Annotated in this window: 105 protein-coding genes (2 of these 105 running past the window's edge); 56 read left to right on the plus strand and 49 right to left on the minus strand. The window is 59.8% G+C overall.

Annotation, left to right across the window (positions count from 1 at the left end):
* From LDZ28_RS29240 to LDZ28_RS29280, 9 genes are all read left to right on the plus strand, one after another.
* Positions 1-809: the final stretch of an FUSC family protein gene (locus LDZ28_RS29240; RefSeq protein ID WP_244831246.1), read on the plus strand. The gene continues 1,369 nt to the left of window position 1, outside the view; only the last 809 of its 2,178 coding nucleotides appear in the window; its start codon lies off the left edge, out of view; its stop codon occupies positions 807-809.
* Positions 806-2,287 carry an efflux transporter outer membrane subunit gene (locus tag LDZ28_RS29245; protein ID WP_244831247.1) on the plus strand — a complete coding sequence of 494 codons (1,482 nt, stop codon included), beginning with the start codon at positions 806-808 and terminating at the stop codon, positions 2,285-2,287. The genes LDZ28_RS29240 and LDZ28_RS29245 overlap by 4 nt, the downstream gene beginning before the upstream one ends.
* Positions 2,271-2,471 carry a DUF1656 domain-containing protein gene (locus LDZ28_RS29250; RefSeq protein ID WP_244831248.1) on the plus strand — a complete coding sequence of 67 codons (201 nt, stop codon included), beginning with the start codon at positions 2,271-2,273 and terminating at the stop codon, positions 2,469-2,471. Before LDZ28_RS29245 ends, LDZ28_RS29250 begins: the two co-directional genes overlap by 17 nt.
* A gap of 20 nt (positions 2,472-2,491) precedes the next feature.
* Positions 2,492-3,454: an HlyD family secretion protein gene (locus LDZ28_RS29255; RefSeq protein ID WP_244831249.1), complete on the plus strand. Its 963-nt coding sequence runs from the start codon at positions 2,492-2,494 to the stop codon at positions 3,452-3,454.
* 194 nt (positions 3,455-3,648) lie between these two features.
* Complete coding sequence (locus LDZ28_RS29260) at positions 3,649-4,335, plus strand: response regulator transcription factor (RefSeq protein ID WP_244831250.1); 687 nt, start codon at positions 3,649-3,651, stop codon at positions 4,333-4,335.
* Positions 4,336-4,645: 310 nt separating this feature from the next.
* A complete protein-coding gene (locus LDZ28_RS29265) occupies positions 4,646-5,602 on the plus strand; it encodes a helix-turn-helix domain-containing protein (protein ID WP_244831251.1) in 957 nt (318 codons plus the stop codon).
* A gap of 61 nt (positions 5,603-5,663) precedes the next feature.
* Complete coding sequence (locus tag LDZ28_RS29270; protein ID WP_244831252.1) at positions 5,664-6,083, plus strand: hypothetical protein; 420 nt, start codon at positions 5,664-5,666, stop codon at positions 6,081-6,083.
* A gap of 54 nt (positions 6,084-6,137) precedes the next feature.
* The gene (locus tag LDZ28_RS29275; RefSeq protein WP_244831253.1) at positions 6,138-7,601 is read left to right on the plus strand and encodes a winged helix-turn-helix domain-containing protein; all 1,464 of its coding nucleotides are present in this window, start codon (positions 6,138-6,140) and stop codon (positions 7,599-7,601) included.
* A 37-nt stretch (positions 7,602-7,638) separates the two neighbouring features.
* Positions 7,639-8,022 (plus strand): response regulator transcription factor, encoded by a 384-nt coding sequence (locus tag LDZ28_RS29280; protein WP_244831254.1) that lies wholly within the window; start codon positions 7,639-7,641, stop codon positions 8,020-8,022.
* Between the two features lie 220 nt (positions 8,023-8,242).
* Here LDZ28_RS29280 and LDZ28_RS29285 read toward each other — a convergent pair whose 3' ends face one another.
* The 3 genes from LDZ28_RS29285 to LDZ28_RS29295 all read right to left on the minus strand — a co-directional run bounded on the left by LDZ28_RS29285 (position 8,243) and on the right by LDZ28_RS29295 (position 10,509).
* A complete protein-coding gene (locus LDZ28_RS29285) occupies positions 8,243-9,166 on the minus strand; it encodes a DNA-3-methyladenine glycosylase (RefSeq protein ID WP_244831255.1) in 924 nt (307 codons plus the stop codon).
* A 108-nt stretch (positions 9,167-9,274) separates the two neighbouring features.
* On the minus strand, positions 9,275-9,643 hold the full coding sequence (locus tag LDZ28_RS29290; protein WP_244831256.1) for a hypothetical protein: 369 nt from the start codon (positions 9,641-9,643) through the stop codon (positions 9,275-9,277).
* Positions 9,644-9,762: 119 nt separating this feature from the next.
* Positions 9,763-10,509 (minus strand): GntR family transcriptional regulator, encoded by a 747-nt coding sequence (locus LDZ28_RS29295; protein WP_244831257.1) that lies wholly within the window; start codon positions 10,507-10,509, stop codon positions 9,763-9,765.
* 163 nt (positions 10,510-10,672) lie between these two features.
* Here LDZ28_RS29295 and LDZ28_RS29300 point away from each other — a divergent pair, with 163 nt between their 5' ends.
* The 5 genes from LDZ28_RS29300 (at position 10,673) to LDZ28_RS29320 (ending at position 18,664) form a co-directional block, all read left to right on the plus strand.
* Positions 10,673-11,893 carry an alanine--glyoxylate aminotransferase family protein gene (locus LDZ28_RS29300; RefSeq protein ID WP_244831258.1) on the plus strand — a complete coding sequence of 407 codons (1,221 nt, stop codon included), beginning with the start codon at positions 10,673-10,675 and terminating at the stop codon, positions 11,891-11,893.
* Positions 11,890-12,654 carry a 2-keto-4-pentenoate hydratase gene (locus LDZ28_RS29305; protein WP_244831259.1) on the plus strand — a complete coding sequence of 255 codons (765 nt, stop codon included), beginning with the start codon at positions 11,890-11,892 and terminating at the stop codon, positions 12,652-12,654. Before LDZ28_RS29300 ends, LDZ28_RS29305 begins: the two co-directional genes overlap by 4 nt.
* Positions 12,655-12,730: 76 nt before the next feature.
* Entirely contained in the window at positions 12,731-15,769 is a 3,039-nt protein-coding gene (locus LDZ28_RS29310; RefSeq protein ID WP_244831260.1) for an FAD-binding and (Fe-S)-binding domain-containing protein, read from the plus strand.
* 283 nt (positions 15,770-16,052) lie between these two features.
* The gene (locus LDZ28_RS29315) at positions 16,053-17,342 is read left to right on the plus strand and encodes an MFS transporter (protein WP_244831261.1); all 1,290 of its coding nucleotides are present in this window, start codon (positions 16,053-16,055) and stop codon (positions 17,340-17,342) included.
* 176 nt (positions 17,343-17,518) lie between these two features.
* On the plus strand, positions 17,519-18,664 hold the full coding sequence (locus tag LDZ28_RS29320; RefSeq protein ID WP_244831262.1) for a DSD1 family PLP-dependent enzyme: 1,146 nt from the start codon (positions 17,519-17,521) through the stop codon (positions 18,662-18,664).
* On the opposite strand, the gene LDZ28_RS29325 is transcribed toward LDZ28_RS29320, so the two are convergent.
* The 3 genes from LDZ28_RS29325 to LDZ28_RS29335 all read right to left on the minus strand — a co-directional run bounded on the left by LDZ28_RS29325 (position 18,661) and on the right by LDZ28_RS29335 (position 22,406).
* On the minus strand, positions 18,661-19,710 hold the full coding sequence (locus LDZ28_RS29325) for an FUSC family protein (RefSeq protein ID WP_244831263.1): 1,050 nt from the start codon (positions 19,708-19,710) through the stop codon (positions 18,661-18,663). The two genes, LDZ28_RS29320 and LDZ28_RS29325, sit on opposite strands and share 4 nt — an antisense overlap.
* A gap of 85 nt (positions 19,711-19,795) precedes the next feature.
* The gene (locus LDZ28_RS29330) at positions 19,796-21,373 is read right to left on the minus strand and encodes a sensor domain-containing diguanylate cyclase (protein ID WP_244831264.1); all 1,578 of its coding nucleotides are present in this window, start codon (positions 21,371-21,373) and stop codon (positions 19,796-19,798) included.
* 157 nt (positions 21,374-21,530) lie between these two features.
* Positions 21,531-22,406 carry a FadR/GntR family transcriptional regulator gene (locus LDZ28_RS29335; protein WP_244831937.1) on the minus strand — a complete coding sequence of 292 codons (876 nt, stop codon included), beginning with the start codon at positions 22,404-22,406 and terminating at the stop codon, positions 21,531-21,533.
* 179 nt (positions 22,407-22,585) lie between these two features.
* On the opposite strand from LDZ28_RS29335, the gene LDZ28_RS29340 reads away from it, so the two are divergent.
* The 7 genes from LDZ28_RS29340 to LDZ28_RS29370 all read left to right on the plus strand — a co-directional run bounded on the left by LDZ28_RS29340 (position 22,586) and on the right by LDZ28_RS29370 (position 30,011).
* Positions 22,586-23,794, plus strand: coding sequence for an ABC transporter substrate-binding protein (locus tag LDZ28_RS29340; RefSeq protein ID WP_244831265.1), 1,209 nt, complete (start codon positions 22,586-22,588; stop codon positions 23,792-23,794).
* Positions 23,795-23,867: 73 nt separating this feature from the next.
* On the plus strand, positions 23,868-24,728 hold the full coding sequence (locus tag LDZ28_RS29345; RefSeq protein ID WP_244831266.1) for a branched-chain amino acid ABC transporter permease: 861 nt from the start codon (positions 23,868-23,870) through the stop codon (positions 24,726-24,728).
* Positions 24,729-24,751: 23 nt separating this feature from the next.
* Positions 24,752-25,750, plus strand: a complete 999-nt coding sequence (locus tag LDZ28_RS29350) for a branched-chain amino acid ABC transporter permease (RefSeq protein WP_244831938.1) — start codon at positions 24,752-24,754, stop codon at positions 25,748-25,750.
* Positions 25,747-26,514 (plus strand): ABC transporter ATP-binding protein, encoded by a 768-nt coding sequence (locus LDZ28_RS29355; protein WP_244831267.1) that lies wholly within the window; start codon positions 25,747-25,749, stop codon positions 26,512-26,514. The genes LDZ28_RS29350 and LDZ28_RS29355 overlap by 4 nt, the downstream gene beginning before the upstream one ends.
* Positions 26,514-27,212: an ABC transporter ATP-binding protein gene (locus LDZ28_RS29360; protein WP_370652276.1), complete on the plus strand. Its 699-nt coding sequence runs from the start codon at positions 26,514-26,516 to the stop codon at positions 27,210-27,212. The genes LDZ28_RS29355 and LDZ28_RS29360 overlap by 1 nt, the downstream gene beginning before the upstream one ends.
* A 49-nt stretch (positions 27,213-27,261) precedes the next feature.
* Complete coding sequence (locus tag LDZ28_RS29365) at positions 27,262-28,521, plus strand: Zn-dependent hydrolase (RefSeq protein ID WP_244831268.1); 1,260 nt, start codon at positions 27,262-27,264, stop codon at positions 28,519-28,521.
* A 2-nt stretch (positions 28,522-28,523) separates the two neighbouring features.
* On the plus strand, positions 28,524-30,011 hold the full coding sequence (locus tag LDZ28_RS29370) for a M81 family metallopeptidase (protein WP_244831269.1): 1,488 nt from the start codon (positions 28,524-28,526) through the stop codon (positions 30,009-30,011).
* 3 nt (positions 30,012-30,014) lie between these two features.
* Here LDZ28_RS29370 and LDZ28_RS29375 read toward each other — a convergent pair whose 3' ends face one another.
* The 3 genes from LDZ28_RS29375 to LDZ28_RS29385 all read right to left on the minus strand — a co-directional run bounded on the left by LDZ28_RS29375 (position 30,015) and on the right by LDZ28_RS29385 (position 33,494).
* Entirely contained in the window at positions 30,015-30,818 is an 804-nt protein-coding gene (locus LDZ28_RS29375; protein WP_244831270.1) for a hypothetical protein, read from the minus strand.
* A gap of 115 nt (positions 30,819-30,933) precedes the next feature.
* Entirely contained in the window at positions 30,934-32,253 is a 1,320-nt protein-coding gene (locus LDZ28_RS29380; RefSeq protein ID WP_244831271.1) for an MFS transporter, read from the minus strand.
* A gap of 155 nt (positions 32,254-32,408) precedes the next feature.
* Positions 32,409-33,494 carry a tartrate dehydrogenase gene (locus LDZ28_RS29385; RefSeq protein WP_244831272.1) on the minus strand — a complete coding sequence of 362 codons (1,086 nt, stop codon included), beginning with the start codon at positions 33,492-33,494 and terminating at the stop codon, positions 32,409-32,411.
* A 108-nt stretch (positions 33,495-33,602) separates the two neighbouring features.
* Between LDZ28_RS29385 and LDZ28_RS29390 the strand changes: the two genes are divergently transcribed.
* The 5 genes from LDZ28_RS29390 to LDZ28_RS29410 all read left to right on the plus strand — a co-directional run bounded on the left by LDZ28_RS29390 (position 33,603) and on the right by LDZ28_RS29410 (position 38,957).
* Positions 33,603-34,523, plus strand: a complete 921-nt coding sequence (locus LDZ28_RS29390) for a LysR family transcriptional regulator (RefSeq protein WP_244831273.1) — start codon at positions 33,603-33,605, stop codon at positions 34,521-34,523.
* A gap of 197 nt (positions 34,524-34,720) precedes the next feature.
* Positions 34,721-35,929, plus strand: a complete 1,209-nt coding sequence (locus tag LDZ28_RS29395; RefSeq protein WP_244831274.1) for an efflux RND transporter periplasmic adaptor subunit — start codon at positions 34,721-34,723, stop codon at positions 35,927-35,929.
* 1 nt (position 35,930) lies between these two features.
* On the plus strand, positions 35,931-36,623 hold the full coding sequence (locus tag LDZ28_RS29400) for an ABC transporter ATP-binding protein (RefSeq protein ID WP_244831275.1): 693 nt from the start codon (positions 35,931-35,933) through the stop codon (positions 36,621-36,623).
* Between the two features lie 3 nt (positions 36,624-36,626).
* Positions 36,627-37,781 carry an ABC transporter permease gene (locus LDZ28_RS29405; RefSeq protein WP_244831276.1) on the plus strand — a complete coding sequence of 385 codons (1,155 nt, stop codon included), beginning with the start codon at positions 36,627-36,629 and terminating at the stop codon, positions 37,779-37,781.
* 9 nt (positions 37,782-37,790) lie between these two features.
* Positions 37,791-38,957 carry an ABC transporter permease gene (locus tag LDZ28_RS29410; protein WP_244831277.1) on the plus strand — a complete coding sequence of 389 codons (1,167 nt, stop codon included), beginning with the start codon at positions 37,791-37,793 and terminating at the stop codon, positions 38,955-38,957.
* A gap of 12 nt (positions 38,958-38,969) precedes the next feature.
* On the opposite strand, the gene LDZ28_RS29415 is transcribed toward LDZ28_RS29410, so the two are convergent.
* The 5 genes from LDZ28_RS29415 to LDZ28_RS29435 all read right to left on the minus strand — a co-directional run bounded on the left by LDZ28_RS29415 (position 38,970) and on the right by LDZ28_RS29435 (position 45,140).
* Positions 38,970-41,459, minus strand: coding sequence for a glycoside hydrolase family 2 protein (locus tag LDZ28_RS29415; protein WP_370652277.1), 2,490 nt, complete (start codon positions 41,457-41,459; stop codon positions 38,970-38,972).
* A gap of 84 nt (positions 41,460-41,543) precedes the next feature.
* Positions 41,544-42,557, minus strand: a complete 1,014-nt coding sequence (locus LDZ28_RS29420; protein WP_244831279.1) for a DUF1839 family protein — start codon at positions 42,555-42,557, stop codon at positions 41,544-41,546.
* A complete protein-coding gene (locus tag LDZ28_RS29425; protein WP_370652278.1) occupies positions 42,554-43,621 on the minus strand; it encodes an amino acid--[acyl-carrier-protein] ligase in 1,068 nt (355 codons plus the stop codon). Before LDZ28_RS29425 ends, LDZ28_RS29420 begins: the two co-directional genes overlap by 4 nt.
* Positions 43,622-43,626: 5 nt before the next feature.
* Positions 43,627-44,892, minus strand: a complete 1,266-nt coding sequence (locus LDZ28_RS29430; RefSeq protein WP_244831280.1) for an acyl-CoA dehydrogenase family protein — start codon at positions 44,890-44,892, stop codon at positions 43,627-43,629.
* Positions 44,889-45,140, minus strand: a complete 252-nt coding sequence (locus LDZ28_RS29435) for an acyl carrier protein (RefSeq protein WP_244831941.1) — start codon at positions 45,138-45,140, stop codon at positions 44,889-44,891. Before LDZ28_RS29435 ends, LDZ28_RS29430 begins: the two co-directional genes overlap by 4 nt.
* A 405-nt stretch (positions 45,141-45,545) precedes the next feature.
* On the opposite strand from LDZ28_RS29435, the gene LDZ28_RS29440 reads away from it, so the two are divergent.
* On the plus strand, positions 45,546-46,262 hold the full coding sequence (locus tag LDZ28_RS29440) for a YdcF family protein (protein WP_244831281.1): 717 nt from the start codon (positions 45,546-45,548) through the stop codon (positions 46,260-46,262).
* A gap of 4 nt (positions 46,263-46,266) precedes the next feature.
* Here LDZ28_RS29440 and LDZ28_RS29445 read toward each other — a convergent pair whose 3' ends face one another.
* Positions 46,267-48,957: an excinuclease ABC subunit UvrA gene (locus LDZ28_RS29445; RefSeq protein ID WP_244831282.1), complete on the minus strand. Its 2,691-nt coding sequence runs from the start codon at positions 48,955-48,957 to the stop codon at positions 46,267-46,269.
* A gap of 138 nt (positions 48,958-49,095) precedes the next feature.
* Here LDZ28_RS29445 and LDZ28_RS29450 point away from each other — a divergent pair, with 138 nt between their 5' ends.
* Complete coding sequence (locus LDZ28_RS29450; RefSeq protein WP_244831283.1) at positions 49,096-49,341, plus strand: hypothetical protein; 246 nt, start codon at positions 49,096-49,098, stop codon at positions 49,339-49,341.
* A 49-nt stretch (positions 49,342-49,390) separates the two neighbouring features.
* Here the strand turns inward: LDZ28_RS29450 and LDZ28_RS29455 are convergent, their stop codons facing one another.
* Positions 49,391-49,795, minus strand: a complete 405-nt coding sequence (locus LDZ28_RS29455) for a hypothetical protein (RefSeq protein WP_244831284.1) — start codon at positions 49,793-49,795, stop codon at positions 49,391-49,393.
* A gap of 486 nt (positions 49,796-50,281) precedes the next feature.
* On the opposite strand from LDZ28_RS29455, the gene LDZ28_RS29460 reads away from it, so the two are divergent.
* Positions 50,282-51,034, plus strand: coding sequence for a FadR/GntR family transcriptional regulator (locus LDZ28_RS29460; protein WP_244831285.1), 753 nt, complete (start codon positions 50,282-50,284; stop codon positions 51,032-51,034).
* A 216-nt stretch (positions 51,035-51,250) separates the two neighbouring features.
* Here LDZ28_RS29460 and LDZ28_RS29465 read toward each other — a convergent pair whose 3' ends face one another.
* Together LDZ28_RS29465 and LDZ28_RS29470 are read right to left on the minus strand one after the other, a co-directional pair.
* A complete protein-coding gene (locus LDZ28_RS29465) occupies positions 51,251-52,057 on the minus strand; it encodes an alpha/beta fold hydrolase (protein WP_244831286.1) in 807 nt (268 codons plus the stop codon).
* Between the two features lie 52 nt (positions 52,058-52,109).
* Positions 52,110-53,018, minus strand: a complete 909-nt coding sequence (locus LDZ28_RS29470) for an AraC family transcriptional regulator (protein WP_244831287.1) — start codon at positions 53,016-53,018, stop codon at positions 52,110-52,112.
* Positions 53,019-53,244: 226 nt separating this feature from the next.
* Here LDZ28_RS29470 and LDZ28_RS29475 point away from each other — a divergent pair, with 226 nt between their 5' ends.
* From LDZ28_RS29475 to LDZ28_RS29485, 3 genes are all read left to right on the plus strand, one after another.
* A complete protein-coding gene (locus LDZ28_RS29475; RefSeq protein ID WP_244831942.1) occupies positions 53,245-54,087 on the plus strand; it encodes an oxidoreductase in 843 nt (280 codons plus the stop codon).
* A gap of 162 nt (positions 54,088-54,249) precedes the next feature.
* Positions 54,250-54,891 carry a carbonic anhydrase gene (locus tag LDZ28_RS29480; protein ID WP_244831288.1) on the plus strand — a complete coding sequence of 214 codons (642 nt, stop codon included), beginning with the start codon at positions 54,250-54,252 and terminating at the stop codon, positions 54,889-54,891.
* A 70-nt stretch (positions 54,892-54,961) separates the two neighbouring features.
* A complete protein-coding gene (locus LDZ28_RS29485; RefSeq protein WP_244831289.1) occupies positions 54,962-56,530 on the plus strand; it encodes a SulP family inorganic anion transporter in 1,569 nt (522 codons plus the stop codon).
* Positions 56,531-56,547: 17 nt separating this feature from the next.
* Here LDZ28_RS29485 and LDZ28_RS29490 read toward each other — a convergent pair whose 3' ends face one another.
* Positions 56,548-57,216 carry an O-methyltransferase gene (locus LDZ28_RS29490; RefSeq protein WP_244831290.1) on the minus strand — a complete coding sequence of 223 codons (669 nt, stop codon included), beginning with the start codon at positions 57,214-57,216 and terminating at the stop codon, positions 56,548-56,550.
* Positions 57,217-57,300: 84 nt separating this feature from the next.
* On the minus strand, positions 57,301-58,578 hold the full coding sequence (locus LDZ28_RS29495) for a LysR family transcriptional regulator (protein WP_244831291.1): 1,278 nt from the start codon (positions 58,576-58,578) through the stop codon (positions 57,301-57,303).
* 151 nt (positions 58,579-58,729) lie between these two features.
* Here LDZ28_RS29495 and LDZ28_RS29500 point away from each other — a divergent pair, with 151 nt between their 5' ends.
* A complete protein-coding gene (locus LDZ28_RS29500; protein ID WP_244831292.1) occupies positions 58,730-59,233 on the plus strand; it encodes a universal stress protein in 504 nt (167 codons plus the stop codon).
* Positions 59,234-59,239: 6 nt separating this feature from the next.
* On the opposite strand, the gene LDZ28_RS29505 is transcribed toward LDZ28_RS29500, so the two are convergent.
* Together LDZ28_RS29505 and LDZ28_RS29510 are read right to left on the minus strand one after the other, a co-directional pair.
* Entirely contained in the window at positions 59,240-59,935 is a 696-nt protein-coding gene (locus tag LDZ28_RS29505) for a GntR family transcriptional regulator (RefSeq protein WP_244831293.1), read from the minus strand.
* A gap of 220 nt (positions 59,936-60,155) precedes the next feature.
* Entirely contained in the window at positions 60,156-60,929 is a 774-nt protein-coding gene (locus LDZ28_RS29510) for a glutaredoxin domain-containing protein (RefSeq protein ID WP_244831294.1), read from the minus strand.
* A gap of 177 nt (positions 60,930-61,106) precedes the next feature.
* Between LDZ28_RS29510 and LDZ28_RS29515 the strand changes: the two genes are divergently transcribed.
* The 9 genes from LDZ28_RS29515 (at position 61,107) to LDZ28_RS29555 (ending at position 69,338) form a co-directional block, all read left to right on the plus strand.
* Positions 61,107-61,994, plus strand: coding sequence for a LysR family transcriptional regulator (locus LDZ28_RS29515; RefSeq protein ID WP_244831295.1), 888 nt, complete (start codon positions 61,107-61,109; stop codon positions 61,992-61,994).
* Positions 61,995-62,035: 41 nt separating this feature from the next.
* On the plus strand, positions 62,036-62,764 hold the full coding sequence (locus tag LDZ28_RS29520; protein WP_244831296.1) for a GntR family transcriptional regulator: 729 nt from the start codon (positions 62,036-62,038) through the stop codon (positions 62,762-62,764).
* Positions 62,765-63,047: 283 nt separating this feature from the next.
* A complete protein-coding gene (locus LDZ28_RS29525) occupies positions 63,048-63,998 on the plus strand; it encodes an ABC transporter substrate-binding protein (RefSeq protein WP_244831297.1) in 951 nt (316 codons plus the stop codon).
* A gap of 92 nt (positions 63,999-64,090) precedes the next feature.
* The gene (locus LDZ28_RS29530) at positions 64,091-64,867 is read left to right on the plus strand and encodes an ABC transporter ATP-binding protein (protein ID WP_244831298.1); all 777 of its coding nucleotides are present in this window, start codon (positions 64,091-64,093) and stop codon (positions 64,865-64,867) included.
* Entirely contained in the window at positions 64,864-65,622 is a 759-nt protein-coding gene (locus LDZ28_RS29535; RefSeq protein WP_244831299.1) for an ABC transporter permease, read from the plus strand. The genes LDZ28_RS29530 and LDZ28_RS29535 overlap by 4 nt, the downstream gene beginning before the upstream one ends.
* Positions 65,619-66,395, plus strand: coding sequence for an ABC transporter permease (locus LDZ28_RS29540; RefSeq protein ID WP_244831300.1), 777 nt, complete (start codon positions 65,619-65,621; stop codon positions 66,393-66,395). The genes LDZ28_RS29535 and LDZ28_RS29540 overlap by 4 nt, the downstream gene beginning before the upstream one ends.
* A gap of 2 nt (positions 66,396-66,397) precedes the next feature.
* Positions 66,398-67,816, plus strand: a complete 1,419-nt coding sequence (gene leuC, locus LDZ28_RS29545; protein ID WP_244831301.1) for a 3-isopropylmalate dehydratase large subunit — start codon at positions 66,398-66,400, stop codon at positions 67,814-67,816.
* A complete protein-coding gene (leuD, locus tag LDZ28_RS29550) occupies positions 67,813-68,430 on the plus strand; it encodes a 3-isopropylmalate dehydratase small subunit (protein ID WP_244831302.1) in 618 nt (205 codons plus the stop codon). Before leuC ends, leuD begins: the two co-directional genes overlap by 4 nt.
* Positions 68,431-68,465: 35 nt before the next feature.
* On the plus strand, positions 68,466-69,338 hold the full coding sequence (locus LDZ28_RS29555) for an oxaloacetate decarboxylase (protein WP_244831303.1): 873 nt from the start codon (positions 68,466-68,468) through the stop codon (positions 69,336-69,338).
* Between the two features lie 15 nt (positions 69,339-69,353).
* On the opposite strand, the gene LDZ28_RS29560 is transcribed toward LDZ28_RS29555, so the two are convergent.
* Positions 69,354-70,730, minus strand: a complete 1,377-nt coding sequence (locus LDZ28_RS29560) for a gluconate:H+ symporter (protein ID WP_244831304.1) — start codon at positions 70,728-70,730, stop codon at positions 69,354-69,356.
* Positions 70,731-71,026: 296 nt separating this feature from the next.
* Between LDZ28_RS29560 and LDZ28_RS29565 the strand changes: the two genes are divergently transcribed.
* Complete coding sequence (locus LDZ28_RS29565; RefSeq protein ID WP_244831305.1) at positions 71,027-71,749, plus strand: haloacid dehalogenase type II; 723 nt, start codon at positions 71,027-71,029, stop codon at positions 71,747-71,749.
* A gap of 59 nt (positions 71,750-71,808) precedes the next feature.
* Here the strand turns inward: LDZ28_RS29565 and LDZ28_RS29570 are convergent, their stop codons facing one another.
* The 3 genes from LDZ28_RS29570 to LDZ28_RS29580 form a co-directional block, all read right to left on the minus strand.
* Positions 71,809-72,102, minus strand: a complete 294-nt coding sequence (locus LDZ28_RS29570; RefSeq protein ID WP_244831306.1) for a DUF1330 domain-containing protein — start codon at positions 72,100-72,102, stop codon at positions 71,809-71,811.
* Positions 72,103-72,222: 120 nt separating this feature from the next.
* On the minus strand, positions 72,223-73,104 hold the full coding sequence (locus LDZ28_RS29575; protein ID WP_244831307.1) for an oxaloacetate decarboxylase: 882 nt from the start codon (positions 73,102-73,104) through the stop codon (positions 72,223-72,225).
* Between the two features lie 88 nt (positions 73,105-73,192).
* Positions 73,193-74,107, minus strand: coding sequence for a LysR family transcriptional regulator (locus tag LDZ28_RS29580; RefSeq protein ID WP_244831308.1), 915 nt, complete (start codon positions 74,105-74,107; stop codon positions 73,193-73,195).
* Positions 74,108-74,219: 112 nt separating this feature from the next.
* Here LDZ28_RS29580 and LDZ28_RS29585 point away from each other — a divergent pair, with 112 nt between their 5' ends.
* The 4 genes from LDZ28_RS29585 (at position 74,220) to LDZ28_RS29600 (ending at position 78,401) form a co-directional block, all read left to right on the plus strand.
* Positions 74,220-74,963 (plus strand): SDR family NAD(P)-dependent oxidoreductase, encoded by a 744-nt coding sequence (locus tag LDZ28_RS29585; RefSeq protein ID WP_244831943.1) that lies wholly within the window; start codon positions 74,220-74,222, stop codon positions 74,961-74,963.
* The gene (locus LDZ28_RS29590; RefSeq protein WP_244831309.1) at positions 74,906-75,766 is read left to right on the plus strand and encodes a sugar phosphate isomerase/epimerase; all 861 of its coding nucleotides are present in this window, start codon (positions 74,906-74,908) and stop codon (positions 75,764-75,766) included. The genes LDZ28_RS29585 and LDZ28_RS29590 overlap by 58 nt, the downstream gene beginning before the upstream one ends.
* Before the next feature lie 35 nt (positions 75,767-75,801).
* On the plus strand, positions 75,802-77,157 hold the full coding sequence (locus LDZ28_RS29595) for an MFS transporter (protein WP_244831310.1): 1,356 nt from the start codon (positions 75,802-75,804) through the stop codon (positions 77,155-77,157).
* A 116-nt stretch (positions 77,158-77,273) separates the two neighbouring features.
* Positions 77,274-78,401, plus strand: a complete 1,128-nt coding sequence (locus LDZ28_RS29600; protein WP_244831944.1) for an alpha/beta fold hydrolase — start codon at positions 77,274-77,276, stop codon at positions 78,399-78,401.
* A 39-nt stretch (positions 78,402-78,440) separates the two neighbouring features.
* On the opposite strand, the gene LDZ28_RS29605 is transcribed toward LDZ28_RS29600, so the two are convergent.
* Positions 78,441-79,247 (minus strand): phytanoyl-CoA dioxygenase family protein, encoded by an 807-nt coding sequence (locus tag LDZ28_RS29605; RefSeq protein ID WP_244831311.1) that lies wholly within the window; start codon positions 79,245-79,247, stop codon positions 78,441-78,443.
* Positions 79,248-80,062: 815 nt separating this feature from the next.
* Between LDZ28_RS29605 and LDZ28_RS29610 the strand changes: the two genes are divergently transcribed.
* Positions 80,063-81,250: an acyltransferase gene (locus LDZ28_RS29610; RefSeq protein ID WP_244831312.1), complete on the plus strand. Its 1,188-nt coding sequence runs from the start codon at positions 80,063-80,065 to the stop codon at positions 81,248-81,250.
* 17 nt (positions 81,251-81,267) lie between these two features.
* Here the strand turns inward: LDZ28_RS29610 and LDZ28_RS29615 are convergent, their stop codons facing one another.
* Positions 81,268-82,653, minus strand: a complete 1,386-nt coding sequence (locus LDZ28_RS29615; protein WP_244831313.1) for a sigma-54 dependent transcriptional regulator — start codon at positions 82,651-82,653, stop codon at positions 81,268-81,270.
* A 409-nt stretch (positions 82,654-83,062) separates the two neighbouring features.
* Here LDZ28_RS29615 and LDZ28_RS29620 point away from each other — a divergent pair, with 409 nt between their 5' ends.
* Positions 83,063-83,983 (plus strand): two-component system response regulator, encoded by a 921-nt coding sequence (locus tag LDZ28_RS29620; protein WP_244831314.1) that lies wholly within the window; start codon positions 83,063-83,065, stop codon positions 83,981-83,983.
* A gap of 10 nt (positions 83,984-83,993) precedes the next feature.
* Here the strand turns inward: LDZ28_RS29620 and LDZ28_RS29625 are convergent, their stop codons facing one another.
* The 9 genes from LDZ28_RS29625 to LDZ28_RS29665 form a co-directional block, all read right to left on the minus strand.
* Positions 83,994-84,935, minus strand: coding sequence for a diguanylate cyclase domain-containing protein (locus LDZ28_RS29625; protein WP_244831315.1), 942 nt, complete (start codon positions 84,933-84,935; stop codon positions 83,994-83,996).
* 1 nt (position 84,936) lies between these two features.
* Entirely contained in the window at positions 84,937-88,887 is a 3,951-nt protein-coding gene (locus tag LDZ28_RS29630) for a hybrid sensor histidine kinase/response regulator (RefSeq protein WP_244831316.1), read from the minus strand.
* A gap of 279 nt (positions 88,888-89,166) precedes the next feature.
* On the minus strand, positions 89,167-89,814 hold the full coding sequence (locus LDZ28_RS29635) for a VC0807 family protein (RefSeq protein WP_244831317.1): 648 nt from the start codon (positions 89,812-89,814) through the stop codon (positions 89,167-89,169).
* Between the two features lie 71 nt (positions 89,815-89,885).
* Positions 89,886-90,554 (minus strand): RraA family protein, encoded by a 669-nt coding sequence (locus LDZ28_RS29640; RefSeq protein ID WP_244831318.1) that lies wholly within the window; start codon positions 90,552-90,554, stop codon positions 89,886-89,888.
* Positions 90,551-91,591, minus strand: coding sequence for an amidohydrolase family protein (locus tag LDZ28_RS29645; protein WP_244831319.1), 1,041 nt, complete (start codon positions 91,589-91,591; stop codon positions 90,551-90,553). The genes LDZ28_RS29640 and LDZ28_RS29645 overlap by 4 nt, the downstream gene beginning before the upstream one ends.
* A gap of 19 nt (positions 91,592-91,610) precedes the next feature.
* A complete protein-coding gene (locus tag LDZ28_RS29650) occupies positions 91,611-92,963 on the minus strand; it encodes an MFS transporter (protein WP_244831320.1) in 1,353 nt (450 codons plus the stop codon).
* A 137-nt stretch (positions 92,964-93,100) separates the two neighbouring features.
* On the minus strand, positions 93,101-94,003 hold the full coding sequence (locus LDZ28_RS29655; protein WP_244831321.1) for a LysR family transcriptional regulator: 903 nt from the start codon (positions 94,001-94,003) through the stop codon (positions 93,101-93,103).
* 92 nt (positions 94,004-94,095) lie between these two features.
* Positions 94,096-94,398: a hypothetical protein gene (locus tag LDZ28_RS29660; RefSeq protein ID WP_244831322.1), complete on the minus strand. Its 303-nt coding sequence runs from the start codon at positions 94,396-94,398 to the stop codon at positions 94,096-94,098.
* A gap of 82 nt (positions 94,399-94,480) precedes the next feature.
* Entirely contained in the window at positions 94,481-95,362 is an 882-nt protein-coding gene (locus LDZ28_RS29665) for a LysR substrate-binding domain-containing protein (RefSeq protein WP_244831323.1), read from the minus strand.
* Positions 95,363-95,450: 88 nt separating this feature from the next.
* Here LDZ28_RS29665 and LDZ28_RS29670 point away from each other — a divergent pair, with 88 nt between their 5' ends.
* Positions 95,451-96,221, plus strand: coding sequence for a sulfite exporter TauE/SafE family protein (locus LDZ28_RS29670; RefSeq protein ID WP_244831324.1), 771 nt, complete (start codon positions 95,451-95,453; stop codon positions 96,219-96,221).
* Between the two features lie 151 nt (positions 96,222-96,372).
* Here LDZ28_RS29670 and LDZ28_RS29675 read toward each other — a convergent pair whose 3' ends face one another.
* Both LDZ28_RS29675 and LDZ28_RS29680 read right to left on the minus strand, forming a co-directional pair.
* Complete coding sequence (locus LDZ28_RS29675; protein ID WP_244831325.1) at positions 96,373-96,876, minus strand: hypothetical protein; 504 nt, start codon at positions 96,874-96,876, stop codon at positions 96,373-96,375.
* A gap of 180 nt (positions 96,877-97,056) precedes the next feature.
* A complete protein-coding gene (locus LDZ28_RS29680; RefSeq protein WP_008347993.1) occupies positions 97,057-97,260 on the minus strand; it encodes a cold-shock protein in 204 nt (67 codons plus the stop codon).
* A 242-nt stretch (positions 97,261-97,502) separates the two neighbouring features.
* Between LDZ28_RS29680 and LDZ28_RS29685 the strand changes: the two genes are divergently transcribed.
* On the plus strand, positions 97,503-98,288 hold the full coding sequence (locus LDZ28_RS29685; protein WP_244831326.1) for an aldolase: 786 nt from the start codon (positions 97,503-97,505) through the stop codon (positions 98,286-98,288).
* Between the two features lie 9 nt (positions 98,289-98,297).
* Here LDZ28_RS29685 and LDZ28_RS29690 read toward each other — a convergent pair whose 3' ends face one another.
* The 5 genes from LDZ28_RS29690 to LDZ28_RS29710 form a co-directional block, all read right to left on the minus strand.
* Positions 98,298-99,563, minus strand: a complete 1,266-nt coding sequence (locus LDZ28_RS29690) for an ABC transporter permease (protein ID WP_244831327.1) — start codon at positions 99,561-99,563, stop codon at positions 98,298-98,300.
* Positions 99,564-99,632: 69 nt separating this feature from the next.
* On the minus strand, positions 99,633-101,150 hold the full coding sequence (locus tag LDZ28_RS29695) for a sugar ABC transporter ATP-binding protein (RefSeq protein ID WP_244831328.1): 1,518 nt from the start codon (positions 101,148-101,150) through the stop codon (positions 99,633-99,635).
* Positions 101,151-101,159: 9 nt separating this feature from the next.
* Positions 101,160-102,134, minus strand: coding sequence for a substrate-binding domain-containing protein (locus LDZ28_RS29700; protein WP_244831329.1), 975 nt, complete (start codon positions 102,132-102,134; stop codon positions 101,160-101,162).
* A gap of 53 nt (positions 102,135-102,187) precedes the next feature.
* Complete coding sequence (locus tag LDZ28_RS29705) at positions 102,188-103,258, minus strand: LacI family DNA-binding transcriptional regulator (RefSeq protein WP_244831330.1); 1,071 nt, start codon at positions 103,256-103,258, stop codon at positions 102,188-102,190.
* A 95-nt stretch (positions 103,259-103,353) separates the two neighbouring features.
* The gene (locus LDZ28_RS29710) at positions 103,354-103,938 is read right to left on the minus strand and encodes a DUF1349 domain-containing protein (RefSeq protein WP_244831331.1); all 585 of its coding nucleotides are present in this window, start codon (positions 103,936-103,938) and stop codon (positions 103,354-103,356) included.
* Positions 103,939-104,109: 171 nt separating this feature from the next.
* On the opposite strand from LDZ28_RS29710, the gene LDZ28_RS29715 reads away from it, so the two are divergent.
* Positions 104,110-105,507: an HdeD family acid-resistance protein gene (locus LDZ28_RS29715; protein ID WP_244831332.1), complete on the plus strand. Its 1,398-nt coding sequence runs from the start codon at positions 104,110-104,112 to the stop codon at positions 105,505-105,507.
* 3 nt (positions 105,508-105,510) lie between these two features.
* On the opposite strand, the gene LDZ28_RS29720 is transcribed toward LDZ28_RS29715, so the two are convergent.
* The 3 genes from LDZ28_RS29720 to LDZ28_RS29730 all read right to left on the minus strand — a co-directional run bounded on the left by LDZ28_RS29720 (position 105,511) and on the right by LDZ28_RS29730 (position 108,605).
* Positions 105,511-105,774, minus strand: coding sequence for a hypothetical protein (locus LDZ28_RS29720; RefSeq protein ID WP_244831333.1), 264 nt, complete (start codon positions 105,772-105,774; stop codon positions 105,511-105,513).
* Positions 105,775-105,831: 57 nt separating this feature from the next.
* Positions 105,832-106,914 carry a glycosyltransferase family 2 protein gene (locus tag LDZ28_RS29725; RefSeq protein ID WP_244831334.1) on the minus strand — a complete coding sequence of 361 codons (1,083 nt, stop codon included), beginning with the start codon at positions 106,912-106,914 and terminating at the stop codon, positions 105,832-105,834.
* 638 nt (positions 106,915-107,552) lie between these two features.
* Positions 107,553-108,605, minus strand: a complete 1,053-nt coding sequence (locus LDZ28_RS29730) for a LacI family DNA-binding transcriptional regulator (protein ID WP_244831335.1) — start codon at positions 108,603-108,605, stop codon at positions 107,553-107,555.
* A gap of 145 nt (positions 108,606-108,750) precedes the next feature.
* Here LDZ28_RS29730 and LDZ28_RS29735 point away from each other — a divergent pair, with 145 nt between their 5' ends.
* Both LDZ28_RS29735 and LDZ28_RS29740 read left to right on the plus strand, forming a co-directional pair.
* Positions 108,751-109,809, plus strand: a complete 1,059-nt coding sequence (locus LDZ28_RS29735; protein WP_244831336.1) for a fatty acid desaturase family protein — start codon at positions 108,751-108,753, stop codon at positions 109,807-109,809.
* Positions 109,810-109,831: 22 nt separating this feature from the next.
* Positions 109,832-110,140, plus strand: a complete 309-nt coding sequence (locus LDZ28_RS29740) for a non-heme iron oxygenase ferredoxin subunit (RefSeq protein WP_244831337.1) — start codon at positions 109,832-109,834, stop codon at positions 110,138-110,140.
* A gap of 12 nt (positions 110,141-110,152) precedes the next feature.
* On the opposite strand, the gene LDZ28_RS29745 is transcribed toward LDZ28_RS29740, so the two are convergent.
* Complete coding sequence (locus LDZ28_RS29745; RefSeq protein ID WP_244831338.1) at positions 110,153-112,108, minus strand: methyl-accepting chemotaxis protein; 1,956 nt, start codon at positions 112,106-112,108, stop codon at positions 110,153-110,155.
* A 424-nt stretch (positions 112,109-112,532) separates the two neighbouring features.
* On the opposite strand from LDZ28_RS29745, the gene LDZ28_RS29750 reads away from it, so the two are divergent.
* Complete coding sequence (locus LDZ28_RS29750) at positions 112,533-113,816, plus strand: MFS transporter (protein WP_244831339.1); 1,284 nt, start codon at positions 112,533-112,535, stop codon at positions 113,814-113,816.
* Between the two features lie 61 nt (positions 113,817-113,877).
* Here the strand turns inward: LDZ28_RS29750 and LDZ28_RS29755 are convergent, their stop codons facing one another.
* Positions 113,878-114,879, minus strand: coding sequence for a LacI family DNA-binding transcriptional regulator (locus tag LDZ28_RS29755; protein WP_370652279.1), 1,002 nt, complete (start codon positions 114,877-114,879; stop codon positions 113,878-113,880).
* 186 nt (positions 114,880-115,065) lie between these two features.
* Between LDZ28_RS29755 and LDZ28_RS29760 the strand changes: the two genes are divergently transcribed.
* Positions 115,066-115,343 carry the start of an NAD(P)-dependent oxidoreductase gene (locus LDZ28_RS29760; RefSeq protein WP_244831341.1) on the plus strand. Its footprint extends 550 nt past the window's final position, so the window shows 278 of its 828 coding nt (coding positions 1-278); it begins with the start codon at positions 115,066-115,068; its stop codon lies off the right edge, out of view.

Consider the following 115,343-nt stretch of genomic DNA (forward strand, 5'->3'; position numbering starts at 1 on the left):
GCTGTCTTGGAGGATGGCTTGCAGGCTTCGCGTTTAATTTCTTCGTGCTGCCGCGCATCGAGACGTTCGAGTTGCTGGCGGCGTCGATGGCGATCGTGGTGATGATCGGCAGCTATCTGAACACGTTCCCGAAGACGGCGATTCTCGGGCTCGGCTTCAGCTTGTACTTCTGCTTCATCGTCGGCATTACGAACCCGACGGTCTATAACCCGAGCGCTTATCTCGACACCGGCTTCGCGCTGCTAGGCGGAATCGCGGTGGCGGCGGTCGCGTTCTCGGTGCTCGTTCCGCGCGCGGGCGACTGGATCTCCGCGCAGTACATGAAGCAGATTCGCGGGTTGATCGTGCATGACGCGCGCAATGGCGACCTCGCCGACCTGCTCTACACATTCGAACTGAGCTTGCGCGATTTCATCTTGCAGATTGCATCCGCGCCGGTCGACGCCCGCGTGAATCGTGACCGTCTGATCGGCTGGGCTTTTGCGGCGCTCGAGATCGGCCGCTCGATGATTCAGATTCGTCTCGACACCGAGCAACTCGGCGCGACCTTGCCGGAAGGCTGGGCGGCGGAACAGGACGCATGGCTTGCGGCGCTGGCGAGTGTGTTCTCGAACACGACACCCGAAGCCGCGCAGAACGCGCTCATAGCGACGCGCCGGGCGCTCGACATGCTGCCGCTCGGAGACAACATCGCGACCGATACGGCGACGCTCAAGCGGTATCGCATGCGCGCGTTGCTGCATTTCACCGAGCTGACCTTGCGCGATGACAGCCTCGCGTTATGGCAAACGAAGGAGACGCCGGCATGAACACGCGCCGCCTGTCGTGGGTCTTGTCGTCGAGCGGCTGCGCGCTGCTTCTTTCCGCCTGCATCACGAGCGGCGGCATCCACCCACACGAGTCGATGATCGACCCCGCCACGCTCGACGCCGGTGCCGCTCTGCGCGCGACCCAAGCCGATGCGAAATGGCCCGCCGACGCCTGGTGGCGTCAATGGAACGACCCGCAGCTGGATACGCTGGTGCAGGACGCGACAGCAGGCAATCCCGGGCTGCGCGCGGTGGCGGAGCGGATCGACGCGGCGCGTTTTCAGGCGCAGATCGCAGGCGCGGCCGAGTTGCCGCAAGTCAGCGCGAACGGCAGCTTCGAGCGCAGACGTTATGCCCGCTACACCACGCCCGCGCCGCCCGGCGGCACGACCGTGTGGAGCAACAATGTCGAGGCTGACCTTTCATACGATCTCGATCTGTGGGGCAAGAATCGCGCGATCCGCGAAGCCGCGCTCGACAACGTGCAAGCGGTGGCGGCCGACGCGCGCTTCGCCGAAGTCGAACTGCAGACGGCCGTGGTGCGCAGCTATGTGCAGTTGTCGCTGCAATACGCATTGCTCGATGTCTATCGCGACGTGCAGAACGAACAGCAGCGCACGCTCGATATCGCCACGCGCCGCTGGCATGCGGGCGTCGGCAGCGGTCTCGAAGTCAGTCAGGCGCAGACGCAACTTGCCATGAGCACGACACGCGTGCAGGAAGCGCAGCAACAACTCGCGCTTTCGCGCATCGGCATTGCGGGGCTGGCGGGCAAGGGGCCGGGTTATGCCGATGCCTTGCGCCGTCCCGGCCTCGCGCTGAGCGTGCCGGTCGATTTGCCGGCGACGCTGCCGGCCGAGCTCGTCGGGCATCGCGCGGACGTGGTGGCCGGGCGCTGGCGCGTGTTGCAAGCGGACAAGGGCATCGACGCGGCGCATGCGGATTTCTATCCGGACATCAACTTGCTGGCGACGGCATCGCTGGGATCGGCGGCGACTTTCGGCGGCTTCTTCAACTTCGTCGATAGCAACGGCATGGGCCACGGCGTGGGCGCGGCGATCTCGCTGCCGATCTTCGACGGCGGACGGCGGCGCGGCAACTACGGCGTCGCGGTGTCGTCGCGCGATGCCGCCGTCGACGCCTACAACCAGAGCGTGATCGGCGCAATGCAGCGCGTTGCCACGCAAGTCGTAACCTTGCGTTCGCTCGGCGAGCAGCAGGCGTCGATCGAGGACACGCTCGATTCGGCGCGCAAGTCGTTTCAGCTTGCCGACACGGGGTATCGCAGCGGCATCACCGAGTTTTTGAACGTGCTGGCCGCGCAGAATGCGCAGTTGCAGCAGGAACAAAGCCTCGCGACGATTCGGGCGAAACGTCTCGATGCCTGGGCGTTATTGATGAAGGAACTGGGCGGCGGCTTTGCATCGTCCATGCCGCGGGAAGCAACCCAAGGAGTCGCCGATGCCACGCGAGATTGACGTCTTCTCGCTTCTCATGCCCGGCTTGCTGCCGATACTTGCTGGCTGCGTGCTGCTGTTCGTCGTTCTCGATCTCGTGCTGGCGCGGCTCGGGTTTTATCGCTTTACGTGGCACGCGAGCCTCTTTCGCGTCGCGCTCTTCGCTGCGATGTTCAGCGGCGCTTCGCTGCTCTCATGGCGATGAAACCACCCAATGACATCAAGATGAAAACGCAATCCATCCTGCGCGCGGGGTTCACGCTCACGATACTGGTCGTGGCGATCGTGCTGGTTCGCATGCTGTGGCTCGACTACATGTACTCGCCTTGGACGCGCGACGGACGCGTGCGCGCGCAGGTCGTGCAAGTCGCGACGGATGTTTCCGGCCTCGTCAGCGACGTACGCGTGAAGGACAACCAGCTCGTGCGCAAGGGCGACATTCTGTTCGTGCTCGATCCGGCTCGCTTCCATTACGCCGTGGCTCAGGCCGGTGCCGATCTCGCGCGTGCGCAGGCGCAAATGGCGCAGGCGAAGGCGCGCATGGCCGCGAGCGAATCCGGTTTTGCGATGAAACGCGCTCAGGCGGCGCGCCGCGCCAATCTTGCGGGCGACGTGATATCGGACGAAAGCCGGCTGGATTCGGCATCGCTCGCGAGGCAATCGGCGTCGGATCATGCCGCCGATGTCGCCGCCTACAACGCGGCCGAGGCGGCCGTAAAGGCAGCGGTAGTGGCGCAGGAGACGGCCGCGCTGAACCTGACGCGCAGCGAGGTGCGCGCGCCGTCCGATGGTTTCATCACGAACCTGAACCTTTATCCGGGTGATTTCGCCACGGCCGGGACCGCGCGCATGGCGCTGATCGACTCCCACTCGTTCTGGGTCTACGGCTACTTCGAGGAAACGAAGCTGCCGCACGTGCAAGTGGGCGATCGGGCGACGATCAGACTGCTATCGGGCGGTGAAGACATTCAAGGTCACGTGGATAGTCTCGCAAGCGGGATCGCCGACCGTGACAATCCGACGAGCGGCGATTTGCTCGCCGACGTCAACCCGATTTTTACGTGGGTGCGGCTCGCGCAGCGAGTGCCGGTGCGGATTCATATCGATCGTGTTCCCGAGAGAATGAGGCTCGCGATGGGGATGACTTGCACGGTGACGTTGCAGCCGCATGGGAGCGGTCGTGGGTGAGCGTCGCGGCGCCGCCTTTTGAACGATTAAGGAAAAATAAGTACCGTCGCGTGGATGGCCTCGCGCATCATCGCTTGGGAAGCACGCTTTTCCTGGAGCGCGTCACTTCGACCGCTCCTTCCAGCGCGCTTTCGGCGATGTAAAAGGCCGCGCGCCTTTGCATCTTCTTCTGTCCGCTCACGAAGGGAGATGTGATGAGCAGTCATCCGCGCAGCGATGCGAGCGCTGACGCCAGCAACAACACCGCGAGCGCCATGGTGTACGTGGTGGACGACGACGAATCGATGCGCCAAGCCGTCAGCAATCTCCTGCGTTCGGTGGGCCTCAAGGTCGAAACCTTCGGCTCCGCGCAGGAGTTTCTGGCGTTCGACATGCCGGATGTGCCGAGTTGCCTGATCCTCGACGTGCGTCTCAAGGGACAAAGCGGACTTGCGGTGCAGGAGCAGATTGCATCGAGCGAACTGAGTCTGCCGATCATCTTCATGACGGGGCATGGCGATATCGCGATGACGGTCAAGGCGATGAAGGCCGGCGCGCAGGACTTCCTGGCCAAGCCGTTCCGCGATCAGGACATGCTCGATGCAGTGGAACAGGCGCTGGCCAACGATGCGCAGCGTCGCGCGACGAACCGTTCGGTAGCGGATTTGCGGCATTGCTACGACACGTTGACGGCACGTGAGCGTGAGGTCATGGCATTCGTCGCCTCGGGCCTCATGAACAAGCAGATCGCGGCGGAGATGGGCCTGAGCGAGATCACCGTGAAAATCTATCGCGGGCAGGCCATGCGGAAGATGGGGGCGCGCTCGCTTGCGGATTTCGTGAGGAAGGCGGAGGCGTTGGGAGTCGCATTGCCGGTGAGGCGCGCGCGGGGTGGGGTTTGAGATGGTTGGCCTTGGGCGAGGGCGATTGGCACTGCGCAGTGTGCTTATTGAATCACGCGACGACGAACCGCTCACACCCTATACGCACGTATAACTCACCTGCCGCCTCCGTCTGAACAACCGCACCGCGTTAGACCTCGCGCTAGTCAACCCGCCCGCGCCGCATCGAACCCCGACTAAACCTCCGTATGATCTGAACCAACCATCGGTCATTCAAGCCACCCCAACGTACGACTGGCTGTACGAATTGCCGTGCGATACCGTGGAGTCCATGCAAAGTCGCTCAAACAACTTCACTGGATGACCGGTCATGACCATTTCGTCGATGTCGTATCCCGAACCCGTAGTCGAGGTCGCGCAGAAGAGCCGGGCGAACGGAATCGGAATGGAACATGCATGGCGCACACCTCCCGACGACGCTGCCAGCAGCCGTCCGCGCGGCGGCATTCTCCTCTCGCGATGGACCTGCAACGACAAGTCGCCGGTGGAAGTCGCAAGTGTCGAGAGCGCGACGCATCATTGCATCGCACTGAGTCTCAAGTGCACGTCACTCACGTTTTCTCATGCAGGCAAGACGCTCGTGCGCGGACGCGTCGCCGCCGGGGCCGTGCAGATCACGGCGCCCGACGTGCGCTGCAGCGCCGTGTTCGAGTCGCCTGCCGACGTGCTGCATCTTTTCGTCGGGCAACAGGTCTTGAGCGAATGCTTCGAGGACATGTTCGGGCGGCCGCATGCAGGCGATATTCGTATCGACGATCCCAAGCTCGTGCGCGACCCCGCGCTGGAACGGCTCGGACAGGCGCTCGCGGTATCGCAATCGGAGGACGCGGCGGTGGGCAAGGTGTTCACCGATAGCGTCAGCTTCGCCATCGTGTCGCGCCTGGTTGCACGGCACTTCACGCTGGCCGACCGGCAAAAGCGCGAGGCCAGCGCCTTGCCCGCGTGGCGGCTCAATCGCGCGATCGAATTTATCGATGCCCATCTCGCCGATTCGATCGGCCTCGCGGATATCGCCGGCAGCACAGGGCTCACGCGCATGCATTTCGCCTCGCAGTTTCGCCGCGCGACGGGCATGCCGCCGCACGAGTTTCTCCTGCGCCGCCGCGTGGAATACGCGCAGCGCCTGCTGCGCGAGTCGAAGCAAAACATGCTCGATGTCGCCCTGAGTTGCGGCTTCCGCTCGCAGGCTCACTTCACGACCGTATTCAAGCGAATGGTCGGCGATACCCCGTACTGCTGGAAGACGAAGACGAACGTCGCCGGGTAATGAGTGTTGTTCGATAAAGGCCGCGTCGTTACGCGCGGAAGTCCGCCAAGGAACCACTGTCATGCGCTATCTCGACGATCCAGTCTCCTCACGACGAGCCAGTTCTGCCGATACGGTCTTGAGCGGCCGCATCGCGCTTGGGGCGTGGACGCGCCGCTTGATTCTCGCGACCGGTCTATGGGCGCTCGTCGAGTTGCCGTTCGAGTTATGGATCAGTCTCTCGGCGCGCGATGCGCTTGCATGCATCGTCGGCAAACTCTTGTGGCTGGCGCTCGTTGGGTTCGTGCTGACCGGCAGCCGCGTCGCGCGCATCGTCTATGCGTTGCTCTGCACGATCGGTCTGATGGCAATGTCATTCGGGCTGCCGGTCGAGTTCCGCGTGTCGCCGCTGCTGTTTCTGCTGTCTTCGGTGGAATGCGTGCTGAAGGCGAGCGCCTTCGTGTGTCTCGTATCCGCGGATGCTCGTCCGTACGAGGACTGATTGCGCATGCGCGCAACGTGGCGGTTCCGTTAATCAACCAGGCGTGAGTGCGGCATGATCAAGATCGGTCGAATCGTAGTGTCGCTGGAAATGCGCGAGGCGCGTCTGGATGGGCGACTGCTCGAGGTCGGCTCGCGCGCGTTCGACATCCTCGAATTGCTGATTCGCGCAAATGGCAAAACGGTCACGAAGGATGAGATTCTGCGCCACGTGTGGCCGAAATCGGTGGTCGGCGAGAACAACATCCATGTGCAGCTTTCGACGCTCAGGCGTGTCCTCGGCGCTGACGGTCAGGCTATCCATACCGTGTCCGGTCGAGGTTATCGGCTGGCGAATGCGGTCGACGTGTCCGCGCCTGCCGATTCAATTGATCCGAAAGCGACGCACCTCGACGCCCTGCCGCATCATCGCGCGGCTTTGATCGGACGCGAGAGCGCGCTTGCGGAGATCGTCGGTGCGTTGCAGGAAGCGCATCTCGTCACGTTGCTGGGCTCGGGCGGTATTGGCAAGACGCAGCTTGGCATCGCGGCGGCGCGTTCGATTGCGGCTAACGCACAGATCGATGTGTGCTTCGTTTCGCTCGCGGCCGTGAACGATGCGCGCATGGTCGCGGACACCATCGCCGAAGCACTTGGCATCGAGCGTTCCATGAGCGATGGTTCGATCAAAGCGCTCATCACGGTTCTTCAGAGCCGCAAGATACTGCTGTTGCTGGACAACTGCGAGCATGTAATCGAGGCAGCCGCGTCGCTCGCCCAACAACTCGTGGAAGCATGCGCGGAGCTGCGAATTTTGGCGACGAGCCGTGAGCCACTGCGCACGCACGACGAAAAGTGCTACCGGGTCGCGCCGCTCGACATGCCCGATGTCGAGGCCACCTCGCAAGCGATTCTCGCCAGCGCCTCGGTGCGGATGTTTCTCGCGCAGATGAGCGCGTTGAATGTGTCGGTCGAACGGGACCGCGGCAGTCTCGACATGCTCGCGACGATCTGCCGCCGGCTCGACGGCATTCCGTTGGCACTCGAACTCGCCGCAGCGCGGGCGGCTGTGTTCGGCATACGCAGGCTGGCCGCGGAACTCGATGATCGGTTCCATTCGCTGACGGGCGGGCTCAGGACTGCGCCGCCTCGGCAGCAGACCTTGGCCGCTTCGCTCGACTGGAGCTACAAACTGCTCGGCGCGGCCGAGCGCGTAGTGCTGCAACGGCTCGCCGTATTCCCCGACCGCTTTTCGCTGGATGAGGCTTGCACGGTCGCCGCGTGCGAATGGTTATCGCGAAACGAGGTCATGGAGGCGATCGTCGGCCTCGCCTCGAAGTGTCTTCTGATGACTTCGTTCGACAGCACGACTCGTGACTATTTCCTGCTGGAGACGACGCGCGACTATGCGTTGCGCAAGTCGGGCGAGTCCGACGACGCTGGTGTCGTGACGTCTACACGCACTGAGCCGCGCATGCGAACGCTAGGTGCTGCGGCGCGCGGCGGCAGGCTCGTGTTGGTATCGGCCGCTTCCCGATGAATCTGCCGCGACGCGAGCCACGGGAGCATTGGCATACATGAGCTTTGTCTGCATCGTCGATGACGACGCCTCGGTAAGACGCGGCGTCGGCAATTTGCTCAAGGCCGTTGGCTACGCGACCGCGATGTTTTCGTCGGGCGAGGAGTTTCTTGCATCGTCGGCCGTCGACGATGCCATGTGCGTTCTGCTCGATATCAAAATGCGAGGGATGCAGGGGCTCGATGTGCAACGTCGATTGAACGCCGAGCATCGGGGCATTCCGGTGGTGTTCATGTCCGCGCACGGTGACGACGATACGGTTCAGCGAGCCATGCAGCGTGGCGCGGTGGGTTTTCTGCGCAAGCCTTTCGATGAAGAGGGGTTGCTGGTTTCGATCGAGCTTGCGATTGCTGCGGGAAGACGGGGTGCGGCAGGGGCTTAGGCCTTTCGGTCGAAGGCGGGTCAGTTTCTTGAAATCTGGCTCGCACGCGACTTTTGCATGCAGTCGACCGTATGCATTTGCGTGGTATTCAATCGACCAAATGCGATTTTGTTCAAACCTGATGGCGTCTGGTGGCTTGGCGAAATTCAGGTTCCTTGGAGCTTCGTTTGGCCGGTGGCATTGCATGCGGTCGACCGCATACATTCGTCTGGTATTCAATCTACCCGCCTCGCGCTGCCCCAGTCTCCATCGCCACTCCATTCCACAGATGTACTGCGGCATAAGCGCGCCAAGGCCGCCAACGCTCGATATGCGCCCGTTGCTGCGCGGGCTTGAGCAGGGCCGGATTGCGCCGCGCGATGGCCTGCATCAACACGAGATCGGCATCGGGCCATGCGTCTGGATCGCGCAGGGCGCGCATCGCGATATAACCGACTGTCCATGGACCGATACCCGGCAGCGCCAGCAGATCGCGCTTCAACGCTTCGGCATCAGCGTCCGGTTCGTCGAGCGGCAACGCGCCTGTTGACACCGCATTCGCAAACCGCTGCACGGCTTCGACACGTTTCGTGGGCATGCCGATCTTATCCAGGTCCGCGGCGGCAAGCTCGGCGGGCGTCGGGAACCGCCAGGCAGTGGCCTCGTGCGAATGCCCATCGATCATTCGTCCCGCGCGCTGCACGATTCGTCCCATGATCGTCGAAGCGCCTTTCACGCTCACTTGCTGGCCCACGATGGTTCTGACCACCAACTCGAACCCGGACCATGCGCCCGGCACGCGTAGCCCCGGCGAGGCATCGACTAGCGGCGCCAACAACGGGTCGCGTGACAACACGCTTGCAATCCGGCGGGGATCGGCATGCAGATCGAACATACGAGCGAGCGGTTCGGCAAGTTCATCGGCATGCCGCTGCGCATCGCCGTCGACGGTCACGACAAGGCGATGTTTGCGCTCATGCGGCCTGACTTCGACGGTGCCTTCATCGCCATGCCATTCGATCGCGCGTCGATAAACGCCGCCTTCCACCGACTCGACGCCCGCCGCCGCCCGGCCGCCTATGAAGGCGAGCAGGCGAGTCCAGTCGAAGGGCCGCTTGAAGGGCAACTCGATCGTCGTCGAATTGCCGTGAGATGTGGATTGCATTCTGAATGCCGAATGATGCATGCGATTGCCGCGCAATGGATGCCGATGTTACTCCATCGCCTGGCGGCCTTTGTCGTTCGACCAACGTCGTGCTTCGAGAAGGCGATGTCAGGGTCGCTGTGCAATGCGCATCGTGCTTTCGCTGAGCATGCGCCGGAACTCGGTATCGTAGGCGAGAGTTTGACGCGCGCTCGCGACGAGTTGCGAGCGCCGGTCCCACTGATCGGCGCGTAGTACGCAGCGCGACAGAACATCGGTGTAGACGCGACGCATGTTCGCGTTATCGTGATCGACGGTCAGGCGGGCAATGCTGACCTTCTCATCATGCGTGAGTTGCTGCGTGAGGCAATCGACCGTTGCGCGGTCCGTATCGGCTTGCGCGACGCTCACGTCCTGATCGTCGTAATAGAGCGTGAAGCCGCCAACGACGAGCGCCGCCCCAAGCGCCAGGCATGTACCTCTTATTGTGTTCAACATGTCCCCCGATGTCAGGCTCTTCGGCCATTGGCGCGAATCGTAGCGAAGCTTGCGAGGATTCGGCCGATCGAACTGTGCGCGGGGGAACGCAGCGTTCGATGCGCTTGAGTATGGCGTTTTCAGCCAGCGTCGCCGGTGTGCGTCCGCTTCCTGGCAACCGGCGCCTTCACCGTGGTCAACGTGCGCTCGGCGAGAACGGCATCGCGTTTGCCGAGCAGGTGATGACGAAGAATGGTCGACATGCGCCTGCCATCGCGCGTTTCCAGCGCTTCGATCATCTCTTCGTGCTCTCGTATCGCGCTATCCCACTTGGGCGTCTGGAAGTTCGATCGAAAGCGCATGGCCTGCAAGCGCCGGTTGATCGACACGTAGGTTTGCCGTAGCGCCGTGTTGCGCGCGGCTTCATTGATCTTGTCGTGAATAGCCTGATTCCGGCTGTAATAGCCCGACAAATCATTGCGCGCGCGGCATTCCAGCATGACCGCGTGAAGCGCCTTGATGTCCGCGATCTCCTGCGGCGTGATTCGCTCGCAAGCCAGTTCGCCGGAGAACGCCTCCAGTCCGCTCATCAGTTCGAACATCTCGCGGATTTCGAGTTCGCTCATCTGCGAGACCGATGCACCCCTGTTCGGCGATATCTCGATCAACCCTTCCGCGGCCAGCACCTTCAGCGCTTCACGCAAGGGCGTGCGCGAAATGCCGAGCGTCTCGCAGAGCTTGCGCTCGTTTAGCTTCACGCCCGGCGCAAGCAGGCCTTCCACGATGAATTCACGCAAGTGATCCACCACCGTGTCGTGCAAACGCATGCGCTCGACCTTCTGTAGGAGCGGCGAAAGACTGGCGTCGGGCAAGTCGCGATTTTGCATTCAATACCTCGAATTCGTTTGCGGCAATTTTAACCCTAGCTCGCCGGAAAAAACCTCCAGCGGGTTATCCCTAGGCCATTTAGCCTATTTAAACCTTTCCGCGGCCGCATCGCTGCGCTACAGTATTTTGCATGCAAAATTCAATTTAAGAGGATGTGCATCCATGCTGAAGCTCGATTACCACCCCGCTGGCCGTCACTTCCTGCAGATTCCGGGACCCAGCCCGGTGCCCGATCGCATTTTGCGTGCGATGAGTTATCCGACCATCGACCATCGCGGGCCGGAGTTCGGTGCACTCGGCCTGAAGGTGCTCGATGGCATCAAGAAAATCTTCAAGACGAGCCAGCCGGTGGTGATTTATCCGGCTTCCGGCACCGGTGCATGGGAAGCGGCGCTCGCCAATACGCTCAGCCCCGGCGACACGGTCCTCATGTACGAAACCGGCCACTTCGCGACCCTATGGCAAAAGATGGCGGTCAATCTCGGACTGAAGCCGGAGTTCCTGGGCTTGCCCGGCATCGAGGGCTGGCGCCGCGGCGTGCAGGCCGACATGATCGAAGCGCGCCTTGCCGAAGACAAGCAGCGCACGATCAAGGCGGTATGCGTCGTTCACAACGAGACGTCCACGGGCGTGACCTCGGACATCGCGGCGGTGCGGCGCGCCATCGACGCGGCTGGCCACCCGGCGCTTCTGATGGTCGACACGATCTCCGGTCTCGCATCCGCCGACTATCGTCATGACGAATGGGGCGTGGACGTGACCGTGTCCGGCTCGCAGAAGGGCTTGATGCTGCCGCCGGGAATCAGCTTCAACGCGGTGTCGCAGAAGGCGATCGAGGCATCGAAAGAGGCGAAGCTGCCGCGTGCTTTCTGGGACTGGAAAGAGATCATCGAAATGAACAAACAGGGCTACTGGCCCTACACGCCGAACACCAACTTGCTGTACGGCCTGTCCGAAGCGCTCGACATGATTCTCGGCGAAGGGCTCGACAACGTGTTCGCCCGCCATCAGCGGCTCGCGGCCGCCTGTCGCGCGGCAGTCACCGCGTGGGGGCTCGAAATCCAGTGCGCGGATTCGTCCGTGTATTCGCCGGTGCTGACCGGTGTGATGACGCCCGAAGGTGTCGATGCGGATGCGGTACGCAAGCTCATCTACGAGCACTTCGATATGTCGCTGGGCACGGGTCTCGGCAAGGTGAAGGGCCGCATGTTCCGCATCGGGCATCTGGGCGATTGCAACGATCTCACGTTGATGGCCGCGCTCACCGGCTGCGAGATGGGACTGAAGCTCGCGGGCATCAAACTCGAAGGGAGCGGCGTGGCCGCGGCGATGGACTATCTGACGAGCCACGTCGCGAAACCCGAACTCAAGGCGGCGGCATGAGCGCGGCCTTCGACGCCGACGCGCTCGCGCGGCTCTTCGTGGAAGCGCGTGCGCATCGCGCGAAGCTCGAAGCATTGCCGGAAGACGCGCGGCCATCGAACGCGGAAGAAGCCTACGCCGCGCAAAAGGCGACTTTGCATGCACTCGGCGCGAGCGTCGGCGGGTGGAAGGTCGGCGCGAAGACGCCCGATGGTCCGATCCAGGCTGCGTTGCTCCCGGCCGATGGCGTGCATGCCTCGGGCGCGCGGCTATCGATGTCGGCTTTCGGACGAGCAGGGCTCGAACTCGAAGTGGCTTTTGTATTCAATCGCGCATTCGAGGCAGGCAGCGGACCGTATAGCGATACCGACATCATCGACGCGATCGGTTCCGTGCATGCGGCGATCGAAGTGGTGGCGAGTCGCTTCGCTGCGTGGCCCGACGTCGAGAAGCCGTGGCAACTCGCGGATCTGCAGAATCACGGCGCGCTACTCGTCGGCGCGGGCGTGCCTTACGACGAAGCGTTCCCGTTCGTCGCCCCGGCGATGAGCTTCGAATTCGACGGCAAGCCGCTGTTCGAAGGCCCACCGGCGAACCCGGCGGGCGATCCGCGTCGTCTGCTTGCGTGGACGGTCAATCACGCGGTCTCGCATGGCGTCGCGTTCGCCGCGGGCACGGTGATCACGGCGGGCTCTTACACCGGACTTGCCTTCCCGGATGGGGCGGGCCACGCCGTGGGCTCGATCGACGGCCTGCCTACCGTCGAATTGCATTTCGAATAATGCATGCGGTGTGCCGGCATAAAGCATTCAGCATGCAAAAGCCCAAGCAGGCCTCCCGCACTAACCGATAGCGACGATGCTCAATACACCCACAGACCGACTCGTCAAGCCGATCCATCTGATGCCAGCGTCGGCGCGCGCCGGTCGCGCAGCGGCGCCGACCCCTTTGCAGATGCGTCTGCAACGCGAGCTGAAGGGTGATGTGTTGTTCGATCGCGCGTCGCGCGGACGCTATGCAACCGACGCGTCGATCTATCAGATCATGCCGCAAGGTGTGGTCGTGCCGAGGGATCAGGAAGACTTGCGGCTTGCTTTGGAGATCGCGCGCGAGGCAAAGGCAAGCGTGCTCGCGCGCGGCGCCGGGACGAGTCAGTGCGGTCAGACGATAGGCGAGGCGCTCGTCATCGACACGAGCAAGTGGCTCAACAACATCGTGCACTTCGACAAGGACGCTCGAACGGTGACAGTCGAGCCGGGCGTCGTGCTCGATCACCTGAATGCATGGCTCAAGCCGCATGGCTTGTGGTTTCCTGTCGATGTCTCGACGAGCGCGCAATGCACGATCGGTGGCATGGCGGGCAATAACTCGTGCGGTTCGCGCTCCATGGCATACGGCATCATGGTGCATAACGTGCTCTCCATCGACGCGATTCTTGCTGACGGATACGAGGGCAGCTTCGGTAAGCTCTCGGCAATGAAGCTCGATGCCCGCATGCGTGAGCTCGTAGAAAGCGTGCGCGACGTTGCATTGCGCGAACGCGATGAGATGCGTGAACGCATACCCAAGGTTCTGCGCCGCGTGGCTGGTTATAACCTCGATCTGTTCGATTGCCAAAGCCCGTTGCCCTTCAGCGAAGACGGCGAGCCGAATCTGGCGAACCTGCTGGTGGGATCGGAAGGCACGCTTGCCTTTAGCCGGCAACTTACGTTGAAGCTCGCGCCTTTGCCCGAACACAAGACGCTTGGCGTGGTGAACTTTCCGAGCTTCTACGATGCAATGGAGATGACGCAACACATCGTCAAGCTCGGACCTGTTGCCGTGGAACTGGTCGATCGCACCATGATCGATCTAGCAATGTCGAATCAGGCGTTTCGCCCTGTCATCGAAAAGGCGCTGGTGGGTGAGCCGGAAGCAGTCTTGCTGGTCGAGTTCGCGGGCGCCGATCGCGCTGAACAAGTGACGAAACTTGCAAGCCTTGTCGATCTGATGAGCGATCTCGGCCTGCCCGATTCGGTCGTGCAGATGCCCGACGCCGGCCCGCAGAAAGCGCTGTGGGAAGTGCGTAAGGCCGGCCTCAACATCATGATGAGCATGAAGGGCGATGGCAAGCCCGTGTCCTTTATCGAAGACTGCGCGGTGCCGCTCGAACATCTGGCGCAATACACGAGCCGTCTTACCGATGTCTTCAGAAAGCATGGCACCGAAGGCACTTGGTATGCCCACGCGAGCGTCGGCACGTTGCATGTGCGTCCGATCCTCGATATGCGTCGCGATGGCGGATCAAAGATGCGAGCTATCGCCGAAGAAGCCGCTGCGATGGTGCGCGAATACAAAGGCGCATTCTCGGGCGAGCACGGCGATGGACTATGCCGTGGTGAATGGGTTGCGTGGCAATATGGGCCGCGCATCAACCAGGCGTTTCGCGAGATCAAGCAGCTCTTCGATCCGGACAATCGCCTGAGCCCGGACCGAATCGTGGCGCCCCCGAAAATGGACGATACGGTGAATTTCCGCTTTCCGCCGTCGTATCGTGAACGTGCATTCGAGCCGCAACTCGACTGGTCGGCTTGGAACGTGACGCGTGATCCGTTGACAGGCCTGGAGGGTGCGCCGGGCTCTGGCAATGATCTTTCGAACGGACTGGCCAAGGCAGTCGAGATGTGCAATAACAATGGCCATTGCCGCAAGTTCGATGCGGGAACCATGTGCCCGAGCTATCGCATTACGAAAGACGAGCAACATGTCACGCGTGGACGTGCCAACACTTTGCGTCTCGCGCTCTCGGGACAATTGGGTGAAGAGGGCCTTGCGAGTCAGGACGTGAAGGACGTGCTCGATCTGTGCGTGTCGTGCAAGGGCTGCAAACGCGATTGTCCGACAGGCGTCGATATGGCGCGCATCAAGATCGAAACGCGTGCTGCGCGCACCGCACGTCACGGTGTGAGCGTGCGTGAACGTCTTGTCGCTTATCTGCCGCGTTATGCGCCTTATGCGAGCCGCTGGCCGTTCATGAGCGGCGCTATCGAAGCGCGTATGCCGGTCTTGGCGCGCTGGCTAAAGACAAAACTCGGCCTGGCGCCGGAACGCGCATTTCCCCGTTTTGAAAAAGCCTTTCTGTCGGATGCGTCGACGACAATAGTTGCAAATGCAACTAAGGAGGTTTTGCTCTTCGTCGATACCTTCAACAACTACATGGAGCCGGCCAATGCGCGTGCCGCACAGCGCGTGCTCGAGGCGGCGGGCTACACGGTTCATCTCAATACGAAAGCGGGAGAACGGCCGTTGTGTTGCGGACGGACGTTTCTTTCCGCCGGGCTCGTCGACGAAGCCAAGACTGAAGCACGGCGCACGCTCGATACGCTTCTGCCATATGTCGAACGCGGCGTGGCAATTGTCGGCCTCGAGCCTTCGTGTCTTCTGTCGCTGCGCGACGAGTTCCTCGGCTACGGCTACGGCGATGCCGCGCGCAAGCTCGCGGAGGCATCCTTTCTCTTCGAGGAATTTTTGGTTCGCGAGCGCGTTGCGGGACGACTCGATATCGACCTCAAGCCGCTAGATCACAGTCGCGCGTTGCTGCATGGCCATTGCCATCAAAAGGCATTCGATGCCGTGCGTCCGGTCGAAACCGTGCTCAAGTGGATTCCCGGTCTGGAAGTGAAGACGATCGAATCGTCATGCTGCGGCATGGCGGGCAGCTTCGGTTATGAAGCGGAGCATTACGAAGCCTCGCAGGCGATGGCGGAACTGTCGCTGCTGCCGGCGGTACGCAAGGCAAGAGATGCACGCGATGCCGTGATCGTCGCTGATGGCACGAGCTGCCGTCATCAGATCGCGGATGGCGCACAGACCGAAGCGTTGCACGTCGCGAGGGTGCTTGCCAATGCGCTTGCATGAGGTCGCCTGAGCCCGCAAAACGACGTGCATATGAGTTGAACCATCGACAACATGACAGCGGGCCATCGACGACCCGCGAAAGGAGACACGCAATGACAACGCCGCGCAAGCCACGCATCCGACGGTTCCATGACCGCACGGAATAACACGCTCATGGCATATCCGTTCGCCATCGATCGAAGCAGTTCATAGACGTACCGAGATCAGATTTGCAGGCCACGTTCACGGGCATCTGGCATCGCGCCACACGCCTCGGACACGCTCGCCACTACTCAAGGAGACGATGATGTTCCGTCGAGCCACCACACGCGTGCTGTTGCTGCTTTGCGCGATGTATTTCATCACCTATATCGACCGTGTCAATGTAAGCACCGCGGCAAGCCAGTTCGGCGCCGAACTGGGCTTGTCGCACACGCAGGTAGGCTTCGTGTTTTCGGCATTCGCCTATCCGTATCTCGTGTTTCAGATCATCGGCGGATGGGTGGGCGACCGCTTCGGTCCGCGCCGCACGCTCACGCTCTGCGCGATCATCTGGGCGGGAGCGACAGTGCTCACCGGCTTGTCCGGCGGCTTTCTTTCGCTGATCGTCGCGCGCGTGCTGCTCGGCCTCGGCGAAGGCGCGACCTTTCCTACCGCAACGCGTGCCATGTCCAACTGGATGCCGGCCGATCAGCGCGGGTTTGCACAAGGTATTACGCATGCAGCATCACGCATTGGTAATGCAGTCGCGCCGCCGTTGATCGTGTGGCTCATGGTCGCGACCAGCTGGCGTGGCGCGTTCATCATCACGGGGATCATCAGCTTCATCTGGGCGCTCGTGTGGGTCTTCTACTTCCGCGATAATCCGCGCGATCATCCGCGTATTACCGAAGGGGAGTGTGCGACGCTTTCGAGCTATTCCGGAGTGAAACAGCGCTCGCCGGTGCCGTGGCGCATCCTGCTCGGCCGCATGGCACCCGTGACCGCCGTCTACTTTTGCTATGGCTGGGTGCTCTGGCTCTTCCTTGGCTGGATTCCGCAATACTTCCTGCACAGCTATCACATGCAACTCGGCAAGTCGGCGCTATTCGCGTCAGGCGTGTTCTTCGCGGGCGTGCTGGGCGACTGGCTCGGCGGCTCTCTCACGGACCGTATCCTTCGCAAGAGCGGCAACGTGCGCATGGCTCGTAACGTGATGGTCGGCGTCTGCATGCTGCTCACGCTTCTTTCGCTTGCGCCGATCATGCTTGTGTCCGACATCTCTATCACGCTTGCCGCGGTCTGCCTCTCGGCCGGCTTCTTCTTCAATGAGATGACGATCGGTCCAATGTGGTCCGTGCCGATGGACATCGCGCCGAAGCACTCGGGAACTGCATCCGGCATTATGAATTCAGGTTCGGCGCTCGCGGCGATCATCAGTCCAGTGGTCGGCGGCTGGCTGATCGACCGCACCGGCAACTGGAATCTGCCGTTCACCGTGTCGATGATTCTGATGGCGGCGGGCATCATCCTCTCGTTCACGATGCGTCCGGACCGAGCGCTCGAAGTCGACGAGGAGAAGCCGGACACAACACCGGCGCGAAAGTTCGTTTGAGCGCGCCAGGCCGACCTTGTAAGTGAGACCTGCTGCCGTGTGCATTCACGGTAGCCGGGTTTCGCGTTTGCATGTTTCGAAGCGGCAGAAGGCGGGTGTGTACTGCTTGCATGCAATATGCAAAGCACCGTCGGGCGCTATCATGCATTTTGTCTACCAATCCGACCGATCACCGCATGACGTTCGCTCCTCCTCCCGCTGCCCGTCCGGGCGATACACTCGACGCCGTTGCCACGCCGTCGTTGCTTCTCGACCTGGATGCTTTCGACGTCAATCTCGCCACCATGGCGGCGTTTGCGAAACAGAAGGGTGTCGCGCTCCGACCGCATGCGAAGGCGCATAAATCGAGCGTCATTGCCCGCAAGCAGATCGAGGCGGGTGCCGTTGGCGTATGCTGCCAGAAGCTCTCCGAGGCTTATCCCTTCGCGGCGGCGGGCGTTCGAAGCATTCATATCAGCAACGAATTCGCGGGCGCCGACAAACTGGCGATGGCAGTGGAACTCGCCGCGCATGTACGGCTTTCCGTTTGCGTCGACGCGTTGCCGCAAGTCGCAGCGCTCGGCGATGCCGCCGCACGCGCGGGCGTCGAGATCGACGTGCTGCCGGAAGTCGATGCAGGCCAGCATCGGTGCGGCGTCACCAATGAAGATGCTCTTCTCGCGCTCGTCGACGCGATTCATGCGCAAGCCGCGCTGTGCTTCACTGGCATTCAGGCATACCACGGCGGCGCTCAGCACATTGTGCAGTGGAGCGCCCGCAAGGAAGAAGCGCAGCGCGCCGCCGAGCGCACGGCAGCCTATGTTCATGCCATCGAAGCGCGCGGAATCGCATGCGGCATCGTGACCGGCGGAGGCACCGGTACAGTCGAGTTCGACGCGGCCAGCGGCGTCTATACCGAAGTGCAGCCCGGTTCCTACCTCTTCATCGACGGAGATTATGGGCGCCTCGCTTGGGACGGCGCACTTCGCTGGCGGCATGCATTATTCATTTTGTCGACCATCATGAGCGCGACGCGGCCCGGCATGGCTGTCTGCGATGTCGGCCTGAAGGGGCTGGCGGTCGATTCCGGCTTACCGCGCAGCGTGCGTTGGTTGCATGCATCGGACGATGCACCCGCTTTGGCATACATCTCGGCCAACGACGAGCACGGCATGCTGGAAGCCGGCACGACTGTGAACATGAGCGGTGCTATCGGCGCGCGTCTGCTTCTGCCGCCCGGCCATTGCGATCCCACCGTGAACCTCTACGATCAATACGTGTGCTATCGCGGTGATCGCGTCGTCGACCTGTGGCCGGTGGATGCCCGCGGTCTTTCGCGCTAAGCCGGCGCGGACGGCGCGGCGGGATAGATGGCCGAGATCAACGCATCGACATCCGACACGATCAGCTTGATGACGAACTGCGCGACATCGTGCGAGCCTTCGCTTCTCATGCACGCGTCCTTCAGCGATTCCAACGTTGCACGCACGTGGTCGAGTTCGGCGTCATCCCGATGCACGTTGCCGAGCACTTGCGCGAGCTTATCGAAGAGGGTCTGCAGCGCCGCAGCGCTTTCTTGCAGATGATCGCTTCGTGCCGCTTGCGGGTCACGCGAGACTGCCTTGGCGAGAAAGAGGGTGTCGCTGTGCAGTCGCCGCAGAAAGGGCGCGGCCTTGTCGATGGCATCCGCGCGGCGGCTTTGCAGGGGCACGATGATGTGCTCGCGCTCCGCTTCCTCGAGGGCATCGTCGAGCGATTGCTGCGCCTGAGCGCTCTTCTTTTCGAGCTGCGTCGCTCGGGCTTCATGGTCGTCTGCGTCGTCGGAAAGATGCAAGGCGACTAACTGGCCAAGACACTTCAGCGTGTCGGCTACGCAGCGATGCGCGGTCGTAAGCGAGCGGTTCGGCAAGATAGCCGCGACGATGAACGCGGACGCCGCGCCGATGAGAATCTCCAGCACGCGATGCAGCGGCCGCTGAAACAAGGGCCCACCGCCTGTCGGAATCAGCACGACAATGACAAGCGTGATGCATGCAAGCCGCAACGCGGGCCGCGCCGCAGCAAGCGCGGCGAGCGGCACGAGTTCGATCGCGAATACGGCGAGCGGCGCGGCGCCATGCTCGATGGCGATGAGCCCGATCACCCCCGCCACCGCGCCGATGCAAGCGCCGACGATCTGATCGCGCGCGGCTCCCAGCGCCTGCGTGAGGCTGGGCTGAGTGACCACGACGAGCGTGGTGATGAGCGCCCAATAACCTTCGGGAAGCGCGATCAGTTTTGCGGCGCCGTAACTAATCGCGCAGCCCAGGAGCGTACGTGCAAGCCGGCGCCCCTCGGGGACGCTGAACATGCCGCGAGGTCCGCGACGGATGAAGGTCAACGCGTTCATGCGGTCCCTGGACGACGATATTTTGTATGCATTATGCCAATGGAGCGCGACTGGTCGATTGATCTCGAGAGAGGATTCGAGCGCGTCAGCCGCCGCCCGCTGCGCTATTTTCGTGGACAGCCCGGTTCCGGCCTGCGCGTTTCGCACGGTAGAGCGCCGCATCCGCGTTGTTCAGCAACTTGAGCGCGTCATCGCTATGACGCGGATGGGCCGTCGCGCAGCCAATGCTCACGGTAAGGAAGCCTCTCGGCGAACCGCTGTTCGGAATCTCGAGCGCTTCGACCATCATCCGAAGACGTTCAGCAAAAGTCACTGCGCCTTCCTCCGCCGCTGAAGGCAGCACGATCACGAATTCCTCACCGCCGTAGCGCGCGACGATATCGCCCGGTCGCTTGACTGAATGCTGTATGCAATCGGCCACGGCGACGAGCGCATCGTCGCCCATCGCATGACCGTAGGTGTCGTTGTAGAGCTTGAAGTGGTCGACATCGACGAACAATGCGGAAAGCGGCTGATCCGCGCGCCGCGCACGTCGCCATTCCTCGTCGAGACGGCGATCCAACGCACGCCGGTTAGCGAGACCGGTGAGTGAATCGGTCCCTGCGAGCCTTTGCAACTTTTCCTGAGCGATGGCGCGCGAACGCAGCGAGATTGCAAGCAGCCACGACAGAACGATGAAGCCAGCGCCGAACATGAGAGTCAGGCCGCCGATCATCGTGCTGCGTTCGCGCCAGCCTTGAAGTACATCATCTTCCGCAGGCGCGACCGCTGCGATGAGTTGCGTGCCCGGCACATGCGCAAAGGTATAGATGCGGCGCACGCCGTCCAGGGGCGAAGTCGAAATATAAGAGCCGTTGAGTTGATCCGTCATCGACGAAAAGGTAGGCGAGCGAACCACGGTGCTGGAGGCGCCAGCGGGCAAGGGAGGCTTGCGGGCAAGCATCAGGCCGTCTGGCTGCACGATGAAAACGGAGCCCGCTCGGCCGACATTGACGCGCGAGAGTAATGCCTTGAGATAGTCGATATTGAGCGCGATCACCGCCACGCCCGCAAACGAGCCATCCGGTGCGTTAATGCGGCGGCTTAGCGCGAGCGAATATGCGCCGTTGCGCAAGCGCGATTGATACGGCTTTGAAATATAGAGCCCGACGTCGGCTCTTGCTGCGTGCGCCGTGAAATAGTCGCGGTCTTTAAAGCGCAATTCGTTAGGAACGGACGCATCGCGCTCGACTACGATACGTCCTTGCCCGTCCATCACGAATGCGCCGCCTATGTAATTCGTTGCGGTTGCGCCATCGAATAGGACGAGCTTGCGCAAGTCGTCGGACAAGGCCATCACGGCCGGATTTTCCATTCCACTTACGATGGTGCGCAACGAAAGATCGATGGATTCGATATTGCGTGAAATATCGGCAGTGAGCGTCGCGACAACATTGGCGGACGCCTCATGTGCGTTCTGCAACGCCTGCGCACGGCCTTGCCAAAGCGCGGCAAAGGAAAGCACCGCCATGGAAATAGCGATAGCCGTGCCGATTAGGCCGGCAAGCAAGGGAAAGCGCGAGAAGGCATCTGCCACGCGCATCGTGGCGGTGCTATTGCGTCGGACTAGCCGACGCCGGACCACACGGCCCGTTTTGCGCACGACGTCGAATCTCGGGGACATTCATCTCTCCGCGTGAGACACGCTTCGCTTAGGCGACGCCATTAGCATGACGCTGCAAGCGTGAAACTTTCGAAAACCCCACAAAAACAGGGTTCAAATACGCGCTTGGAGAGCGGCGCGCTCGTCAACAGGATTGTAATCGGAAGAAGAAATTCGCTTAAGCTTTACCGCCGCGCTTAATGACGCGCTGGCGAATCTCTGAATCGAGTATGAGCCTGCCGCGAATTTTGCCCTTCATGCGTTTGACGTAGCGCGGCGCTTCCGTCATGTGTATCACCATCAGTTCGCGTACTTTTTCAACGTCGCGCGCACGTGCTGCTTCGGTGATGGCCTTGTGAATCTTGACGTTTGCACGGCCGAAACGTTCGTGCTCCGCTTGCGGTGTATCGTTTCGAAATTCGATCAGTTGTCGGATCATCTCGTTGATCAGCTCGCAGCTAAACCGCAAGAACGGATTGGGATTGGCCGCAGCGAGAATGTCGTGGAAATTCACGTCTTCCTGACGTTGCCTGACAATATCCCGGCTCTCGTGCGCGCAAGCGGGTTCGTCGCAACTCGCTATATTTTCTTCGAGCGCGGCCAAATCCTCTTCCGTCAAATGCGGCACTGCCCCTGCAGCAAGTTCGGGTTCGAGCAACTGACGCACCGTATAGATGTCGTCGATGCTTACGTCCTTAAAGAACAAATAATTTTGCAAGAGCTGAAGGGTTCTATCTAGCGGCACTTCAACGATGGTGCCGCCGCCCGAAGGACCGGTCGTGACCTTGATAAGCCCTTGCACTTCCAGAGACTTGAGCGCTTCGCGAATCGTGCTCTTGCTAACGGAAAACAACTGCTGCAACTCGACTTCGCGCGGCAGCTTGTCGCCCGGCTTGAGATCTTTTTCCGTAATGAGCCGTTTGATTTCCTCAGCGACGAGGTCTGCGCGCTTGGGCTGCTTGATGGGCTTGGCAAGCGGCTGCCTTGAGACTTCCTGTTGAGTCGGGTCGACTCCGGCCGCCGCGCTGGCGCGCTTAGCACGGTCCATCACCATATCGATGCTCCTTAACACACCCCGGAATATTGCCTTATTGACACCCGAATTTATTGTACCTAGCATCGGATTCGTTCTATTTATCATGATAAATAGGATGAAGCTAAACCGACGCATGAACGTACCACGAAAAAAACGCAAGGTGGCCGCGCAGGTCTTCTTCTCAAGGAGCGTCAATTTTGAATCGCCGAAATATGTTGAAGCTGGCCGCGCTGTCGGCCGTTCCCGGATCGTTTGAGGCGCTCATGTCGCGCAGCGCGCTCGCTCAAGGTTCGCCGATTCAGTTTGCCTGCCCGGTGCCGATGTCCGGACCCTTTGCGGCAAACGGCAAATACGCCGATCTCGGCATGAAGCTCGCGATCGAACAGTATGGCAAGGTGCTCGGTCAGCCGCTCGCATATACCACGCTCGATACCGAAGGCAAGCCCGCGACCGCGGTGCGTCGCGTTCAGGAAATAGCCCAACAGAAAAATGCGCGCTATTTTGCAGGCGGCATTCTTTCGTCCGAAGCGCTTGCAATGGGTAAGGAAGTGGAGAAGGCCGGCGGCATTTTCATTACTACGGCGGGCGCCGACGAGCTCACGGGGAAAGACTGCAATAGCGCGACGTTTCGGTGGTCGGTGCCGACCTTCGGCGCGATAGAGCAGACGGTTCGACCGCTCATTCAGACGTTCCCCAAGGCCAAGCGTTGGTACACCATCACGCCGCAATACGTCTTTGGCGATGGTCTTTTATCCGCTGCTAAAGCCATCTTCAAGGAAAAGGGCATCGAGCATGTGGGCAACAGCTATCACTCGCTAAACGAAAAAGAATTCAGCGGATATCTGACCAACGCTGTCGCGGCCAAGCCGGACGTCCTGCTTATTCTGAACTTTGGCTCACAGTCGTCGGATACGTTGCGACAAGCCGTGAGCTTCGGCATGAAGAACAACTGCACGATTCTCATGGCCTGGGCGTCCGGTCTGGAGCAGTTCGAAGCGCTCGGTCCGGACATCTGCGAAGGGGTGTATTTCGGCGCGCAGTACTGGCACGCAATTGATTCCCCGCTCAATCAGGATCTCGTCAAGCGCGCCAATGCGGCCTTTAAAGCGAACCCGAACTACAGTCTTGCGGGATCGTATATCTGTACCAAGATTTTGCTGGACGGCATCGTGAAGGCAGGTACGGCAGACCCCAAGAAAGTCATCGCGACGCTGGAAGGAATGAAGTATTCAGGTCTGACGGGCCCTGAGGAAATCCGCGCAGGCGACCATCAGGTGCTCAAGAATTATTATTTGCTCAAGGGTAAGCCCAAGAGCAAGATGAAAGACAAGGACGACTACGCCGATATCGTCAGTTCAGGACAATCGTTCCTTCCGCTCGACAAGACGCAATGCAAGATGGCTTGACAATGCTTAGGCACAAGCTGGAAGCGAATGCGCTTGAAGCGCGTTCGCGCCGTTTCTCTTTTGAGCCAAGGCCATGAACGTTTATCTGTTGCAGGTCGTGAACGGCATCGGCGTGGGGATGCTGTATTTTCTGCTCGCGGTCGGCTTGTCGATCGTATTCGGGCTCCTGCGCTTCGTGAATTTCGCGCACGGCGCGTTCTACCTTCTTGGTGCGTATTTCTGTTATCAGGCGATGCAGTGGTCAATGAGCTTCTGGATGGCGCTCATCGTCGTGCCGGTTGTAGTAGGCGTGCTTGCGTGGATAGTAGAAAAGATCGTACTGCGGCACGTCTATGCGCAGCAGCACGAGTTTCATATTCTCGCGACAGTGGGCCTCGCACTCGTGCTGCAGGAGTGCGCAATCATCCTATGGGGACCGCTCGGCGACAACGTAGCGGTGCCGGATGTGCTGAATGGCGTCGTGATCTGGGGCAGCTTCGTCTATCCGAAATACCGCCTTTTCGTGATCGGATTCACGGCAGTGCTCGCGGCCATTCTCTGGTGGGTACTCGAAGGCACGCGGCTCGGTAGCGCCGTTCGCGCGGGCAGTGAATCCAGTGAGATGGTGTCCTTGCTCGGTATCAATGTGACGCGGGTCTTCAGTCTCGTGTTCGCGCTCGGCGCGGGCACGGCAGCGCTTGCAGGCGTCCTTGCCGCACCCATACGCGGCGTCGATCCATTCATGGGTATCGAAGCTTTGGGCGTGGCCTTCGTGGTTGTCGTGGTGGGCGGCATGGGTAATTTCCTTGGCGCGCTTGTTGGCGGCTTGTTGGTCGGTATTGTTCAGAGCGTGATGAGCACGTTATGGCCCGAAGGCGCGCGGCTCATGATCTATGTCGCGATGGCCGCTGTCCTATTGCTGCGTCCGAATGGATTGCTCGGGAGGGCAGTGTGATTTCCAAACAGGATTCGAACGCGCTGGACGTCGACGCGCCGCAAAGCTCGTCGCCCCGGCAAGCGCTTCATCGCTATCGCTTCTTGCTGCTTGCCTTATTGGTCGTTTGCATATTGCCCATGACGATACGTTCGGGTTCGCTTGCGACCGAAGTACTTGTCTACGCGCTTGCGGCCTTGGGGTGCAATCTGCTCCTGGGACACACAGGGTTGCTCTCTTTTGGACAAGGCATTTTCTTTGGACTAGGCAGCTATAGCGCGGGTCTCATTCTAACGAAATTCGGTCTACAGGCTCCCGTCGCCTTATTAGGGGCGGTGCTTGCCGGAGCGGTTGCCGCAGCCATCGTCGGATGGTTTTCCATCCGTCAGCGCGGTGCCTATTTCGTGATGTTGACGCTCGCATTCGGCCAGATGTTTTACTTTCTCGCCTACACGACGCCCGATCTAACCGGCGGTGACAACGGTCTTCTCGATATCCCCCGTCCCGCTTTGTCCATCTTGGGCAAGACACTCTTTTCGATAACCTCACCCTGGCAGTATTACGCGTTCGTGGCGGTGCTTTTCTTGCTCGCATTCTGGCTGATGATGCGTGTCTCGCATTCGATATTCGGTCGCACATTGCTGGCTATTCGCGACAACGAAGCCCGAGCGGCCGCGGTTGGGTACGACGTCAGGCGCTTCAAGCTCGCGGCCTTTGTCATCTCCGGTGCGGTCACGGGCTTGGCGGGCGCGCTGCACGCCATGATGACCGGTATCGCGCCGCTGTCTAACATCGACTATCACACGAGCGAGATGATTCTCATGATGACGGTGATTGGCGGTACGGGCAATCTGTTTTCATCGGTCCTCGGTGCGGCCTTCTATGTGCTGTTCGCTGATTGGTTAAGCACGCTTTGGCCGCGCTGGCTGCTCCTGCTTGGGCTCGTGTTGATCGCTGTAAGCCTTTTCATGCAGCGTGGCTTGTGGGGCCTTGGCGAACGCGTCTGGCGCGCGGTCAGGCGCAATCAGGGAGAGGCAACATGAGCACGGCCCTTCTCGAAGCAAGGAATGTCGTCAAGCGCTATGGGAAATTCGCCGCCTTGACCGAGGTGAACTTGCGTATAGCGAGCCGTACGGTCCATTCGGTCATCGGTCCGAATGGCGCGGGCAAGACAACGCTGTTCCACGTGCTCACGGGCACCGTGCCCATCACGGCAGGCAATATCACGTTCGACGGACACGATGTCACACATGAGCCCGATCATCGGCGCGTGAAGCGTGGCATCGCGCGATCGTTCCAGGTAACGAGTCTCTTCGCCAATCTGACCGTGCGCGAGAATCTTCGCCTCGCGGCGCAAGGTGTGGACGCAAAGCGCGCGCTCAATGCGTGGACGCCGCCGCGTGGTGCGCTTGAGCATCGCGAGACAGTGGATGCCGTGCTTGAACGCCTTTCTTTGCAACGTTTCGCGTCGACGTTCGCAAGCGCGCTTTCGCATGGTCAGCAGCGGCGACTTGAAGTAGGCATGGCGCTCGCGGCTCGTCCTAAGGCAATTTTCCTCGATGAGCCGACTTCCGGGATGGGAATCGACGATCTCGACGACATGAAGCAACTGATCCGCAGTTTGCGCGACGACTATACCGTCGTTCTCATAGAGCACAACATGGATATCGTGATGGATATCTCCGACACGATCACGGTCATGCAGCAGGGGCGGGTACTGGTCGAAGGCAAGCCTGGCGATATTCGCGGCGACGAGCGCGTGCGTACCGCATATCTCGGCAACATGATTACCGGAGGCCGTGCCTGATGCTCGAAGCACAGAATATCCACGGATACTATGGGAAAAGTCACGTCTTGCAAGGCGTGACGCTTAGCGTTCGGGACGGCGAGACTGTCACTTTGCTTGGCCGCAATGGCGCGGGAAAGTCGACGACGTTAAAGAGTATTGCCGGCGTCGTAACCCCGCAACAGGGCAGTGTGAAATTCAAAGGCATTGAAGTAGCGAAAATGCAGCCGCACAAGATTGCCGCGCGCGGGATATGTTTTGTTCCGGAGCATCGCGGTATCTTCAAGCTGCTTTCAGTGGAAGAGAATCTTCGTCTTGGCGCCCGTAAGCAATCGCCTTGGCAGTTGACGGACATCTATCGCATCTTTCCTCGTCTGAAGGAACGCCGCACGAATGGCGGTGGTCAACTGTCGGGTGGTGAGCAGCAGATGCTGGCAATCGGCCGTGCGCTCATGAATCATCCGCGGCTTCTGATGCTCGATGAACCCGTGGAAGGCCTTGCCCCCGTGATCGTCGAAGAGATCGTGGCGCAACTCAAGCTGATTCGGGAAGCGGGCGTGGCAATCCTGCTGGTCGAACAGAATCTCGAGGTCTGTACTCAGCTTGCGGATCGACATTACATCATCGAGCAAGGCCGTATCGTGTACGAAGCCAGCAACGACGTCTTCATTACCGACGACTCCGTTAAAGACCGGTATCTAGGAGTAGGCGTCGTTTGAGTGCATCGAAGGCTGAAAATTTTCATCTGCAACTATCGAAGGAATTCCGATGCAAGTGCTCGATCTGCCAGCGCATGCTGGCTTGCGCGTCGACGGCGCGCGACTTTGGAACAGCCTGATGGAACTCGCGCGCATCGGCGCGACGCATAAAGGTGGCGTGTGTCGTCTGGCGCTAACCGAACTCGACAAGAAAGGGCGCGATCTCTTCGTCGCTTGGGCGAAGGGAGTTGGATGTACGGTGCGCATCGATGCAATAGGAAACATCTTCGCGCGTCGTGCGGGCTTGCGTGACGACCTGCCTCCCGTTATGACCGGCAGTCATATCGACACACAACCGACAGGCGGAAAGTTCGATGGCAACTATGGCGTACTCGCCGGCCTCGAAGTCCTGCGCACCTTGAACGACAACGATGTACGCACTGTCGCGCCGCTCGAAGTCGCGGTCTGGACCAATGAGGAAGGGTCGCGCTTCGTTCCAGTCATGATGGGTTCAGGCGTCTTTGCTGGCGCGTTCACACTCGATTACGCGCTGATGCAAAAGGATCGCGAAGGCATCTCCGTGCGCGATGCGCTCGCGTCGATCGGTTATGAGGGTGAACACGTCGCGGCGCATCGCGTCGGTGCTTATTTCGAAGCGCATATCGAGCAAGGGCCAGTGCTCGAAGCGAATGACAAAGTGATCGGCGTGGTGCAGGGAGCGCTCGGTCAACGATGGTACGACGTGACCATTGAGGGGATGGAGGCGCATGCAGGACCCACGCCGATGGAACTGCGCCGTGACGCGTTGCTCGTGGCAGCCGATCTTATCCGCGAGGTCAATCGCATTGCGATCTCGCATGCTCCGCATGGACGCGGTACGGTCGGTTGGGTGGACGTACATCCGAATTCGCGCAATGTGATCCCGGGCCGTGTGAAGCTAACCGTCGACTTCCGCGCTGCCGACGACGCCACGCTCGATGAGATGGATGCCGCCCTGCGTGACATGTGCGCCAAGTCGTCGTTGCCTGTAGCGGTAGACGAAGTGGTCTACTTTGCACCGCAACCGTTCGATTCATCGCTGGTCGATTCGGTGCGTGACAGCGCCAATGCACTAGCTTATACGTCGATGGATGCGATAAGCGGCGCGGGTCACGATGCGGTGTACCTTGCGCGCGTTGCGCCCGCTGCCATGATCTTCGTGCCGTGCAAGGATGGCATTAGCCACAATGAAATAGAGGATGCGCAGGCCGATCATCTCGAAGCAGGCTGTAACGTGCTGCTTCAAGTCATGCTGCGTGCCGCAAATGCACCGGCTCAAGAAGGAGCGTAAGCATGAAAATTCTGATCGCCCGGATGAATCATGAGACCAATACTTTCTCGCCTGTGGCGACATCGCTCGAAGCATTCGGTCGCGACGGCCCTTGCTATAACGAAGCCGCATATCAGGAAAACGCGGGTATGCGCACCGCGATGTCTGCTTTCATCGACGCCGCTGAAAGCGTAAAGGCGGAGATCGTCACGCCTATCTCCGCATCGGCGAATCCTAGCGGCCCGGTCGCCGCAGCAGCCTACGACGCGATATGCGCATCTATCGTCCAAGCCGCGCAAGGATGCGACGCAGTGATGCTCGACCTGCACGGCGCCATGGTTGCGGAAAATTCGCCGGACGGCGAAGGCGATTTGCTCGAACGTGTACGCAAGGCATTGCCGCACGCGCCCATTGCAGTCTCGCTCGATCTGCACGCGAACGTCACGCAGAAGATCATCGACAATGCAAATGTGATCGTGAGTTTCAAGACCTATCCGCACGTGGATATGTATGAAAGCGGCGAGCACGCGGCCCGCCTGCTTTTCAATCTCATCGATGAAAAGGTGACCCCTGTCATCGCGTGGGCCCAACCGCCGCTCCTCACGCATACGTTGAGAAGCGCGACGGCAAGCGGTGCGATGAAGCGCGCCATCGAAGCGGCACGCGCAGCGGAGGGAGAGGAAGGAGTGCTCGCAGTCTCGGTGCTGTCGGGCTTTTCTCTCGCGGATATCGCGTCGCCTTGCATTAGCGTAGTCGTGGTTGCAAATGGCGACATCGACAAAGCGCAAAAAGTCGCGAACCAGATCGCGCAGCAGATCTGGAATGAACGCGAGGCCTTCGTTTATCGCAGCGCACCGCTTGCAGCATCTATCGCGGAAGGCGTGAAGCTGGCGCAAGAAGCCGACAAGCCCGTCTTGCTGCTCGATCACGGCGACAACTGCATGTCGGGCGGCACGTGCGACACCACCGACGCATTCGAAGAAGCCCTTGTACAAGGGCTCGATGGCATCGTCGTCGGCCCGCTATGCGACCCGCAAGCAGTGGCAACGTTATTCGATGCTGGCATCGGCGCGACGGTCACAGTCGGCATAGGCAACAAGCTCCCGAGCGTCGCATCGCGCGGCAAGCCTCCGCTCGAGGTGACAGGCGTGGTGCGTGCCCTGACAAGTGGCGAGTACATCATCAGCGGTCCGACTTATACCGGCCAGCGCGCTTATATGGGCCGCGCCGCCGTCATCGAGACACCGGCCGCGCGGATTCTTGTCACCGAACGCACGCATGAGCCTTGGGATCTCGGTGTATTCGAGAGCGTCGGTATCGATCCACGCGGCGCGCGCTTTCTTATCCTCAAGTCGCGCATGTATTGCCGGCCGGTGTTCGTGCCGATTGCCGGTGGTCTGGTGGAGTGCGACAGCCGGGGCGTCACGAGCTCGGACTATGAGCTCTTCTCGTTCAGCAATCTCAAGCGGCCGGTTTATCCATTGGATTCGAACGCGACGTTCGACGCTTGAGCGTCATTTCACGAGATTGAGCCGCTTGGTGACGATGGTTCCCGTCTTGCGATCGATGAGCCAGACGGCGTCGACGCGACCATGCAGCGTGGATGTCCTACGCGTGATGTCGGTCGGCTCTTCATCCGTGGGGTCGTTATGTTCGACGCGGTCGATGAGATATGGCGGCTCTAGCGTGCAGATCAGCAGAATCGCAAAGTCGCCGTCGCCGTGCGTCTTATCGAAATCGGCCAGGATTGCACCGCCGCGCACGTTCGTTCTTGCGCGGCCTTCAACGCCAAGCTGTATCACGTCGAAAGTCTGGACGAAGCCTTTAGCCTTGGCCTCGGGCGCCACGACCAGTTTGCGACCGCTCTGGCCCTTCACCGTCTCCTTGAGCAGGATGGCGTCCGGTTGCGTGGGCGCGGCAAGGGAGACGTTCACACTAAGCAGCTTCTTTTTCGTCTGGTATCGGACGCCGTAAGACGCTGGAATAACGAATGCAAAAGTGGGATCGGCTTGCGCATTTGCCTGTGCTTGCGCCGCTGTCTGCGTCGCGGATGCGGATGCGGATGCGGATTGCGTGGACTTGCGCAAGCGTTGCAGCGGACGGTCCAGAAAGCCGCGCAGGCGGCTAGTAATGGAAGGCGGCTGGCTGGGCGACGGCTTGCCGCTAAGCGCGTCTCTGACGTGTTGAGGATCGTCGCCGGTGAAGTCGGCAGGGAGCGCGTCCGCCGACAAAATGCCCGCGCCGCTCGCAACGCCTGCATCGGCCGAAGCACTCCACGCGCAAGGTGCATGCAAAATAATGAATACACTTAGCAGCATGCCAGCCGCGCCGATAGCCGTCTTACTCTTTCTCTTCGATAAAAGCACTTCGCTTCCTCTGGCGCACGCGCTGAGTCTGATGAAGCGGCTATCTTAAAATAAAAGCCGCGCAGCTTCACATTCGCGCGGCCGCCGCATGCTCCCGCTCGCTCTTCGCCTTGCGGCTCAACATTAGCGTGATGACCGCCGACATGGCGAGCGTCGCGCCCACGACGTACAGGCCCGCGGCATAGCTACCGGTTGAATTCTTTAGCCAGCCGATGGCGAACGGTCCCACGAAGCCACCCAGGTTGCCGATGGAGTTGATCATCGCAATGCCTGCCGCCGCGCCTGCACCGGAGAGGAACATGCTTGGCATGGCCCAGAGCGGAGCCTTGGCGGCGCTGATGCCCACGTTGACAACGATGAGCGCGAGTACGATAAAGAGCGCCGTCGTCGCCTGACCTGCAAAGAAGAAGCCGACGCAAGCCAGCGCACACGGAATGACCACGTGCCACGTGCGTTCCTGCATGCGGTCCGAATGCCGGGCCCACAAGATCATCGCAATGACGGCGATCACGCTCGGAATGCCGTTGATGAGCCCCGTCTCCAGCGCGCTGAAACCGTACTGACGGATGATGAGCGGCGCCCACAATCCGAGCGTATAAAGACCCGCCGACGTGCCGAAATAAATGAGCGCTAGCGCCAGCACACGCGGATCGCGTAATGCATTCAAAGCGCCTTCCGTATGCCCCGCATTCGCTTGCTTCGCGTCGGCTTCGCTTTTCAGCCTTGCAATGAGCCATTCGCGCTCTTCGCTCGCGAGCCAATGTGCCTGGGCGGGCGTGTCGGTCAGGTACCTGAGGACGACGAAGCCGAGCACGATGGCCGGAATCGCTTCGATGATGTAGAGCAACTGCCAGTCTGCGAGCCCGAAGATCGGCGGCATCTGCATGATCGCGCCAGACAACGGCGAGCCGATGGCGGTCGAGATCGGCGCGGCTGCCATAAACCATGCGGCGGCCACGGCGCGCTGCTTGGCCGGAAACCAGAGGCTGAGATAAAGAATCACGCCGGGGAAGAATCCGGCCTCCGCGACGCCGAGCAGGAAGCGCAGGAGGTAGAAGCTCGTCGGACCTGCCACGAATGCGGATGCAACGGAGACTATGCCCCACGTGACCATCACGCGTGCAATCCAGATGCGCGCGCCGACTTTATGCAAAATTAGATTCGACGGAACTTCGAACAGAAAGTAGCCGATGAAAAACAATCCGCCGCCCAGTCCGAAGGCGGTGGGCGAGAGGCCGATGGCCTTGTTCATCGTCATGGCGGCAAAACCGACGTTGACGCGGTCGAGAAAGCTGATGAAGTAAAGCAGCATGACGAACGGAATGATGCGTAATGCCAGCTTGCGATTGACGCGGGCTTCCACGCCGGACTCGGATGGGGTATGCATGTGTCTCCTCCTTGGGAGGCGAGCGGTGCTCTTCTAAGGAACGGTGCGGAAAGACTCAGGCGTTAGGCGCGAGCGTCCTGTTGCCGCGATGTGCGTTGCATCGCGGTCAAGCGCCCCGGCACGCGGCCGGGGTCCATCGCATACAAAATGCGGATTCAGGCGGCTGCGGCTTCCACGCGTTCGACAAACGCGCACACGGCAGCCGTCACTTGCGCTGTCGTCGCCTTGCCGCCGAGATCGCCGGTATGCAGCGATTCATCGGCTGTCACGGCTTCGACGGCATCCATCACACGCTTGGCGGCTTCCGTTTCGCCCAGGTGTTCGAGCAACATGACGAGCGACCAGAACGTGCCGATCGGGTTGGCAAGCCCCTTGCCCATGATGTCGAAAGCGGAACCGTGGATCGGCTCGAACATCGACGGATAACGGCGTTCCGGGTCGATGTTGCCGGTCGGCGCAATGCCGAGGCTGCCCGCGAGCGCGGCGGCCAGGTCGCTCAGGATGTCGGCATGCAGATTGGTCGCGACGATCGTATCGAGCGTGGCGGGACGGTTGACCATGCGCGCGGTGGCGGCATCGACCAGTTCCTTGTCCCACTTCACGTCCGGGAATTCTTTTGAAATCTGCAGCGCGATTTCGTCCCACATCACCATGGCATGGCGCTGCGCATTGCTCTTGGTGATGACCGTAAGCAGTTTGCGCGGACGCGACTGCGCGAGTTTGAATGCAAAACGCATAATGCGTTCGACACCGGCACGCGTGAGGATGGAGACGTCGGTTGCCGCCTCGATCGGATGACCCTGATGCACGCGGCCACCCACACCCGCATATTCGCCCTCGGAGTTCTCGCGCACGATCACCCAATTGAGGTCCTCGGGCTTGCAACGCTTGAGCGGCCCGTCAATGCCGGGAAGAATGCGCGTCGGGCGCACGTTGGCGTATTGATCGAAGCCCTGGCAGATCTTCAGGCGCAGGCCCCACAGCGTGATGTGATCGGGCACGCCGGGGTCGCCTGCCGAACCGAAGAGAATTGCGTCCTTGTCGCGGATGGCATCGAGGCCATCGGCGGGCATCATCGAACCGTGCTGACGGTAATAGTCCGCGCCCCAGTCGAAACTCTCGAATTCGAATGCAAAATTACGCGACGTCTTGGCAAGCGCTTCGAGCACTTGCTGGCCAGCGGGGATGACTTCCTTGCCGATGCCGTCGCCGGGGATGGTTGCGATGCGATAAGTTTTCATGTCTCCGTTCCTCGATGTGGGTGTGTGAGCTCACTCTACCCAACTTAAGGATAAGAAACCGGTGCTAAACTCAAAGCATCTTTAACTTTGATTCACAAGTGAGGGCGCATGGCCGAGACCGTTCAGCCGGCCGATCTGAGCTTTTTCTCGACGCTCGCGACATCGGGCAGCCTGAGCGCAGCGGCGCGGGAACTGGGCCTCACGGCAGCGGCAGTAAGCAAGCGCCTGACACAAATGGAGGCGCGGGCAGGCGTGCCACTCGTCAATCGCACGACGCGCCGCATGATGCTCACGCCCGAGGGCGAGCTTTATCTGGAGCGCGCGCGGCGCATTCTCGACGAAATCGACGAACTTGCGGAGCTGCTTGGCAGCGCGAAGAAGAGTCCAAAGGGCCTGCTTCGCGTGAATGCGACGCTCGGCTTCGGGCGCAGTCATGTGGCGCCCGCCATTTCTCGATTCGTTGCGCGGCACCGCCAAGTGTCGGTGCAATTGCAGTTGTCGGTCGCGCCGCCGCCGCTCACCGACGACACGTTCGATGTTTGCATTCGCTTTGGCGAGCCACCGGATACGCGTGTGGTCGCGCGGCGTCTCGCGTCGAATCGTCGGCTGCTATGCGCGGCGCCGGGCTATGTCGCCACGCACGGTTTGCCTGCGACGCCGCACGATCTCACGCGGCATAACTGCATCGGCATCCGGCAGGGCGACGAAGCGTACGGCGTTTGGCGGCTGACGAGCGGGCGGGGTGCTGCGCAGAAGACGGAGGCGGTGCGCATCAAGGGCAATCTCACGACCAACGATGGCGAAATCGCCGTCAAATGGGCGCTCGAAGGACACGGCATTCTGATGCGAGCTGAATGGGACATTGCAGACTATCTGGCGGATGGCCGGCTCGTCGCCGTATTGCCCGATTACGAGACGCCCAATGCGGACATCTACGCCGTGTACTCCGGACGGCATCAGATGTCCGCGCGCATAAGGGCTTTCGTCGATTTCATTGCGCTCGATCTCAAGCATGCGCGCGGCACTTGAACTTCCGACTATGCGTTAAAGGCATGGCATTTTGTAGTCGGCATACCGCATGCAAAATTCCATCGACCCAGTAAAGGCAATGAAAGCGGGCGGCCTGCGGGCGCTATACTGGTTGCCTGTCCATTGCATGACGACCCACGACCGGATAGCCGTCCTCAAGCGGCTCCAAGGTCACCCGCGGCGCGACTCCAGACAAATTGGCCGAACACGATTTAGACAAACTCAAGATCGACCGCAGTCCCGCTGCCGTCGTCCCGCGACGCAGGCGTCCGTGGCTTCGCCATGTGCTCGTCGCTGCGATCATTCTCGTACTCGTGGGCCTCGGCTTGCGCTTTGCCGGGCTGCAAACGGTGGAGACCGCTACGGTCACGTCGGTTTATCCATCGCAAAGCTATACGCTTCTCAACGCGACCGGCTACGTCGTGCCGCAACGCAAGGCGGCGGTCGCATCGAAGGGACAGGGCCGCGTGGAATGGCTTGGTGTACTCGAGGGTACGCCTGTAAAGGAAGGCCAGGTGATTGCGCGGCTCGAACGCGATGATGTGTCCGCTTCGCTTGCACAAGCCGAGGCGCAAGTTAAAGTCGCTCAAGCCAACCTCGAGTTGCAACGCGCCGAGTTGAGGGACGCAGAGATCAGTCTCAAGCGCTCCGATATCCTCGCTCCCCAAGGCGCGATTCCCGCGTCTCAGCACGACAGCGACCGCGCCCGCTTCGACAAGGCCAAGGCAGCCGTGAATAGCGACGCAGCCACGATCGTGTCGGCGCAAGCCAATGCGCTCGCGGCGCGCGTAGCCGTCGACCAGACCATCATTCGTGCGCCTTTCGATGGCGTCGTGCTCGAAAAGCATGCGAACGTGGGCGATAACATCACGCCGTTCTCGTCGGCATCGGACAGCAAGGGTGCGGTCGTGACGATTGCGGACATGAAGACGCTCGAAGTCGAGGCGGATGTCGCGGAGTCGAACATCGGCAAGATCATGGTCGATCAACCATGCGAAATGCAGCTCGACGCGCTGCCCGATGTTCGCTTCTCGGGACGTGTATCGCGCATCGTGCCAACGGTCGACCGTTCGAAGGCCACGGTCCTCGTGAAAGTGCGCTTCGTCGAACACGATCCACGCGTGCTGCCCGACATGAGCGCGAAGGTCGCGTTCCTTTCGAAGCCCGTACCGCCTGAACAGAAGAAGGCGCTGGTGGCCGTTCAGCCCGCAGCAGTGGTCACGCGCGATGGCAAGCAGGTCGTGTTCATCGTCGAGAACGACAAGGCGCTTCAGAGGCCCGTGACAACGGGTGAACATATCGGCGACCTGCTCGCGGTGCAAGGCGTCAAGCCAGGCGATACGCTGGTACTCGCGCCAAACGACAAGATCAAAGACGGCACCAGCGTTACGCTGGCGAAGAAGTAACGTGAGCACCGCACCTCTGGTCCAGATCAGTCACGTCGTAAAGTCATACCGGCGCGGCGTGCAGACGGTGCCCGTGCTGACCGACATCTCGTTGTCCATCGCCGAAGGGGACTTCGTCGCGTTGATGGGACCGTCCGGCTCGGGCAAGAGCACGTTGCTCAATCTGATCGCGGGCATCGACCGGCCGGACAGCGGCGAGCTTCTTGTCGGCGGGCTCGATATCACGCGTTTGCCGGAGTCCGCGCTTGCCGACTGGCGCGCGGCTCATGTCGGCTTCATCTTCCAGTTCTATAACCTGATGCCGGTGCTCACCGCATTCGAGAACGTCGAATTGCCGTTGATGCTCACGCGCCTATCGCGCGCCGAACGGCGTGAACGTGTCGCGATGGTGCTGGACATGGTCAACATGAGCGAGCGCACGACTCACTATCCGTCGGAGCTATCCGGCGGCCAGCAGCAGCGCGTGGCGATTGCACGCGCCTTGATTACCGACCCGAAGCTGATCGTCGCCGATGAACCCACGGGCGATCTCGACCGCACTTCTGCGGCCGAAGTCCTAACGATGCTGCAACGCCTGAATGAACGCGTTGGCAAGACCATCATCATGGTCACGCACGACGCGCATGCCGCCAATGCCGCGAAGGCGCTGGTGCATCTTGAGAAGGGCGAGTTGATCGACGGCGCGGTGCGCTGAATCATGTTCGTCTTTAAGCTCATTCTGCGCAATGCCACGCGTCACAAGCTCCGCACGGCGCTGACCGTGCTGGGCCTCACGATTGCGGTGCTTGCATACGGCCTGCTGCATACGGTCGTGGATGCGTGGTACGCGGGCGCGGCTGCGGCATCCAACGCGCGCCTGGTCACTCGCAATGCCATCTCGTTGGTGTTTCCTCTGCCTCTTGCATACGAGAATCGCATTCGCGGCGTGGATGGCGTGACGCTGGTTGCACGCTCGAACTGGTTCGGCGGCATCTATCGCGACCCCAAGAATTTTTTCGCGCAATTCGCGGTATCGGACAACTATCTGGATCTCTATCCCGAGTACATCGTCACGCCGCAAGCGCGCTCCGATTACCAGCGCGATCGCAAGGGCGTGCTCATCGGGCGACAGCTTGCGACGCAATACGGCTTCAAAGTGGGCGACGTCATTCCTCTCAAGGGGACGATCTATCCAGGAACGTGGGACTTCGTGGTGCGCGGCATCATGGAAGGGCGCGACGAATCGACCATCACGCGGCAACTCATCTTTCACTGGGAATATCTCAACGAGACGATTCGCAAGACCACCAAGCGTCAAGTGGATCAGGTCGGCGTGTATGTCGTGGGCATCGGAAATCCGGATCAGGCGGCCACCGTATCGCGCAATGTCGACAACGTCTTCAAGAACTCGCTTGCGGAGACGCTTACCGAAACCGAGCAAGCGTTTCAGCTGGGCTTCGTCGCGATGTCTAATCAGATCATTGCGGCCATACGTGTCGTCTCTTACGTGGTGATTCTCATCATCATGGCCGTGATGGCCAATGCAATGGCCATGAGCGCACGCGAACGCACCGTCGAATACGCCACGCTCAAGGCGCTTGGATTCGGACCCACGTTTCTTAGCGTGCTCGTCTTCGGCGAGTCGCTGGCGATTTGCACGATGGGCGGTGCAATCGGCATACTCGCGACACCGCCGGTCGCCGATTTCTTCAAGAATGCGACAGGCGGCGTGTTTCCGGTCTTTCGCGTCTCGCACGAAACGATGATGCTGCAAGCTGCCTGCGCGTTCGTCATCGCGCTGGCGGCGGCGATCGTACCGGCGGTGCAGGCGAGCCGCGTGCGGATCGTCGAAGGCTTGCGAGCGATCGGATAAGGCGAGCATATGGCCATTCCCGTTTCATACATCGCGCGCAATCTATGGGCTCGCCGTCTCACGACGATGTTGACCGCAGGCGGTCTCGCGCTCGTCGTCTTCGTGTTCTCGACCGTGCTCATGCTCGATGCGGGACTCAAGAAAACGCTCGTGTCCACGGGCGAACGCGATAACGTCGTGGTCATTCGCAAAGGCGCGGAAACGGAGATTCAAAGCTCGATCGACCGCAGTCAGGCGAACGTGATGGAGATGCATCCGTCTGTCGCGATGAATGGCGAGGGTGAGCCCTTCGCATCCAAAGAGACCGTGGTGCTCATCTCGCTCTATAAGCTCGGTTCGAATACGCCAGCGAATGTCGTGATACGCGGCGTATCGCCGACTGGCGTCGAACTGCGGCCGCAAGTGAGGCTTACGGCGGGGCGCATGTTCAGTCACGGGTCTTCGGAGATCATCGTCGGCAGCAGTATCGCCAAGGGCTTTGCGGGCACGCGCATTGGCGATCATTTGCGCTTCGCTCAGCGCGACTGGACCGTGGTGGGCCACTTCGATGCAGGCGGCAGCGGCTTCGATTCGGAGATATGGGGCGATGTCGATCAACTCATGCAGTCGTTTCGCCGCACGAGTTATTCGTCGATGGTCGTGAGGCTTGCCCGCAGCGATGCCTTCGACCGCTTTCGCGCGGATATCGACGTCGATCCTCGTCTTGCCGATGAAGCCAAGCGCGAGCAAGTGTTCTACGGCGATCAGTCGAAGGCGCTATCCACGTTCATCAATATTCTCGGCATCACGCTTTCGATAATCTTTTCGATAGCAGCGATGATCGGCGCGATGATCACCATGTATGCCTCGGTCGCGAACCGGGTCGCGGAGATTGGAACGCTTCGCGCGTTAGGTTTCAAGCGCTTCGATGTGTTGATTGCGTTTCTGCTCGAAGCGCTGCTTTTGGGACTCGCCGGTGGACTCGTCGGCCTCGGCTGCGCGGCACTCATGCAGTTCGCTTCGTTTTCGACGACCAATTTTCAGACGTTCGCGGACCTGTCGTTCCGATTCGTGCTCACGCCATCGGTCGTTATTCAAACGGTTTTATTCTCGATGATCATGGGGTTCGTCGGTGGCTTTCTGCCTGCCGTACGTGCTGCGAGGCTGAGCATCGTAGATGCGTTGCGAGCCCGATAATCGCGAGACTGCTCAACCGCGATACACCGCACCTTTCGATCCATTGACCGCGAACACATCGCCTTCGGGCGCCGCGCGAACTTGTGCGCTTCGCGCGACGAGCGGCACGCGACGCGGCACGCCGGGCGCAAGATGGAACCAGTCGATGCTCGCGTAATAGTCCGGATCGACCACGTGCACCCATCGTGCAAGCTGTGTCGTTGCAATGTCGAGGAACCAGCCTTTGTCATCCTGACCGATGGTCGCGTTCAATCCGACATCACGTCGCTCGCCAATGGAAGGATCGGGAAAATGGAAAGCTTCTGACAATACCGCGCCGGTATCCTGATCGCGCAGAAGCACATGCGTGACATCGTGCGCGCGAGGACCGAAGCGATATGCATAGGCGATGTCGAAGAACGCGCCCAGCAGCGAAGCCGATTTGATACGCTGCACGCTGCGCGGAGATAGCACGACATTGCTCGCACCGCCTGCGACCTTCACCGCGCCATCGCGCAAGCACGACAGTTCGACGCGTGCGCGTATCTTGCGAGCCGTCTCGTTGACGAGATGCACATCGAGGCCGTCGAGGCCTTCATCGGTAATCAGCGCCTGAATAGGCTGAAGCACGCGCGCAAGCCCATGCAGCGCGCTTTTGGGCTTGTGACGCGCATCGATCACACCCCAGCCCGCGCCCGGACGCAGATCCAGCAGATTCCATACGATGCCGCCCGCGCAGGTCGAACCTTCGCGACGCCATTCGGAAAACACAGCGCCGATCACATCGGCGACGACGGCGCGAGACAGTTCGAGATAGCGCTCGGGGTCTTCATAACGCAGACGCGCCACGTCGACGCGATACAGTTCGCGCAGATAGTGCTCGCGCACATCGTCGAAGTCCCATGCGGAACCGGGATCGCGCGGCACGCTTGTCTTCCAGCGTGGCTCATGCGCGCGCGCCGCATTCGGTACAGAGCGCAGCGTGACATCGTCGGGGACATTCGCGAACGCAAGGCATTCGGAAGCGAAACGTACTTGCGCACGACGCGCGTCGTCGAACGGGCGCTGATATGCGCCGACGCCGTAGTAATGCGTGATGCCGCCGCGCGTGCCGAAGGGCATCGAGACGCTGTCGCCGGGCGCGGCGCTCGGTGAGTTCACGACATACGCCACATCGGCGCGATGCTTGGCGATGACTTCCGGAAGCAGTTGCGTGAAAAGGCCTTGTTGATAGGCATCGAATGGCAGACCCAGCATGGCCGCTTGCTGATGCACTTCGCTGCCGCCGCATAGCACTGCAAGCGATGCAAAACGCCGCGTGCGCGCAAGAAACTGTTCTGCTTCGAGTTGCACGCTCCGGTTGAATGCCTCGTCCGAGGGATAGTCGAAGTTGGCAAACGCAAAGTCTTGCCAGATCAGAATGCCGAATTCGTCCGCGAGTTCGTAAAAGGTATCGGATTCATAAAGCGTGATGCCGCTCACGCGAATGATGTTGAGCCCCGCATCGCGGCACAGGGTGAAGATGGCCGCGAGCTTGTCGCGCGATGCGTCGAGCGCGACGATATCGGCGGAAGTCCAGCATGCGCCGCGCGCGAACACCGGCACGCCGTTGACGATGATCTGAAAGCCCGTCTTGTCCGCACCGCGATCCACTTCGATATTTCGAAAACCAATCTGACCAAGCGCGATACGACCAAGCGTTTCGCTCGTCAAGGTCACGGCATAGAGCGATGGCGCGCCATGCGTATGCGGCCACCAGAGCCGCGCTTGCGGCACGCGCACTTGTCCCGTGAGCGTATGCGCGTCACGCCATTGCAGCGGCGCCGTGGCCTCGCCATCGCCACATTCGACATGCATTTCCTCCGGCTCTTGCGGATGATAGAAATGTACAGTGACGTCGAGCAGACCATCGGCACGATCGATTGAAGGCGCAAGCTCGATACGCTCGATGCCATTGCGCGCTTCGCCGATCAGTTCCACTGCGCGCCACGGACCCACTGGCTGAATCGGCGGGCACCATCCGGGCATGTGTCCAAGCAAGGTCGTGCGTACGTTGCGCAGCGTCGCTGGCTGCGCGAGCTTCGGACGCCAGCGCGCACGGCCGCGTTTTGCGGCAAGTGCAGGCTGAATGGAACGAAAGCACAGATAAAGCGTCGCGTCGCCTTGCAGATTCAGATCGACATCGTGCGCGACGAACATAGAATCGGAGTCGAGCAGCTTGTCGTTATCGAGCCACACTTCGGCAATCGTCGCGAGGCCATTGAAGCGCACGCGCCGCTTGCCTTCACCCTGCAAGCGCACGCGATACCAGTGATCCGACATCGCATAGGGCTGCGCGAGCGCATCTTCACCAACGCCGTTTGCACGGTGCGCCGATGCAATCGTGCCGGGCACGGGCGCATCGATCCAATGCGCGCTTTCATCGAGCGATGCAGGCGTCGCACAAGCGCCCGCAGCCGTGCTCGTGCACGTCCACCCTTCGGAGAGGCGTTGCGGCAGGCAAGCGTTGGACATATCGGACATGGAATGCATGTTCCTTCCTTCTATGGGCGAAGATGAACATGATGAACGAAGCACGGGCCACGCGAGCAGCGTGGCCCCGGTGCTTCAAAGAAAACGCGCGGCGAGCGGTTCGATGACCTTCTCGTAAGATGCTTCGAGCGAATCGAGGCAGTCGGTACACGGGTCGAGCCGTGAACGCATGCGCGCCCGCGCAAGGCGGAACTGCATGACCATCGCTTCGTTCGCCATGGATTGCGCGCTCGTCTGGATTGCCTCAGGCACTTCGACGCCGTGCGCATTGAGCCACACCAGATACTTCGACAGCAACTCGAAGTTCGAACCGAGCTGGCGCATCACGTTGAACGTGTAGAGATGGTAGTAAGACACATCCCGTTCGAGCAATGCACGTAGATGCTCGGGAAACTCCGCGCGCCACTGCGAGACGGGGTTCGATGTCGGACGATCGAGCAAGCGCAGCTTGAGCAGATCGACCGAACGTTGCACCAGCGCCTGACCTTCGAGCGGCGCACGCGCGCGCTTGACGAACTCCACGTACGGAAAGAGCGCATGCACGTCGCTTGCAAGGTCTGGCATCAGGCGAAACACGCCGTCATAGTCCTCGCCTGATAACGCGAAATAGCCCGCGTTATGGAAGTACGTGATGCGCTTTGCCGCTGCATCGATGGAGTCGACTGCAATGGTCGTCTTCGAATGCGACTGCTTGTACGCGGTTGCACGCGTGTCGGGCAGATAGAACGCATCCACTTCGGCGACCACTACGTGTCCGCGTTTGGTCTGCTCGCGCACGTGAGCTTCGAGCGTGTCGAAAATCGCGAGCTCCTGGGCCTGCAGGCCGTAGAGCCGCGAGATGTCGTCGAGCGAGAACTTGGGGAACGTGAACTGATCGCCTTCGAACGCCTGCGTCACGGTGAAGCTCAATGCGGCGTGCGGATCGCAGCCGTAGTGGTGCAAGAGCTCGATCCACAGATCGACGTAACAGTTGGTCTCCAGCCAGACGCGCTCGCCGCGATGCAACGCATGGCGGCTCGCTTCGTCTTGAGCGGCAGACTGTTCGTTGGACGCGCCAGTCACGGCGTGCTCGGGCGAGCGTGCGTTCATGCGTCTTTGCCCAGTGTGCCGAGGCCATCGGCGACGAGCGGCGCCGCATTGCCCCACAGCAGTTCACGCACTGCGGCGGGCCACGCGTTCACATCGAGACCGTGATGACGGAAGAGCGCAAGCGTCGTACGTTCCATGCCGAAGCCCACGCATGCGGTATGCGCCACTTCGCCATTGCCCTGACGGATGTTCCACAACTCGCCGAAGTGGTCCATGTGATAGTTGAACGACAAACATGCGGTCGGACGATCGGGCGTTGCAACCGGCACGAGCAGTTCGAATTTGAGTTCTTGCGCACGCTGGCTGTCGGCCACGATCTTGCCGCCGCGTCCGAAGAACGGGTCGTTAGCCAGATCGATTTCGAACGGCAGTTGCAGCAGATTCACGAGCAGCGAGCCACGCTCGATCCACTTCTGACGGAACGCCATTACTTGCTCGGGGCTGCCCACGCGAATGTACTCGCGCATGCGGAACATCTGCATGCGGCCCGGATCGATGGACGGTTCGTGACGGAAGCAATACGAGAACGCATCGAAGATCGCGCCGTCTTCGGCGAGGTTGCCGCGCTTGGCAACGAGCGGATAGATCGGATAACAGGCCGCGGGCGTGAGCACGAGACGCGTCGGCTTTTGCTGATCCATCCAGTCATCGGAACGCTCTTCTTCTTCGCCGATATGCACGATCTTGTCGAGCGCTTCGAGCAGACGATGATGTCCGCGATCATTGCCCTGGAACGAGTGAATCGTGCCGGCAAGGTTCGGGAAGCTCTTCAGGTACTCACTGTCTTCGAAGTCGCGGCGGCGCATGGCCGGCGGAAAGCGCAACGATTCCGCGTGCTGGTCGGCGCCGAGCAACGTGATCGCGTTGTTGAGACGGTCCACCACATCCTCGAACACCGCGCTGCGGCCATAGAGGCCGTCTTCGCCCGTATCGATGAGAATGCCGGCGGCCATCAGCCGGTCGCGCAAGGTCAAATCCGATTTATCGTAGGGCACTTGACTGGTCTCGTTATGTGCTTGTTCTTCGGCCTGCATGAGCGCGGCCTGTTCGTTCGGCATGTTCATAATCGTTATAGGGTCCCGGTTGCGGAACGCTGCGCGAGCAGCAGATTCGCGGTGTTCAGTTCGATGCGGTCATTGCTGATCATGAGCGGCGCCGAGTGCAGATCGCGCAAGTGCCGCCCCACGCTGAAGGGCGTATCGTTCTTGTAACCCGCCATGCCGCAGATCATCAGCGTCTCTTGCACGACGTGCACGGCCGATTGCGAAATGGCGAGCTTCAGCATGTTCAGATCGGAGGCAATGCCGATGGACGCGGTCAACGGTGCGTCGCTGTCGTCGGTCTGCAATGCCTGCCTTGCGAGCCGTTCCGCTTGCGCAGCCTCGACCGAGGCGAGCGATTCGCGCAGACGCGCCTGCATCATGCGCACGAGCGTGACGGCTTGCGAAAGACGCGCGGCCGAAGGCGGCAATGCGCCCGGCTTGCCACGCGCCTGATTACGGAAGAACTGATGCGCGCGATTCACGGCATCCGACGCAATACCGATCCACACCGCGGACCACAAGGTATGCGAAACCGGCAGCATGCTTTCATCGGCGATCTTCGAGAAAGGCGAGGGCAGAATCTGTTCGGCCTTGCCGCTTGCAGTGAGACGATGCCCCTGACTGCACGTGCCGCGCATGCCGAGCGTGTCCCACGTACCGCGCGATTCGAGCGTGCACGTCGAACGAGGCGCGACGATCAGCACCTGATCGGACGGCGGCGCGTCGGGATGACGGCGTGCGGTTACGAGAATGCAATCGGCATACGTGCCATACGAAATCGTCGGCGCGAGCTTTTCGATGTTGAAGGCGTCATCGGCAAGATCGACCGCACATGCGCTCGTGCGCATGTTGCCGCCGATATTTTCTTCCGATGTCGCCGATGCCAACAGCAGTTGCTCGTTCACCATGCGCGTGAGAAACGCGCGCTGCCAGGGCACATTCGCGCCGTGATCGACGATGCAGACGACCTGGCTCTGATGCATGGCGTAGATCATCGCGGCAGATGCGCAGCCTTGCGCGAGCGTTTCGCACAAGCGGGCCACGCCCGTGAGCGAGAGCCCGTCGCCGCCGAAGCTTGCCGGCACCATTGCGGAGAAGAGACGCTCGGTACGCATTGCGGCCACGGCTTCAGCGGGGAAGCGTGCATCCTTGTCGACCGCTGCCGCATGCTTGCCGGCGATGGCCGAGACGCGACGCGCGGCTTCGAGCAACTCGCCTTCGCTGCGCGGCGCGATCACGCCGTCGCCTTTAACGTGTCCTGCTGCTTCGAGTTCTTGCGTGGCGGCGTTCATGCGTCCGCCTGCGAACCTTGCAGCTCCTTGACGGCGGCCGCGAGCGAATCGACGCTCGAGAACAGACGTCGCGTAAGCATTTGATCCGGAATTTCGATGCCGAACTCGTCTTCGATCGCGAGCATGACGTGCACGGTTGCAAGCGAGGAGAGGCCGGCTGCGTACAGGTCGTCGCTGTCGGAGAGAGTGTCGATCGACACGTCGAGGCGTGCGGACTCGGCAAGGATGCGGCGCAATTCAGTTTTCATTTTCTCTGGTTTCCCTTGAACCATGGCCAACGGTGCAAACGGACTGAAGCGGGTATCAAACGAATATTCGATTTTTTGGACCGTGCTCAGTCCCGTTGCTAACGGGCGGTGGTGCACTCGGTGAATCGCTGGTCAAACGACTCAAGAGCACTCGCAACACCGTCGAATCTTGTTTGATCGTATTTAACGAATTACGGGGGGTGATCGTCCGTGCGATGGCGCACGGTGAGGCCCGGAAGACAACGCGTCGCGTGTGCGATATCGACCACGCTTGATGTCACGCAAATCGTTCAGACTGATACTTGTCGCGGCGTTACGACGGTATTCCTACTGCATAACCTCGCCTTGCAAGTTTCATGCGCGTGATGCAAGGTATTTGAAACCTTAAAACGACGGGAAACGTAATTGGATCTACTCTGCCTGCTGCTTGTCTTCGTCGCCTTGTTCATCGTGTGGCGCAAACGCCGCCTCGTGATCTTCCTCGTGGCCGGAACCGTGTTCTGGCTCTTCGGTAGCTGGCTTGCAGGGCCGATGATAAGCCTCGCGCAGATCGGCTATGGGTCGAAGCAGGCGCCCCGGCTCGCGGACCGTACGGCGATCATCGTGCTGGGCGGTGGGACCGAATACGATCGCAACAAACATCTCGTTCCACTGGCCGATTCCATCTATCGCGTCGACCTTGCTGCCGCCCTGTACAAAACCTGTGTCGAAACGGACAAGCAGTGTCAGGTCATCATGAGCGGCGGAAATCCGCAGCATCACGAACAAACCGAAGCGCAACTATACGGCGGTCTGCTCGTGGATCGTGGCGTGAAGCCTGCGGATCTCATCCTCGAAGATCAGAGTCTCGACACTTACGAGAACGCGCGCAATACGTACAAAATCCTACGCTCGCGTCAATACGACACGACCATCCTCATCACGTCCTCACTGCATATGCGTCGCGCGTTGCTCGCATTCGATGCTTTCGACCTACACCCGCAGCCTGCGGTTGCATTCGTGCGCAATCCGAAGTCATGGCTCGTGCCGCATCCGGAAGGATGGATCGATTCCGACAGCGGATTGCACGAGATGCTCGGCACGTTGAAGTTTCACGTGTGGCGCTGGCTAGGCTTGTATTGATTGCTCAGGTCAATGCGTCTTGCAGATAAGGCGCCGTGCGGCTTGCGGCCAGCGTCGCCACACTCGCAGGCACGCCGGCCGCGACTATCTTGCCGCCATGTTCTCCCGCGCCCGGACCGATATCGATGACCCAGTCGCTCTGGGCCGCGACGCGCATGTCGTGTTCGACGACCACGACCGTATTGCCTGCGTCGACGAGTCCTTGAAGTTGCGCCATCAGACGATCGACATCGGCAGGATGTAGTCCGGTTGTGGGCTCGTCGAGGATATAGAGCGTGTCGCCGCGATGCGCGCGCTGCAGTTCGGTTGCCAGCTTGATGCGCTGCGCTTCGCCGCCCGAGAGTTCGGTGGCAGGCTGACCGAGCCGCAGATAACCGAGGCCGATATCGCGCAGCACGGCAAGTGCGCGCATTACATTGGGCTCATCCGCGAAGAAGAGACAGGCGTCATCGACGCTCATCGCCAGCACCTCGGCGATGTTTTTGCCATTCCACGTGACTTCGAGTGTCTCGGCGTTATAACGCGAACCGTGACACGTCGAACATGACGTGTACACGCTCGGCAAAAATAACAGTTCGACGCTCACGAAGCCTTCGCCTTCGCAAGTCGGGCAACGCCCCTGCGCGACGTTGAAGGAAAATCGGCCGGCACTGTAATGGCGTTTGCGCGCGAGCGGCGTATCGGCGTAGTGCTTGCGCACGTGATCGAAAAGTCCCGTGTAAGTCGCAAGATTCGAACGTGGGGTGCGGCCAATCGGCTTCTGATCGACGCGCACGAGGCGCCGTATGGTGTCCATGCCTTCGACGATGGAGCCTTCCGCAGGCGCTTCGACGACCGTGAAGAGCGGATCGGCTTCGTCTTCGTCGGGCTCATCGAGCGCTCTTCCCAGATGCTGCGCCACGAGTTCGGGCAATGCCTGACTGACGAGACTCGACTTGCCCGAGCCCGATATACCCGTCACCGCCGTGAAGCAACCGAGCGGAAACGCAGCGTCGATCTCATGCAGATTGTTTCGCGTGATGCCTGCGAGCTTCAGCCAGCCGCGCGGCGTGCGTGGCGCGCGGTCGGTGTTCGAATGGGACGCGAACAGATGCAGACGCGTTTGTGACGCCTCCACCGATGCGAGACCCGCGGGCGGGCCGCTATAAAGCACATGTCCACCGGCTTCGCCCGCAGCGGGACCGACATCGACGAGCCAGTCTGCGCGACGCATCGTCTCCATGTCATGCTCGATCACGAAGAGCGAATTGCCGGCAGCCTTGAGCCGTTGCAGCGCGTCAAAGAGCGCTTCGTTGTCAGCGGGATGCAAACCGGCGGAGGGTTCATCGAGCACATACACCACGCCGAAGAGTTGCGAGGCCAGTTGCGTGGCTAGCCGCAAGCGCTGCAATTCGCCTGACGACAAGGTGGGCGTCGCGCGATCCAAAGCAAGATAGCCGAGGCCGAGATCGATCAACGTGGCAAGACGTTCTTCGAGATCGGCTGCTATGCGCTCGGCGGCGGCGCGCTTCTCATTGGACAAGTTGGGCGTGCGCCGTACATCGGGCGATGCTTTATGCGCCGATCCACCCGCCGCGACACGCTTCGCAATCGCCGCCTGCCGCACGTCCCTGGCAAGCACGTCTTGCTCGCGTGCTTCTTCATGATCGGGCCATTCGCCGCGCGCAATGGGCGCGAGCATCTGCGCAAGCCGCGTAAGCGGCAGACGCGAGAACTCCGCGATATCCAGTCCCGCGAAGGTCACCGATAACGCTTCCTGCTTCAGTCGCTTGCCGTGACACGACGAACAGTCGCTGCCGACCATATAGCGCGACACGCGCTTCTTCATGAGCGCGCTTTGCGTGTGGGCGAAGGTATGAAGCACATAACGGCGCGCGCCCGTAAAGGTGCCTTGATAACTCGGCTCCGCGCGACGCTTGAGTGCGGCACGTGTCTCGGCGGGTGTGAGGCCCGCGTAGACCGGCACGGTGGGCGTCTCGTCGGTGAAGAGAATCCAGTCCCGGTCTTTCTTCGGCAGATCGCGCCAGGGCGTGTCGACGTCGTAGCCCAGCGTGACGAGTATGTCGCGCAAATTCTGACCGTGCCACGCTGGCGGCCATGCGGCGATGGCGCGTTCGCGGATGGTGAGCGAGTCGTCGGGGACCATCGACTTCTCGGTCACTTCGTAGACGCGGCCAAGACCATGGCAGACGGGGCACGCGCCCTGAACCGTGTTGGGAGAAAAGTCTTCCGCGTAGAGCATGGGCTGCTTCGGCGGATAGCTGCCCGTGCGTGAATACAGCATGCGAACGAGACTGGAAAGCGTGGTCACGCTTCCCACCGACGAACGTGCGTTGGGCGTGCCGCGCTGCTGCTGCAGGGCGACGGCGGGCGGCAATCCTTCGATGGAATCGACTTCCGGTACGCCGACCTGCTCGATCAGACGCCGCGCGTAGGGCGCGACGGATTCAAAATACCGCCGCTGCGCTTCTGCATACAAAGTTCCGAATGCAAGTGACGACTTTCCCGATCCGGACACGCCTGTGAACACGACTAGCGCATCGCGCGGGACGTCTACATCGACATTTTTGAGGTTATGCTCCCGCGCGCCGCGAACGCGCACGAAACCTGCTGAAGAGACAGTCGGCGTTTCGGCGCGAGCTTCCTTATTGCGCCGAGGCGACTTGGCTGGGCTTTTGATTTTGGGCGCATCCATCTTATGGCTTTTGGACTTTTGCAGGCGAATACGTCTGGCGAGCAGGTCTCATGCCAAGCCACTCGCCGAGTGCATTCGGCATTCAAAAGCCTGCACGGTGAATACACACTCGACTGACTCTACGCAAAAAGGAACGACATGAAGACGAATGGATCGGCAGCACTTATCGCCCTCACTGCGGGTTTGATGCTGGGCGCGTCGGGCGCGGCGATGGCGCAAGGTGGCAACGGTAATGGCGGCGCTGGCGGCGGCAACGCGCACGGCGCAGCGACGGCCGCGCCGACGGCAGGCGGTGACAATACTTCGGCTGCCACTGGTACGAGCAAGGGTTTTCACTTCAAGCACAAGAAGAAAGCGAAGCCCGTGACCACACCAGCGCAGTAATCCAGCAGACGTTTATTGCATACAAACGATTGAATGCAATCGCGGCGGGTCAGGCCGTCGCGACTTCCGCGTCGATATCATCAGTGCCCAGGCGCGAAAAGATATCGCATACGGCGCGCATTTCGGCTTCGTCGCGAATGCTGACGAATACTCGGGTAATACCGTATGCAGCGGATTCGTCGTTATCGAAGCCAGGTAGGATGTCGTCGCTGCCGGTCGATGCAATCCCATACCCGCCGTCGGTGGCGGCTAGATCGGCATAGCCTGCAAATTCGGCGATGATCCATTGCGTCGGTGAACTGGCGCTCAGTTCCATGCTGGCGGTGAAATCGGCGAACCCGGACATGTTCGCGACGCGAACTTGGTCGCTCGTGATGCCCTCCGCCTTGAGGTCTTCCAGTGCTTCGTCCAACTTGCGGGAGCCAAAAAAAGCTCCGGTCACTTCACGCATCATTGTTTGTCTCCTTGCTGCCCACGTGGTGCCGCGCTCCACGAAGGCGTTCGCACGAACGCAACTTGGAGGCTCTAAGCACACCGGTTTGCCGCGTAATCGGAGAGTGAGAGGCGCGACGCGGTAAGCCGGTGAACCGCTTCAGGGAGGCTCGCGAGTGCGCGAGGTGATGGCGAATCCAACGGATGCGGACGAGGATTCGCGAGCCTTCGATCGGAAGTCGACCTCTTGAAAGCGAGGCGCGCGCCTTGAATGCTTACATGCCTTGCAAAACATGACACACGCGCTTTGACTTCAAGCGGTACTTGAACTTTACGCTCGGTGAAATGGTTGATCAACAGTTTGTTACATTTTTAGTTGCCTGAACCATAACGGTTTTTTGTGTTTTGCATTGAGGGCTTAAGGCATTTTGTATTCGATCAGGCATCAGTCGTCGTACAAGCAGGTCTGCGCCCCTATAATGGCTCGTCTACCTTTTTCAATCGCCCTATGTCACCAGCTCTCGCAGCCGGCGGTCTTCGCCGCTCTCGCAATCTGACCGAGGAAGTTGTCGCCGAACTTTCGGAACGGATTCGCAGCGGCGCGCTTCAGCCTGGCGACAAGCTTCCGACCGAATCGGAGATCATGGCGCAACTGGGCGTTAGCCGTACGGTCGTACGAGAATCGATATCGCGCCTTCAGGCGGGGCGCCTGGTTCAAACGCGTCATGGCATTGGCACTTTTGTACTCGAAGCGACCGATCACGATCGCTTCCAGATCGAAGCTGCGGGCGATCTCACCGTGCGCGACGTCATGGCCATCCTCGAACTACGCATCAGTCTCGAAGCCGAGGCCGCAGGTCTCGCGGCAATGCGGCGAAGCGAAGAGAATCTGAAGCACATGCGTCATGCTCTGGACGAGTTCGAGCGGCACATTGCAGAAGGCACGGGCAACGCGGTTGCCGCAGACGTCGCATTTCACCTCGAGCTTGCCAAGGCTACGGGCAACCGTTATTTCCACAGCATCCTTAGCCAATTGGGCAACACGATCATTCCACGCACGCGTGTAAATTCCGCGGCGCTTGCGCATAACGATCCCGGCAGTTACCTCGATCGCGTGAACCGCGAACACGAGGATATCTACGACGCCATCGAGCGGCGTGATCCGGAAGCTGCCCGCGCAGCCATGCGCATGCATTTGTCGAACAGCCGCGAACGCTTGCGGCGGTCACAAGAAACAGCGGTTAAGCCTGCGGAGGCTTGAGCCGCATTTCGTCCTTCGGGCGAATTGTTTGTTCAAGCAGTCAGCCCCTAAGGGTTTGCTCGCTCGAGACGAACAACGTCGATTTAACCGCAATAAAAGATGCATTGGACCGACTGCGATCATCTGCCCAAAACGCGCGGCACGGTCACTTAATCGCCGTGCGGGCTTGCACGATGGCATCATGGCGCAGACGGCCTTTCGGTTGATCGCTCGGCTTCACGGCAGAGATGAGCGGGTAACGAAATCTGCAATTGCATCATTGACCGCCTGAGTGGCATCCCTATGCGGTGAATGTCCGCAAGCCGCTAGCTTGACGAGATGAGTGTGGCTCACGGACGCCTTGATCTTGTCGATCTGAAGCATCGACGCGTATTCATCGTCGTGGCCTTGTATCGCGAGCAATGGCCGTTTGATCGAGCGAATTGCATCTGTGATGTCCCAACGCAGAAATTCCGGATTGAGCCATGCGTCGTTCCAGCCATAAAAGGCGGAGTCTGCGTCCTCATGGTAGCCAGCGAGCTTTGCTCGCAACGCACCGTGCTCATAGGCGCTTCGCACTTCCTTTATGGCTTTGACTGTGATCGCTTCCACGAACACATGTGGTGCAAGCACGATCAGTCCGGCAAGCGCTTTGGGAAAAGTGCTCGCGTAAAGCAGTGCGATTGTCCCGCCATCGCTATGGCCTACGAGCCACATGCGAGAACGTTCGAACGCATTTACCTTGAGCGCATCTAGAAGCGCAGGCAATATCTTCGTCGCCTGACGATGCATGAAGGTCACAGGCCACTTTTCATGCGGAGGGCGCGGCGTCGACCGTCCATAGCCAGGACGCGAATAGACGAGACCACGGCAGTTCATTCGGTCGCATAGCCGCTGCGGCCAGTCTTTCCACAATGCAACTGAACCCAGCCCCTCATGCAGAAATACCGCGATTGGAGCATCGATGCGCGAAGGATTGATCCACTTATATTCGATGCGCAACGGATAGGGTCCGCACTTCAGTTCGACGAAGGCTTCGTTCATGCGTTTCGTAGCAGGTTTGATCTGCGTGGAAGATTAACAGACGATCCACGCATCAATGCGATGACACGTAGCCCGAACCCGGTCCGGGATCTGGCAGCGCGAAACTGTCTTTGAGACGCTGGGCTTCATCGACGGGACTGCGCCCAAACAAACGCTTGAATTCGCGGCTGAATTGCGAAGCACTTTCGTAGCCCACTTGCGCTGATGCGACGGCTGCCGTGACATCGTTCCGCACCATGAGCAGCCGCGCCTGATGCAGCCGGGTCGACTTCAAATATTGCATTGGTGACGTGTTGGTCACGGTCTTAAAATGCAAATGGAACGCGGGCACGCTCATGTTGGCTTCGCTTGCAAGCAGCGCAACATCGAGCGGCTCATCGAAACTTTGATGGATCTTGCGCAATGCTCGCGCGACTTTCCCGAACTGACCTTGCCGTGTCAAAGCCGCGCGCACCGAAGGACCTTGTTCGCCCGTCAACACTCGAAAATAAATCTCGCGCACGAGAGCCGGCCCAAGAACCGGACCTTCGAGCGGGTCACTCATGGTTTCGAGAAAGCGCAGAACCGTCGCGCCGAGTTGTTTGTCCAGCGGCGTTGAGATCATGCCGTGAGGTTCGGACGTTACGGTTGCGCCGTGTTCATCGAGTTGCATGATCAACTCTGCTGCAACGTTGAGATCGAGCCGGAAATAGATGGCAAGCAAAGGTTTTTGCGCGCTGGCATCCGTCTCCATGGAAAAGGGTACGGGCACCGACACGGCCAGGTAATGCTGCTCATCGTATAGATAAACTTGCTCGCCGAAATAGCCACGCTTGCGGCCCTGACAGACGATAACGATGCCCGGGTCATAAAGTACCGGCGTGCGACGCAGTGGTCTGTTCGAACGCAGAAAACGCACGTCTGGCAATGCTGTGAGGTTATAGCCTTCCAAAGGGGCAAGCCGCATCAGCAGCTCGATCATGCGGCGTCTGGTTTCGGTGGCTAGCGTTCGGCGGGTGATCACGGTGGCTCCGGCAAGATGTGTCGACAGCCCTTAATTTGCCAGCTTTGCAGCCGCGAATCCATACGCCAATAGCTTTAGGCAAACATGCGAGAAGAACCGGCGTATCAAGAACGATGCGCGCTCTCTAATATTGAACAGGTGTTGCGGCATGGTGCGCGCGACGAGTCGGATAGGAGAGATTCACATGGAAAACACAAACGGCAAGACGTTTATCATCACCGGCGTGAGTTCGGGTTTTGGACGCGCTTTCGCGCAAAGCGCGCTCGATGCAGGACATACGGTTATCGGCACGGTTCGCAATGGTGACGCCCTCAAGGAATTCGAGGCTATCAAGCCCCGATCGGCACATGGAGTCGTGCTCGACGTGACGGCGTTCGACCGCATAGGCCCTGTTGTCGAGGAAGTAATGCGCACATACGGCCCGATCGATGTGCTCGTCAATAACGCAGGCTATGGCCACGAAGGCACACTTGAAGAATCGCCGCTGGAGGAAATGCGCCGGCAGTTCGATGTCAACGTATTCGGTGCGGTCGCCATGATCAAAGCCGTATTGCCTTCCATGCGGGAGCGCCGTGCCGGCCACATCATCAACATCACGTCCATGGGCGGCTTCATCACGATGCCGGGCATTGCGTACTATTGCGGCAGCAAATTCGCGCTGGAAGGCATTTCAGAGACGTTGGCCAAAGAGGTCAAGGACTTCAACGTAAGAGTAACGGCCGTTGCGCCCGGATCGTTTCGTACCGATTGGGCTGGCCGCTCGATGGTCAGAACGGAGCGCAGCATCGCAGACTATGACGCGCTATTCGACCCGATCCGCGCGGCGCGTGAGGCCAAGAGCGGCAAGCAATTGGGCGATCCAGCCAAGGCCGGCCAAGCCTTGCTAAGCCTCATCGAAGCCCATGATGCACCTGCGCATCTTCTTCTTGGGAGCGATGCAATCTCTCTTGTCAAAACGAAGCTAGTGGCGCTCAACGAAGAAATCGACAAGTGGGAGCATTTGTCGCGCTCGACCGATTTTTCTTGAGCGTGTCTTAGCGTCGTCCAAGGAAAATCTCAAGAGAAATAAATAGCGAGGCGAATTATTTTCTCTTGGACGGCGCTGAACTTTCTCGGCGAAAGTGATTCGTAAGGATTCGCTGCACTGCAACGCGGGTGCAATCCATCGAATGCTCGTCATGAGAACGCCATGAATCGACCGAAACGCATGCTTCTGGAAAACATCGCCTGGGCTCGCGAAACCGCGCAGGCGGACACGCAATTTTTCCCACGCCTTGCAGAGGGGCAAAACCCCAAGGTGTTGTGGATCGGGTGTTCCGATAGTCGCGTGCCTGCCGAAACGATCACGAACGCTAACCCCGGCGATCTTTTCGTTCATCGCAACATCGCGAACTTGTTCTCGCCGTCGGACGACAACACTGTGAGCGTCCTTGAATATGCGGTGCGAGTGCTGAAGGTCGATCATGTGATCGTATGCGGACATTATGGATGCGGCGGTGTGCGAGCATCGTTGTTGCCGCTCTTGAATGAAATACCGCACGTCAATCGCCGTATTGCCCCGGTGTGCGCTTTAGGCGAGCGGCATCGACGTGAACTCGACGACTTGGAAGAGTTCGATGCGCGCGCTGATCGCCTTGCGGAACTCAATGTGCTCGAACAAGTGCGGCTTCTGCGTCAGACGCGGATCGTAATCGATCGCGACGAGCCGCCGCTCGTGCACGGCTGGATTTTCGGCCTGCACGACGGGCTTATCAAAGTGCTTGCCTCCGGCTATGACGCGCCCCGTATGGTGCCGTTGTACGCGGAAGTCGTCGAAGCCGCCGGACGCTGATTCGATCGTCGCTCATTTCATGCTGCGTGAATTCGTTAAACGTAGCAGGCACCCACATGGCTAAATCCTTATGAACCTTAGCAATCGTCTAAGCCAGTTCCCGCGCGACCTGTTCGCCGGCACAGTCGTATTTCTCGTAGCGATGCCTCTGTGTCTTGGCATTGCCAATGCATCGGGCGTGGAGCCTTTTGCGGGGCTTTTGTCCGGAATCATAGGCGGCATTGTCGTGGCATTGCTTAGCGGCTCGCAATTGAGCGTAAGCGGACCGGCAGCGGGGCTTATCGTCATCGTGGTCGATGGCATCGCGGGACTAGGCAGTTTTTCTGCATTTCTACTAGCGGTGCTTTTGTCGGGCGCAATTCAATTCGGCTTTGGCTTGCTCAAGGCGGGACGTTTTGCAGCGTATGTGCCGTCGTCGGTGATCAAGGGCATGCTTGCGGCCATTGGCCTATTGCTCGTCATCAAGCAGATACCCCTGGCCGCGGGCTTCGCCAATGCAGGCGCACCAGCCGCGAGCGGACCGGGCTTGCTCGATACGCCTTTCGGTCCGGTATCTTTCGCTGCTTGTGCCGTAGCCGTGATGTCCCTTGCCATGCTCGCTGGCTGGGAAACGCGCGCCATGCGACGTTTTGCCGTGGTGCGCGCCGTGCCCGCGCCGCTTGCCGTGGTGGCGTTCGGTATTGGCGTAACGCTTTTACTCGACATGTTCGCGCCGGGCTTGGCGCCGCCCGCGCAACATCGCGTGGCATTGCCTTCGCTTGAAACGTTCGCAGCATTCACGAATGCGCTTGAATTGCCCAACTTCTCGCAATTCGTCAACCCGGATGTCTGGCGTCTCGCATTCACGCTTGCCATCGTCGCGAGCCTTGAAACTTTGTTGAGCCTGGAGGCGGTCGAGCAACTCGATCCCAAGAGACGTAGTGCACATCCCGATCGCGAATTGAAAGCGCAAGGCATTGGCAACATGATGGCGGGCGCTATCGGCGCATTGCCAATTACATCGGTCATCGTGCGTAGCTCGGCAAACGTTCACGCGGGCGCGCAAAGTCGCTGGTCTTCATTCGTACATGGTGTCTTGCTGCTTGCAAGCGTCTTTGCGTTGACGAGCGTGATCAACCTCATTCCGCTTGCATGTCTGGCTGCGATATTGATTTTCACCGGGCTCAAGCTTGCCAAGCCGTCGCTGTTTGTCGCCATCGCCAGACAAGGCTTCGAGCGATTTGCACCCTTTGTCGTGACAATCGCTGGCGTGTTGCTGACCGATCTGCTCATGGGTATTGTGCTTGGCATCGCATGTAGTCTCGTGCTTGCCGTGCGCGCAAATCTCAAGCGGCCGATCACGATGACGCAGCACGACGATCATTACCTACTCTCGTTTCGAAAGGACGTGTCGTTTCTCGGCAAGGTCACGCTAAAGCATCTTCTGCGCTCCATTCCTGACAACGCGACTGTCATTCTCGATGCTTCGCGTGCGGACCATATCGACCCGGACGTACGCGAGATCATCGATGACTTCGTGAGCGAAGCACCCGCCAGAGGAATGCATGTCGAGTGCAGGCAAATGCCGCTTGCAGAAGCGCGGCTTGCCATGCCGCGCATGCGTTCCCGCTGGCAGCAGTGGAGAAGGCGCCCGGCTTGAGCTTCTAATCACGCTTGCTAGCTCATTACGATGGACAGCGAGAATCCGTCCCATCCCTTGCTGCCCACCGTTTGCACGGCGGTGGAGGAGAGCCGTGGATCAGTTGCGAGCATGTCGAAATAGGCGCGCAATCCGATCACATCGGGCTCGGTGCTGTCAGCATCGGCGATTCGGCCACGACGGATGATGTTGTCGCCAACGATCGCCGTGCCCGGCTTGCTAAGGCTCAACGCGAGTTGCAGATATTCGGGATAGCTTTTCTTGTCGGCATCGATGAATATGAAGTCGAAAGGGCGCATGCCTTCGCGCACGAACCCTTCAAGCGATGCGGCCGCCGCGCCGACCACGACTGTTGCAACCGAAGCAAGTCCAGCGCGTTCGAGATTCTTGCGCGCCACCTCGGCGTAGTCGGGATTGGCCTCAAGCGAAAGCAGCGTGCCGTCAGGCGGCAAGGCACGTGCGAGCCAGATGGTGCTGTAGCCGCCTAGCGTGCCTATTTCAAGGATATGGCGTGCGCTACGCAGGCGTGCGAGCAGGTTCAGCAGCTTGCCCTGATTCGGTGCGACATTGATGGGGGGCAGTCCCGACGCACTGCTCGCCGCGAGCGCTGCTTCGAGTACCTCGTCGTGTGCCTGGGTTTGCTGGCACAGGTAGGCGTCCATGGCATCCCATTGCTGCTGGTCCATCCGAAATCCTCGTCTTGAGCGAACTGCCACGATACTCCGCCCGCCGACATGCATGCAAAAAACCACGCGGTGGCATTCAAAATTTTAAACACGATGCGTCGTGCCGGTCTCTTTCCGAGCCGTTTCACGCCGCAATGTATGGCCGACCTCGTCCACTGTAAGCCGAATGGCGTCGATCAGCGCTCGGGCAGCTGGCGAGGGAGTGCTACCGGCGCGCAAGGTCAGTCCAATATCGCGTTTTGTATTTTGCATCGCTATGTCGAGCACCATGAGTTGGCCCGACTCGCATTCATAATGCAATTGCTGCGCTGAGACCGCCGCGAGCATATCGGTGTTCATCAGCAAACCGCGAATGACCGCGAGGTCGGCGGTTTCGACGGTCGGCATGGGCGGCTTCATTTTCCATCGCTTGAACTGCGCCTCGAACATGCCACGCGCGGGGGCGTGGCTGCGCGGCAAAATCCATTGTGCCGAGACGAGTTCCTTAAGAGTGAGTCCGTCGATTTCGGCAAGCGGATGACCACGCCGCCCGATCACGACCATGTCCTCCGACATGAAACGTTCGTTGGTCAAACCGCTCGATGCATCGTTCTGCCGAAGCGCGCCGAGCACGAAATCGATATCGCCCGCCCGCAAGCCGGCAACGAGCGTCTCATAGGCGCTTTCGTCGGTGATGATGCGCACGCCCGGATATTGCGCGGCCACTCTCGCTATCGCGCCCGGCAGGATCAACGTACGCCCGAGCGGCAGCGAACCTACCGTGACGAAGCCCTGAATCGTCCCGCGCAATGCGGCGATATCGTCGGGAATATGGCGCAGTTCGTTCAGCGCGCGACGCACGTGCAAGGCAAAAGTTTCGCCTTCGCTCGTGAGCAGCAAGCCGCGCGGGCTGCGATAAAAAAGCTGCATGCTCGCGCCCGTTTCCATGATGCGAATGGCGCTAGACACCGCGGGCTGACTAAGTCCGAGCGTCTGCGCCGCGCTCGGCATATGTCGATGACGCGCCAGCGCGGAAAACAACTGGAGGCGCCGCGTGTTCAGCAGAAACGCCGGCAGGCCGTCGCCGCTGCTGACGCGGCGCCGTGACTGGCGCGCTGCACACCACTGTGCAAGGGTTTCCAGCTCCGTGAAGATGCGTTCGCAACGCAGAAGAACGGCGCGGCCGGCCGGCGTAGGAAGCATGCCCGATGACCGGCGTTCGAGCAGCGTCTCGCCAACGGAGGCTTCGAGTTCCTGTAGCGAGCGCGTGACCGCTGACTGAGCGCGGAACAAAGCGACGGCGGCGCGCGTGGCGCTGCCCGTCTGCGCAACGAGCCGGAAAGCACGCAGATAGGCGAGATTGAGCAGTTCGCGATGGTCCATTCGAGCCGCAATGAGGGTAGAAGCCTATCAGTTTAATTTATCGCCCCGACGTGGTGCATGCAGAATGCAATTTCCTCACTGTTTGCTAATTCTTGACGACGATGATGACGACATGCACCAACCAACAAACGTATCGACAGGAGCTAGCGCCATGTACCAACATATTCTCGTCGCCGTGGGTCCTGGCTTCAGCGAAGCCGCGTTGTCCGTCGCGATCGCGCGTTCACGTGAAAGCAATGCCCGGCTGACCATGCTGCATGTCATCGACAGCGCTCCGTGGTGGACGGCATCGCAAGCAGATGTGATTTGCTGCGATACGGTCGATCTCGTCAACCAGCTTGCGCTCGTCGTCTATCGCAGTAGCACCAAAATGCTGGAGGAGGCAGGGGTCGAAGCTCACTGGGAGACGCGCAGAACGCCTGCCGATGGACACAACGTCGGGCGTATCATCGCAGAGGCTGCAGACGAGCTCGAAGCGGATCTCATCGTGCTCGGTGGCGGCAAGCGCAGTCTCTTTGGCATCGGCGTGCGACGCGTAAGCCATGTGGTGTGCCGTCATACCGACCGTGAAGTGCTGATTGCGTCGGAGCGCGCGAATGAGCGGGCTTGCACTGAACCTCTGCCACGCACGGTGTGGGAAGCAAGCCACGCGTAGTCGGTCTCACACGTCGAGAATCCGGTAGCGTTGCAGGGCTTCGATCTGCGTTTGAAGGCTCCGTGCGCGATGTTCACGGCAAAGCATTTCGGCATTCGTGGCATCGCCATTTCGCAACGCGGTGATGACATCGCGCAGGACGCTGGTGCTTGCGTCGTCAAGCTTGATGAGCTTTAGCGTGAGTTCGCGCACGCGGCGCACTTGATCGGCACATTCACCGACTATTTGCGCCAGCCTCGGGTTGTCGCTCATTTCGACGAGGTGCGCATAGAAAAGCTCGCATGCCGCCGCCCACGCATCGCGATCGTCTTTAGCAAAAGCGCGCTCCATATCCGCGCAGGATTTTTCGAGTGGTTTGATATCACGCGCGCTTGGTTTGCGCGAAGCGACTGCTGCCACCGCAGTTGCTTCGAGACTTGTCTGCACCTGGAAAACTTCTTCGAGATCCGCCATCGACACATTGCGCACGCGCACACCGTGACGTGGAATGATCTGTACGAGATGTTCGTTTTGCAGTCTGATGAGCGCCTCGCGAACGGGTGTGCGGCTTACGCCGAACATTTGTACCAGTTCTTGCTCGAGCAATTGCGTACCCGGGCGCAGCTCGTTGCGCAGGATCATCTCGCGAATTCTCTGATAGACCGTAGCGGTCGATTTTTCTCGCGGCTTGCTGATCGCTTCGGCGGTCCGGGCTTCAGCCATGATGGGCATTCCAGATGCGTTATCGCCCGGGCATGGACGAAAATCCGCCTAGGAAGACGGACGGAATGCCTTGCATTATAAGAGAAGAAGCGTCTTGTATCGCTCAACGTATACGTTATGCCGCAGCGAAAAGGCGGATGATTTGCTTAACATCAGACTAAAAAAAGCCGCCCTAGGCGGGCGGCTGAATGGGCCTGCTCGCTTCCGTCTTGGCCTGAAATTATCTGTCCCAGACTTCGTCCGGCAAAGGCAGGCCCCCGAGGTCGTCCGCGCTCAAGGGTCGGTCCACAGTGACTCCTCCGCTTTCAAGCATGAGCATGACCTGCCGGGTGTGTTGCGCGCTATGCCATGCGGTGCGTTCAAGCACTTCGTGCATTGAGCGGCGGCCGTAGTAAGTCGGCACGTCATAGGCAAGCGTGCGATCGGTTTCCTGTTCCCACCACTTTAGTAGTTCGACGCGCACGCTTTCTCCCCAACGCGCGATGTCTTCTGCGGTCCAATTGTCAGGCGGCACATCGTCAAAGCCCTCGAAGCGCAGTTCAATCTGATGCGCGGCTTGCACACCCATTTCGGCGACGCGAAATACGTGAAACGTCAAACCAGCCGGCGTGCGGTTGCGATTACGAAACGGCTTTCGAAAATGCTCAAGACCGAACTGCCTCGCATAACGCGCGTTCGACTCGAGTACGTGCGCGAGCTTTGCGACGAGCTGTTCGGGAGGCAACGGCGGCGCTGCCGTGGTCTTGAGATCGAGAAAACGGATGACGTCGTTGATGGATTGGCAAAACGTGTATTTCTGCCCGAGCGCGACCACCGGAACGCTACGTGCACCAAGCGCCAAGAGCGCCGCGCGGCCTTCCGGATCGTTATGCACGTCAATCGATTCGTATTCGATACCCTGACGCGTGAGAAATTCCTTGGTCCGCAGACACGACGAACATCCCGGTTGCCAGAACACGCGGATACGCGTGGCTTGAGCGACTTCGGCTTCCATTTTCATGCTCCTAAGGTCAAGGCCTTCAACGACGTCCTGGAGCTAATTCTGTTTGATGCGGTGAGTGTCGCAAAGCAACGCTTCGTCATGCCGCCATCGCGATATGCGATGACGAGTCAATTTTCAGTACACTGCGATTGCCGCTCTTAACGATCATCAACGGCCTGAACAAGCCCTATGCATTCGATCGATCCGCTTTCGCTGAGACTCTTCGTCGCGGTTGCCGAGGCGGGCACCATTGCCGCCGCGGCTGAACGTGAACACATTGCGGCAGCCGCGGTAAGTCGACGTATCAGCGAGATTGAAGCCATGTTCGGCGTGCCTTTATTGCATCGCACGAATAAGGGCGTAGTGCCGACCGAAGCGGGTGAACGCCTCGCTGCTTTGGCGCTTAGCGCGCTGCATCATTTCGACGATATTGCCCTGCAAATGCGCGACTTCACCAATGGCCTTAGCGGTATGGTGCGCATCGCGGCGAACAACTCGTCCATCGTGCAATTCCTGCCTCAGGATATTCAGTCTTTCGCGGCCAGTCATCCCAATGTTCGCTTGCAAGTGGACGAAAAGCCCAGCACGCAAGTCGTGCGCGCGATCGCCGATAACGCGGCCGACATAGGCGTCTTTACAGCCGTGCCGCATGGTCGTGCTATTCAGACGCTTCCCTATCGTACCGACAATCTCGTGCTCGTCACGCCGCCGGGTCACGCGCTTTCGCTAAGAAATTCGATAGCTTTCGCCGAAGCACTAGACTTCGAATTCGTCGTCTTGCCAGCCGATACTGCTATAAGCCAATGTCTTACGCGAGCCGCGAACGAAGATGGCCGCGCCGTCAACGTGCGCATTCAGGTGACAGGCTACGATGCCCAATGTCTGATGATCGGTGCAGGCCTTGGTCTTGGTGTCATGCCCGATGCAGTCGCACGCCAACATGCAAGGTCCTCGGGACTCTGCGTCGTCGCTTTAACGGATAAATGGGCCGTGCGTGAACTCCTGATAGGAATGCGCTCGCTCGATGCCCTGCCCGAAGCCTGCAGAAAACTCGTCGCGCATCTGGCGGCCGTATAACGTCATTGCCGGTGCTAACATCGGCTAAGGAGACGCAAATCATGAGCGCCACGCGCGTAAAGATCGTGCAGGACGAGCCTCCGGTCGCAACCGCTAACGGAACGAACCCCGTCAAGCGCAACACGACCGAGCTTGCATATGCCGAATTACGCCGCAGAATCATCGAAAGCGAATTGACGCCTGGTTCCTACATGCTCGAACAGGAACTCGGTTTGATGCTGGGCTTCAGCCGCACGCCGATTCGCGAAGCCGCAATTCGTCTGCAGGGCGAGGGACTCGTGCAGATCGTGCCTAGGCATGGCATTCGTATCGTGCCAACTTCCATCTCCGACATCAGGAACATCTACCAGGTCCTCATCAGCCTGGAATCGACGGCTGCCAGCCTTATTGCGTCGAACAAGGGCGTGGACATCACACCCCTTGTCACCGCGTGCGAGGCGATGAGCGCGGCATACGAACGCGGCGACATGTTGGCTTGGGCTGCCGCCGACGAAGTCTTTCACGAAACGCTTGTCGCGCTTAGCGGGAATGCCCGATTGCAAAGCGTGGTCATGAATTGTCGCGATCAAGTGCATCGCGTGCGACGCTTTACGCAAATGGTCAAACCGCATCCGCAACCCGTGAAATCCGTGCAAGAGCATTACGGCATCATCGACGCGATTCAATGCGGCGATGCGGCAAAGGCAAGCGCGCTATATCGTGCACATCGAGAGCGCGGCTGGCGCGACCAAACGAGCGTACTGCAACAATTCGGCATTCAACAGGCCTGAAGCAGCGCCTTCCTAAGGCACGCGACAAGAGTCAAGCCAGCTCGAACACGGGTATGTCCGCCCCCGGCATTTCTGGACTTTAAAGAATTTAATGCATACATTAACTTGCACGGTTAAGGCAGACGTGCGAGCTCGATTTCGCGCGCGGCTGAATAGTCCGCTTAGTCAGGAAGCTTAAAAACATAGTGCGGCCGCATGCGCCAAGCACGATGCGAGACCGCCCAACATGGATGGAGACGCCTACATGTCTGGAATACGGAGAATCGCCCGTAGTGTTCTTTTAATGTCTCTCGCTGCTGCGTCCGTTTGCGCGACGCATGTGCAGGCCGCGCCGCTTACCGTGACGCATTGGGGTGACGGCATGTATGGCGTGCCTTTTGCGGTCGCCATGGAAAAAGGCTTCTTCAAGGAAGCCAACGTGGACGTAACGGGCTTCATCACATCGGAAGGCGGCGGCACCACCGTGCGCAATGCGATGGCTTCCGAAATTCCTTATGGCGAGGTCGCCCTGCCGGCCGCTATTTCCGCAGTCAAGCAAGGTGTCGATCTGACAATTGTGCATGGCGGTGTGCAGAGTCTCGCCGACCTTGTCTGGGTGGAACTAAAGAACGGCACCATCACCAACATCAAACAAATGAAGGGCAAGACTATCGGCTATAGCAGCCCGAAGTCGACTACGGATACGGTCGTGACGATTGCGTTAGACCGTGCAGGTCTCGCAGGCCAAGTGCAGCGCAAGCCGGTCGGTAGTTCTAGCGGTATGCTGACTTCGCTGCAACAAGGCGCTGTCGATGTCGCTTACATGACGGAGCCTTCGTATAGCGGGAAAAAAGATCAGTTGCGCATTGCTTTTCGCTCTTCCGATATCGTGCCTAACGAGACACAGACCGTGGGCATCGTGCGCACCGACTATCTCAAGTCGCATCCCGAGGTGATACGCGGAATTATCAATGCGCGTCGCAAGGCGGTGCAGTACATTGCCGCGCACCGTGAAGAATCGGCGCAGATTCTGGCGAAGCAATACAAGATGGACCCCGCTGTCGCGACGTCGGCGGTCAATAACGTGCTCGAGTCCGATCCGAAATACTGGAGCGAAGGAAGCTTCGATCGCAAAGGCATGGAAGAAGTGCTCAAGGGCCTGATACTCGTCAAGGCCATTCCGGAAGGCCCGTTCGATTGGTCGAAGATCGTCGACGAGTCTCTGCTTCCCGCCGATCTGCAAACGAAAAAGTGAGGCACGCGATGAGCGTATTGTCACGTCGCACGCGAATTTCCGTTGTTTCCACAGACGCTGCGACACAGGCGGGGGATCGTGTGCAAGCGCGCGTGACCGATGTCACGCGCATTTATCCCGGCATTGCAGGCAAGCCTCCTTTTCATGCGCTCGGCCCCGTAAGTTTGGAATTGCGCGCGGGTGAATTCTTTTCGGTTGTCGGCCCTTCCGGTTGCGGTAAGTCCACTTTGCTGGATGTGCTCGCAGGCCTTAATCCCGCAAGCGGCGGCACTGTCGAATTCGAAGGGCATGCAGTGGGACGCGAGGTTCCGGATGGCGTGGCCGTCGTGTTTCAGGAAGACGCGAGCTTTCCATGGCTCAACGTCTTCGACAACGCAGCCTTTGCCGCGCGTCGCGCAGGCGTGGCAGAGAACGAAGTAAAGGCGCGCGTCGATCATGCATTGTCTTTCATGGGTCTCAAGTCTTTCGCGCGTGTTTATCCCGCGCAACTCTCAGGCGGAATGCGGCAACGCGTTTGCATTGCGCGCGCCATGGTCGTGCGTCCGCGTCTCATGTTGCTCGACGAACCATTCGGCGCATTAGATCAGCAGACACGTCTCCTCATGGGCGATGAAATGCTCAAGCTTTGGCGCGATACGGGCGCGACCATCATGCTCATTACGCATTCGATCGACGAAGCGGTGCTGCTGTCCGATCGCATTGGTGTGATGTCAGCGTGTCCGGGACGCTTCATATCGACCATTGAAACCTGCTGGCCGCGTCTTCGCGACAGCAAGATCGCACTCGATGCGCGCTTCGGCGAACTGACCGCGCAAGTGTGGGGTCTGTTGCGCGAAGAGGCCATGAAAGCGCTAGGGAGCCAGTCATGAGCGTTGCCGCACGCTGGCGCGTGGGAATAGTCATCGGCTTCATTTTGTTGCTGGAGATAGCGACTCGTTTTGCATGGATCAATCCTGTCTCATTCATTCCGCCTTCGCGTATGGCGGTGAGCGCCTGGGACGTTCTCGCGTCAGGGCAATACACCGTGGATATCGTGCAGACGCTTAGCAGCGCATTGCTGGCGGTTGCGCTTGCGGTGGTAGTGGGCTTTATCGGCGGCGTGTTGCTGTTCAGATTGCCGCGCGCAAGGCGTGTGCTGGACCCGTTGCTGCTTTCCTACTATGCGGTGCCCGTCTTCGTGCTGTATCCGATCTTGATCGTGATCTTCGGCTTGAACCGCTGGCCTCTGGTCGGCATCGGGTTTCTCTTTGCGGTCGTCGCCATGGCCGTAAATACTTTGAATGGTCTTGAACGTGTGCCTCGTGTGCTGTTGCGCACGGCGCGCGTATGCCGCTTGAATACGCTAGACGAGGTGCGCCTCATCACCTTGCCCGCGAGTCTTCCGTTCGTATTTACAGGCATCAAGCTCACCGTGGTCTACGCGTTCATCGCGGTGGTAGCGGGTGAATTCGTGTTGTCCGGGTCGGGCTTCGGTTATCAAATCGCATTCGCCTACAACGCGTTCGACAATTCGACGATGTACGGCCTCATGCTCCTGATGCTGATCTTCGTTGCCACGCTCAACGCCCTTTTACGCACAGCGGAAACGCGTCTCTATCGGCGCATCAGAAGGGAGGCCGCATGAGCACTGTCGTCGTCACGCATACGGCAAGGCCGCGACACACGCGGCGATGGATGGACGCGCTCGTGCTCGTCGTGGTGCTGGTCGGGCTTTGGCAAGGCGCAAGCGGGTGGCTTGGCCCCGATGTGCTGACCACGCCGCTGCATACCGTCCAACGTGCAATGCATATAGTCAGCGACCCGGATTTTCCGGAAAGCCTCTATGTCACATCGCTTGCCTTTGCTTCGGCGTTCGCCATCTCTGCCGTAGCAGGCGTTTTTCTCGGTCTGTTTCTTGGCGTGCGACGCTTGGCCGGTGAGGTGATGGAGCCGCTAATGATGGGCTTTTATTCCATTCCCAAGGTCACGCTTTATCCGGTCGTGCTGCTCGCTTGCGGTCTCGGGTTATGGGCCAAGATCGTATTCGGTGTGATACACGGGATCGTTCCGATTACGCTCTTCACCATGAACGCGGTAAAGAATATGCCGCCTATATACGCACGCGCGGCCCGCACTTACCGCATGAACCCGATGGATTTCGCGCGTCATGTGTTGCTGCCCGCATGCGTGCCTGAAGTCGTAGCGGGACTGCGCATCGGCTTTTCGCTTACCTTGCTTGGCACGCTTATCGGCGAGATGTTCGCGTCGCAAAGCGGTATCGGCCGCATGTTGATGATCGCCATGAACCGCAACGAAACGAGCACGATCATGGCGCTTGCGCTCATGCTTTTCGTGTTCGCCACACTGGTAAATCTCATGTTCCTCAAATGGCAGCGTCATCTCACGCATAGCGATTGATCATGCATACGCTCTTCGACAAGTTGTGGGACAGTCATACCATTGCTCATCTCGCAGGTGGCGCCGATCTGCTGCACGTGGATCGTCATCTGATGCACGAGCTCACCGGCGTGGAAGCGGTCCGCGTGCTTGAAAAGCGCGGCCTTGGCGTGGATAGTCCCGCGCTTACCTTCGCCACCGTCGATCATGTGATTTCGACGGCCCCAGGACGCCGCGCAGGCGATGCCGACTGGAGCACCGAGATGGTCGAATCGATGCGCACGCAGATGACGCATCACGCGATTCCCATCTTTGACATAGGCCAGGCAGGCCTTCAGGGCATCGTGCATGTGATCGGACCGGAGCTCGGCCTTTCTTTGCCAGGAACGTCCATCGTTTGCGCGGATAGTCATACATGCACGCATGGTGCAATGGGCGCGCTTGCCTTCGGTATCGGTTCGACGGAGGTCGTGCATGTGCTTGCGACGCAAACCATTCGACAGAAGCGCCCAAAGACGATGCGTGTGCGCTTCAATGGCAAGCTGCGCGAAGGCGTGACCGCGAAGGACATGATTCTGTATCTCATCGGAAAGATTGGCGCGGCTGGCGGCACGGGCTATGCCGTCGAATACGCGGGCGATGCGGTCGAAGCATTGAGCATGGAAGGCCGCCTCACACTGTGCAATCTAAGCATCGAGCTGGGGTCCAAGTTTGGCCTCGTCGCGCCCGATGAAATTACGTTCACTTATCTGCGCGACAAGCCTTATGCACCGCAAGGCGAGCAGTTCGACCAGGCTGTCGCCGACTGGAGGATGCTTGCAAGCGATTCGGAGGCACAGTTCGATCGCGAGATCGGTATCGATGCGTCGTCCATCGGCGTACAGGTCACGTGGGGCACGAGTCCCGAACACGTGATTGCGCTGGACGATGTCATACCCGACCCCGCATCGCTCGATGATGAATCGCGCCGTCATGCCGCCGAAAATGCGATCGACTACATGGGCGTGCGTGCCGGACAGCATCTGGATGAACTAAGCGTGGACCGCGTATTCATAGGCTCGTGTACGAATAGCCGCATCGAAGACTTGCGTGCGGCAGCACATGTGGTCCATGGTCAGCATGTCGCCGGCAACGTGAAGGCTTGGGTCGTGCCGGGATCGCTCACGGTGGCGCGTCAAGCCGAGCAGGAAGGGCTCGATGCGATCTTCCGTGCCGCTGGCTTCGAATGGCGCGAGCCGGGCTGTTCGATGTGCGTGGGCGCAAATGGCGACGTGGTTGGGCGTGGCGAACGTTGCGTATCGACCTCGAATCGCAATTTTATTGGCAGGCAAGGTCCCGGTGCGCGTACGCATCTGGCTAGCCCTGCAGTTGCCGCAGCTAGCGCCATTGCGGGGCATATCGCCGCGCCACGTGTGCGTCAAACGGAAGGGGCGTCGCGATGAAAGCGGTGACGATCATCTCCGGAGCAGCGGCTCCGCTCATGCGAGATAACGTCGATACGGATCTCATCATCCGCATCGAAAGAATTTCGCAACTCGTGCGCGGACAGTTGGGACCTTATCTGCTCGAGACCTTGCGTTATCGCGGCGACGGTCCGCAAAGTGGTGAACGTGAGGACTTCGTTCTCAATCAGCCCGCATTCAGAAGTGCATGCACAGTCCTCGGTGGTAGCAACTTCGGTTGTGGCAGCTCGCGCGAAATGGCGGTGTGGGCGCTAGAGGAAGCGGGCATTCGATGCGTCATCGCTTCATCGTTCGGCGACATCTTCTATAACAACTGTCTTCAGAACGGACTGCTTCCTGTGCGACTCGACGCTGCCGAGATCGAGCGCATAGCGGTTGCTGCTAGCGATGGAACGCCCATCGAGGTCGATCTCGGTGCGCTCGAAATTCGCGCACATGGGTTGGAAACGATTCACTTCGAATTCGATCCGGCACAGCAGCGAGCGCTTCTGGAAGGACTCGACGAGATCGATCAGACGCGCCTTCTTGCAGATGATATTGCGCGCTTTCTTTTGAAGGATCGAAAAGCGCGCAGTTGGGCTTACTTCGCTTGACACATCGACATTATTCAACTTGCCGGAGAATCATCTTGACCCGTTCAGCCCGTTTTCGCGAATTATTCAAAGAGGGCCCATTCGTTTGCATGGGCGCGCACGATGCGTTGACCGCGATGCTAGCGGAACAGGCAGGCGCCAAGTCGCTATACGTTAGCGGTTTCGTTGCCTCCGGCGTGATTGCAGGGCAGGCGGATATCGGCGTACTCTCGCAGACGGAAATGTTCGAGCATATCCGCCGCATTTGCCGCGTGACGACGGTGCCCATATTCGCGGATGCAGATACAGGCTACGGCGGCATCCTCGACGTGCAGCGCACGATCCGTCTATGGGAAGAAGCGGGCGCATCGGTGCTGCATCTCGAGGATCAAGCATTGCCCAAGAAATGTGGACACTATGCGGGCAAGCAGCTCGTATCGAAGGACGAGATGGTACTCAAGTTGCGCGCAATGATCGAGGCGCGCACCGATCCGGACTTCTTCATCGTGGCCCGTACGGATGCGATTGCAGTAACCGGAATCGACGATGCGATCGCGCGGCTCGAAGCCTACGCGGAAGCAGGCGCGGATGGCCTCTATGCCGATGCGCCCGAAAGCCTCGAACACATGCGCGAGCTCACGCGTCGTCTCAAGCCGCTAGGCAAGCCGATTCTTTTCAATCAGGCGCGAACGGGAAAGAGTCCGTTCGTCTCGATGAAAGAGGCCTACGAAATAGGCTTCGATTACACCCTCGCCCCAATCGAGTCGATGCTTGCCATGCATAAAGCTGTCAAGGAAGTCATGATCGATTTCATGCGCGAAGGCACGACAGATGCCATTGCAGACCGGCTCACGACCTTCGAGGAATACAACCGCTTTGTCGGGCTCGACAAAGCGATGGAAGTCGAGAAGCACTTTGCGACCTCGTAAAGATAAAAGACATCGCTAGTTGAGCAGCGCCCACAAGGCGAGGGTCAGCACGAGTCCGACGACCGACACGATGGTCTGCAAGACCGACCAAACGGCTACGGTGCGCTTGAGCGTTAAGCCGAAATATTCGCGCACCATCCAGAAGCCCGCGTCGTTGACGTGACAGAAGAACACGGAGCCGGCGCCGATGGCAAGCGCCATCAACGAGTTGTGCGTGGCAGACAAGCCGCTAACCACGGGCGCCACGATACCGGCTGTCGTCGTCGTGGCGACTGTTGCCGATCCGGTGGCTTGCCTGAGCGCCACTGCGATCAGCCACGCAAGCAAGACCAGCGGCAGATGCGCGCCCACGGCGATCTTGCCGATGGTCGTGCTGACGCCCGCGGCGACGAGTGTCTGCTTGAGTCCACCGCCTGCGCCGATGGTGAGCAGAAGCGCCGCGATTGGCGGCAGGCTCTTGCGCAAGATGCCGCCTACGCGATCGCGCGCCATGCCGCGCGACCAACCGAGCATCACGATGGCGAAGAGTACCGTAAGAGCAAGCGCAATCAACGGTTCGCCTACGAAGTCGAGCGTGTCGTAAAGCAGCGTGTCCTTGGTAAGCGCGAGCTTGGCGATCGTGCGGCCGAGCATCATCACGACGGGTAGAAGTATCGTGATAAGCGAGATTGCGAAGCCCGGTGTCGCTGCGCCATCCGCATGCTCGGTAAAGAGTTTGCCCATCTCTTCTGGCTCTTCGACGTGCATGCGCTTCGAAAGCCAGATGCCGTAGAGCGGACCCGCCAGAATCACGGCCGGCAGCGCAACGATCAAACCGAGCCCGAGCGTCAGTCCAAGATCTGCATGCAATGCGCTCACGGCAATGAGCGGCCCTGGATGCGGCGGTAATAATGCATGCAAAGTCGTCATGCCGGCGAGCGCAGGGATCGCGATGCGCAGGATCGGCTGCTTGGAGCGCCGTGCCATCACGAAGATGATCGGCACCATCATCACAAGGCCCACTTCGAAGAAGAGCGGCAGGCCCACGATGATCGCGACGAGCGCCATCATCCACGGCAGACTGCGGGGCGTGGAAAGATCGAGCAGGGTCGTCACCAACCGATCCGCTGCCCCCGACTCGGCCATCAGCGCACCGAGCATGGCGCCGAGCGCGATGATGATGCCGACATCGCCGAGCAACGCTCCCGCACCCTTGCTAAAGGCCTGCGCAATGGCTTCCAACGGTTGATGCGCAGCGAAACCGGCAACGAATGTACCCACCAGGATAGACAGGAACGGCGCGAGCTTGAGAACGCCGATTGAGAGGATGATGACCGCAAGGCCGAGCGCGCAGGCGATCAGAAGCTGAGTATCGTGGGCTGACCACGAAGCAAGAGTTGTCGTTGGGTTCACAGTGACTTTGTGCTGGCGCGCGGCGGCGGCATGCCGGAGCGCTTACGGTTTGCTTTCGTCCGCTCTTGAGCAGACGCGAGGCCTCGTCGTAATAGCATCTTTTTTCGCGATGGTCAAAATATGGCGTCGTCACGTTTTGCATTCGGTTTCTTGCATGATGCATGCAATCGACAAAATGCAGTGTCATTCAACGCGCTCTGGCCATACTGCGAACAGTCTTACGCGGGAGAACCAAGCGCAGGGAGCTGTGGCCTTGCTAGACTAGCTTTGAGAATTGAAGCCAACGGAGAAGTCTCGTGACCCAGCCCTTAGTAAAGGCTTTCGTATTCGACGTTTTCGGTACCGTGGTGGACTGGCGCGGCGGCATAGCGCGAGAAGCTGCGTCGTTTCTAAACGCTTACGGTCAAGCGAACGCATCGCCGGAAGCGTTTGCCGATGCATGGCGCAGTCGCTATGCGCCCGCAATGCAGAAAGTCCGCAGTGGCGAAAGACCGTTCGTAAGGCTGGATGTCTTGCATCGAGAAAATCTGGATGACGTGTTGCCTGAATTCGGCATCGACAAAGATGCCGTTCCAACGCATGTGCTCGATGAGTTGAATCTCGCGTGGCATCGTCTGGACCCTTGGCCCGATTCCGTAAAAGGACTTGCGCGCCTCAAGACGCGCTACATCATTGCGCCGTTATCGAACGGCAATATCAAGTTAATGGTGGACATGGCGAAACACGGTGGTCTGCCATGGGATGCGATTCTCGGCGCGGAAACAGCGCAGGCTTATAAGCCAACGCCGCAGGCTTATCTGCGTGCGGTCGATGCGCTCATGCTCAAGCCTGAAGAGGTGTGCATGGCGGCGGCCCATAATAGCGATCTCGTCGCGGCAAGAGCGTGCGGTCTGAAGACTGCATTTATCGCTCGGCCTTATGAGCACGGTGCGGGACAAACTACAGACCTCAAAGCAGAAAGCGATTGGGACTTCATCGTGAACGACTTGAACGAACTGGCCGATGCAGCCGGCGCTTGAATGGCGACTCAAGGCGATGACGAGGGGACGTCATCGCCTTTCGAACAAAGCGCAGGACGTTATTCAACGCCTTCGACAATGCGGAAATCACGCTCCACTGAATCGCCTAACGTAACGAGCGCGTCCTGATAGGTCTTGCTGTCGTAAGCGGCTTTAGCAGCATCGAGTGAGTCGAACTCGATGATTACCGTGCGTTCCTTAACGCCATCGCCCTGGATGAACGACGCCACGCCGCGCGCGAGAGGGCGTCCGCCGCCTTCCTTGATCGCAACCGTCGCCTGCTTCGCGTACTCCGCGGCCTGATCAGCGTTGATGATCTTGCGGTATGCGCTGACCCAATATCCCTTTGCCATCTCTATCTCCGTTTTGTTACCTGAGTGATTGAGCGCCGGACTTCGTCACGTGCGACTCGTCCGGTTCGAAGGCAGCATAGCAAACTCTCGCTTGAGGCATGCGAGCGCTAAGAGCAGCCTTTAATCGGCTGCGTATTTGCGGTCCAGCTCGTCATACAGCGGCTTGTTCACGAGCCGCTGACGTTCCGAAAAAGGTGCAACTACGCCTGGATCTTCATCGAGACGGCCTTGTGTCTTTAGTGCCGACAACGCCGTCTGCATGCCACGCACGGCGCCTTGCAACGCGGCGTTGGCATAAAGGACGAGGCTAAAGCCAAGGCGCTCGAGGTCCTCTCGCGCTGTTACCGGCGTCTTTCCGCCGATGACGAGATTGATGAGTTGCGGCGCTTCGACGAGTTCGGTTAGCGAGGCAATTTGCTCTGGCGTCTCGATGGCCTCGATGAAAAGAATGTCGGCCCCGGCTTCGACAAATGCGCGCGCCCGCTCTATGGCGCGGTCGAAGCCTTCCACCGCGCAGGCATCCGTGCGTGCAATGATCTGGAAATTCGCGTCCTCGCGTGCGTCGACCGCGGCGTGGATCTTGCCGACCATTTCGCTGGTCGAGACCACGTTCTTACCCGCGAAATGGCCGCATTTCTTAGGCATCACCTGATCTTCGAGTTGAATGGCGTCCGCGCCCGCGCGCTCGAGCGTGCGTACGGTGTGGCGCACATTGAGTGCATTGCCGAAGCCGGTATCCGCATCGACGATGAGCGGCACATCGACGGCATCGCGAATACGAGAGGTATGTTCCGCGACTTCCGCGAGGCTGATGAAACCAAGATCGGGCAGTCCTAGCGACATATTCGTAACACCTGCGCCGGTTATATAAATTGCTTCGAAGCCGAGGTCGACGGCCACGCGTGCGCTCATCGCGTTGAAAGCGCCCGGTAACAGCAGTGCGCGGCGCGCGTTGACCAGTTCGCGAAAGGCGGCGCGGCGGCGAGAGGATGACGTGGTCATGGCTTGATTCCGTAAGTAAGAGATTTTTGCGTCTCGTTCATGTTAAAGCGTGCAGCGGTTTGGCGCTTGGCGTCAAGCACGTCGTCGCTTAACCGGGGACACGCGCATCGGGAATGGCGCGGCCTAGGCGCTGCGCATTCTTATAAACTGCCTGCATGAATAGAACCGCGTTGCGCGATGGCGGCGCAAAGCGCGAATAAACGAAGCTTGCCGTCAAATGTATGTGTTCGCGTAGCGGGCGTATGGTGAGAGCTGTGCCTGCCGTGGCGAAATCATCGACGATGGTCACGCCGAGCCCGCCTTCGACGAGCGCCAGTGCCTGATCGGCGCGCATCACGTCGATTGTCGACTTGAGTTCGACGCCCGCTTGCTGGCACGTCTGTGCGATCACGGTTCCAAACGGAATGTCTCGCTTGAACAGCACCACGGGTTCGCTTACCAGATCGGCAAGCGACACGTCCGATGCCGCTTCAAGTCTGTGCCCCCTTGGCAAGGCGCAAACCATGCTGCCGTACATGAACGAAACGTTTTCCAGATGTTCGTGCGTGACCGGCATTGCGGCAACGGCGACCTCTGCTTCCTTGCTCAAGATTTCCATCGGCATGTCCGCCATTAGTGTGGTCTGCCAGCCTACCGTCAGTGCAGGCAGCTTGGCCTTGATATCGACGAGCGCGGGAGCCACGACGCTCATTGCGAGCGATGCACTGCAAGTGACGCGCAACAGGCTCGACGGCCCTAGCGAAAGCGCGCGCGCGAATTCATCCACGCGCACGGCAGCCTGATAAACCTGCTCGATTTCCCTGAATAACGCATGTGCCTCGGCCGTGGGAATGAGGCGGCTCTTGGAGCGCTCGAACAGGCGCAGGTCCAGTGTCGTCTCGATGTGAGACACGAGCTTGCTCACTGCAGGCTGCGATACATAGAGCAACTTGGCTGCCGCGTTGATGGAGCCTGTGAGCATGACCGCGCGAAAGACTTCCATATGGCGGAGTTTGAAGCGCATCGGTTCGCCGTACAGCTTAACTAAAAGTTATAGCTTAAAGGAAATTCAGCATACGACAAAGCCAGCGTTTGTCCTTAGTATCGGTTCGAGTGATTTCTATCGCAAAGGGACCATGAACAAACTGGATTTGCAGGACCGTGTATGTGTCATCACCGGCGGCTCTGGTGGTATCGGATATGCGATTGCTGAGCGTTTCGTTGCGTCGGGTGCCAAGGTCGTGCTTTGGGATATCGACATCGAGGCTGCCTTTTTCAAGGCCGAGCAGGCTCGCGCGGCGTTCGCTTCTCAAGTAGATGTGACGAATGCCGCCAGTGTAGCCAACGCGGCGCAGGAAGCACACAAGCGCTTCGGATCGATCGATGTGTTGATCAACGCTGCGGGTATCAATGGAGATATCGGTCCAGTAGAGACATATTCGATCGACGCATGGCGGCGCGTACTCGACATCAATCTTACGGGCGTTTTTATTTGTTGCCGCGAAGTGCTGCCTTACCTGCGTCGCGCGCGGCATGGACGTATCGTGAGTCTGTCGTCGGTCGGGGGCAAGGAGGGCAACCCGAACCAGGGTGCTTATGGCGCGTCGAAGGCAGGCGTGATCGCATTGACGAAGTCGCTTGGCAAGGAGCTCGCGGATACCGAGATTCGCGTCAACTGCGTGACGCCCGCGGCAATCGAATCCGACATGCTGCGCGGCATGACCGAGAATGCACGCAACTTCGTGCTTGCCAAGATTCCGCTAGGACGCGCAGGTCGTCCAGACGAAGTTGCGTCGATGGTGACATGGCTCGCCACGGAGGAATGCTCGTTTTCCACCGGCGCGGCGTTCGATTTGACGGGTGGAAGGGCAACGTATTGATGAAACCTCTATCGCTCGCTCATCTCACGGTACTGGACGTAGGCCCGCCAGATCTTATCGAACTGGCGGCGAGCGCTGGCTTTCGAGCGATCAGCATTCGTCTTTGCTCACCCGTGCACGGCGGTATCGAGTATCCATTGCTTGCGAGGTCGCCTGAATTGCGTTCGACCAAGCGCTTGCTGCATGAGCTCGACGTGAAGGTGACCGATATCGAAGTGATTACTCTTGCGGCCAACACTTCCGTTGGTGACTATGAAGGCACATTCGAGGCAGGCGCGGAACTTGGAGCACACCGTGCATGCGTGAATATCGACGATACCGACCGCGCACGCGTCATCGATCGCTTCAGCGCATTATGCGATCTCGCGGCGCCATTCGGTTTGTCGCTCGATGTCGAGTTCATGCTATGGCGTCCTGTCGCGCGTCTAGCCGATGCTTTGAATATCGTGCTGTCCTCTGGCAAGCCCAATGCGTTTGTTCTGATCGACGCGCTTCATCTCATCCGTTCAGGCGGAACGGTGGAAGAGGTCGCGGCGCTTGATCCGCAAATCATCGGCAGCGTTCAGCTTTGTGATGCGCCAATGGCGTCTCCCGCTGACATCGTTGCAGAGGCACGTGGAGATCGGTTGTTGCCCGGGGAAGGGGAGTTGCCCTTATGCGCGCTGCTTGCCGTGTTGCCCGATAACCTTCCGCTAGCAGTCGAAGTGCCGCTTAAGCGCGAAACCAATCCGCTTAAACGCGCGATACTCGTACAACATGCTAGTCAAAGCCTTCTTGAGACGAGCGCTCGCATAACACGATAGAAGCTTCGACTTCCATAAAAAAACACGGAGACAACATGACGACAGAAACGATTGGTCGAACCTCGGAGACGACATCATCGAGCGTGCTAGGCGGCAAGCATGCCAGAAAGGCCGCAATCGCGGCGTGGATCGGCAGCGCGCTCGAATACTACGACTTCTTTATCTACGGCACTGTCGCCGCGCTCGTCTTTCCAAAGATATTCTTCCCGCCCGGCGACATGACCGCCGCGACGCTTGCATCGATGGCGACCTTTGGCGTGGCTTATGCCGCACGTCCTTTAGGCTCGTTCCTCATGGGCCACTACGGTGACAGGCTCGGCAGAAAGGTCGTGATGGTGGGCACCTTGCTCTTGATGGGGCTCTCGACGTTCTTAGTGGGATGCTTGCCGACTTATCAGACCGCGGGACTGCTCTCACCTGCGCTACTCGTGTTGATGCGAATCTTGCAGGGCATCTCCGCAGCAGGGGAGCAAGCCGGGGCGAATTCAATGTCGTTCGAGCACGCGCCCGCGCATCGTCGGGGTTATTACACGAGTTGGACTTTAAGCGGGACGCAGGGCGGTCAGGTGCTTGCGCCCGCTGTAGTCTTGCCGCTTGCGGCTTTGTTACCCGAAGATCAATTGCTGTCGTGGGGCTGGCGCTTGCCTTTCTGGTTGAGTGTGGCGGTGGTGATCGTCGGCTTTATCGTGCGCAGCCGACTCGAAGAGACGCCCGCCTTCGAAAGCGAAGCCTCGCATGGCGAGGTGCCGAATATGCCGCTCAAGACGCTGCTTACGGGTTATCGCAAGGAATTACTACAGGTTTTCTTTGCCGCGCTCATTGCGTCTATAGGCACGACGTTCGCCGTGTTTGCGCTTTCGTTTTCGCGCGCACAGGCGCAACCCATCAGCACTTCGGTCATGCTGTGGACGGCTATCGTCGCTAACTTCATCGCGGTCTTCACCATTCCGTTATGGGCCACGCTATCCGACCGTATCGGCCGACGACCTGTATTTATCGCGGGAAACTTGCTGTGCGCAGTTAGCGTCGTGATCTTTTTGTGGTCGATCACGACGGGGAGCAATGCGCTCGTTTTTGCAGCGGGAGTAGTGCTCGGCGGCTTCGCTTATAGCATCACGAATGCAGTGTGGCCGGCGACATACGCGGAACGCTTTCCAACGCAAGTCCGCCTTTCCGGCATGGCGATCGGCACGCAGTTTGGCTTCGCCGTGGCCGGGTTTGCGCCGCTAGTGGAATCCGCGCTCATAGGTAAATACGGTACGGCGTTGTGGGTCATGCCGGCTGCATTCGCGGTGCTGGTGTGTCTGTTGTCCGCAGTGTCTATCTTTTCGATGCGGGAGACTTATGACATTCCGCTCGAGCAGCTCGGCAAACGTAATTCGATCCTCTAGCGCTGACGCCAACGCAGCCCTCGCGGCATGAAGCATAATGGCTCCGAACTCGACAGGAGCCATGCATGACCGAAACGTTGAAGGATCTGCCGTTGCCCGATGGCATCCGCTCACGCCTGATCGACAACGGCAATGGCCTCTCCATGCACGTGCTGGAAGCAGGTTTCGAAACGCCGGGCAGACCATGCATCGTGCTCTTGCATGGCTTTCCCGAGCTTGCTTTTAGCTGGCGCAAGGTGATGCCGGCGCTTGCCAATGGCGGCTATCATGTCGTCGCGCCCGATCAGCGCGGCTACGGGCGTACCACGGGCGCGGCTGCTATATTCGATACGGATCTCGACGACTTCAATTTTCCAAATCTCGTGCGGGACGTGCTTGGGCTTATAAGTGCCTTGGGCTATCACAGCGTGGCAGCGGTCATCGGCCATGATTTTGGTTCGCCCGTAGCAGCTTGGTGCGCGTTGATCAGGCCAAATGTCTTCAGGTCGGTGGTCATGCTTAGCGCGCCGTTTGCGGGGCCGCCGACATTTCCATTTGGCACCGCATCGGAACATGCGCTGCATGAGGCGGGCGATACAGCATTGACCGAGATGGCCACTGTCTTGGCGGCGCTAGACGCGCTCGACCCGCCCCGTAAGCACTATCAATGGTATTACTCGGGTGCCGATGCGAATGAGGACATGTGGCACCCACCGCAAGGCATGGCGGCATTTTTGCGCGCTTATTTTCACGTGAAGAGTGCGGACTGGCCGGAAAACCATCCTCATCCTTTAGCGGCGTTGAGCGCGGAAGAACTCGCTACGTTGCCGACTTACTATGTGATGGAGAAAGATAAGAGCATGCATGAGACGGTCGCACCGCATATGCCTTCGGAGGAGCAGATCGCATCATGCGCATGGATGCCGGAACGCGATCTCGACGTCTATGCGGGGGAATATTCGCGCACCGGTTTTCAAGGCGGGCTTAACTGGTATCGCTGCGCGACTAGCGACGCTCACACGGCCGCGCTTAAGACATGGTCAGGCAGCACGATAGACGTGCCTGCATGTTTCATTGCTGGAAGTAGCGACTGGGGCGTGTATCAGCGGCCTGGCCAATACGAAGCAATGCGCATGCGCGCATGCAGCAATTTCCGCGCGGTGCATATGATTGAAGGTGCCGGGCATTGGGTGCAGCAAGAACAGCCGGTCACGGTTGCTAACCGAATTCTGCGATTTCTCAGGCAGGACGCGTTCGGCTTTTAGACTGCCGCACGCGTCCTCTTTACCTGATGCTTCTAATACTCAACCGGCAGTGCGCTTACCCTTGATAAGACGCGCCACTCGTTCGGCGCCGAGCCGCCATTCATAAGGATTGGTGTAGTCGAACTCGCGCACCTTGCGGGACAAATATGGCCAAAAGCTGTCGCGCGTCCTGGAGTCGTTCACACGCGCCTGCCGTGAGAGACGGCGATTGTCGTTCCAGGGAAAGCTGCGGACTTCTTTCGATGCCCGTCGCGGTAAGCCAAACACCATCGAATACGCATAGCGCGGTGCATCCGAATGATTCGGACCCGCGAAATGCAGCGTACGTCCCGCATGAATGGTGCAGTCGCCGAGTTCGAGCGGACAAACGACCGCCTCGCCAGCATTGAAGCCCGTGACGCATTCAAGGCCATGCGTGCTCGGATCGCCGCCAATGGGGCCATGCGGAAGCACGGGTCCAATATGCGAGCCGGCGATGAACTGCATGCACCCGTTGGTCAGCGACACCGGCTGCAAGGGGAACCAGAAATTCACCTCTCGATGTTCGATGCGCGGGTCGGTGAATGCTTCATCCTGATGCCAGGGTGTCACGGCCTCGGTATGAGCGGGCTTATGAAAAAAGCTGTCGCTCACGAAGCGTGCCTTGGGGCCGAGCAGTTGCATGGCGACACGTTGCACGCGCCGATTCAGCTCGCTCTCCATGAGGCTTCGCTCGAAATGCGACGGACCATGCAATTGCGCGAGCTTAGGCTTGTCTGGACCCTCACCTTCCGGATAAAAGTCGAACAGCATGCCTTGCTTGAATCCCGCCTTTTCGCGCAGCAGGCGGTCGCCAATTGTACGCAAGGTCTTAATTTCCGCATGCTCCGCAACTTTCTCAAGACGAAGAAATCCGTCCTTCCAAAAGCCCTCGCATTGCGCTTGGGATAACGATGTCATCTCCCTTGTCGCCCCGCTCAAAGAAAGAAATGCATATCACTGGAATAAAGCTTCGACAGTGAAACAGCACACAAAACAGCGTTCTGTACGGTCTCGCACAAAGCGCCCCCATGGCCCTCGACGTCTGGCTGAAATTGCCGACTTTGATTTTTTGAAGTCTTTAGCACGCAGCACACGGTTGAACTTTACGCGAAAGGTGCTTTCACCTTTGTTCGCTGCCGCTTACTGAGAGAACAACAAGCGATACCAAATTGAGACTAGTCTTGAAGAAATTGCTAGCAATCGCGCCGAGGTCCATCAAATGTGCTAGCCGCCAACCTTAGTCTAAGCGGTGGAGCATACATCATGCTTTCATTCGTTGGCGTGTTACAGGCACTTTCAACGCACCCATCTGGCGGATTCGAGCGGCATTGGCGGACAAAGCCTGGCTGAGAGCGGCAATCAGCAAGCAACATTTCCCGCTTAAACGTTTTACTGTTAAGCGGTTGCAACGATTTAATCGCGATGATTTTCTCTAGTATTGTTGCGAATCGCAGACATGCCCCTAAGACGTATTAACTCGAACAATTTTCCGTCAACAACGACACCGGCCACATTTACGCAAAGGTGTTTCGGCATGTATCGAATTGCGCGCGCTGGAGAAATCAGGGAACTCGTTGAAGTCATCTATGTCCACGCACCTCGCGGCTGTGAAGGCCGCTATGCATGCAAGGAGGATATCGATGCAGCAAGGACGCGTTGCCGCACTCGACGCTGGTCGTGCGCTCGCGATTGTCGGGGTTGTCGCAGTACATCTATCGTTTCAGTTCCCCAATCTGCCGGGAGCGGTGACGCTGCTGACGCACATGGGGCAGTACGGCGTGCAGTTATTCTTCGTCATCAGCGCAATCACGATCTTCATGACCCTCGAGATGGACCATGCGCGATGTGTCGACGCGCGCCACGTCGCGCTACGCTTCTATATCAAGCGCTTTTTTCGCATCGCTCCGCTTTACTATGCGGCCATCGTCATTTACGGCCTTATCAGTTACGGGGCGACGCGCTCCGGTTACGAACACGCCTGGGTGCTCGGCGTGCATGGTCCGGTCGATATCCTCCTCAACATGCTTTTCCTGCATGCGCTCTCGCCAACGGCCATCAATAACGTGGTCCCGGGAGGATGGTCTATTGGCGTCGAAATGCTCTTCTACTTGATTGCACCGCTATTGTTTTTCCTGGCGATGAATCGCAAGCGTCTGCTCCTCGCCTCCGTAATACTGCTAGCGCTTTCCTTTGCCATTACATCGATGAGCGAATGCCACGGCGTGCTCGATTGCGATGTGACGAACAACTCGTACAGTTACTTCTGGCCGCCCGTGCAGGGACCGTGCTTCATCGTTGGCATGTGGGCGTGGTATGCCTTTCGTTCGCACTTGACGGGCGACGAAAGAGTGACGCGACTTAAGTCGTACCTCTACGCTTCGCTGGCGCTTGGCTTTGCCATCGTGACCGCGATGCTCGGCGTATGGCTCGCTAGAGCTCATGCCCTCGCACCGTTGTTCGCGGCATGTAGCGCCGTAGCTTTCCTGCTGTTCGTTTGCACGCGCAGCGCGCCCAAAGCAAGTGCGCCGCCTATCATGCGCAAGACACAAAGCCTGTCGATGATCCGCCGCTGTGCCGCCGCGTTAGGCCGTGAGAGCTACGGCATTTATCTTTGGCATTTCATTTGTGTCTACGTGACCTTCCATTTCTTTGAGGGAAGGTTCAAGGAGACAAGCAACGAGACAGCATTGGCGCTATATGGCGCCACGCTGACTGCGGTGCTGGCGGCGTCGTATGCGTTGTCGAGATTATCGGATCGAGCGATTCAGGGCCGCGCGACGCGGCTCTCGCAGCACTTACTGGCAGCGCTCGACCGACACTTTAATTAGTCTTCGCCTCGTGCGTCTTAAGCGCTCGATGCCTCAAGCGCGCGATCTGCTTTAGCGCGCAGACCATAAGCCGTCAACATACGATAAAGCGTGACTCGCGAAATGCCCAACTCATCGGCCGCTTCACCCAAGCGGCCGCGATGACGCAAGAGTGCGACTTCAATGGCTTGCCGCTCTGCGGCTTCGCGTGCTTGCGCAAGCGTCGTCGGCGCAGCTTCGGCGTATTCGCCGAGTTCGAGATCGCTAGCGAGAATCTGACGTCCTTCCGCCATGACAATGGCGCGACGCACGCGATTGATCAATTCACGCACATTGCCCGGCCAGCCGTAATTGTGAAGCGCCGCGATGGCGCACGGCGAGAAGCCACGCAAGCGTCGGCTCGCATCTTTTCTATAGCGATCGAGCATATGATTGGCGAGCAGTTCGATATCCTTGCCGCGTACGCGCAAAGGGGGCTCGTCGATCTGCAAGACGCACAAACGGTGGTACAAGTCCGCGCGAAAACGGCCTTCGATCATCGCGGTTTGCATATCGACGTGCGTGGCCGAAATGATGCGCACATCCACGTCCGTAGAGGTCTGGCCGCCAAGACGTTCAATTTTGCGTTCTTGAAGAAAGCGCAAGAGACTCGCTTGACTCTCGAGCGGCAGATCGCCGATTTCATCGAGAAAGAGCGTACCGCCATCCGCGGCCTCCACACGGCCGATCTTGCGTTGATTTGCGCCCGTAAATGCGCCGCGCTCGTAGCCGAACAATTCGGATTGAAGCAGATGAGGTGGTATGGCGCCGCAGTTGATTGCGACGAATGGTTGATCGCGACGTACCGAGCGTTCATGAATTGCAACCGCCGTTAATTCCTTGCCGGTGCCTGATTCGCCGGAAATGAACACCGGTGCGTCCGTCATGGCGACTTTACGGATTGATCGATAAAGCGCCTGCATGGCGTCACATGAACCGACCATGCTGCCTTCCTTGCCATCGTCCTTACGCGATTCGTTGCCGGTCGCGCTGCTTGCCGTATCGTGCAAGGCGACCATGCCATATGCATGACCGACTGCATCGACTATGCGATCCGCCGATGAAGGCACGGTCACGTAATCGAAGCAGAAGTCGCGGATAAGCCGACAGATCTCGGGATTCTCGACATGCTCGGCGTCGACGGTTGCAACCCAGCCAATCTGGCAGAGTGCAAGCAATTCGGCGACAACGGCCGTATCTTTTGCGAGCCCGCGTTTAGTCAGGTCGACAATGCCGGCGGCAGCGCGCTTGCCATGACGGGCGGCTTTAGGTGGCTTGGCGGGATCGATTTGCTCAATCGTCCAGCCGCGAGCATGCAAGCGCTCGGAAAGTTCTTCCGATACGGTGCGCCCGGCATAATAAAGCGTCCTGTTTTCCCCGTGCATGGCTTTTCTCATATTATTTGTATATGCCGCTAGTATGCGCTTTATTCCTAAGAGCTTAAACGCCCCGCAAACGATAACGCGTTTTTGAATGTTTGCATTGATCTGTACAAATCGATTAAAAACGAAAGAGAAAAATTTGCGGATGCGGTTTGCGATCTGTGTCTGTACGCTTGCGCACTGCTGATCGGCCCTGTCGGAGCAAGGGCAAACGTTGAAAACGCGCCGTACATTTTACTTGCTGGTTTCAGGAACCGCATCGGGTGAACGAATTTTTAGCGCTGGTTTGAGCCTTAGCGGAAATATCGGATAATTTGTATTCTCAAATGAACTCGTCTGCCAAACACCAGAATTTTTGAAGGCAAGGCGTAACGTCGTGGAGTGTGCCCGCCCGATGAATACCAGTCAGAAAATGGATCAGCTCAGCACCCTTGCATCCTCTCGCCAGCCGCGTTTGCTGTTCGTCGAGGACGATCCGGCCATGATTCGCATCGTGGGCGAAATGCTTGCGGAATTTCCTGATCAGCGCTTTGCCATGACAGGCGAAGCGGCCTTGACGCTCGCTCGCCAATCGATCCCCGACCTGATTTTGCTCGACGCCAATCTGCCAAACATGACGGGCTTCGACGTTTGCGAGGTTCTTAAGCGCGACCCTAAGCTTGCACACGTGCCCGTCATCTTCGTGACGAGTCATGACGCGCCCGCGTTAGAGGTCGATGCTTTTCGCATGGGCGCGGCCGACTACGTTATCAAGCCGCTGGTTGCTGCACGCCTGCAGGCACGTGTGCGTGCTCAACTGCGCTTGCGCCGCCGAGTCACGGAAGCACGGACGCAAACTGTGAGCGCAGACACAACGCCGCAGGTTCAACGCAAGGCAGCGAACATCTATGTCGTGGGCATTCTTGCGGACGATACAGCCGACGCGCATCGCGACGCGCTCGAAGCGATCGGCGCGCTGGATATCGTGGCCGATTGCGAATCCGCGCTGGTTCTTGCAAGCCGCCATGCGCCCGCCGCGATCGTGCTCGATTCACGTTGCTGCGAAAATGGTATCGACGAAACTTTGAGCCAATTGGAAGCCTCATATCCGCATGTGCCGATAGTCGTACTCGTCGAAGCATGCGATGTCGCAATCGAGCAGCGCACGCTGGATAGCGGTGCGGCGGATGTCATCGCCAAGCCGGCAAAGCCCGCAGTATTGCAGGCTCGCGTGCTCAACGCATTGACGGCGGCGCGCAAAGTCGAAGAGGAAATCAATGCACTTCGTGAATCGCCGGGCGGCGCGAGCGTGCATTCGTTTCCAGCGGCTTCGCGCGAAGGCCGTGATGCGTGATCGCTGCGATTTATTCTAAAGGTGCAAGAGCGAAGCGCGCACGTCCGGCGCGCTTCGCTTCGTAAAGAGCGTCGTCTGCGGCCTTGATGAGCACAGCGGAGGTCAGCAGTTCGCGCGATGGCAAAACCGCGGCCACACCCGCCGACAAAGTCACATGCTCATCGACGTCCGAAAGGCGATTCGCAATGGCCAACGCACGCACGGCGTCCAGCATCTTCTGCGCGACCAGTTTGGCACCATCGACATTCGTATTGGGCAAGAGGCACGCGAACTCTTCGCCGCCATAGCGCGCAAGCTTGTCATAGGGCCTGCGCAGACTCTTCCCCAAAGTCTTGGCAATCGTCTTTAAACAAGCATCGCCGGCCTGATGGCCGTAGTGATCGTTGAAGCGCTTGAAGTAATCCACATCCAACAGGATCAACGAAAGCGGAGAATTCTCACGTGCGCAATGCCGCCAGTCCGCAAGCAAGTCTTCATCGAACTTGCGTCGATTAGCGACACCGGTAAGACCGTCCAGCAGGGCGCTTGCGCGCAAGCGGTCGCCTTGCAGCTTGAGCGTCAGATGCGTGCGCACGCGTGCTCGCGTGATGACAGGATTGATCGGCTTAGTGATGAAATCAACGGCGCCGAGTTCGAGCGCTTTGACTTCGTCGTCTTCGTGATCCTGCGAGGTGATAAAGATAATGGGTGTGTCGCGCGTCAACGGATCGGACTTGAGGCGGCGGCATACTTCGTGTCCGTCGAGATCGTCCATCACGACATCGAGCAGAATCAAATCGGGCAGTTCGTTTTGCGCGACTTGAATAGCTTGCGCGCCGCTCGTCGCCATGAAGACGTCGCACGTGTCGCGAAAGAGTTCATACAGCACGCGAATATTGACGGGCTGATCGTCCGCGATTACAAGCTTGGGACGACGGTGCACATGCATGAGCCATTGCTCAAGCTCTTCCATATCAGTTTTGCTCCAGCATGTCGCGCGCAAGTCTTGATGCGCGCTCAAAGTCGAGAGCGCGTACACGCGCAAGCAATTGTTCGAAGGCAACGCGCTGGTCATCCGGCGCTTGCGGCCACAAACTCTCGGACATTGCAATCGCTTGAAGATTCGATGAATCGAGCAACGCAACAATGTCGTTGAGGCGCGCGCGCCAGTCTTCGTCGGCAAGAGGCTGTATTTGCGGCTTCTCTTGCGTACTTGCATGCCTTTGCGGGAATGCCTGCGTGAGGCGCTCGACGCTCGTTGCAAGCAACTGCTGCATGCGCGCGAGTTGTGCGTCGATGGAGGCGAGCGCGCGCGCCGTATCGTCCGAGGCTTTGAGATCGTTTTCGAGCCGCGCAGCGAGCTTCGCCAATGCCGATGCGCCAACAGTGCCCGCGCTACCCTTAAGCGTATGCAGTACCGAAGCCACGCCCTGAACATCGCGCGCGGCAAGCCGTGCAACAAGCCGCGTCAAATGCTTGGCGGTCTGTGGTCCAAAGCCATCAATCGCGTTACGAATCAGATCATGATTGCCGCCGAATCGCGCGAGCAGCGACGCGGATGGCTCGACGATGTCATCGTCTTCCGCATGACTCGATGCCGCGTCTTCCACGACGGCTCGTGCACTGAGCACTGCCACCAGCCGCTCGACATCGATCGGCTTGCCGACGTGATCGTTCATGCCCGCAGCGAGACAGGTGTCGCGATCCGCATTCGATGCATTCGCCGTCATCGCGATAATCGGCAACGCGCCGAAGCGGCCATCCGCACGTATCAGTCGAGTGGCTTCGAGTCCATCGAGGTCGGGCATCTGCACGTCCATCAGAACGGCGTCGAAGCGCGCGTTGCCGTGGAGCACGGCATTCACGCCTTCACGTCCGCTTTCCGCAAGCGTCACGGTGGCGCCTTCCGCGCGCAACAAACCTTCCGCGACTTGCCGGTTGAGCGCATTGTCTTCGACTACGAGCAGTTCGAGTCCGGCGAGACGCCGCGTGCGCGGCGCGCTTACCGGGACAGGCAGTGCCTCTTTGTCGTTTGCATTCGATCTTGCCACGTGAATCGCGGCGACGAGTTGCTTGGGCGTGACCGGCTTGGTCAAAAAGCCGGCGAAGGGCGGCGCGCCGCCTTCTTGCGTTTCCCTCAGCACTTCGCGTCCGAAAGCGGTGACGAGCAACACGAGCGGCGGCGCGGCGCGGCCTTTCATCGTGTGGATCAGGCGTGCGGCATTCAAACCGTCGAGCCCTGGCATGCGCCAGTCCATCAGGGCGATGTCGTAAGGCTGGTTGTCGCGTGCCGCATCGCCGATGCGTTCCACGGCTTCGATGCCGCTCTCGACCACATCGGCGTGCCATCCCAGCGAGCGCACCGTGCGCAACAGGATTTCGCCCGCGATGGGGTTGTCGTCGGCGATCAGGAGGCGCACCGGATGATCGAAGTCGATGTCATCCGTTTGTATTTTGTGTACCGCCGATTGAATGCCGAATTCAATATCGAACCAGAAGCGGCTGCCCACGCCCACTTCGCTCTCTACCTGCAGTTCGCCGCCCATCATCGCGACGAGCCGTTTGCAGATCACGAGTCCTAGCCCGGAGCCGCCGAAACGGCGTGTAGTCGATGCTTCCGCTTGCGTGAAGCCTTCGAAAATGCGTTCGAGCTGAAGCGCGCTGATGCCGATGCCGCTATCGCTAACCGCCACGCGCACGCGCACCGACGCGTCTTTGACCGCTTCGATGCCGTGCACGCTCACGACGATCTGCCCGGCCGTCGTGAACTTGAGCGCGTTGCCCGCAAGGTTGATGAGCACTTGCTGCAGGCGAAAGCCGTCGCCCAAGAGCGTGTCGGGCAATTCCGGGTCGAGGTCGAACAGTACTTCCACGTCCTTCGTGCCTTGATTACCGGAGAGTACGACGCCGAGTTCTTCCATCAGCTTTTCAGGCTCGAACGGATGACTGTCGAGTTGCAGCTTGCCTGCTTCGATCTTCGAATAATCGAGAATGTCGTTGAGCAGGTTGAGGAGCGACTTGGCCGCGGTTTCGGCTTTGCTCACGTAGTCTTGCTGACGACGATTGAGCGAAGTCAGTTGCACCAGATGCAGCATGCCGAGGACCGCATTCATCGGCGTACGGATCTCGTGGCTCATGTTGGCGAGGAAGGTGGATTTGGCCGCGCTCGCTGCATCGGCCTGTTCCTTCGCGTGACGCAGGTGGTATTCGAGTTCGTATTGATCGGTGACGTCGTAATTTACGCCGGTCATCGAGACGGCGCGGCCGCTCGCATCGCGTTGAATGCGCAGTCCGCTTTGAATGCGCCGGATCGCGCCATTCGCCAGAACGATGCGAAAAGGTGGCATGACGACAGGCGCTCCGTCGATGGCCGCCTGCAAACTTTGCAGCGTCGCGTCACGATCGTCCGGGTGGATGCGCTGCTGCCAGTGCTCGATATTCAATCCGTGGTCGAGTAGTTCGGGCGGATAGCCGTAAATCTCGAACATGCGCGGCGTCCAGTGCAGCCGCCCGGTAACTATGTCCCATGACCAGATACCGAGTTCGGCGATATCGGCCGCGAGCAACAGCTGGTCGCGCGCATCGGCGAGTTCACCGCGTTCCTTCTTTTGCCGCGAGATGTCCGTAATGACGCATACAAAATGCAAAGCGCCATCTAGTTGCATCGCGCCCGTGGAGACATGAGCGGGGAACGACGTGCCGTCCTTGCGAAGTCCGGCGAGTTCGCCATTCGCCGTGGGCACGCCGGTGCCCGTAGTGAATTGCGTTATGTATTCGTTATACGTTTCGAGCCAGGCCGGCGGCACGAGCAGGCGGATGTTCTGTCCGATCAGTTCGCTCGCGGCATAGCCGAAGACCTTCTCTCCCGCCGTGTTGAACGAGCGAATCGCGCCGCGTTCGTCGACGGTGATGATCGGGTTGATCGCCGTATCGAGTACGGTTCGGGTAGTGGCAAGACTGCGCGCGAGCTCCTGCTCGATCTTGATGCGGCTCGTAATCTGCCGCACGATCTTGAAGCCGAACAGCGCGAGCGCAAGTGCCAGCAATGCGGTGACCGCCGCATGCCAAAGCGTGTCGCGCCACCACGGTGCGATGATCTCGTCACGCGAGAGCGCCGCCGCCACGAAAAGCGGGTAATCCTCGAGCTCGCGATAACTGTTCAGACGCGTGACGCCATCCTGCGACGAACTGGTTATGAAGCTTCCTGAGCGGCTATCGGCGCGATGCATGCGAAAGAGCGTCGTGTCGACCATGCTCTTACCGACGAAACGGTCCTCGAACGGTCGGCGCACGATCATCGCGCCGTCATTCGAAACCAGCGCCGCCGCGCCGCCCTGGCCGAGGTCGAGACTGTCGTAGAAGCGCGAGAAGAAGGCCACGTCGATGGTGGCGAGCGCCACGCCGGCGAAGCTGCCGTCGGGCGCATCGATGCGCCGCGATATCGGCACGATCCACTTGCCGGACGAGCGGCTCTTCACCGGCAAGCCGATATGCGGCCCGCGCCCGGTGTGCGTGCGATGGTATTCAAAATACTCGCGGTCGGCATTGTTGAAACGTTGGCTGAGCGCCGGGCGCGAGTTGACGAGCCACGCGCCGTTTTTGTCGTAGATGAAAAGACCGTTGAGTTGAGGCAACTGTTCGACCCGCGTCACGAGCGAGCGATGCAGCCGTTCGAGCGCGGCCGGTTCGGTGCCTTCCTGCTCGACACGTTCGACCATGCCGATGAGCGTGGTATCGGCTTCCTTGAAGGTGTCGTTTGCATGCTGCGCCATGGCGCGCGCGAGGTTGGCCGTGGCCGTGGTCATTTCTTCGAGCTGCACGCGCCGCGCGGCGATGCTGCGCCACACGTCGGTGCCGATCAGCAGGACACAGACGGCCACGATGAAGGCCGTCATTCTGAAAGTGAGGGATTGGCGACTGGACACGCCGGAATCTCCGTTTAAGCGAGTGCCAATGGCGCAGGCCGGGGTTCTGTTCTGAACGCTGCCGTATCTTATCGTGCCATTTCGGAGGAGACCGTCGAGGGGCGGGCCTGGCGTGTACGGGGTCTTGCGCGGTTATCCGACATGTTTACGGCAGCCACAGGAAAAATCTTGATGGCGGTATGTCCGGGCATCGGTAAAAGGAGGAATCGTGTTTTGCATGCAACATGCATGGTGCCGGCATGCAGCATGCGGCATGCAAAATTCCAGGCGCGAGCACGTTCAGCCAAGCAAGCTATCCCGCGACGGATCGCCTCCACGCTGCCGATTGACGAGTCGTCCCCGAAACCAGAACGTCCATGCGAGCAGACTGCCATAGATTGCGTAGCTGATGAAAGGCGAGACGACGAGGTAGCGTTCGACGGGCCAGTTCCACGCTAACCAGAACCGCAACGCCGTTTCGATGGACAGTCCAACGCCCCAGACGAGCGTCATGAGTCGCAATGAGCCGCGCAGCGCTGCGCTGTCGCGCCAGTAACCCTCGAAACGCTCGGCACCGCCTTTCTGTTGGCGTGCGACGGTTGCGCGCGCGAGATAGAAGATCAGTGGACGCTCGAACAGCATCGACACGAGAAATACGACGCCCGTCGCGCCCGACGCAAGCGATTCGCGCACGAGCAGGATACGCGGACTGCCGCCGAGCGCGAGCAAAACGATAGAGAGAGCAATGCCGAACAGCACCAGCACGGAGACCGCATCGACGCGCCGTGAGCGCGTGAACTCGAATAGGCTCCATGCAAGTGGTGGCGCGGCGGACGCATAGAGCGCGCCGACGTTGCCCCAATGCGGCAGGGCAAGGCGATATGCAACCCACGGCAGCAGCAGGTTGGCGACGAGTTCCAGTGCCAGTGCGGGTTTGATCTTTTTCATGGACTCATGACGTGACGCCTTCGCGATGAGGCGGCCTTGAGCCCGAGTATAGAAGATCGCGACCGGCTGTTTCAGCCCTTCATCGACCGTTCGAGTTGCGCGGCAATCCAGCTTCGGTCGAACGTGCCTTCAGCGATGGATCGCAAAGCCTGTGCTTCTTTCTGCTCGGTCTGACGCGCGCGCTCGATCACATCGGCTGCATCGGCTTGTGCGAAGGCGAGCACGCCGTCTTCATCGCCGACGATGATATCGCCCGGATACACGACCATGCCGCCCACCGTCACCGGCACGTTGATCTCACCGGGTCCGTTCTTATAAGGCCCACGATGCGTCACGCCGCGTGCATACACTGGAAAATCGCGCGAACGCAATGAAGCGACATCGCGGATCGCGCCGTCGATGACGAGGCCCACAATGCCGATGCTCTCTGCATAGCTCGACATGATGTCGCCCATCAACGCTTGCGTGAGTTCTCCGCCGCCGTCGATCACGAGGACGTCGCCGGGGCGGCAAAAGTCGAACGCGCGATGAATCATCAGATTGTCGCCGGGCCGCGTGCGCACCGTGACAGCCGTGCCCGCCAGCGTGTTTGGCCGATGATAAGGCGTGAGCCCTATCGTGCCCGAACTGCGAGCCATGCTGTCGGAGAGAAGCGATACCGCAAGCGACTTCAATGCCGCGAGCACTTCGGGACTTGCCTGCGCGGCAGATTCATTCTGCCGCCATCCGGGGGCGTTCATTGCGAGACTCCTTGCCGTGAGCTTTGACGTGCGATTTGTGAATCGAGACGCGCATAGACAGTGCGCGCGTTGTGCTCGAAGATACGCTGCCGGTCTTCATCCGCGAGCCATGCAATGCCGTCGATATAGCGGCGCGTATCGTCGTAGTGATGACCCGTTTCTGGATCGATACCCTGCACCGCGCCGATCGTCTCCGAAGCGAAAAGGATGTTCTTCGCCGGAATGACCTTGGCAAGCAACTCGGCGCCAGGCTGGTGATAAACGCAGGTATCGAAGAACACGTTGTTGAGCAAATGCTCATCGAGACGCGGCTGCTTCATGTCTTGCGCCAGCCCGCGATAACGTCCCCAGTGATACGGCACCGCGCCGCCGCCGTGCGGAATGATGAACTTCAGCGTCGGAAAGTCCTTGAAGAGATTACCCGCCAGCAACTGCATGAACACCGAGGTATCGCCGTTGATGTAGTGCGCGCCCGTCGCATGAAAGTTGGGATTGCACGATGACGACACGTGGATCATCGCAGGCACGTCGAGTTCGACGAGCGCTTCGTAGAGCGGATACCAGTGGCGGTCGGTCATCGGCAAACCGGACCAGTGGCCGCCCGAAGGATCGGGATTGAGATTGCAGCCGATGAAGCCCATCTCTTCGACACAGCGTCGCAGCTCGGCAATGCAATTTGCAGGATCGACGCCCGGTGCCTGAGGCAACTGACATACGCCGATGAATTGCCGCGGGAACAGCGACACCACGCGATGAATGAGGTCGTTGCATTCCTTCGACCATGCTTCGTTGGCGCTTGCATCGCCGAGATGGTGGCCCATGCCGGCCGCACGCGGCGAGAAAATCGTGAGGTCTATACCGCGTCCGCCCTGCACGCGTAATTGCCCGTTTTGGATGGTTTCGCGTATCTGGTCGTCGCTGATCGATGGACGAGGCGGCACGGGCACGCCGTCCTTCAGCGCGGCGATCTGCTTCGTACGCCAGGTTTCGTGTTCTGGCGGTGACGTGGTGTAGTGACCGTGACAATCGATGATCATGGAATGAGTCTCGCGATGTTTAAAGCGTTTGTTGGGCGCGGCGAGGCGTGGTACTGGCTTCGTCTTCTGGCGGACGTACACGCATCACGAGCGCGATGATCGTCGCGACCACGAGAAACGCGGCGATGGTGACGAGCGCGAACTTGAAGCTGCCCGTTGCGTTGCGCACGAGCCCGATGCTCCACGGTCCCACGAGACCGCCAAACTGCGCGATGGTATTGATGAGCGCAATGGTCGCCGCGCCTGCCGCACCCGTGCGAAACGAGGCAGCAAGACTCCAGAACAACGGATTGCCCGCATAGATGAAGAGGCCAGTCACGCACAGAAGCGCATAAGCAATGATCGGCGAGGGCGCGTAAGCGCTTCCTGCAATAGCGACGGCGCTCATGCCATAGACGAAGGCCAGATGCTTCTTGCGGTCGCCCGTGCGGTCAGAACTGCGGCTGATGAGAAAGGTGCCGAGCACGCCGAAGAGCGGAGGTGCAGCAGAAAGAAAGCCCACTTCGATATTCGACAGATGGCCGAGGCTCTTCACGATTTGCGGCAGCCAAAGAAAGAGTCCATAGATGCCAACGAGCGCGCAGCCGAAGAGACATGCAAGGCTCCACACGCGAATATCGGCGGCTACACGCCACATCGAAACATGACCGCTGCCACCAAGCGCCGCGCGTTCCGTTTCGAGCGTGCCTTCGAGCCAGTGCTTTTCTTCAGCGGTGAGCCAGTCGGCATCGGCGGGACGTTCCTGCATCACGCGCAACGTGATGATGCCGAGAAGAATGGCGGGCACGCCTTCGCAAATGAACATCCACTGCCAGCCTTGCAGACCGAGAATGTCGTTGCCGTAGGTCATGAGCGTCGTTGAGATCGGTCCACCCAGCACCGCTGAAAACGAGCCTGCGATGATATAGCCGCCCACTGCACGCGCCCGATAACGTTCGGGGAACCACTTGGTCAAATACACGGCGACGCCCGGCAAAAAACCTGCTTCCATCACGCCGAGCAGAAAGCGTACGGTGTAGAAGGTCGTATCGTTGAAGACGAACGCAGTGGCCGCCGCGACCGCGCCCCATGTGATCAGAATACGTGCAAGCCAGCGTCGCGCGCCGACCTTATGCAGGAGCAAGTTGCTTGGCACTTCGAGCAGCATGTAGCCGACGAAGAACACGCTGCCCGCAAAGCCGAAAACCGCTGGACTGAAGTTCAGCGCGCGATTCATATCGAGCGCTGCAAAGCCGATGTTGATGCGGTCGAGATAGTTGAAGAACATCATCGCGAAGAGCAACGGCATCAGGCGGCGATACACCTTGGCCATGGTCGCTTTCGCTATAGGGGAATCGCTCGTGGCTATTGCTGCGTTCGTTGGCTGAATCATGTCGTCTCCATGCCGCGCTTGCTCGATGCAGGCGTCTTTGCAATCCGCGCTCCTGTTTGCAGAGCGCAAGGGACATGATAGGAACGTACGCTGTCCTCCGTCCAACACGGATTGCGCATGCTTCTATGCGTTTTAGCTTATAGCGCGCTGTCAGCGTGAGCTTCGTTCGGCAGGCAAGCGAGAAACGCTTGCAGATGCGGCGAGCTGTCATCTTCACGAAAGCTCGCTGTCAACGATGTGATCTGACTCGCGCCCGGTCCCGTGAGATGCTTGCAGACGACATCGGCGCGCCCATGCCGCGCCACCGATTCACCGACATACGTTACGCCAAGGCCCGCGGCCACGAGTGCAATCGCGGTCTGTATCTCGTAGGCTTCATGTCCGACAATGGGCGTGATGCCGGCGTCGCGATAGAGCGTGGCGATGAAGCGCGGAAACTGCGCAGCCGGATGCTTCGGATAGACAATGAGCGGCGATGTCGCGAGGTCATCCACGCGCACGCTGTCACGTGCGGCAAGCGCATGATCGACGGGCAGAACCGCCATCACGCGCTCATGCAGCAGGATGCGTCTCGTGCAGCCAGGACGTTCGGGTGCTTGTCTGCCAATGCCGATATGAATGCGTGCATCGCGCAGTGCATCGGCTTGCTCCTCGGTGAGCATCTCGAAGAGCTTGAGTTCGACCTTCGGATAAGCCGCATGGAAGGCCTTCAACGCGGGCGGTAAGACGCTGTACATCGCCGAACGCGTAAAGCCGACGGAGAGCCAGCCATGCGTGCCAGCATCGATCGCCCGCACGCCTTGCGTCGCTTGTTCGCAATGGTCGAGAATCTGGCGCGCTTCGGTATAAAAATAACTGCCCGCTTCGGTAAGCCGCAAGGGACGGCTTCCACGATCGACGAGCTGACTGCCAAGGCGTTCCTCTAGCGCGCGAATCTGCTGGCTTAACGCAGGCTGCGCGATATGCAAACGCTCGGCCGCGCGGCTGAAGTTCAGTTCTTCAGCTAGCACGATAAAGCATTGCAGTCCCCGTAGATTCATTGCAAAAAGGCTCCCCAGGCTCCCACTTCCGATTGATCGCATCGCTCATGATAAAGGGGAGCCGCATTGAGAGCCCGGGAAATGTGCCTCAATCATCTGGATGGCGGCGTGCCACCCGTACCCGGCAGAACATGTGGTCCGCCGGTGACAGGGGTGGGCGTATTAGCGGTATTCGCCGCGTTTGCGGCATTCGCGGAATTCGCTTGCCCGTTCGAGTATCCCGGCGACGACTTCGGCTGCTTCGGTTGAAGCGACTGATTGATAACGCCGATCTGCCCGAGCTTCTGCGCCGCGCGATTGTCGGCCTGCGCGGCTGTGGTGAGGGCAAGGCTTGCCGTGCCGACGACGAACGCCATTGCAATGCGCCACGGCATACCGTTGCGATGATTTCTCATGATGACCTCCTTCAAGCGGCTGTCTGCAAGAATCAGACAACCTACTGCAAGCATGCGCAAGGATTGCGCCTAGGTTAATGCATTACGTATGCAACATCAGTTGCTGCGCGAGAAGTGACGCGTGCGGCGTGAGCGCATCGAAGGCGCGTGCGCACAGATGCAGGCGCCGCGTTGCCCACGGTTCGGAAAGCGGCACGACGGCAAGACCCGGCCTTCGAACGAGCTCTGCGGATGCTTGCGACAGAATCGCCAAGCCAATGCCCGCTTCCACTAGCATCGCCACGTTGTCGATACTGCGCATATGAATGCGGTATTCAAGCTGGCGTCCGAGCCGCGACGCGCGTTCGGCGAGATGCATTTCGAGCGCGGCGTCGGCAAGACCGACATATGCATCGCCGACAATCTCCGCAAAGGCCACTGCGTGCTGATTCGCCATGCGATGCGCACGATTCATCATCACCACAAGCTGATCTTCCGCCACGAGATGCGTCTGCAGATTGCCGAGGTCCGTGAAGTCCGCGACGATGCCCAGATCCGCACGTCCTTCCGCTATGGCTTGCACGATGTCGGCGCTAGGCCGTTCATCGAGATCGATGGAAAGATCGGGATAAGCCGCAAGGAAGCGCGCAAGCCGCGGCGGCAGAAACGCCGCGAGCGCAGCGGTATTCGACAGCAACCTGATGCGTCCTTTGAGACCTGTTGCATAAGTGCGCAACTCGCCGCGCATCTGCTCGACTTGAGCAAGGATCATCCGTGCATGGCGCGCGAAGGCATCGCCTGCGGCAGTGGTCTGCACGCCGCGTCGATTGCGTTCGAAGAGTGACGCGCCGAGCGCGGACTCCATGCCCGCGATGCGCTCACTCGCCGATGCCAGCGCGAGATGCATGGCCTGCGCGCCCGCCGTAATGCTGCCACGCTCGATCACGGTCAGAAAAAGCCGCATGTCGGTCAGGTCGAAGCGCATGTTTGTCTCCGGTCGCTTCGGTTGAGCCGAAGTCTCTCATTGGAAAAGCCAGATTGTATGCGCGCTCACGCAACGCTAGCATCGGGCGATGGAACCTCTTCTCATCGTCATTGGCGCGGGCTTTCTGGCGGGAGCGATGAACGCGCTTGCCGGTGGCGGCTCGTTCGTCAGTCTGCCCGCCCTGATCGCCGCGGGCTTGCCACCGGTTCAGGCGAATGCGTCGTCCACGGTCGCGCTGTTTCCAGGCGGCCTGGTGAGCGCGTGGGCGTATCGTGATGGCCTCGCGCCAGTCGGCTCGGTCGCGATCCGCGAGATGCTCGTCGTGACGCTTATCGGCGGCTTGGCGGGCGCGGCGCTCTTGCTCTGTACCTCTTCCAAAACCTTTTCGTTTGTCCTGCCGTGGCTCTTGTTGTGCGCGAGCCTTGCGCTGGCATTCGGCCGCAAATTCGGTGAGGTATTGCGACGGCGGTTTCGTATCGGCGCGGGTGCGGTGTTGTCGATTCAATTCGTGCTTGGCGTCTATGGCGGCTACTTTGGCGGCGGAGTGGGGATCATGATGATGGCTGCGTGGGGCCTTTTCGACTCGCGCGACCTCAAAAGCCTCAACGCGCCACGCACTTTGCTCGTGAGCGCGGCGAATTCGGTCGCGGTGCTGACCTTCGCGGCGGCACAAGCGGTGCGTTGGCCGGAAACGATCGCGATGCTCGTCGCTGCCATTGCAGGTGGATACGGCGGCGCGCAAGTGGGACGCCGCGCGCCGCCCGCTGTGATTCGCGCCGGTACGATGCTGGTGAGCGCTGGCATCACGATCGCATTCTTTATACGAACGTACGGCCCGATGTTGGCGCATCGGTCCTGATGCGTCCGTTTACTCGATGGGAGAGCCGCCATGATCGATGCCTTGCTCGAAACCCTGGGTGCGCTTTCGGTGTTGGCCAGCGTGGCGGCAAAAATCGCGTGGGCGGGTGATGCGCGCGTGCACGCTTTGCGATCAGCGCCGTCAAAGCCGCTCAATGCCCGCCGGTTTGAAGCGGCGGCAGGCCGAGCGGTTTCTTCGCGGCTTCATAAGCACGCACGAAGCGCGGATCGTCGCCGAGTTCGCGCGCCATCCACTTCGACAAATCCGTGCCGCAGGCGGGGTTTGCCATGTCGGTGAAGCAGGCACCGTTCGCGGGCATCATGCTTGCGGCCCAATAGAAGCTGAAGAGCGTCTGTTTCTCGGCCGGTTCCATGCCGATGGCATTGGGATCGGCGCCCGACAGCCAACGGTCGAGCTTCGCTTCGAGTGTGGCTTCCGTGTCCTGCTTGTCGTAAGAAAACACATATCCGCCGCCTGCCTGCGCGGTATGGAAGTCGTTCATGACGATTGCATTGACGAAGCGCGCGGCGCGAGCGTTTGGCACATAGCCTTCGGCGTAGGCGCTTGCGGTCAAAAACCACAGCAGCGCGAGCAATGCATTTGTTGTGTACCGCGTCGATACGCGGCCGATTTGTCGATTGCTTCGCGAGTTCACGCAAGTAACGAGGATGGATTTTTGGGCAGGTGAGGCGAACTTCCAAGGCTCGCGTCGGCTGGCGCTGATTCTACTGAGTTATTAAGAAAACTGACGGCGACGCGCCTAAGATTTTGTGGCGTTTCCAATGAAAAACGGCCCCGAAGGGCCGTTCCTGCGCTAAGGCGAGATCAGCAGCTATTACAGCGGCTGGATCGTCGAAGCTTGCTTGCCCTTAGGGCCTTGCTTGACTTCGAAGCTCACCTTCTGGTTCTCCTGGAGCGACTTGAAACCCTTTGACTGGATTTCGGAGAAATGTGCAAACAGGTCTTCGCCGCCGTCATCCGGCGTGATGAAACCAAAACCCTTTGCATCGTTGAACCACTTAACAGTACCTGTTGCCATTTGTCCAAACCCTATTGAGACAAGTTACGTTGAAAATGCGCCCTTAATTTCGAGCGGCATAGATTTTTACCACGCCAAAGAGTTTTTTTCCAATACGCGTTTTTGCTAAGGTTATGGTCATACGCGCGTCATAACGGGCGATTTTTCCTGATTGCCCTTCGCATACGGACCAATTTGCCGATGTTGCTTAAGGAAATGCCGTTTTTATAGGCAGAAAACGTTCAGACAGAAGACCACATGCAATGGCTCATACGCTTGTCACCGGTACAGCCGCTTTAGCGCTTGCGCATCGGCTCGATACACCCGCTATCGCCGAGGCTCGCTGCGAACTCGCGGCGTGTTTCCGCTTAGCCGCGCTGCACGGGCTGGAGGAGGGCGTATGCAATCATTTTTCCGCGACAGTGCCAGGGCACGACGACCTTTTTCTGGTTAATCCCTACGGCTATGCCTTTAACGAAATCACGGCGTCGCATCTGCTGATCTGCGACTTCGACGGCAATGTGATCGACGGTGAAGGCCAGCCCGAGGCAACTGCATTCTTTATTCATGCAAGACTGCATCGGCTGATGCCGCGCGTGAAGGCCGCATTCCACACACACATGCCGAGCGCGACCGCGCTCTGCCTGCTCGAAGGGCCGCCGCTCCTGTGGCTTGGGCAGACGGCGCTGAAGTTCTACGGCCGCACGGCCGTGGATGAGCACTACAACGGCCTCGCACTCGATGCAACGGAGGGCGACCGTATCGCGGCGGCAATGGGCAACGCGGACATCCTCTTCCTCAAGAATCATGGCGTGATGGTGGCGGGCGCGAGCATCGCCGAGGCCTGGGACGATCTCTACTACCTCGAGCGCGCGGCCGAAGTGCAGCTCCGTGCGATGAACACGCAGCGCCCGCTCAAGCCCGTGCCGCATGAGGTAGCGCAGGCCGCCTACGAGCAAATGCGCGCGGGCGATGCGCAGAGCGCGCGGGCGCATCTGGCGAGCGGCATGCGGCAGTTGCGGGCGCGGGGTATTGCGTTCGACATCTGAGCGCAGTATTCAAGACCGGCGCACGAGGCGCTTAAGCCAGCCGCGCCGCCGCCCGACGTCGGTCTGTTGTAAAAATACCGCTATCACGATAATCAAGCCCTTCAGCACAAGCTGCGTGTTGCTGTCGATGCTATTGAGCAGAAGGATATTGCTCAAAAAGCCGAAGATCAGCACGCCCGCCACGGTGCCCGAGACGCGTCCTACGCCGCCGGAAAGACTCGTCCCGCCTATCACCACGGCGGCGATTGCATCCAGTTCCCAGCCCATTCCGGCATCGGCCTTGCCCTGTCGATACTGCGCTGCATACAAAACGCCAACGAGCGCCGAGAGCATGCCCGAGATGGCATACGCCGCCATCTTGTGGCGTCCCACGTTCAGGCCGGAGACGACGGCGCACTTCTCGTTGCCGCCGATTGCATACAAATACTTGCCGAAGATCGTGCGATTCATCACGAAGCCGACGACCAGCGCGATCGCCAAAAAAAACAGCGCGGGCACGGGAACGATGTCGAAGAGCAGCGCGCGCAGCGCTTCGATATCGGTGGTGGCATTGCTGCCGCTGTAAATCGAATACACGGCGGTGTCTTGCCCGGCGATAAGTCGCGCCGCGCCTAGCACACCGACCATCGCGGCGAGCGTGACGATGAACGGCTGCATGCGGCCACGCGTGATGATCCAGCCATTGAGCGCGCCGAGCGTGAAGCCCGCGAGCGGCACGATCCAGAGCACGGCTATAAGCGGCATGCGATGCCCGCCATGTAACGCAATATAGGCGCATGCAAAAGCCGCCACGACGAGCGCTATGCCGAGGTCCATCGTGAGCGGTGCCTGCGTGGCGGGCGCGCCGCGAGCACGCCTGAAGCCGCGGACGACGTTCATCGCGGCGAGCGCGATCGCAAAGACCGCGATTGCATTCAAAATTATGGATGCCGACACCGCGCGATTCCAGGCGTCCGTGGTGAGCAGCATGGCCGTGAGCACGCTGCCGAGACCCATGATCGCGCCCACCGAGAGATCGATTCCCGCCGTGATGATGACGAGCGTCATGCCGATGGAAATCACGCCTACGTTCGCCACCTGGCGAAACACGTCGGAGATGTTCGCGCTGGACAAAAAGATATTGCTGCCATCGGCCGCGTGAGGCGACGTGAACGCACCGACCACGAGCAACACAATCAAACCGAGGTAATACTTGAGGTAAGTCAGCAATGCGCTCAGGCGCCGCTGGCGCGCGGTGGTCACCGGCTCGGCGATTTGGTCCCGGGCGTGCAGCATGGTGTCCTTCTCCGTTTTGCATGTTGCGTTTTGCATTCGGCATCCCAGCATTTGGCATTCAAAATGCCGTCAGGGCGACGCCATCCTGACGAGTGCATCGACTGAAAATTGCTCGCGCGGCAAAATTCCGCGAGCGCGTCCTTCGCACATGACGAGAATGCGGTCGCTAAGCAGCATGAGTTCGTCGATCTCCGAACTCGCCACGATCACCGTGACGCCTTCGCGCGCGGCGGCGAGAATCTGGCGATAGATCTCGGCTTTCGCTGCTACATCGACGCCACGCGTCGGTTCATCGAGCAAAAGAAGACGCGGCTTCGTCATCAGCCATTTACCGATGATGAGCTTCTGCTGATTGCCGCCCGACAAGGTGCTCGCATCCTGCGCGAGACTGCGATGCTTGACGTTCGAAGCGTGCGCCTGCGCATCGGCCCATGCATGTAGCTTGCCGCGTCGATAAAACGGAAAGCCCGGTGCGCGCGAAAGCGAGGGCAACAGCAGGTTCGCCTCGAGCGACTGATCGAGCACGAGGCCGTCTTTCTTGCGGTCTTCGGTGACGAAGGCCAGCCCCGCCGCGGCCGCGCGATCGGGTGAATCGAATGCATGAGCATGACCGGCTGCGCGTATCTCTCCATCGCGACGATACGGCGACACACCGAAGATCGCTTCCAGTATCTCGGTCTTGCCCGCGCCGAGCAGCCCCGAGATGCCGAACACCTCGCCTTCCTGCACCGCGAACGACACGCCCGCCACGAGCGCGCGAGCCGCATTCCAGAGCGTCAGGTTGCACACATGGAGGGCGCACGCCCGCTCACGCGGCGCTTCGGCTTCGCTGCGCTCGGGTGGCGCGAAGTCCCTGCCGATCATCATCGAGACCAGCGCCGCCGACGATTCGACCTGTGGCATCTGCAAGGTCGCGATGCGCCGGCCATCGCGCAATACGGTCACTCGATCCGCCACCGCGAACACTTCGCCAAGCCGATGGCTGATCAGCACGATACCCATGCCGCGCTCGCGCAGATCGCGTGTGAGGGTGAGCAGCGCCTGCGTCTCGGTATCGGATAGCGCGGACGTGGGCTCGTCCATGATGAGCACGCGAGCATCGGCAAGCAAAGCCTTCGCAATCTCGACGAGTTGCTTCTCGCCTACGCGCAGCGTGCCCACGAGCGCACTCGGCGGCACACGAAAGCCAAGTTGCGCGAGGACCTTAGTTGCCGCCGCATGCATCGCGCGCCGATCCGGAAAGCCGAAACGTGTACGCAGTTCCTTGCCAAGAAAGATGTTGTCGACCGCCGACAAGGTGTCGACCAGATTCAATTCCTGATGAATGATGGCGACGCCCGCGAGCGCCGCATCGTTCACGCTGGCAAGACGCGTTGCTTCGCCGCGCACGCGGATGCTGCCCGCGTCCGGCGTGTAGAGGCCGCCCAGGATCTTCATCAAGCTCGACTTGCCCGCGCCATTTTCGCCGACGAGCGCGTGTATCTCGCCCGCCGCGACATCGAAGTCGACGCCCGACAGCGCGGCGCTGCCGTTAAAGGATATCGACAGGCCTTCGGCTTCGATGAGCGGCGTGGCTACGGTGGCCATCGATCGAACTCAGTGAGTGGCGATATATTGCTTCGCGTTGTCCTTGAAGATGCCTTGCGTCGGCAACGTAAGCTTCTTTTCCACCTTCTCGCCTTTCAGCACCTTGAGCGATTGGCGGATGCCTTCCGCGCCTGGCGTCGGATACATGAAGGTGCCCGCGAGCAGGCCTTGTTCGACCCATGTCGCGCCTTCTTGCGGCAAGCCGTCGATACCCACGAACTTGATGTTCTTCTCGCGTCCCGCATCCTTCGCGGCGAGATATGCGCCGTAGGCCATCGGGTCGTTATGCGCATAGACCACGTCGATCTTCGGCTGCACGCGCAACACGGTCTTCATGTAGTCGTAGGCCTTGTCCTGCTTCCAGTCGCAATCCACGCGTTCGCCCACGCGCTTGATGCCTTTCTCCGGCGCGATGGCCTTATCCGCGCCATCGTGACGATCGTGCGCGGGCTGCGCACCGAAGCCGCCCCATATCTCGACGAGATTGCCTTGCGCCTTGCCAGGCCCGCCCATCACCTTGACAATGAAGTTGCCCGCTTCCTGACCGATCTGTACGTTGTCGCCACCGATGAACTCCGTGTATTGATCGCCGTTCACTTCGCGGTCCAGCACGAACACGGGAATGCCCGCCTTGAAGGCTTTTTCGACGACGCCCGTCAGCCCCGCGGACTCCTTGGGCGAAATGAAGATCGCGTCCATCTTCTGCGCGATGAAGTTCTCCATGTCGGCGTTTTGCTTATCGGTACGGTCTCCCGCGTCGGCAATGATGAGTTCGACTTCCGGATGCTTTGCCGCTTCGGCTCGCATGTCCTTGTTGAACTGCACGCGCCACGGCTCGACGGTCGTGACCTGAGAAAAGCCGAAACGGTACTTCTTCTGCTCCGCGAATGCGGTTTGCGTGAAGAGTGCGGAGAACGTTCCCACTGCGCCGGCAAGCGGTATAGCGAGAAGACTTGCGGTAACGATGCGTCGTTTGCTGTCCATTTTGTCTCTCTCCTTCGTCTTATGGTTGCGGGCCCTGCATGGCGAATAAACCGTTATAGCGTGGCGGATTTGCGCGTTCGCTTTCGAGCAGCTTGATCGATGGCTTTCATCGGAGGCGCCGTGCTTTCACGCACGAGCAGATCGGCCTTCATGCGCAGATGCACATGCTCGCCGGTTTCACCTTGCAACTGCTTGTGGAGCAACTGCCAGATCGCACGCCCCACGGCTTCTACCGGCTGATGTATCGAACTGATACGCGGATGAAGCACCGACATCCACGGGGCGTCGTCGAAAGAGAGCAAGGAAACCTCTCCAGGCAGGCGCAATTCGGCATCGCGTATGGCACGCAGTGCGCCAAGCGTGGCCACGTTCGCACCGGTAAAAAGCGCGGTGGGGCGCTCGCTTGCAGACAAAAGCCCGAGCGTTGCCGCGTGGCTTTCCGTATCCGTCATGCCGCATACCACCACGCGCGCATGTCGCGTAAGACCGGCGCGTTTCATGGCGTCGAGATAGCCGTCCGCGCGTTCGCGACTATTCACGAGATCGAGCGCATTGACGATGAATGTAATGCGCCGATGCCCGAGCGCGATGAGATGTTCCGTGCCATCGCTCGCGGCGCGGCGGCTGTCCGTCGTCACCGTGTTCGCCGGAAAGCTGTTGTCCACGCGGTCCGCCATCACGAGCGGCACGTCGCATTCGCGCAATTCGTCGATGGCATGTGCATAGCCATGACACGGAATGATGATCATGCCCGCCACCTGACGCGACAACACGAAACGTATGCGTTCGGCCTCGCGCTCGGGGTCTTCCTGCGCATGCGCGAGCAGCAGCCGATAACCGCTTGCCAGCGCATGATCCTCCACCACGCATAGCAGTTCGATAAAGAACGAGTTCGTGAGATCCGGCACGACGAAGCCGATGGACGTCGAACGATTGCTGCGCAATTCCGCCGCAAGACTGTTGCGCCGATAACCCAGCGCTCGCGCCGCTTCCCATACTTGCTGCCGTCGCAGTTCGCTTACGCCTTCGGCGCCTGCCAGCACTTTCGACGCCGTGCCAAGCGAGACGCCCGCCGCGCTGGCGACGTCCTTCAAGGTGCTGGCAGTCTTTTTACGTGAGTCCACGAGTGCTTTTGCCGTCTTTTTTTGAAACGTTTCAGAATTCTAGAAAGCGTTCGCAAACTGGGCAAGTGAGTACTTGTACGGAGCACGCTACCGCGCTACAGAGAGGTATCGTGCAGGTCCTTCACGATAGGCGGCCCGATCTTGAAGTCGGAGAAGCGCACGGTGAGGCCGCCGCGCTCGGGCGTGCAACACATGGGTCCGACAAGCCAGTGCGGCGACGCGGTAGTCGACGCGAAGGGCGCGATACGCATGAGGGTCCAATGACGCTCGTCCGCGCTGCACTGCATCTTGAGCACGCCATCGGCGACGGTCATGCGCAGCCTGAAGCGGTTGCCGCTGGCGGGCGAACCAAGCGACCAGTCGGAGAAATCATTGGTCAGCACGGTGCTGAAGGTCAGCGCGCCGTCGTTGTACTCCGCGCCTGCCTTGACCCAGCGCTCGGCGCTCTCGCGCACCATCAGGCCCGCTTGGTCGTAGAGCGCGGAGAAATCGCCATCGACGGTGACTTCGGCGCTGAAGTCACCGTTCGCGCTCGCGGCGAAAACATGGCCGTTGTCGCGGATGAAACCGTAGTGCGTCTTGCGCCAGAAGTCCGTGCTGGCGTCCGTGGTGACGAACAGCGTACCGTCTTCAATGCGCCATTGCGCGGGCTCGTTGATCCACTGACATTGGTCGAACATGGCAGCCTCGCTACGTGGAAAGGGCGTTGGCAGTATGGCACATCGTGCATGCCGAATCGAATGGTCGTACTTAACGAAGCGGACAGAGCGATTTCATTTAAGGTCCGCACTGCACTAACATGAATGCGCGAGGCTTCTCTGCGCTCATGCAACGACACGAAAGGCAAATCCATGGTCAAGTTAATGATGATCCTGCTGGGCGTGGACTATTTGCGCGGACGCTGGCGCAGTCTGATGGTGACAGGATGGCTGCTGCTTGTCGTTGGCTTGGGCATATTCATCGATGCACTCGACGGTTCGCTCGGCTTTCCGATTCCACTCGTTGGCTGGTTGTTGTTGATCGAAGGCGCGCTGACGCTTGCGGTTGCATGGGCCGGCGTCGGCGGGCAACGCAGGTTGCGCTATTCGAAGGGTATCGTGTTCGTCCTTGCGGCCGTGCTGGTGCTTCAGGGGCCGCGTCATCACGCCAACTTCATTCTTTCGTTGTTCATTGGCGCGGCCTTTCTCTCGGATGGCCTCTTGCAAGCCGCATCCGCTGTTGTCGTGCGATATCGACGTTGGCGCGTAGCGTTTGGTTTTGCGATCTTCGAAATATTGCTGGCGGTCTTCGTCATTCAACCGTACCCGACGCATTACAAGAGCACCGTAGTGTGTTGCGTTGGTGTGCTCTTCATGTTCGCAGGTTGGAATCTCGTGATGATCGCGTCGCGCGTGCGCAAGCTGAACAGCAATCCGGCAGTCTGGGGCGATGCAAGCGCCGAGACCGCGAGCGCAGCGAGTGATACGAAAGACGGTACGCCAGTCGTCTTGCCGGCAAGCGAATGGGACGGGCCGCCCGCGGACAACGAGCCCGCATTGACCGTGCATGTGTGGACGCCCGTGGGTACATCGAAGGGCGAGGTGCAACGGCATCTGATCGTCGACCGGTACATTGCGGCGGTGGATCGCAATGGCGTGATATCGACGGGACATGCCGCGCTCGAATCGCCTGAGGGCGTATATGTAAGCCTTTATCCGGCAGTCGAGATAGACCGCTCGCCCGATGACTTTGCGCGCCTCTTGCGTGCCACGAGCGATAACGACGTGCCAGGCGTGTTTCAGCCGAGCTACCCGATCGAGTCGAAGACATGGTGTCCTTCGACCACGCGAGTGCGCATTCGCAATTACGATCCAACGCGGCTAGCGCGCTTCTGGAGCACGTATCGCGAGGACACGACGTACAACCTCACGCATCGCAATTGTTCGAGCAGCGTCTCGCGCGCACTGGAGGCGGCGCTCGAAGGGGCGGCTGGGCGGCTCTATGGCGCGCGGGCGGGCTGGGGCGCGCTGTTTCGTATGCTGGTGACGCCTGAACTATGGGTGGCCGCGCAGATCCGAAAGCGTGCAGTGACGATGGCCTGGACGCCTGGCCTCACGCTCGACTATGCGCGTGCGCTTAGCATGGTTGCCGATCCACGTCCGTATGGCTGGCTCAAGGTGGCGCGCATGGCGCTAGCGAAGATGCGGCAATCGCGGCGTCAATGGCGGCATGAAGGCTCTTCGTCGATGGACCCGCCTGCAAACGCCTGAGATTCAAGCGCCCTCGTCGAGATCGTCTGCGGCCTTGCGTTCGCGTCGCGCTTCGTTGGCGCGGCGTGCACGCAGTCGCTGCTTCGACAGCTGCGTAATGACCTCGCCCGTGCTCGCGCCGGCCGGAATCTCGTTGCGAATGACCTTGGGCACCATGGGCAGACCCAGGCGCTGGCGGCGCAGGGCACGCGCGATGAACGTGCGACAGGTCTGTCCATGGCAGTCCCACTCATCGCGAATTCGCTCGCAGTAAGGACATTTTTCCATGCAAACAGTTTACCGCGAAACGCAAAGCGCTTCGCGGGCGGGCCTGGGCGCGTGTTTCTAGCCGCTAAACTGATTCGTCGGACTATGCCGGCGCTCGCGCTGATGATGGTCGAGACTGCGGCGCAGCATCTTCTTTAGCAGGCCCTTGATGAAGTAGATCGAGCGATCGGCGCGCACGTTGAAATCGAACGGCTTGAGTGCGACGACTTCGCGACCGTTGCGTTCCGAGAGCTTGGCGCGAGTTCTGCGATGATCCACCGCCATTGCCGCCAGTGTCTCCGATGCCGCCTTGAATTGTCCCCGATCCACCCGCGCGCACACATGACATGCGCGATGAAACGCCTTGTCGAAGATCGTGAGCCAGTAATCGTCCATCTCGCCGCCGTCGCAACGCGCGAGCGCTTCGAGCCCGTTCGTGCGGAGGTCCTTCATGTCGGTGAGTGTCGCTTTCTGCGTGATGCTCCCAAAACGTCGGCGATAACCGATCAACGGGTCTGCAATGCGATAGATACTGCTTGCGCGAAGGTACATGGACGGCACGACCGCCATGTCTTCGTAGTGCCGGCCCACTGGGAACTGCGTGCCGTTGAACATGTCCGTGCGATAGATACGCGCCCAGACGAAGGTATGGAAGCCGTCCGCGAAGTGCTGAAGCGCGGCGCGGTTCATCGCGTGACCGCCGCTTGCGTGATGCATGACGAGATCGATGCCGTCGATATGGCGGCCGTCGTCGTCGATGATCTTCACGTTGTATTCGACGAGGTCCCACACGCGTTCCTTGAGTGCGGGAATCACGCTGCTCGAAAAATTCTCGAGATAGATGTCGTCGCCGTCGAGGAAGCCGACGTAGGGCGTTCGCACTGCCGCAAGCCCGGTATTGCGTGCCGCGCTCAGACCGCCATTGCGCTGCTTGATGAGCTGAATATGACGGCCGCCATCGCGCTCCACGATCGCTTCCGCGGCCGCATAGGTCTCGTCGCGAGAACCGTCGTCCACCACGATGATGCGCATGGCGTCGATATGGGGCTGCGACAGTAGGGACTCGAGTGCTTCCTCGATGTATCCCTCGATGTTGTACGCCGCGACCACGATGGTCAGTAGCGGTTCTGTGTCTCGCAAAGAGTCACTTTCAAACGGCATATCGGATGCTCCGTCGGATGAAGGGGCTCAGGGGCGTGCCAGTGCATGCCAATGCGCTGGCCTGATTACGCGGTCTCCTTCTGGCGGCCGGCGTGTCGATTTGCACGCCTGTTTGGCCGGACTGCCGAGGCTCATTGGCTTCGGCTTGCTGTGCGCGATGCGAAGAGCAATCGCAGTAGATCAGATTGATTGAAGCAGGTTCCCGCAAGCTGTGATTGTCGGCTTGGGCAGAGAGGAAGGCCCAAGTTTCGGACCGGGTTCTGCTGCATATTACCGGGTCAAAAAAACAATGTAATGACAATGACATGTCGGTTAGTCGACGCAGCGACTCCAACAGACTTGCGATGCATTCTTCAAAGAAGCTGCAGCGATTACCTGTCGGTTTTGTTCAGGCGCTTTAGCACTAGTCATCTCATTCGTTTGCAATGTCATCGATGTTTGTCCTTCATATTGCTGCGCTCCGTGCGCTTAAGCACATCAAAATATAAGTTGATGCGTCTATGAAACGCGTATGCGCCCATGCGATACCGCTTGTTTAAGTAGCCTCAAGCAGATTGAAAGATTCGGTGCTTGGCGAACGCTCTGAGAAGCTCACTAAGCATGACCTCTTCAGCAAGGCGAATGCCATGCAAGGACGGTCAGACGTTCTCGGACGTAAAAAGTTGCGCCGGAAGTGGATATTGGCTTGCTTGCGCTGTCTCTCCAGGCAAGGTATTCAACGCGCGAAGCATGGCAAGCACTGCGGTCTGAGCGATCTGTTGCAATGGCGTATGGATGACCAGATCGATGATGCCGTCCACGAGCGCGTCGTGACGGTCGGGCATGAGATCGGAGCAAACGGTGACGATGCGTCGTCCTATTGCTTCGTCACGCAGTGCGCGTATCACGCCACCCACGCCGCCGCCTGGAATGTAAAGACCAGCGAGATCGTCATGCCGCGCAAGCATGGCAAGCGTCGCTTCATAGGCCAGTTGCTTGTCTTCCAGGTTGATTTGCGTGTCGAGCACTCGCAGCCCGGGTGCATGTTCACGCAGGTAAGAGCGAAAACTGATTTCGCAGCTTTCTTGTCCCAGATAGCGGGGCGTGCCGACGAATACGCCAACCGTACCTGCCTTGCGATGCGTGAGCCTGCTCACGGCCCACGCGGCAGTGCGGCCGCTCTTGCGTGGGTCCACGCCGATATAACCTGCACGCAATGGCGCGCTCAGGTCGGACAATAGCGTGACCGTTGGCTTGCCCGCGGCATGCAAGGTTTCGATGGCCGCGGTCACATGCGGATGATCGACCGCCACGACGCCGAGCGCATCCGCTTCTTCACCAAGCAACAGCAACGTACGCGCGATGGACGCGGGATCGAGTTCGTCCATATACGCGATCACTGCCTTGCAACGTTCGGGTTCGTGACGCGTGACCGTCTCCGTCAGAATGCGTGCGAACGCCTGATAAAACGGGTCGGCGCGTTTCTGCAGACAGAAGCCGAGCGTGCGCGGGGCATCGATGGCTCCGAGTTGAGCACGCATGCGTTCGCGCATCAGTTGAGCACCGTGATAGCCGATGCGCTCTGCCGCTTCTATTACGCGCAACGCGGTGCCTTCGCGCACGGTCAGGCGTCCGTTGAACACGCGATCCACCGTGGCCGAACTGACGCCAGCGGCTTCCGCCACCGACTGAAGCGTGGGACGCTTGGTCATTTTGATGGAAATGATGGATTTGCGAGGGCACGCAATGATGCTTAAAGATAGCAAATTCATACGTTCCTTGCGCACGCACGGGCTCGCTCATATCATCGACTTCAATAAAAATAAATGATGTATTCCAATCATCGGATGAGGTGACATGATGGAATTGGAGGAGACGCAGCGGCGGCGCTATCGGCTGATAGGCGGGGCAGGCGAAGAGGCGAAAGCCGCGGGCCTTGCCAATGGCACCTGGTATAGATGCCCTTTGCCGCGCCCCGTGCTCAAGCAACTCACGCAACGCAGTGATGCGCGAGCCATTCGCGACACCGTTCTTTGGTACGCAGCCATCGTCGCTAGCGGCGTCCTTGCTTGGTTCGCATGGCAGGCGCATTCGCTATGGGCCATCCCCGCGTTTCTGCTCTACGGGACGCTTTACTGCGGCCCCGCCGATTCGCGCTGGCATGAGAGCGGACACGGCACCGCATTCAAGACCGCGTGGATGAACAAGGCGCTTTATCAAGTGGCGTCCTTTCAGGTGTTTCGGCGACCGACCGTATGGCGCTGGAGTCATGCGCGCCATCACACCGATACCTTGGTAGTGGGCCGCGATCCCGAAATCGGTGCGCAATTGCCGACGGACTGGCTTGCGCTGGTGCTGAACGTCTTCGCGCTGAAGCACGTAGCGAACGAATTGCCCAAGGTCGTGGCGTCTGCGTTCGGCAATATCGGTGAAGAAGAAAAGACCTTCGTGCCTGAGACGGAATGGCCGAAGGTCGTGCGCGAGGCGCGCATCTGGCTCGCGATCTATGCAGCAGTGATCGTGACATGCATCGCGTTTCGCAGTGTGTTGCCGCTGCTTTATATCGGCTTGCCGAGTCTTTACGGCGCATGGCTTTATCTGTACTTCGGGCTCACGCAACATGCGGGCATGCCGGAGAACGTGCTCGACCATCGCAAGAATTGCCGCACCGTGATGATGAATCCCGTGTTTCGTTTTCTTTATCTGAACATGAACTATCACGTCGAACATCACATGTTCCCGATGGTACCGTATCACGCGCTGCCGGATCTGCACGATGCCGTCAAGCACGACATGCCGCCGCCTTACACGAGTTCCATCGCGGCTTATGCCGAGATCATCCCGGCGCTCATGCGGCAGACGCGGGACCCGTCGTATCACGTCGAGAGGCCGGTGCCCACCGCCACGCAAAGCTGAGTATAAAAAGGAGACATGCCCCATGACGCAATGGATCGACGCCGCCGCGTTGGACGACATCGACGATGAAGACGTCAAACGCTTCGATCACGATGGCCGCACGTTCGCGATCTATCGAGTGAACGACGAGGTGTTTGCAAGCGACGGCCTGTGCACGCACGAACAGGTTCATCTGAGCGAGGGCTTCTTGTTCGACCATGTGATCGAATGCCCGAAGCACAACGGGCAATTCGATATTCGCGACGGCCGCGCGCTCGGTGCGCCCGTGTGCATCAACTTGCAGACATACCCCGCAAAAGTGCAGGACGGACGCATCTTCGTGGAGATTTGAAGCGCCGATGCCTCAAACGCGGAACATGCTGACCACGCGTGCAAGGCGCTCGGCCTGATCGCGCAACTCGACGGTCGAGTGTTCCGCTTCGCTGACGAGCGCCGCATTCTGCTGTGTGGCTTCGCCAATCTGCATAACGGCCATGTTCACCTGCTCGATGCCGCTCGCCTGTTCCCGCGATGCCACGCCGATCTCATCGACGATAGCGTTCACGCGCGTCACCTGTTCGACGATGCCGTTCATCGTGCTACTAGCTTCCTCGGCGATTCTGTAGCCGTGCGATACCTTGCCCGCCGATTCGCTGATCAACACTTCGATTTCCTTCACCGCGCCCGCACTGCGTTGCGCAAGCGCGCGCACTTCTGATGCCACCACGGCAAAGCCTCTGCCATGCTCACCCGCGCGCGCCGCTTCGACGGCAGCATTGAGCGCAAGGATATTCGTCTGAAACGCGATGCCTTCGATGGTCGCCGTGATATCGGCGATACGTCGTGACGATGCATCGATCTCGCCCATCGTCGAAACCACGCGGCCCACGGCTTCGCCGCCCGCACGTGCAGCTTCGGATGCCGACGCGACCAGCGTGCCCGCCTGCGCCGTATTTGCCGCGTTCTGCTGCACGGTCGAGGTGATCTGTTCCATGCTCGCGGCCGTTTCCTCGACGCTCGCAGCCTGCGTCGCGATGCGCGATGCGATATCCGTGCTGCCGGATGCGATGCGAGCGGTGCCATCGCTCATGTCGGATGATGCGCTGCGAACCTGCGCGACGATGCCCGCCAGTCCGCGCGCAACGCCGTCGATGGCGCGCATCAGGCGGCCGATATCGTCTTCGCGCGTGGTATCGATACGAACGGTCAGATCGCCAGCGGCGATACGTTCGGAGGCATGCGTGACGTCGTCGAGCGGCCGGCTGACGAGCTTCGCCACGGCATAGAGCAACACGCCGACTAGCGCTGCGATCACCACGAGGCCGATCAGCAAGAAGCGGTTGCGACTTGCGTGCACATCGGCGAGCAGTTCATCGCGATACGCAATGCCACCGATCATCCAGTTCCATTGCGGCACGGTCATAAAGACGATTTCCTTCGCGCCGCCATGCACGCGCGCATCCGCGCCCGCGATTGTGGCGCCTTCGAAATCGAGCTGGCCTTCCTGTTTCTCGAGCATCGCCTTGAACGGCGCAACGCGTTCATCGGCCATCTCGCCTTGCGCGTCCGGATGCACCAGAAGCTTGCCGCGGTTCGCACCATTCGAAGCGTCGACGACGAAGTGATAGCCGGTCGCACCGATCGTGAGCTTGCGGATGTTGTCCTGCAACGCCGCGATTTCCGCGGAAACATCGACGCCCACGAACAGCGCACCGACGACGCGACCCGATGTATCCGTCACGGGCTTGTATTCGGTGATGTACTGCTTGCCGAACAGCGCCGCCACGCCGATGTACGACTTGCCCGCGAGAATCGGTGCATAAGCCGGTCCCTTGCGATCCAGCAGCGTGCCGATGGCGCGCGTGCCGTCCTGCTTCTTGAGCGAGGTCGTCACACGCACGAAGTCGTCGCCAGTGCGCGCAAAAACGGTCGCGATTGCGCCGCTTTCCGCGAGAAACGCATCGGGAATGGCGAAGTCGCCGTTGAGTGGCTTGTCGCCCGCGTTGATCGCAGGCGTCGCAACGCCGCCGATGTCGACCGTATGCGATTCGTCGAGCGAGAAGGCAGCAGGCAGGCGATTCGAGAACATCGTCATGAAGCGCGAGACTTCGGCGCTCACGGCCGTGTTGTAGAGGCCGATCATCGATGCGATCGAGCGATTCTCACTTTCGACGCGTGCGAGCGCGTGCGCATCGACTTGCTCGCCGGCCGAGCGGGTGACGACAAGTGTGAGGGTGGCGACAACGATGGCCGCCAGAGAACACGCCAGCGCGGCGAATTTGGTGCCGACGTTCAAGCGGGCTAGACGAATACGAAGCATGGGGAGCACTGGGCGATGTGAAAGACGTAAGTGACAGTTATCGGCAGCGAAGCCACCTGCCTTTAGCGTTTCGCGGCGCGTTTGCATGCAAAAGACAAGATGCCGCATGACTGAATGCAAAACACCAGATTCAACCGGCGTGGGCGCCAAGCTTTGTTGGAAACAACGCAGAAAACGATTAACTCAATCTTTCAACTACATTTCGTTTAGCAGCGGGGCCTTATGTGGAGCGGCTCTGGCGGCATTAGGGAAAGTACAGGGATAGGCAACACGCACTGAAGCCATTATTCTTCAAAAAACGTTTTCCAAAACCTGGCCGGCAAGCGCGTTCTAGTCACGCGATAAGCCGAAGCCCACGGCGCTCGTCGCCGTCAATGCAACAAGTCACGCGGCACGACGAGCGCCGCCGCGTACGGAGACATTCATGCAAACAGCCGTCGTAGGCGTCGTGCGCGCAGCCAGCCGTTATCGCTGGACCGTGTGTGCGCTGCTCTTCTTCGCCACCGTCATCAACTACATGGACCGGCAGATTCTCGGTCTGCTCGCACCGGTTCTGCAGCATGACATCGGCTGGACGCAGGTTCAGTACGGGCGCATCGTGATCGCATTCTCGGCGTTCTATGCAATCGGACTGTTGTGCTTCGGGCGTATCGTCGACTGGCTCGGTACGCGCATCTCCTACGGCCTCGCCATGTTCGTCTGGAGCATCGCCGCCATGCTGCACGCGGCGGTCGGCTCCGTCATGGGCTTTGCCATGGTGCGCGCGCTGCTCGGTATCGGCGAAGGCGGCAACTTCCCGGCGGCCATCAAGACGACGGCCGAATGGTTCCCGCGTCGCGAACGCGCGCTCGCTACTGGTATTTTTAATTCCGGCGCGAACATCGGTGCGGTGTTCGCACCGGCGATCATCCCGGCGCTCGCCGTTGCCTTCGGCTGGCGCGCGGCGTTCGTGATGATCGGTGCGATCGGTCTCGTGTGGCTCGTGGTGTGGTTCGTGATGTATCGCCAACCGGACGCGAGCGCGCATGACGACGATATCGAACGCGACGACACCGAAATCGCCGATGCCGCCAACGCTCACGCAGGCGCTCCCGGCTTCAAGGTGCTCATCAAGAAGCGTGAAACCTGGGCGTTTCTGATCGGCAAGTTCCTGACCGATCCGGTGTGGTGGTTCTACCTGTTCTGGCTGCCGAAGTGGCTCAACGAATCGCGTGGCATGGACATGCAGCATATCGGTCTGCCGCTCGTCGTGATCTACGCGATCACCACGGTGGGCAGTATCGGCGGCGGCTGGATTTCATCGGCGCTGATGCGAGCGGGCTGGAGCGTGAACGCGGCGCGCAAGACGGCCATGTTCATCTGTGCATGTTGTGTTTTGCCGATTGCATTCGTTTCGCTGGCGCAGAATCTGTGGGTCGCGGTCGCTATCGTCGGTCTCGCTGCAGCGGCGCACCAGGGCTGGTCGGCAAACCTGTTCACCACGGCGTCGGATCTGTTCCCGAAGCGCGCGGTCGGTGCAGTGGTCGGTATCGGCGGCATGGCCGGCTCGATCGGCGGCGTGCTGTTCTCGGAAGTGATCGGCCAAGTGCTCCAACGCACCGGTCAGTATTGGGCGCTGTTCGCCATCGGCGCATCGGCTTACCTGATCGCGTTCGCCATCATGCACGTGCTCACGCCGAAAATGACGCCGGCCAAGCTGGAATCCTGATCGCATGCAAAATGCCGCCGACACTCGAAAGATGCCGGCGGCATATTGCGTTATGAATACATCATGCAGTAGCAGTCACCGCAGCCGTCGATTCACGCACGATCAGGCGCGGCTCGAACATGGAATTACCGGGGTCGGGATGACCGGCGAGGGAATCGATGAGCTTCTGCATTGCGAGTTCGCCCATCTTCTCGCTCTGGATATCGACGGTGGTGAGTCCGGGCGCGGCGTAAGCGCCGTACGGCACGTTGTCGATGCCGGTGACGGAGACGTCCTGGGGCACGCGAATGCCGAGGGTCGCGGCTTCCTTCATGAAGCCGAGCGCGATCAGGTCGTTGTAGCAGATAACCGCCTGGGGACGCCTCGGGCCGAGCATCACGCGCGAGCATGCGTGTTCGCCTGCAAGCGAAGTGGGCGCGTGGGCGTCGTGGACATCGAGTTCGAGGCCCACGTCTTCGAGACACTCGCGCACGCCGCGAATCCGCTCGTCGTTGATGCGCGCCTGGCCGAAGCCGAGGTATGCAATGCGCCGGTGCCCGAGGTTGAGCAGGTGCCGCGCGAGCATATGGGCGGCGAGGCGGTTGTCGATACCGACGCTTGGAATCGGCAGCGCTTCCGCGTTGCGCAGAAGCACGACGGGCTTGCCGAGATCGAGCATCCAGTGTGCTTCTTCGTCGGGTAGCCGCGAACTGACGATCAGACCGTCCACGCGTTGCGCGAGGGCTTCGATCAGCGGACGTTCGCGGGCCTGGGTTTCGTCGATATCGACGAGCAAGAGCGTGTAGTCGTGCCGGAGCGCAATGCGGTTCGCGCCTTTCACGACGTTGGTGAAGTGCGGATTGCTGATGTCGAGAATCGTGAGGCCGATAGTGCGCGTGCGGCCGGTGATCATCGAGCGGGCAAGCGGGTTCGAACGATAGCCTAGCGTTTCGATCGCCGCCTTGAGTTTGGCCTCGACGGGTGCCGAAAAGCGCTGCGCGCCGTTGATATATTTGGACACCGTTGCGACCGAGACGCCCGCTGCGGCGGCGACATCGCGAATGGTCGTAGAAGTTTTCTTCATTCGGAGGGTAACGTTTACTTTGGCTTTTTCCAATGTTAACGGATTTTGACGTCGGTTCGGGAAACGTCGCATCGATAAAATCGATGAGGAGCGCCTTCGCTGTGGCCGTATCGGCATCACTATAAAGCCGAAAACGTTTTCTTCCATAGAGCTTTCAATTTATCTCACGTATCTCAAGGAGTTTCGATGAACCAGCCATCCGCAACGGGCAAACCGTTCAAGCGTCTGCTTCTGACCGGCGGGGCCGGCAATCTCGGGCGCCAGTTGCGGCCCGCGCTTGCGCAGTGGGCCGATGTCGTGCGCGTTTCGGACATCGCACCGCTCGATGACGCAGCCTCCCACGAGGAAGTCAGCGCGGTCGATCTCGCGGACCGCGACGCGGTAATGCGCATGGTGGAAGGCGTCGATGCGATCGTGCATCTCGGCGGCATCTCCATCGACGCGCCCTTCGACGATCTGATCGA

The sequence above is a fragment of the Caballeronia sp. TF1N1 genome, assembly GCF_022878925.1.
Taxonomy (GTDB): Bacteria; Pseudomonadota; Gammaproteobacteria; order Burkholderiales; family Burkholderiaceae; genus Caballeronia.

Coding starts and splice junctions, on each gene's coding strand:
- LDZ28_RS29245 (WP_244831247.1), top strand. CDS start 806: ATGAACACGCGCCGCCTGTCGTGGGTCTTGTCGTCGAGCGGCTGCGCG.
- LDZ28_RS29250 (WP_244831248.1), top strand. CDS start 2,271: ATGCCACGCGAGATTGACGTCTTCTCGCTTCTCATGCCCGGCTTGCTG.
- LDZ28_RS29255 (WP_244831249.1), top strand. CDS start 2,492: ATGAAAACGCAATCCATCCTGCGCGCGGGGTTCACGCTCACGATACTG.
- LDZ28_RS29260 (WP_244831250.1), top strand. CDS start 3,649: ATGAGCAGTCATCCGCGCAGCGATGCGAGCGCTGACGCCAGCAACAAC.
- LDZ28_RS29265 (WP_244831251.1), top strand. CDS start 4,646: ATGACCATTTCGTCGATGTCGTATCCCGAACCCGTAGTCGAGGTCGCG.
- LDZ28_RS29270 (WP_244831252.1), top strand. CDS start 5,664: ATGCGCTATCTCGACGATCCAGTCTCCTCACGACGAGCCAGTTCTGCC.
- LDZ28_RS29275 (WP_244831253.1), top strand. CDS start 6,138: ATGATCAAGATCGGTCGAATCGTAGTGTCGCTGGAAATGCGCGAGGCG.
- LDZ28_RS29280 (WP_244831254.1), top strand. CDS start 7,639: ATGAGCTTTGTCTGCATCGTCGATGACGACGCCTCGGTAAGACGCGGC.
- LDZ28_RS29285 (WP_244831255.1), bottom strand. CDS start 9,166: ATGCAATCCACATCTCACGGCAATTCGACGACGATCGAGTTGCCCTTC.
- LDZ28_RS29290 (WP_244831256.1), bottom strand. CDS start 9,643: ATGTTGAACACAATAAGAGGTACATGCCTGGCGCTTGGGGCGGCGCTC.
- LDZ28_RS29295 (WP_244831257.1), bottom strand. CDS start 10,509: ATGCAAAATCGCGACTTGCCCGACGCCAGTCTTTCGCCGCTCCTACAG.
- LDZ28_RS29300 (WP_244831258.1), top strand. CDS start 10,673: ATGCTGAAGCTCGATTACCACCCCGCTGGCCGTCACTTCCTGCAGATT.
- LDZ28_RS29305 (WP_244831259.1), top strand. CDS start 11,890: ATGAGCGCGGCCTTCGACGCCGACGCGCTCGCGCGGCTCTTCGTGGAA.
- LDZ28_RS29310 (WP_244831260.1), top strand. CDS start 12,731: ATGCTCAATACACCCACAGACCGACTCGTCAAGCCGATCCATCTGATG.
- LDZ28_RS29315 (WP_244831261.1), top strand. CDS start 16,053: ATGATGTTCCGTCGAGCCACCACACGCGTGCTGTTGCTGCTTTGCGCG.
- LDZ28_RS29320 (WP_244831262.1), top strand. CDS start 17,519: ATGACGTTCGCTCCTCCTCCCGCTGCCCGTCCGGGCGATACACTCGAC.
- LDZ28_RS29325 (WP_244831263.1), bottom strand. CDS start 19,710: ATGAACGCGTTGACCTTCATCCGTCGCGGACCTCGCGGCATGTTCAGC.
- LDZ28_RS29330 (WP_244831264.1), bottom strand. CDS start 21,373: ATGTCCCCGAGATTCGACGTCGTGCGCAAAACGGGCCGTGTGGTCCGG.
- LDZ28_RS29335 (WP_244831937.1), bottom strand. CDS start 22,406: ATGGTGATGGACCGTGCTAAGCGCGCCAGCGCGGCGGCCGGAGTCGAC.
- LDZ28_RS29345 (WP_244831266.1), top strand. CDS start 23,868: ATGAACGTTTATCTGTTGCAGGTCGTGAACGGCATCGGCGTGGGGATG.
- LDZ28_RS29355 (WP_244831267.1), top strand. CDS start 25,747: ATGAGCACGGCCCTTCTCGAAGCAAGGAATGTCGTCAAGCGCTATGGG.
- LDZ28_RS29360 (WP_370652276.1), top strand. CDS start 26,514: ATGCTCGAAGCACAGAATATCCACGGATACTATGGGAAAAGTCACGTC.
- LDZ28_RS29365 (WP_244831268.1), top strand. CDS start 27,262: ATGCAAGTGCTCGATCTGCCAGCGCATGCTGGCTTGCGCGTCGACGGC.
- LDZ28_RS29370 (WP_244831269.1), top strand. CDS start 28,524: ATGAAAATTCTGATCGCCCGGATGAATCATGAGACCAATACTTTCTCG.
- LDZ28_RS29375 (WP_244831270.1), bottom strand. CDS start 30,818: ATGCTGCTAAGTGTATTCATTATTTTGCATGCACCTTGCGCGTGGAGT.
- LDZ28_RS29380 (WP_244831271.1), bottom strand. CDS start 32,253: ATGCATACCCCATCCGAGTCCGGCGTGGAAGCCCGCGTCAATCGCAAG.
- LDZ28_RS29385 (WP_244831272.1), bottom strand. CDS start 33,494: ATGAAAACTTATCGCATCGCAACCATCCCCGGCGACGGCATCGGCAAG.
- LDZ28_RS29390 (WP_244831273.1), top strand. CDS start 33,603: ATGGCCGAGACCGTTCAGCCGGCCGATCTGAGCTTTTTCTCGACGCTC.
- LDZ28_RS29405 (WP_244831276.1), top strand. CDS start 36,627: ATGTTCGTCTTTAAGCTCATTCTGCGCAATGCCACGCGTCACAAGCTC.
- LDZ28_RS29410 (WP_244831277.1), top strand. CDS start 37,791: ATGGCCATTCCCGTTTCATACATCGCGCGCAATCTATGGGCTCGCCGT.
- LDZ28_RS29415 (WP_370652277.1), bottom strand. CDS start 41,459: ATGTCCGATATGTCCAACGCTTGCCTGCCGCAACGCCTCTCCGAAGGG.
- LDZ28_RS29420 (WP_244831279.1), bottom strand. CDS start 42,557: ATGAACGCACGCTCGCCCGAGCACGCCGTGACTGGCGCGTCCAACGAA.
- LDZ28_RS29425 (WP_370652278.1), bottom strand. CDS start 43,621: ATGAACATGCCGAACGAACAGGCCGCGCTCATGCAGGCCGAAGAACAA.
- LDZ28_RS29430 (WP_244831280.1), bottom strand. CDS start 44,892: ATGAACGCCGCCACGCAAGAACTCGAAGCAGCAGGACACGTTAAAGGC.
- LDZ28_RS29435 (WP_244831941.1), bottom strand. CDS start 45,140: ATGAAAACTGAATTGCGCCGCATCCTTGCCGAGTCCGCACGCCTCGAC.
- LDZ28_RS29445 (WP_244831282.1), bottom strand. CDS start 48,957: ATGGATGCGCCCAAAATCAAAAGCCCAGCCAAGTCGCCTCGGCGCAAT.
- LDZ28_RS29450 (WP_244831283.1), top strand. CDS start 49,096: ATGAAGACGAATGGATCGGCAGCACTTATCGCCCTCACTGCGGGTTTG.
- LDZ28_RS29455 (WP_244831284.1), bottom strand. CDS start 49,795: ATGATGCGTGAAGTGACCGGAGCTTTTTTTGGCTCCCGCAAGTTGGAC.
- LDZ28_RS29460 (WP_244831285.1), top strand. CDS start 50,282: ATGTCACCAGCTCTCGCAGCCGGCGGTCTTCGCCGCTCTCGCAATCTG.
- LDZ28_RS29465 (WP_244831286.1), bottom strand. CDS start 52,057: ATGAACGAAGCCTTCGTCGAACTGAAGTGCGGACCCTATCCGTTGCGC.
- LDZ28_RS29470 (WP_244831287.1), bottom strand. CDS start 53,018: ATGATCGAGCTGCTGATGCGGCTTGCCCCTTTGGAAGGCTATAACCTC.
- LDZ28_RS29475 (WP_244831942.1), top strand. CDS start 53,245: ATGGAAAACACAAACGGCAAGACGTTTATCATCACCGGCGTGAGTTCG.
- LDZ28_RS29480 (WP_244831288.1), top strand. CDS start 54,250: ATGAATCGACCGAAACGCATGCTTCTGGAAAACATCGCCTGGGCTCGC.
- LDZ28_RS29485 (WP_244831289.1), top strand. CDS start 54,962: ATGAACCTTAGCAATCGTCTAAGCCAGTTCCCGCGCGACCTGTTCGCC.
- LDZ28_RS29490 (WP_244831290.1), bottom strand. CDS start 57,216: ATGGACCAGCAGCAATGGGATGCCATGGACGCCTACCTGTGCCAGCAA.
- LDZ28_RS29495 (WP_244831291.1), bottom strand. CDS start 58,578: ATGGACCATCGCGAACTGCTCAATCTCGCCTATCTGCGTGCTTTCCGG.
- LDZ28_RS29500 (WP_244831292.1), top strand. CDS start 58,730: ATGTACCAACATATTCTCGTCGCCGTGGGTCCTGGCTTCAGCGAAGCC.
- LDZ28_RS29505 (WP_244831293.1), bottom strand. CDS start 59,935: ATGGCTGAAGCCCGGACCGCCGAAGCGATCAGCAAGCCGCGAGAAAAA.
- LDZ28_RS29510 (WP_244831294.1), bottom strand. CDS start 60,929: ATGGAAGCCGAAGTCGCTCAAGCCACGCGTATCCGCGTGTTCTGGCAA.
- LDZ28_RS29515 (WP_244831295.1), top strand. CDS start 61,107: ATGCATTCGATCGATCCGCTTTCGCTGAGACTCTTCGTCGCGGTTGCC.
- LDZ28_RS29520 (WP_244831296.1), top strand. CDS start 62,036: ATGAGCGCCACGCGCGTAAAGATCGTGCAGGACGAGCCTCCGGTCGCA.
- LDZ28_RS29525 (WP_244831297.1), top strand. CDS start 63,048: ATGTCTCTCGCTGCTGCGTCCGTTTGCGCGACGCATGTGCAGGCCGCG.
- LDZ28_RS29535 (WP_244831299.1), top strand. CDS start 64,864: ATGAGCGTTGCCGCACGCTGGCGCGTGGGAATAGTCATCGGCTTCATT.
- LDZ28_RS29540 (WP_244831300.1), top strand. CDS start 65,619: ATGAGCACTGTCGTCGTCACGCATACGGCAAGGCCGCGACACACGCGG.
- leuC (WP_244831301.1), top strand. CDS start 66,398: ATGCATACGCTCTTCGACAAGTTGTGGGACAGTCATACCATTGCTCAT.
- leuD (WP_244831302.1), top strand. CDS start 67,813: ATGAAAGCGGTGACGATCATCTCCGGAGCAGCGGCTCCGCTCATGCGA.
- LDZ28_RS29570 (WP_244831306.1), bottom strand. CDS start 72,102: ATGGCAAAGGGATATTGGGTCAGCGCATACCGCAAGATCATCAACGCT.
- LDZ28_RS29575 (WP_244831307.1), bottom strand. CDS start 73,104: ATGACCACGTCATCCTCTCGCCGCCGCGCCGCCTTTCGCGAACTGGTC.
- LDZ28_RS29580 (WP_244831308.1), bottom strand. CDS start 74,107: ATGCGCTTCAAACTCCGCCATATGGAAGTCTTTCGCGCGGTCATGCTC.
- LDZ28_RS29585 (WP_244831943.1), top strand. CDS start 74,220: ATGAACAAACTGGATTTGCAGGACCGTGTATGTGTCATCACCGGCGGC.
- LDZ28_RS29590 (WP_244831309.1), top strand. CDS start 74,906: ATGCTCGTTTTCCACCGGCGCGGCGTTCGATTTGACGGGTGGAAGGGC.
- LDZ28_RS29595 (WP_244831310.1), top strand. CDS start 75,802: ATGACGACAGAAACGATTGGTCGAACCTCGGAGACGACATCATCGAGC.
- LDZ28_RS29610 (WP_244831312.1), top strand. CDS start 80,063: ATGCAGCAAGGACGCGTTGCCGCACTCGACGCTGGTCGTGCGCTCGCG.
- LDZ28_RS29615 (WP_244831313.1), bottom strand. CDS start 82,653: ATGCACGGGGAAAACAGGACGCTTTATTATGCCGGGCGCACCGTATCG.
- LDZ28_RS29620 (WP_244831314.1), top strand. CDS start 83,063: ATGGATCAGCTCAGCACCCTTGCATCCTCTCGCCAGCCGCGTTTGCTG.
- LDZ28_RS29625 (WP_244831315.1), bottom strand. CDS start 84,935: ATGGAAGAGCTTGAGCAATGGCTCATGCATGTGCACCGTCGTCCCAAG.
- LDZ28_RS29635 (WP_244831317.1), bottom strand. CDS start 89,814: ATGAAAAAGATCAAACCCGCACTGGCACTGGAACTCGTCGCCAACCTG.
- LDZ28_RS29640 (WP_244831318.1), bottom strand. CDS start 90,554: ATGAACGCCCCCGGATGGCGGCAGAATGAATCTGCCGCGCAGGCAAGT.
- LDZ28_RS29645 (WP_244831319.1), bottom strand. CDS start 91,591: ATGATCATCGATTGTCACGGTCACTACACCACGTCACCGCCAGAACAC.
- LDZ28_RS29650 (WP_244831320.1), bottom strand. CDS start 92,963: ATGATTCAGCCAACGAACGCAGCAATAGCCACGAGCGATTCCCCTATA.
- LDZ28_RS29655 (WP_244831321.1), bottom strand. CDS start 94,003: ATGAATCTACGGGGACTGCAATGCTTTATCGTGCTAGCTGAAGAACTG.
- LDZ28_RS29660 (WP_244831322.1), bottom strand. CDS start 94,398: ATGAGAAATCATCGCAACGGTATGCCGTGGCGCATTGCAATGGCGTTC.
- LDZ28_RS29665 (WP_244831323.1), bottom strand. CDS start 95,362: ATGCGCTTCGACCTGACCGACATGCGGCTTTTTCTGACCGTGATCGAG.
- LDZ28_RS29670 (WP_244831324.1), top strand. CDS start 95,451: ATGGAACCTCTTCTCATCGTCATTGGCGCGGGCTTTCTGGCGGGAGCG.
- LDZ28_RS29680 (WP_008347993.1), bottom strand. CDS start 97,260: ATGGCAACAGGTACTGTTAAGTGGTTCAACGATGCAAAGGGTTTTGGT.
- LDZ28_RS29685 (WP_244831326.1), top strand. CDS start 97,503: ATGGCTCATACGCTTGTCACCGGTACAGCCGCTTTAGCGCTTGCGCAT.
- LDZ28_RS29690 (WP_244831327.1), bottom strand. CDS start 99,563: ATGCTGCACGCCCGGGACCAAATCGCCGAGCCGGTGACCACCGCGCGC.
- LDZ28_RS29695 (WP_244831328.1), bottom strand. CDS start 101,150: ATGGCCACCGTAGCCACGCCGCTCATCGAAGCCGAAGGCCTGTCGATA.
- LDZ28_RS29700 (WP_244831329.1), bottom strand. CDS start 102,134: ATGGACAGCAAACGACGCATCGTTACCGCAAGTCTTCTCGCTATACCG.
- LDZ28_RS29710 (WP_244831331.1), bottom strand. CDS start 103,938: ATGTTCGACCAATGTCAGTGGATCAACGAGCCCGCGCAATGGCGCATT.
- LDZ28_RS29715 (WP_244831332.1), top strand. CDS start 104,110: ATGGTCAAGTTAATGATGATCCTGCTGGGCGTGGACTATTTGCGCGGA.
- LDZ28_RS29720 (WP_244831333.1), bottom strand. CDS start 105,774: ATGGAAAAATGTCCTTACTGCGAGCGAATTCGCGATGAGTGGGACTGC.
- LDZ28_RS29725 (WP_244831334.1), bottom strand. CDS start 106,914: ATGCCGTTTGAAAGTGACTCTTTGCGAGACACAGAACCGCTACTGACC.
- LDZ28_RS29730 (WP_244831335.1), bottom strand. CDS start 108,605: ATGACCAAGCGTCCCACGCTTCAGTCGGTGGCGGAAGCCGCTGGCGTC.
- LDZ28_RS29735 (WP_244831336.1), top strand. CDS start 108,751: ATGATGGAATTGGAGGAGACGCAGCGGCGGCGCTATCGGCTGATAGGC.
- LDZ28_RS29740 (WP_244831337.1), top strand. CDS start 109,832: ATGACGCAATGGATCGACGCCGCCGCGTTGGACGACATCGACGATGAA.
- LDZ28_RS29745 (WP_244831338.1), bottom strand. CDS start 112,108: ATGCTTCGTATTCGTCTAGCCCGCTTGAACGTCGGCACCAAATTCGCC.
- LDZ28_RS29750 (WP_244831339.1), top strand. CDS start 112,533: ATGCAAACAGCCGTCGTAGGCGTCGTGCGCGCAGCCAGCCGTTATCGC.
- LDZ28_RS29755 (WP_370652279.1), bottom strand. CDS start 114,879: ATGAAGAAAACTTCTACGACCATTCGCGATGTCGCCGCCGCAGCGGGC.